We start from the raw sequence: 111643 nt of genomic DNA on the forward strand, positions 1-111643 counted from the left end.
TCACGCCGAGCGCGATCAAGCACCATATGAAGAGCAACGCGTCGCTGTACCGGCTGCGATTTCCGTTGTTGCTGAAGTGGAGCGCCGGCATGCCGATCGCCGCGAGCGCGACGAACAGCATGATGATCCGCCCGGATCGGAGCTCGGGGACGAGCGCGGGCCCGGCCAGCATCAGGGTCAGTATCACAACGCCCGTGAGGTTGCCCCATCCCGCCTCGACCGTGCCCGGCGAGGAATGGTAGGCGTCCTCGGCGAAGTGCAGCGTCAGGAGCAGCACCGAGAGGAACGACGTGTTTACGAGCAACCGTTGGTGTGTCATGAGCGACGAAGGTACAGCGCAGCCGAGCGCACTTCGCGCGGTTGGCGGCACGTGGCCGCGACTCGCCACAAAAGTTCGTCGATCGGGCGCGCCACACTCGGCGCGGGCTCGGGCGCGGCAGTAGATTCGCGGCGTGAAACGCATCCGCGCTGCGCTGCTATCGCTGGCCGGGTGGACGATTCCCGGACTGGTCGCCGGGGCGGCCACCGTGCTGTTCTTGCCGATCGAGCCAGAAACGCGCGCGTACCTCGGGCGGCTCGGGGCGGCGCTCCTCGTGTCGTGGTGGATCTGGGCCCCCATCGCGCCCGCCGTGCGCGTCGCGATGCGCCGCGTGCCGCTCGAGCGCCCCCTGTGGCGGCCGCTGACAATGCACGTCGTGCTCGCAACCGCGTCGGCACTCGCGTGGTCCGCGTGGTCCGCGTGGGCGCTGTGGCTCTCGCGACCACCGACGCTTCCGGCGGAGTCGTACGGCGCGACGCTCCAACGGCTCATCGGCGGACACGTGTTGCTGGGGGTCGCGGTCTACGCCTCGCTCGTGGCGGTGCTGATGGCGATGGACGAGCGCGCGGCGCGTCGCCGGCGCGAGCTCGACACCCTGCGGCTCGAGGCCGACCTGGCGCAAGCGCAGCTGCGCGCGTTGCAGATGCAGCTCCAGCCGCACTTCCTCTTCAACACGCTCCACGGCATCGCGATGCTCACGGACACCGATCCGGCGGGCGCCGAGTCGATGGCGGTGAAGCTCGCTGAGCTGCTGCGCGCCACGCTGAGCCTGCGCGACGTGCCCGAGGTGCCGCTGCGCACGGAGCTCGATCTGCTGCGCGCCTATCTCGCGATCGAGGAGACGCGGTTCGGCGACCGTTTGGTCGTGACGTTCGTGGTTCCTGACGATGCGCTCGACGAGCGCGTCCCGAGCTTTCTGTTGCAGCCCATCGTTGAAAACGCCGTCCGTCACGCCGTGGCGCCGCGCGTGGAGACGGGGCACATCGCCATCGGCGCGGCGCGCGAAGCGGATGCGCTCCTGCTGTCGGTGGAAGACGACGGGCCCGGATTTGGCGCGGATCCGTTCGCGGTCGGCGGCGTGGGGCTGCCGGCCACGCGCGAGCGTTTGGCGCTGCGCTACGGCGGCGCGGGATCGATTCGGTGCGAAACGCGAAACGCGGGCGCGCGGGGCGGGCTCGTGACGATTCGCATTCCGCTCGACCCGCAGTTGGCCTGATGGCGGACGACGTGCTTCGTGTGCTCGTCGCCGACGATGAGCCGGCCGCGTTGAACGGCCTCGCTCGGCGGCTCGCCGCGACGCCGCAATTGCGGGTCGTCGCCATCTGCCCCAACGGCATCGCGGCGCTGGAGCAGATTCGCGCGACTCGGCCCGATGCGGCGTTCCTCGATGTGGCCATGCCGGGGCTGGCGGGCCTCGACGTCGTGCGCGCGCTGGATCCCGCCGACCGGCCGCACATCGTGTTCGTCACGGCGTACGACCGCTTCGCGATTCAGGCGTTTGATCTCTACGCCGTCGACTACCTCTTGAAGCCGTTCACGCGTGAGCGCCTGGCCGCCGCCGTTTCACGATTGCACGAGCGGCAACGGACCCGAAGACCCGCGAACGACCCGCTCGACGCGTTGCTGCAGTCGGCGCAACCTGTCCTTACCCCCGAGCGACTCGTGGTCAGGACCGCCGAGACGATTCTGGTGATCCCCGCACACGAAATCGATTGGTGCTCGGCGGAGGATAACTACGTGCGTGTCCACGCCGGGTCGAAGCGGCACCTCATCCGCATGACGATGCGAAGGTTGGAGGAACTATTGCCGCGGGCGACGTTCGCGCGGATTCACCGCTCGGCGATCGTGAACGTGGAGCGCGTCCGCGAGTGCACGCCGCTGGGCGGCGGAGAGTATCGCCTTACCCTCGTGAACGGACTGCGGCTGGTGGTGAGCCGGAGTTATCGGGAGGCAGTTCTAGACCGACTGCAACAAGCCAGGGCGAGGTAGGGGCGGCTCATTGCCAGGTCTTCCGGACAGCGCGTGGATCGGACCCATGGCGAGGGCCCTTGGCCGAGCGTCGAAAGGGCGAAATCGCTGTGCCCGAATTGTGCCCGCACGCGCTGATAGCCGGCGGCGCGAATCTCGGCCAGCAGTCGCACCCCCGCTCAGCTGCGGATACTCCGAGAGCCGCGCGTCAATCAGCGGCTTGAACGGCTCGAGCTTGGTCGGCATGCGCGGGCGCGGCTGATAGCGCGCCTGAATCGTGTCGCTGGGCTGATCGAGAGGCCTGCGTCGATCCGGCGGTACATCGTCGAGCGGCCGCCGCCGATGCGCCGGGCGCTTCGACGCGCGACCCCTTCGCCTCCTCCAGCAGAGTCGTAGTAGCAGGCGGTCTGACACTCCATGCATGGCGGGGTCTCGCGCGGGAAAGCCCCCAAGGTCGAAAATGGAGGGCCGACCACCACCGGCGGTCGGCCCGCGAAACTGTCCGTTTTCGCCCGGTGGAAGTGTCTATTCGAGTACGCTCGGTGAAGGCGGGACCGCCCTTCGACGCCAGCTTGGCCACCCTCCGAAAGATCGGCGGCGATGTGATCGCCTAGCGTCTGTAAAACGCCTCTGTTGGGACCAGTCGGGCTGACTGACTCTACCCATCGCCGCTATCGATTGCCTGCGCGCGCGCAACGGCGACGGCTCGCTCGGCGGCTCGCATTGCCGATGCGGCTACCTCGGCGTTTTGTCGGGCACGTTCGACGTCGGCGCGTCGGGCCTGTGCCTGGGCCTGAGCGTTCAGCGACTCGCGTTCGGCGGCGTCCAGCGCTTTTTGGGCGTCGTGAACCGATTGCATCGCATGTGCCGAGCGCTCTTGCAAATCTGCGAGCAACATTTCGGCGCGACGGAGTTCCGCGCGCGCAGCTTCCGCGAGCTGCGCGTCCTCCATCGCAGGGGCGCGCGGCGCGGCTTCCGCTCGCTCGGAGGCGGGCGGCGGCCCCGATGGTCGTGGTGTAGTCGGGGCACTCACCCCGATGGTGGTGAGCATTTCGAGACCGCCACCCTCAGGCACTTCGATGAGTCGCCCCGCACGCAACGCCTCGAGCGCGCCGGCGTCGCCAATCACCGCGTGCAGGGCAGTGGCGATCATGTTCGCGTCGATCGGTTGTCCCGCACGGATGGCGACACGCGCGCCCGCCGCGGCCACAGCGCGTACCGCCGCCTTTACGGTCTCCAGCGCAGTTCGGAGGTCGGTGCCCCGTTGCGCGTCACGGATTGCAGCGGTGAGCTGCTCAATCGATCCGCCGTCGTCGTCAACGATGTTGTCGAGCACCCATGCCATACGGCTCGGCTTACGCAACAGCTTGACGCGATCAGCGTCTTCACGTCGCTTCGCCGCGCGCAGTTGTTTGACCAACGCATCGCGACGGTTGACAAACGCCTCGAGCGGTCCACGGTATACGGCGACTATCGCCGCCTCAAGCTCCATCGGGATGAGAGGCTGTGTCATGTCCGGCATCGATTCATCGCCCATTACGCCGCCGGAGCGGGAAATGCGACAATAACCCTCGGCGAGTCAGCCCGGGGTGTCAGCGGACCGTCGTCCGCGGGACGTTCCACCCTTGGACGACGACCTGTGGCGCGCCATGCATGTCTCGCGCGCGATACTTGACCGTGATTACGCGGGTCTCGTCCGGGAGAAGCGATACATAGTTGTCGTCCCACAACACGGGCAGCGTTTCCTCTCCATCTCGTCCCGTAACTTGGAGACGAACGAAGAACGCGACGGACTTCGACGGGTTCGTGAGCGTGACGCGCCCTTCGCCAGGTGCGAATCGCGCCGTTGCCTTCACCTCGGCCACCGGCATTGCGCGAAGCGCCGTGAAGTCGGCGAACGACTTCACGGGAGTCATGTACCACGTGGACGTGTCGGCCAGCACGTCGGGACGCGTCGACAGCCAGTAGAAATTCGTGCTGCGCGTTCGCCCGCCGGAATCGATCAGCCTCAGATCGAGAAAGTAGGCGCCGGAAACGCCGGACGGCTCGGCGAGCGTAAATGTCCGCACGGTGCTATCGGCTGGCACGTTCACGATGGTATCGCGCGTCAGCTGTTCGGTTCCGTCGGGCGTCAGCACTCGCGCCCGCACTCGCACGCCGTTTAGCGGTTCGCGGGTGCCGTTCACGATGGCGATGGAGCGGTCGTCGTACGAGAACAACACGTGCACCGGTTCGTTCGCTTTCTTGGCGCCGAAGTACCCGCCCGCGGGTCTCAGGTACCAGTCGAACAGGTGCCAGTAGATGGACGGCCACGCATTGTTGAACATCCACTGAATCACGCCCGTCGAGGAATACGCGTTGCGGCGATACGCCTCGAACATCGCGCGCTCGCCCTCGTACGTCATGAGCTGCGACGTCGCGGTGTAGTCCTCGACGCCGGTCGGAGCGCCGAAGCGCGTCGAGAGCGCCGTGTTGAATCGGTCGAGCAAATGCGTGAACTGTCCACCGGCCGCATGGAAGAGCCACACGCTGTCGAGCGGCCACGCGATGTCGCTCGCCGGGATCATGCGTCGCATGCTCTCGATCGGCGGCACGGCGGCGCCCGGACTCGTCTCGGTGTTGTAGGCCCACGCCCCACCATGTGTGCTGTCCTGCAACCAATACGACGGCGGCACCCAATCGTACGGCCCGGTCATCTTCACGCCGCTCGCGCCGGTCACCTGCGTGGGCTTGGCGCTGGCCGAAGAGATCGTTGGATTCGGCCACATCTCGTGCTTCTCGATGTCGAGATACGTCTGCTCGACGTTCGCGGGCGGTGGGTTGTCGCTGCCGTTGAGCCACACGAGCGCACTGGGGTGCGCGCGCAGGCGCCGGATCTGATCGCGCAGCGACGCCGCCGCGATCGCGTACTGTTCGGGGCCCCACTTGGGCCACTCCTCCCACGCGCTGCAGCACACCCATCCCGTCATCACCAACACGCCAAGGCTGTCGGTGCGCTGCCAGAATCCGTCGTCCTCGTAGTTGCCCTCGAGACGGATCGTGTTGAGGTGCATGTCGAGCGCGTAGCGAAGCTCGGCGTCTTGCCGCTCGGGCTGCGGCCGAAAGAACATGTCCGGGGCCCAACCGCCGCCGCGCACGAGAATCCGACGTCCGTTGATGCGGAACAGGCGCCCGCCTTTTGGCGTCATCTCGGCTGTGACTTCGCGTATGCCGAACCGCACGTGCTGTCGGTCGGAGACACGTCCCCCCGTGACGAACTCGAGATCGAGACTGTATAAGTCGGGCGTGCCGAGCTCCGCCGGCCACCAGAGTCGCGGGTTCGTGACGCGAAGCTGTGGAAAGCTGTCCGGCGTGAACTGAACGAGCGCGCTGTCGTGCGGCGCGATGGTGATCGACCGCTTGAATGACACGCCCAGGCCGTCGATGCGGCCGCGCAGCATTCCCGTGACGGATCGTGATGAGAGATTCTTCACGTCGCCCGCCACCGTGAGATCGGCGCGGTTTGCTGAAGCGTCGACATGGCTCACGACTTCCGGATAGCGTACGCTCACGTCGCCGGTGGACACGAGACGAGCGGGCTGCCAGATGCCCATGTCCTTGTCGGGCGGGGACGGATTCCAGTCGACCCACGTCGTCTGCAGATCCGGCGGCGTCGGCGCGAAGACTTCGACGGCCACCACGTTCGTGGCGGTCGCGGAGAACGCGTCGGTGACGTCGAGCTCATAGCGCCGGTAAGTGCCGGCCACCTCGCTCGAGTCGGCCAAACGCCGACCGTTCACCCAGATGTTCGCCCGATAGTTGATGCCGTCGAACTGGAGCGCGAGTCGGCGGCCGCGCATGGCAGTGGGCACGCGAATCGTCGTGCGGTACCACCACGGCACGGCGAACGGGCTTCCCGGCGCCATCGCGGTGTGCACAAAGTTCGCACCGATCGGATACGTCATTCCCGGGAGCGACCGCAGGTTCATGCCGAAGAACGGATCGTGGTAGACGCCGTCTTCGACGAGCGTGCCGACGACCGTCGACGGCGTCGTTGCGCGATACCATCTCTTCGGCTGGTACGCGCGCGACGAGATCTTGGCCCCGTCCAGGCCGACGGTGTCAGATGACTGCACGAGCCACCCGTCGTGCAACGTTCGTCGATCCTGGGCGGCGGCGGCACTCGTGCCCAGCATCAACGCGAGGATGACTGTTCGTCGCGGCGTCACGCGGTCGCCTCCTCGAGGCCAAACGGCCAGCGCTTCGTGTTCCACGACCAGAAGAGAAACACGACGCCCCCCGCCGCGAGCGCGCCGACGCCGAACGCGATCACCCACACGTCCGTCGTCACGAAGACGAAGATCCATCCCAGGAGCGCGATCAGCGCCGGGAGCGGGTAGAGCCAGATCCGGTACGGGCGAGGCATGTCCGGGGCCCGCCGCCGGAGCAGAATCAACCCGAAGATCTGCCCCATGAACTGCACGAGAATGCGAGTGACGATGAGCGCGTCGATGACGGTGCCGAGCGAAAAGAACCCCGCGAGGATCGAGAGCGCGCCCAGCACGAGGAGCGACACGTACGGGAAATCCTTCGTCGGATGCAGCCGCCCGAACGCCCGGAAGAAGTAGCCGCTCTCTGCGGCGGCGTAGGGAATGCGCGAGTATCCCAGCAAGAGCGCGAACACGGAGCCGAACGCGGTCCACAGCACCAGGAGGGTGAAGATCGTCGCGATCCGCGAACCATAGATTCGCTGCATGAAGATCGACACGATGAAGTTCGATTCCTGGTGAGCGGCGGCGGGCACGAACGTGCGCCACGGCACGACACCGATTATCGACAGGTTGATGCCGAAGTAGATCACCGCCACCGCGGCGGTGCTGATCAGGATCGACCGCGGGATCACGCGCCCGGGGTCGCGCACTTCGTCGCCGATGTAGCAGATGTTGTAATAGCCCAGGTAGTCGTAGATGCCGATGCGCGACGCCGCGCCGACGCCGAGGAAGAACCCGAGGGAAAAGTTGAACGCGCCGGGCGGAAAGTCGAACGCGACGCGCGGATTGAAGTGCACGGCCCCGGTGGCGATCACGGCGACAACCGTGATGAGCGTCCCGATCCAGAGCGAGATGGTGATGTTGGCGATCGAGTGGATGCGCCGGTACAAGAGCGCGATGTTGACGACGCCAATCACCGTGATGAGCAGGATCGACTCGGCGTGCGTGAGTCCCGTCCAGATGTAGCTCGCGTAATCGGAGAACCCGATGTAGCCCGACGCGATTTCCAAAGGACCGCTGAGCACGAACTGCCACACGAAAAGAAACGCCATCAAGCGGCCGATCCGCTCAGGCCCGAACGCGACGCGCAGGTAATGAAAAGAGCCGCCGGAACCTGGCATTGCGGCGCCGAGCTCGCTCCACACCATGCCGTCGCATATGACGATGACCAACCCGACGATCCAGCCGAGCATCGCTTGCGGACCGCCGAGTGCGGACATGAGCAGCGGGATCGTGATGAACGGTCCTACGCCGATCATGTTCGTCATGTTCAGCGCCGTGGCCGGGAGCAGGCCGAATCGGCGGAGCAGGTGCGGCTGTTCGGTCGCGGTGACGTTGGTCATGTGCACCCCGTTGCGTTTCCGGATCGTAAGAAACGAAACGTCACACGGCCGAACACCCTAGACAACTCGTCGTCTGATCCCCAAGCCCGTGTCGATTTTGACGGGCCTCATTCGACGTGTTAATGAAGCCGAGAAGGACGCAGCGACGGCACGATCCGGTCGGACCACCCCAACACGAGGAACAGGTCGATAGCTGCCAGCAAACCACGCTCAAAGGCGAAGGCCGCTCGCCCGACCACCGTGGCCGCCTACTTGGCCTCGCTCACTGCGGAAAAGAGGTCGGCGATCGACGAGGCGCGCGCCTTCGTCCACAGGCACCTCCCCAAAGGGTACGCAGAGTTCATGAACTGGGGCGTGATCAACTGGGGGATTCCGCTCGAAGAGTTCTCCGACACGCACAACGGGCAGCCGCTCTGCTACGTGGGCCTCGGCGCGAAGAAGAACTACAACTCGCTCTATCTGATGGGCACGCACGACAGCTCGAACGGCAAGTACACGCCGCCGTTCTCCGAGAAGCTGCTCGCCGATGCATTCAAGAAAGCCGGGAAGCGGCTCGACATGGGGAAGTGCTGTCTCCACTTCAAGGAGCTCGATGATCTCGAGCTCACCTCCGTCGCGAAGGTGATCGCGATGTCGACGCCGAAGGAGTACATCGCGTACTACAAGCGCGTGAGAGGGCTCGCGTAGCGCGGGATGGCAGGGGTCGCCATTGACGGACTGAATGGCTCACACATGGGCGACCATGTATCATACAATAGGGCCTGTCTGTCACCTTTGCGCGGGAGCGGCATGGGACCAGAGCCCGCTAGGAAGGATCTCCGAGATTTCACGACGGACGCGCGCCTGCTGCCGATCACGGCGATGGCCGTCGTCGTCGGCGCGATGGGCGCGGTCGTCGCGTACGTGCTCGTCTGGCTGATCGGCACGATCACGAATCTCGCCTACTACCACCGGCTTTCGTCGGTCATGGTGTCGCCCGCCGCGAACACGCTCGGCTGGTGGGCGCTGGTCATCCCCATGATCGGTGGACTCATCGTCGGCCTCATGGCGCGATATGGGTCGGAGAAGATCCGCGGCCATGGCATTCCGGAAGCCATGGAAGCGATCCTCATCGGCCAGAGCCGGATGGAAGCGAAGGTCGCGATCCTCAAGCCGCTGTCGTCGGCAATCTCGATCGGAACCGGCGGGCCCTTCGGCGCCGAAGGCCCGATCATCATGACCGGCGGCGCGCTCGGCTCGCTGTTCGCGCAGGCGTTTCATCTGTCCGCCGCCGAGCGAAAGACGCTGCTCGTGGCCGGCGCCGCGGCGGGGATGTCCGCCATCTTCTCGACGCCCGTCGCGGCGGTGCTCATTGCGGTGGAGCTGCTCCTCTTCGAGTGGAAGCCCCGCAGCTTCATTCCCGTGGCCGCGGCGGCTGTCATCGCCTACGTGCTTCGAGCGCCGCTCCTCGGTGCTGGGCCGATCTTTCCCATCGCGACGCACAGCGCCATGACGGCATCCGATCTTGGCGTGGCGTTCGCGGTCGGGATCGTCGCCGGCCTTGGATCCGCCGCGCTGACGGCGCTCGTCTATGGCGCTGAAGACGTTTTCGTGAAGCTGCCGATGCACTACATGTGGTGGCCCGTGATCGGCGGAGCCGTGATCGGGCTTGGCGGCATGATCGAGCCGCGGGCGCTCGGCGTCGGCTACGATACGATTCGCGATTTGCTCGGCGGTCAGTTGGTGGGTGCGTTCGTGCTCGCCCTGCTCATCACCAAGGCGGTCATCTGGAGCGTTGCGCTCGGCTCCGGTACGTCGGGCGGCGTGCTCGCCCCGCTGCTGATCATGGGCGGTGCGCTCGGCGCCATCGAGGCGCGGTGGATTCACGTCGGCGACCCCGCGCTGTGGGCCACGATCAGCATGGCCGCGATGATGGGCGGTACGATGCGCTCCCCGCTGACGGCGATCGCGTTTCTGTTGGAGCTCACGCACGACATCGAGCTGCTTCCCGGCCTGCTGGTCGGCTGCGTCGCCGCGCACGCCGTGACCGTGCTCCTGATGAAGCGCTCGATTCTCACCGAGAAGGTGGCGCGCCGCGGGTATCACGTCGTGCGCGAGTACACGGTGAGTCCGTTCGCGCGGTTTCTCGTCGAAGACGTCATGGAGCGTGACGTTCCGTCGATTCCCGCCGACACATATGCCGTCGACATCATTCGCCGTGTGTTGCTCAATGATCCGATTTACGGCCGGCGACACTCATGGCCCCTCGTCGATCGCGATGGCGCGTTCGTCGGCATTCTGTCGCGCGGCGATCTGCTGCGCGCGTTCGACAACGAAGACGACGGCGATCTCACGATGCTGCAGATCGGCACGCCGTCGCCGGTCATCACGTATCCCGACGACCAGCTGGAAGACGCGTTGCAGTTGATGATCCGGTCTGGCGTGGGCCGCCTGCCGGTCGTCGACCGCGCGGCGCCGACGCGACTCGTGGGAATGCTCAGTCGCGAGTGCCTAGCGTCCGCGTATCGCTCCGTGCTCGACGAAGAGCACGAGCGCGCGCACGGTCCGCTGTCGGCCAGGCTCCGGCTGGCGCACCAGCGGTGGCTGCGCCGCGGCGGCAAAGGAGCAACGACATCATGAACGGTTTGGACAACCGATCGCTCGGCTACGGCACGTACCAACGCCTCGTTGGCCGCGCGGAGCGCTACGGTCCGGAGCTGCGTGTGCTGATCGTGGGCGGCGGCGTCGCCGGCCTCACGCTCGCGGCGCTGCTCGAGCAGCGTGGGTTTTCCCCGACCGTCGTTGAACGGTCCGGCCGGCGTCGCGGCGCCGGGTACGCGATCGGTCTGTGGCCCGCCGGGAGCCGAATCCTGAAAGGCCTCGGCATCTTCCGGCGCTTCGAGGCCATCGGCGTGGAGTGTCCGCGCTATGTCGTGGCGACCGAGTCCGGTGAAATTCTGCACTCGTATTCACTCGACGAGATCTCGGCGAAACACGGACCGGTCGTCAACGTGTCGCGGGCCGATTTGATCGGGCTCCTGGAGCAGGCGTTGAGCGATCGATGCATTCGGTTCGGCACGACCGTTCGCGAGATCGTGATGTCGCCACGTGGCGCCTCGGTGCGGTTCAACGACGACACGGCGGACGTGTTCGACGTCGTCGTCGGTTGCGACGGTGTTCGGTCGACGATGCGGCAGCTCGTGTTTGGCAGGGTATCACCGGCGTACACCGGACTCACGGGGTGGGCGCTCTGGATTGAGTCTCCATTCGTCCCGCCGTGCGAGGTGACCGAGTATTGGGGCGCGGGAAAGCTCGTGGCGACGTACCCGATGCGCGACCGCGTGTGTGTGATCCTGGCGGCGCGGCTCCAGGCGAACACGCCGGATCCGACCGAGACGCGGCTCGAGCGGCTCGGCGAGCATTTCGCCGGATTCGGTGGCTCGGTCCCTTGGATCCTCAGCGAGCTCTCGCAAGCCCGCGACGTCTACCATGACGATTTTAGTGATCTTCAGTTGGAGCATTGGCATTCCGACCGCGTCGTCTTGATCGGCGATGCCGCTTATGGAAGCTTGCCGTTGGACGCGATGGGCGCCTCGCTGGCGATGGAGTCCGCCGCCGTGCTCGCGGAGGAGCTGTGCCGAACGGATTCGTCGCACGTGGCGATCGCGCTCGAGCGCTACGTGGCGCGACGCCGCCCGCGCGTCGATCGTGTGCGCGCGCAATCGCGGCGACTCTGCAAGGTCATGTTCGCCGGCGGGCGGGTCCTCACGCGTCTGCGGAATTCCGCCGTACGGCATTCGGCGGACGACGTGCTGCTCGGCGAGCTCGATACGATGCTGGCGGAGCGTCTCTGATATCGAATTCGCCAGCCAAAAGCATCAGAGGTCACACAGGAACGATCTGGCGAGCCGGTGACGCTCCCCGGGTTGCACTTGCGCGCATCTGATCCTGATATTCTAATTCAATTTGCAATTATGGCCTGGTCGGCGACGCTGCTGCCGACCGTCAGCACGCCCTTCACGAGGGTCGCAATGCCGGCACGATGCACCGCGCCGCCCAGCATCCTTCTGGGAAGCTCCTCACTCGCCGTTCTGGTTGGCCTCGCTGCGTTCGCGCTGTCTGCGTGCAGCGACAAAGGCATCGCGACAATGGGTGGGACTGGCAGCCCCGTGCGCTCCGTCATTGTCACGCCTACGTCGCTGGATCTCACCATCGGACAAAGCGCCACGTTGCTAGCAGCGGTGGACGTAGCCCAGAGCGTCACGGATCGTAGGGTCAAGTGGACCTCGTCCAACGCTGCGATCGCAAAGGTCGACAGCAGCGGTCACGTGTCTGGCGTCGCCGGCGGCAACGCGTTCATCATCGCCACTGCTCACGCGGACCCCACGGTCAGCGGCGCAGTCCCCGTGACTGTTACGCCCCCTGCGTCGGCACCTGTACTCATCAGCCAGATCAACCAGACGGTGTGCGCCCCTAGCGGCGGCTGCACCTCCGCTCCGGCGACCCTTTCGAACGTGTCGGGCCAGTTGGACGTCACGGTCAATGTCGATCCAGCGTCGCAGCTGCTTTCCGAGGCCGCATTGGTGATGAACTGCGTGCGTCCTCCCAATTCGGGTACCGATACGGTTGTCGCCAAACAGACCTTTGGCTCGAGCGACAGGGCTCCGAGCTCGAGAGAGGCTTCGTCGGCCCCACTGACCCTCAGCTTCAGCACCACGGCGTTCAAGAACGGCCCGTGCTCGCTCAGGGCCAAAGTGGTCACGTCGAGCGGTGCGCAGCTCTCGAGCGACTTCGCGCTGCTGACGCTCAACAATCCGTGAGGTCCGGATCGTCGAGCGTCGACTTCACTTTGCTTTGGCTGGCCGCCTCTCGGGCACGATCGTTTCGCCGCGCGCGAGCATCGACACCAAATCGGCGATCTTCTTCGCGCGTCCCGCCGGCGTCTTCATGTTGTTCGTGCGGAACGCGAGCGCGAAAAGATTCATGCGGCCGAGCGTCTTCAGCGTCTTCAGCGCGCGCGGGTTCGCGTCGATCGCCGCTCGAAGATCCGCGGGCAGATTGTCGGCGTTCGCGCTCCGCATCGGCGCGTAAGCGGCGTCCCATCGCCCATCGGCCTTTGCGGCGTCCACCTGCTTCTGCCCGTGCGGCGTCATTCGCCCGGCCGCGGTGAGCCGTGCGATGTGGTCGCGGTTCACCTGGCTCCAGATGCTCTTCGGCCGCCGCGGCGTAAAGCGTTGTAGAAACGATTTTTCATTGAGCGGCTTTCGGATCGCGTCGATCCAGCCCCAGCACAGCGCGACGTCGAGCGCCTGCGCGTGCGTCACCGTGGGAAGTCCGGAATCCTTTTTGTGGATCTTGATCCAGATCTCGGTCTCGCGAGCATGGTTCGCGCGGAGCCACGTCTCGAATGCCTCGGCGTCGCGAAACGCCTTGATCTTTTTCGCGTTTGGTTTGACCGGTGCCATCTAGGCGAGTGATCGTCGACGCCGGCGACGCCGCTCGAATCCGCCAATCACGAGCAGTCCTCCGCCCACGAGCGCGAACGTCGTCGGCTCGGGCGTGACTTGCACGCAGTCCACGCCGAACGTGCACGAGAACGACCCTGCCTGATCAGCGAAGCCGGTGATGCTCACCGTCGTGTTGTTGGTGAAGCTCACCAGCGGCATGAGGAACGAATACTGGATCGCGCCGTCGCCGCAGGTCGAGAAGTATCCCGGATACGAAGGATTCGCGGCGAGCGGCGAACAGCCGGCGATGGGATACGCGCCGTCGCCGAATTGATTCTCGCGGTCGAAGCTGGCGGTGCCGGTCGACGACGTGAACCAGAGCCAGGAACCGGCCAGTATCCCGGTCGGAACGCCGTGATCTTGCGCGGTGCCCAGGAATGTCGGGGTGGGTGCGACGAAAGCATGCGCGTTGATCGGGCTGCCGTCGGCGGCCAAATTCGCGAGCGCGACGCTCTCGAGGCCCCACGCGCCCAAGCCGAGCGTACCCTCGAGATTTTGGAGCGTGATGGTCGCCTGGGTGATCGGCGTTCCGAAGGGCGTGACGGTGACGAACGAGACGCTGATGTTCATGCACGCCTTGAACGAGCCGGTCGTGCAGTAGTCGATCCAGCTGAGTGTCTCGGCGTCACCGCGGTGGGCGACTCCGGCGATCAGGGCGAGCAGGCCCGCGGCGTGGCGCGCGCGGCGGATCAGGGCGGATGACACGTGATTCCCTGGGTGAGACGGGCGATCAGGTGGCTCCGTGCGACATCGCATGGCGGCCGGTCAAACGAACATAGCGTTTCGCCGGTGAGGCGCAAGCCGAACCGCCGACGGCGATCGTCAGCTTTTTTTCCCCTCGGTCACCATGACCGGGCCGTTGTCACGCTTCACCGCCGGCACGCTTTTTAGATAACGATAAATCGACCGCAGGTCGTCTTCGCTGAGTTTCGCGAACGCCTGCCAGGGCATCGGCGATCCAGGAATGACCCGGCCCTGCCGAAAGCGCGCCACGAACTGGTCTTCGGTCCAGAGGCCGAGCCGGCCGGTCTCTTTGTCGCTCGTGATGTTGGGCGGCGACCACGAATGAGTCGGATCGTCGGCTTCCTGAAAGCCCTTCGTTCCGCCGAACTTGGGTCCGGTGAGTGCGCCGGTCACCCGGCTGCGCTCCGTGTGACACGCCCAGCAGAGGGCAACCGATTCGACGAGATATTTTCCCGTTTCAACTGAAGCGCCGCGCGGAGCGACCGCGGGCGGCGTCGACGACGGGCCCACCGGACGCGACATCGCGGTCGCCTTCACGACCTTGCCCATCACGTTGAAGTAGTGCGGCGGGACGACGTTGTGCACCGGCGCCTGCGTCCGCAGATACGACACCACCGCGACGAGATCGTCGTCCGACAGTCCCTGCATCTCCATGAACGGCAACAGCGCTCGGCCGTCGTGGCCGACGCCGTATCGCAGCGCTCGGGCGATCGCGCTGTCGCCGACGCCGCCCAACCCGGTCTCCGCGTCAGGCGTGAGATTGCGCGGATAGAACTTGCCGGGCGGGATGTCGAACACGAACCCGCCGATCAACGGTGTGTCGGCACCGCTCTTGTACGCCGCTCGCTGCGCCGGGTCGCCGTGACACGCCGCGCACCCTGCGGCGACTCGCACGATGTAGCGGCCGCGGTCGATGACCGCCGAGTCCTTGGACGCGACGACTTTCGGGTACGGCGCGTCGAACGTGAGATGCTGTCTCGAGCCGACGTACAATGCACCGCCGACGACAACAACGAGCAGCACACTGCCGAGCACGAGGAGGATCTTCCGAATCATGGGGACTCTCGGGAGGGGTAGGCGGGAGCAACACCCTCAAGTTGTCGAGTCCGCTACGAATACGGAATGGGCTTTCTCCTCCCAACGCAGCCTAGAACCCCGGTGACGCTTTGACTTGACGCGCCTGCCACAGGTGCCGCCGCGCATGAGCGATCTCGAACGCCAGGCTCTGGCCGAGCCGCATCGAGAACATCGGAATGGGAAGGGGAACTCTCGCGGCCGCGAGGTCGAGTCCCTTCGCCGCGACGAGCGCCCGCGCGAGTCGCTCGTGCACGGCAATGAACTCGGCGAGCAGCGCGTCGCGATCGTGACGCTCGGTCGGCACGACCTTCTTGCCGGTCTTGTACTTCTTCTGCACGGGCGGCTCGACGCCTTTGCTGATCATCGTGCCCATCTTGCCGGCGATGCCGCGATAGACGTACGGGCCGTCGGAGCGTCGTCCGCGCTCGTGCAGTTGCGCGATGGCCGCCTCCTGTCCGTTCGCCGCGATCGTTCCGGTGAGCACGAGATGCTTGAGGCATTGCGCGACGGACCATTGGCCCGGTGACGGCTTCCAATTGAACTGCGCGTCCGAGAGGCCGGCGACGATCGACTTGGCATCCTCGATCACCGCGGCGAGACACCCCGGCAGGACGTCGAGATCGCCGGCGTAGGTCGGCGGAACACAGCTCGAGCCGGAGATCGGGTTGTATACGCGGGGCGACGTGGTCGCGGCGGCAGTCATCGTGAGCTCCGGGGCAAGAGCAGGCCTACACACTGTGCTCGACGCTAGAAGGTTGAAGCCGGCTCTGGGCTCCGCAAGATCCCTACGGACCGAGCGCTCGCTCGAACAGTTGCATGTTGTCCGTCGCCAACACGCTGTGCAGCGCGAAGAGGCTCGAAGACGAATTCCATTCTCCGCCGGACAGCGCGCGCGCCGCTTGGAACCCCGCCGAGCGGACCGCGGCGGCGACGCGGTCATCCCAGATGCCGTACGGATACGCGAAAATGTCCGGGGCGACCCCGATCTCGCGCTGAATGTCGGCGCGGCTCCCCGCGACCTCGCTCGCCAGCGATACGGTCGGCAGCGTCAGCTTGGGATGGGTGCGTGAGTGGGCGGCGATGGTCATGCCCGCCGCCTGCAGCTCCATGATCTGCGGCCACGTCATGTAGCCCCGATCGACGCCGATCGGCTGCGAGAAAATGAAGAACGTCGCCGTGAAATGGAGCTGCCGCAAAACAGGAAGCGCGATGGAGTACTGCGTCTCCCAGCCGTCGTCGAACGTGATCACGACCGACCGCGGCGGAACGGCGGTGCCGTGCTGGAGCGCGTCCACCAACGACGGGAACGAGATGACCTGATAGCCGTGGTTGGCCAGGTAGCTCATCTGCGTTCTGAAAACGGTGGTGTCTACGTCGAGCTCGCGCTGTTCGCCGTCCTGGCCGGCGCGATGTTTGGCGATCGAGTGATAGACGAGGATTGGGACGCGAATCGAATCGGCGTGGACCGGCGTCACGGCTCGGGCGTGGACGCCCGGCGAAAGGGTCATCCATCCAACTACCAGCAGCCAGAACCACGGGAAGGTCATTCGTTCACGAGTTTTCTCAACTTGTCGATGTTCTGAGCAGCTTCCGGGCTCGCAAGCGATCCAGATGCGATTTGCTGCACAAGTTTATCATCGCGTCCGTAGAGATCGTTGCCGAAATAGAGGTCGCCGTCGCGCATGTAGGTCGTCAGGTACGTGATGTAGACGGGCAGCCTCGACGGAACGCGCACCGAGCGGTTGTTGTCGCCGTGTTCGTATTCCGTCACTCGGTCGAGCGGCCAGCCGAGCACCCAGCTCGCCAGATCCTCGGGTTTCTCGAGACGGATGCAGCCGTGGCTGAACGCGCGCACGTCCTTGTCGAAGAGCTGGCCTTCCGGCGTCCCGTGCAAATAGATGTTGAAGTCATTGGGGAAGAGGAATTTCACGAGGCCGAGAGAATTCTTGTCCCCCGGGCGCTGCCGAATGCGCGTCTCGCCGCCGTCCTTGTAGTACTCCATGTCGTTCCGCTCGAGGTAGCCGGGGTCGGCGGCGATCTTCGGCTCGATCTCGTTTTTCTGGATGTTCGGCGTGATCTGCCAGTATGGACGAAAGACCACCGTCTGCATCGTGTCCGCGAACACCGGCGTCTGCTTTCCCTCGTACTCCTCGCCGACGATGACCTTCATCTCGAGCACCTTCTGGCCGCTGTCGTACGCCTGTAGGCGGAACGCCGGGACGTTCACGATGATGTAGCGCTGTCCCGGATCGCGCGGCAGCCACCGCAGCCGTTCGAGATTGGCCGCGATCTGAGCGAGTCGGTACTGCGCGGTCACGTTGAGCGACTGAACGGTCGAATCGCCGAGGATGCTGTCGACGACGATGCCGTGGTGCGCCTGAAAGTCGGCGACGGCGCCGGCGAGCGCGCGATCGTACACGGTCGCGGCGGCGCGCGTGGTCGAGTCGGAGCTGTCGGGTCCGAATCCTTCCGCCGCGAGACGGGCGCGGAGTGCGCCGAGCCTCGCCGCCGAGTCGTGCTCGCCTCGCTTCAAGAGCTTCCCGCTCGGCACCGTCGGCCAGCCGCCCTTCGTCACGATGCCGCGGAATCGATCCAGCGACTGCTGCAGCGCCGCGTAGTCGTCGTACTGCGGGCGCATGCGCGCGATGCCTTCGTCGAGCTTCGCCGTGCGCAGGCTTCGCGCAACCGCGCTGTCGACGCGCTCGGCGCGTCCGCTGCCGTCGATGTGCCAGTTCTGCGAAAGCTGCTTCGGGTCCGTCTGGCCGCCGAGCAAGTCTTCGGCGAGCGCGACGTACGTCGCCGTGAGCAGAACGTCCGCGTCGGCGAGCTGATCGGCCGTCGGTGTCTTCGCGTCTCGCACAGCGCCCATCGCCTGTACGAGCTCCGGAAGCGGATAAGCGTCGAGCCGCAGCGCGTCGTCGTTCGCGTTCACGATCGCGCGCAAAAGCGCGTTCGTGCGCGGCTTGTTCGGACCTTCGGCTTCCATCCACAACGGGGCGCCGTTGTACGAGTTGTACAGGCGTTGAACGTGGAGCCAGCGGTCAGCGGCGATTTCGGTCGGGCGCGTGCCGTGCAGCCGGCGCTGAATCGCTTGACGAATATCGTCCGCTGAGACGCCCGCGATGCTGACGGTCTGCGCCGGCGACCAGCCTTTGCTGACCTCTCCTTGCTGGGAGGCGCCATCGCCGTCGCGTCCGCATGCTACTGCCACGGCGAGGACGGCGATCGTCGCTACGCTCGAGCTCGTCCACCGCGCCCGTCTCTTGATCTCATTGCAACTCATCACACACAGCCGTAAGGCGAAATGCGGGCCAGTGGATGAGGCCCGCTGGTAGCGGCCCCCAATCCATTTCGTGAATTGGCGGGTATGTTGGAAATAGGGACCCATTTCGTCGAAGGGGAGGATACGATGCACGTGCACGACTTGCTCGAGCGAAAGCCTGTCAACTTGATCACCGTCGGACCGGATGCGCATCTCGGCGCGGCGGTTCGGCTGCTCGTGACCCACCACATCGGCGCGCTGCCGGTCGTGGACGCGAGCGGCACACTGGTGGGAATCGTCGACGAGCGGGACGTCGTGCGAGCCACGCACGAACGCTTCTACTCGTTCGATCGTCTGCGCGTCCGCGACGTGATGCACACCGCGCCGACGTGCGACGAAGAGGACACGATCGAAGAGGCGATGCTGCGCATAACGCTCGAGCGGCAGCGCCATCTGTTGGTCACCTCGGGGGGCACCGTGCGCGGCGTGATCTCGCTCGGCGACCTGGTGAAAGCCAGGCTCCAACAGGTCGAGACGGAAGCGGGCGTGCTACGCGACTACGTCGCGGCACAGCGGGCGAGTCGTTGACCGCGACGAACGTCGCGCCGTGATCGCCCGGTCCTGACCGCGCGCGCGGCGGGATACTGCGCCCGCCGGCACGCGCGGCCGAATGGATCAGCTTCTCAGAAGCGAATGGAAACCTCGCCTCCCAAGCGAGGCGCCTGGTTTCCTGCGCCCAGGTCCAGCGTAGGAGCCAGTGCCACAATCGTGTTCCGAGTCGTGGTTTCACGCTCGAGTCGATTGTGGTTGTGCAGCGCGAGCCCCGACACGGCGAGCCCCGTGGCGCCGATGGTCGTGGCCATCGTTCCAAAGCGGCGCGGGAAATCGGTGCTGTGCAGCAACGCGACGCCGGCCGCGAGGGTGACGCCGCTCGAGGCCAGCCCCCAGATCGTGGTCTTTTTGCTTTGCCCGTTCCGGTTCGCCGTCGCGTTGGCCAGTGTCGTGGACAGCGACGTGAACGAGCCGAGCGACGCCCCCAAGCCGACGGCGAACGTTCCCGCCATCTGCGCCGGGCTCACCGACTGGGCGTACACGACCTGAATGCGCGCCGCTTCGGCGAGCGTCAATCCGTTGTCGTCGAGCCACGCGCGGAAAGCCGTGTCGCTCGCCAGCTCGGCGACTCGGACGTTGTTGTCGAGACGCACGACACGATCGACGATGTCTTGTCGCCCGGTGAAGGCGAGCAGATCACCGACCGCGCACAGCGCTCCGGTCTCGCGATCCTTGAAGTACGGCACGAGCCGACCGGGGAAATCGTAGTTGTGCGGATACGCGCCGCGGTTGCGGTAGTCCGCCAACTCTTCGATCAGGCGCGCTCGCCGAGCGAGCCGTGCGTCGCCGGCGCCGGCGAGGTGATTCGTTCGCAGCTCGACGAGCACGCTGTCGAGGTGGCGCCGAACGTGGTCGCCCGCGGGGTCGTGCGACGTGCGGCCGGAACGAGCCGCCGTGACGACCGCAACGACCGGGAACACCGTGACCGCGATCCAACGAGACAGGCGCATGCAATCCTCTTGGTTGAGTGGTGTCCAACAACACTCAAGAGAACATTCACAGGTGGATTTTGGAAGGTCCGCGCTCGGCTCGCGGGCTGCGCGGCCGAGGCCGCTTGCCGAAAAAAACGCCGGGGCGCCTCGGCGGGCGCCCCGGCGAAACGGCTTTCGGCGAAACGTCTCTATCGAATCGGGCTGCCTTTCTTCACCTGCGGCAGGCCGTCGGCCATCCACTGCGGCATCGGCTGGCCCATCAGGTAGTGATCGAAGAACTGCTTCATGCGAATCGCGAAGTCCTTTTGGTCGTCGCGATCGGTGAGGTTGTGCGGCTGGCCCGGGTAGGTCAGGAAGATGACCTGCTTTCCCGCGGTGCGCGCGGCGTTGAAGAACTGCAAACCCTCCACGTAGTCGACGGCACCGTCGTCGCCGCCCTGCAGAATCATGAACGGCGTCTTGATGTTCTTCACGTGGAAGATGGGCGACTGCTCCTCGAACATCTTCGTGTTCGTGTACGGATCGACGCCCTCGCCCATGCGCACCTGGCCGACCGTCGTGATGCCTTGCTGTACGGTGCCGGTGCTCTTGTACAGCTCACTATAGAAGCTGGTGAGGTTGGTCGGCGGCGCGCCGGTGACTACGGCGGCGAAGAGGTCCGTCTGGGTCACGATGAACGACGATTGGTATCCGCCCCAACTGTGGCCGTGGAGCCCGATGTGTTTCGGATCGGCGTAGCCGAGCTCGATCACCTTCTTCACACCGCTCGTCACGCAGTCCACCGCCGACGTGCCGGGTTTTCCAATCTCGTAGACGACGTCCGGTTGGAAGACCGCGTAGCCGCTGCTCGCGTAGATCGAGATCTGCGGGCTGTCGGCGTAGCCGGGCGTCGGGAAGTTGTGATGCGTGTTCGACATGATCTCGTAGAACTCGACGAGCATCGGATACTTCTTGCCCGGCTCGTAGCCGGCGGGCAGTGTGAGCGTACCCTGCAGCTGGTGGCCGAGGCGATCCTTGTAGTCGATCAGCACCTTCTTGCTCGCCCACGCGAATTCCGAGAGGAACGGATTCGCGTCGGTGACCTTCTTCGGCGACGCGAACGCGGTGTTCGTCATCCAATAGTCGGGGAACTCGTTGAAATCCTGCTCGGTGAACACGACGCGGTCGGCGTTGGACGCCTTGATCGCGCCGCCGACGTTCTTGTCCTCCCAGATGAGCGGCTTGGGAGCTTGCCCAGGCGTCACCTGCCAGTAGCCGAACTTCTTGGTGCGGTCGCCGTACGCGCTCAGCGTGACCGGTTGCGAGAGGTCGACGCCGTCGCTGTCGGCCGCGGCACCAGCGCCGCCCCGTCCACCGCCGCCGCCGCGGCCGCCGCCCGCTCCGAACCGCACGACGCGGAACTGAATCCCCTGCGCCTTGCCCACGCCCTGTGTGATGTTCGTCGCTTTGCTGCCGTCGAGCGGCGCGCTCCACACGTCGTACTTGTCGTACAGCAACACGGACTTGCCGTCCTTCGCCCAGCCGCCGAGCCCCCAGATCGGCTTCTCGTACGCATGATCGTCGTCCTCGTTCACGAACGACTTGTTCGCGACCTGCGAGGCATCGAGCGTCACCGACGAACCGTCGGCCAGGTTGAACGCGCGTAGCTGCTTGTTCTTGAGGTAGAGATACCACTTCGAGTCGGGCGAACTCCCATACTCGCGCGACAGCGACTTGTCGATCAACGTCCGTGCGCCCGTGGCGACGTCCACCTTGTAGACGTCGGCGCGGCTGCCACCCCACGCGACCTCACCGCGGTACGCCGAGTCGTTGCGCGCGATGGCGACGTTGGAGTTCGCGGCCGGCGTGACGTTCCGCGTGTTGTCGTCGCCCAGCTTCACGAGCTTGTTGCTCGAGAGAAGCACGACCGCCGGGAGCGTGGCCCGACGCAGTTGTTGAAGCTGGACGATCTGCACCGACTGCGGCGTCTGGTCCTTCCAGTGCCAGATGTCCACGTTCGCCTTGTTCGAATCGGCGGCGGCCACTTCGGCTTCCTGTTCCTTCACGCCGACGAAAACGCGCGACCCATCCTTGCTCCATCGCGGCGCGCTGAATTCGCTGAGGACCATGCCCTTCGGGAACGACGCGTCCTTGGCCGGGTCGTAGGTGATCGCCTTCGACTCGGCCGTGGAGACGCCCTGCCAGGCGAGGAGAACGTTCTCCCTCTGTTTCATGCCGCGCGGCTTGTCTCCGCGCAGCACGGTGAGGTTGTTGCCGCTCGGGCTCCAGGTGAGCTGGTCGTAGTCGGCTTGCGCGGTGTTGAGCGCGCGCGATTCACCGCTGGCGGGGTCGAGGAGGTAGATGCCGTTGCCGAGTTTCTCGGGCACGTCGAGCGTGTACGCGAGGAGGCGGCCGGCGTCGTCGAACTCGAACTGGTTCACGTTGCCGATGTTTCGCACCACGCCCGACGTCATGTCGCGCACGATGAGGTCCGCGCCGATTGACACGAGCGCGGTGGCGCCCACCAGAACGGGAGCACGGTTGAGCTTGACCGCGAGCCAATGCGCATCGTTCGAGAATTTCCACGAGGCGGCGTTCGGGATCGCGATTTTTTCGCCGCTCGCGAGATTCAACAGCTCGAGGTGCGCGACTGTGGGTCCTTCCGGCGCGCCGGCTGTTGACGCCTGCTGTCCGCCGCGTCCGCGGCCCGCGCCGCCGCCAGCTCGGCTGGCACGCACTTCGGGCGTGATCATGTAGGCCGCCCACCGCGAGTCGCTACTGAACGACGGAGCGCCGCCGCCTCCACCGCCGCCGCGACCGCCGGGGGCGCCGCCGGCCCGTCCACCACCTGCGGCGCTGCCCACGGACGCCGTGTAGTCCTTCGCGCCGTCGAGCTCCTTCACGTGGAGGATCGTCTGTCCTCCCTCGTTCGGCGAATAGGTGAACGTCATCCACTTGCCGTCGGGAGAGAGCGCGGGCGACGTGATTCGATTCCACTGCGCGAAATCCTCGAGCCGCAGGACCTTCGGCTCCGGTTTTTTGGCCGACGCTCGGCTCGTCGCGCCCGCCGTCGATTCATTCCCCGACTGGCTGTATGCGACGAAGAAGGGGGCGGTCGAGAGCACGACCGCGAGTGAGGCGGCGCGAAGACTCGGAAGCGGCAAGGAGGGGACCGGGGCGCGCATGGATCGTTCTCCAGACGATGTGGACGGTGCCGACGAAGGTGGCACCGATGCGTGGAGTTTGGCGAGCCCACGGAGGGCCGCCGACCAGACTACGGGCGTGCGGCCGAACGCGCTGAGTCGAGCCGGACCTCGAAAAGCGTCGGCCAGAACTTGCCCGTCAGGAGCAGGTGCGTTCCATCCGGCGCGAGCGCGATGCCGTTCATGACCTCGGCCTTCGGCGACCGGTCGCGATAGAGGTCGGCGAAGTCGAGCAACTCTCGAACATTGCCCGTGTTCGGGTCGATTCGTAGGACCCAGTCGGTCTGATAGACGTTCGCCAACACGTCACCGCGATCGTACTCCAACTCGTTCAGCTGCTTGAGCGGCTCGCCCCTGTACTTGACGTGAACGACCCGCTCGGTCTTGAACGTCTCCGGCGAGATGACCCGCAGCGAGTCCGACCCGTCGCTCATGATGAGCGACCTGCCGTCGGTCGTGAGCCCCCAGCCCTGACCCTCGTAGTGGAAGGAGTCGCCGGGAGCGAGTGTGGCTGGATCGTAGGTGTACGCGACACCCGATTCCCACGTGAGCTGGTAGAGGCGCCCATGAAGCAGCGCGAGTCCTTCGCCGAATCGGTTCGCGGCAAGCGGGCGCGACGCGAGCACGCGACCGGTGCGCAAATCGACGCGGCGCACGTCCGAATGACCGTACAGGCCCGTGCTCTCGAACAGCACGCTGTCTGCCCAGAAAAGACCCTGCGTGTACGCGGTCGGATCGTGCGGGAACGTGGCCGTGACGCTGAACGCGTTGTTTCCTCCGCGATTGCCCCTCTCACAGGAGATTGCCGTCATCAGCAACACGGCGGCGACGAGTGCTTTCATTCCCATTCGGACGAAGTTGATCAACGTGAATGCCGAGTCCGCCATTCGGCACAATGAATGCACCTTAGACCCTCGAATCAACGCGTTGCGTCACGCGGCACGCGCGGTGCGCTCGCCATAGCCACCGAGACCGTCGAAACCGAGCCGAGCATCAGGAGGGGTGATGTTGCGACTGAGAGATATCATGACCACGAATGTGGTGACCGTCAGCCCCGAGATGTCGATTCGCGAGGCGATGGAGCTCTTTGGCAAACAGCACGTGAGCGGCGCACCAGTGGTGAGCGGCGGCAAGTTGGCCGGCGTCGTCACCGGGGGCGACCTCATGACATTCGCCAGCGCATTGCCGGGCGTCCCGACCGAGCGTGAACTGGCGGACGCCTCGAACGCGTACGACGAAGAGAATTCGGTCGAACGCGACGCGGAAGACGAGGCGGAGCCCGCGGCGGCGTACTTCGCCGAGCTGTGGGACGACGCCGGCGTCGACGCCGCAGAACGTGCCGCGACGGTCGACACGCCGGAGTGGAATTTCCTCGAAGAACACGACGTGAGCGAGGTGATGACGCGCGCGCCGCTCGCCACGCTGCCGCCCGACGCCGAGGTGTCGACGGCCGCGGAGATGATGAAGAAGCGGAAGGTGCATCGCGTGCTGGTCACCGAGGGCGAGTCGCTGGTCGGAATCGTGACGGCCATGGACATCACGAAAGCCGCCGCCGATCAGCGACTGGACGGTCACCCGAAGCGTTGACAAGCGCCGCGCGAATCGCCTAGCCTTCGCGGCGGCGATGGAGCTCGCCCTTAACCGCCGCAGCTCGGCTGATAGCTCCTACTGACCCGTTGTCCGTAGGAGCCTCCTCATGAGGATCGATTGGCGACTCATCGCCGCCGTCGCGGTCGGCGGCGCGTTAGGCAGCGTCGTGCGATATCTCGTCGGCGCGTTCATCCAGGGGCGAGTCGCGACGCCGTTCCCCGTCGGAACGTTCGCCGTGAATATCAGCGGCTCGCTTCTGCTCGGATTCTTGATGCGGCTCGGACTCGAGACCACGGCGTTGGGTCCGGAGATGCGGTTCTTTCTCACGACGGGATTCTGCGGCGGCTACACGACGTTCTCGACGTTCAGCTACGAGACGTTCCGCCTGTTCGAGGACGGCGAATACGGGACCGCCGGATTCTACGTCGCATCCAGCGTCGTTCTCGCGCTGCTCGGCTGCGCGATCGGAATGAGCGTCGCGGGACGAGTGATCTCGATCGGCCGGGCCGGCCTCTCGGGAGGAATCGACACATGACCGCCAACGAGAACGCTCCAATGCACGGGCTCAAAGGTCAGCGCGTGCTCATGCGCATCCACGTCGGCGAGCGGGAAAAGTTCGAGGGTAACCCGACGTACGAGCGGATCGTTCGTCTACTGCGCGACCGGCGGCTCGCCGGCGCGACGGTCTTTCGCGGAATCATGTCGTTCGGCGCGACGGCGCACGTGCACACCGTGAAATTCCTCGAGCTGTCCGGCGACTTGCCGATCGTCATCGAGTGCGTGGACTCGGCGGAAAAAATCGACGCCGTGCTCCCCGAGCTCGACGCGATGATCGGCGGCGGATTGATCACGCTCGAGAGGGTGGACGTGATCGTGTACCGCGCCGGAGGGGAACGCTCCGCAGGGTGAGGTTCGGTTTCGCGATCCAGCCAGTACCGGTGGGCTAGAAAATTTCAACGCAGATGCCGAGAAACAAACAACAATCCCGCAGGCGATGATCTCGGCCGACGCGCCTCAGCGCGACATCGATTCCTTCTCGATGTCCGCAATCTTCTGGAGTCGCCGGCGGTGGCGCTCGGCGCCGGAGAACTCGGCGCGCAGGAACGCGCCCACGAGCTCGGCGGCGAGCGACGGGCCGATGACGCGAGCGCCGAGGGCGAGGACGTTCATCGAGTCGTCTTCCACGCCCTGGTGCGCGGAGAAGGTGTCGTGGCAGAGGGCGGAGCGAATTCCGGCGAACTTGTTGGCGGCGACCGCCGCACCCACGCCGCTGCCGCAGACGATCACGCCACGCTCGGCCTTTCCCGAGAGGATCGCGCGCGCGACGGCGGCGGCGAAGTCGGGGTAATCGTCGCCGGGCGTCAGCTGAAACGCGCCGCAATCGAGCACCTCGTGTCCGGCGTCTCGAATCGCGTCCGCGACACCCTGCTTGAGGGCGTATCCGGCGTGGTCGCAGCCCAGGGCGACGATCATGGCAGTGTCCCATTCCGGGAGGGAGACGCGTCGGACACGGCGTGCGTCCAGACGAGGCGAGAGATATCGGCGATCAAGGCCCGCGCGACTTTCTCGTCGGGAATGTCCCGCGTGAGAACGACCAGCACGTACGGTTTGCGATTCGGCGGGTAGATGACCGCCGCGTCGTGCAGCACGCCGGTGATCCAGCCGGTCTTGTGGGCCACTTTCGTACCGGGTGGAAGCCCGGCGGGAATCTCCTCGTTGAATTCCTGGCGAGAGAGGATGTCCCGCATCGCGTCGCAGCTCGCGCGCGAGGCGGCGCGCCCGGTCTCGATCGCCTCGAGCAGAACCGCGAGGTCGCGAGCCGTGGTCGTGTTGTTCATTCCGGCGCGGAACGCCGGCGTATCCTCGACGCCGCGGAGAACCTTGATGTTCGCCGCGCCGAGTCGGTGCGCCGTGGTGTTCGCGTTCTTGGCGCCGGCCAGCTCGATGAGCGCGTTCGTCGCGAGGTTGCTCGACCGCGTGATCATGTGGTCGATCAGGTCGCGGAGCGGGACGCGGGTCCCTACAAGACTGTAAGCCAGGCTGTCGGAATCGTCGGACGCGTTCAGCGAATAGGGCGAGCCGTCGGCGATCGATACAAAATGATTCACCAGCGGAACGCCCTGGTCGAGCTTGAGAGTGCCCGCGTCCACCTGCCGGAACAGCTCGATCATCACGGGCACCTTCATGGTGCTGGCGGCGTGAAAGCTTTCGTCCGCACGGAGATAGAGGTTGTCGCCGGTCGCCAAGTCGTGAAAGGCGACCGCGACGGTCGCTCCGGGGACCTGAGCAATACGCCGGTCGATGTCGGCCGAGAGCGTTTTCGACTGCGCAAATGCGGAGGGCGCGAGGCCGAAAACAGTGAGCGAGACGGCCAATCGTGCCGATACTGAAAATTGTATCACGACGTGTATCGCGGTTCGTGATTGGAGTTACAACACCCGTGTTGCCGGGTGCCGAAATCACTCGTTTTAACAGAGGGGCGAGGGTGCTCCCTGGTCAAGCTTTCGCGTAGCCTACCCTGTTGCAATCGCATGGATCAGGATCAAGAGCGCCCCGAACAAGACAGCTCGATCTTCTCCCTCGGCCTGCGTCGCGAACGGCTGCGTTTTGCGCATTTCAGCTTCACGCGCACCCCGTCCGGCCAATGCAATTCCGAGGTCTCGCTGGAGTGGGACGGCGAGATGTTCGTCGGTCGAGCCCTGGGTCAATCGAGCCCGCTTGGTGATTTCCGAGTCGCGGCCGAGGCCGCGCTCAACGCCCTGATGTCATTCGGCAAGGGCGCGCTGCATTTCGAGCTGCTCGGCATCAAACAGATGCGAGCCTTCGACGAAAACCTCATCATCGTATCGATCTCGATGCGTCAGGATGGCAAGCTGACGCGTCTCGTCGGTTGCTATCTGGTGGACGCGGACACGCGCCGCGGCGCGGCTCTGGCTGTTCTGAATGCAACTAACCGCGTCCTCGGAAACTTCATCGCGGCGCAATAAGTCGTTGGTCCCAGCGGGCTGGTATCCGGTCCGCGTTGTAGTATGTTGGCCTGTCAGCCCCCCCCCCCGAAAACTCCATCGCCGCCTCGAGCGGCGATTGTGTTTCGAGCGGCGAGTTGATGTCTCACGACGAACGGAGTGAATCGGCCTGATGCGCTTGCGAAACGTGGTGCTTCTCGGTGGAGCGATGGCCGCGGCGGCCGCCTGCGCGGGTTCTCGCGCGGGCAACGCGGTGGGATCGCCCCGGCCTAGCCCCGCGGCCGCAACGCGACCCACGACGACGGTCTCTACGGGTGACGTGGCGAAGCTCGCGGGCGGAGCGTCGCGTGACTCGACGCCAAAAGCCCGGGCGGCCGGCGATTCGATTCGAATGGCCGACACGGTGCCAGTGACGAAGACCGACGTCGATCGCAGCGTGACGGGCCTGTTCGGTGATTCCGCCGTGCACCCGGTGGCCGCCGTCGATTCGGCGGTCGAACCGGCGTGGGACATCGAGGTGCACGCGTACGAGGCGAGGACGCGAGTCGGCCGGTACGTGCGGTTGTTCTCAGGCTCGGCGAAGGACCACATCCAGGTGCAGCTCGAGCGAGGCACGCGCTACGAGTCGATGATTCGGACCAAGATGCGCGCGGGCGGCCTGCCGGAGGACATGTACTATCTCGGGCTCGTCGAGAGCGGCTGGGATCCGAACGCGTACTCGAAGGCGGCAGCGGTCGGCATGTGGCAGTTCATGACGACGACCGCGCGCGACATGGGAATGCGGGTGGATTGGTGGGTGGACGAACGTCGCGATCCGGTTCGCTCGACCACGGCTGCCGTGCGATTCATCAAGGATCTCAAAGAGCAATTCGGGTCTCTTTACCTGGCCGCCGCGGCGTACGACGGCGGGCCGGGACGCATCGCGCGCGGACTGTCGCGCTACGCCGACGACTTCGAGGGCACCACAGGCGACGATCTCTTTTTCGCTCTCGCCGACAAGAACTATCTGCGTGCCGAGACGCGCGAGTACGTGCCGCAACTGATCGCCGCGGCACTGATCGGCAAGGAGCCGGAGCGCTATGGGCTCACCATTCACCCGCAGCCGGCCTTCGCGTACGACTCAGTCAGAGTGGGGCCGGCGACGCCGCTCGCGGCCATTGCCGCTGCCGCGTGCACGAACGTCGCGACGCTCAAGGATCTCAATCCGCAGATCCTGCGCGGAATGACGCCGCCGAAGGACTCCTTCCGCGTGCGCATTCCGCTCGGCGCGGCAGACAGCTTCGCGGTCGCGCTGGCGGCGCTCCCGGCCAGTATGCGCTCGGGCTACAAGATGGTGGAGTCGAAGAAAGGGCAGAGCATCGCTTCGATCGCGAACAAGAACGGGCTCCTCGGCCTGCAGCTCGCGATGTTCAACCCGAACCTGAAGCGGTTGAAGAGCGGCAATCTCGTCCCTGGCCAATCGGTGATGGTCCCGACGGCGGCCGTTGCGGCTGCGGCGACAAACGCGCCGGACCCGGCGATCGAGCACTACGGCACGTCGCGCGCGCGGGTGCTTCACGTCGTGAAGAAGGGCGAGACGCTCGCATCGCTAGCGGGCAAGTATCACACGACGACCTCGGCGCTCATGAAGATGAATGGCCTGAAGCGCCCCATCGTCTTCCCGGGCCAGTCGATCGTGGTCGGGACGCGAAAGGCGAAGAAGCGCTAGACAGGGGTGGACGGGTGGACGGGTGGACCGGTGGACCGGCAGCACGAACAGCGAGAACAAAGACGGGTGGACAGCTTGAAATCGCTGTCCACCCGTCCTCGTTTTGGTCTCACCGTTCTACCGGCCCACCGGTTTCAGGCCCTCACCGGTCTACCGGTCTACCGGCCTACTGAATAATCCCTTTTCCCTTGTAATCGCCGATCACCATCCGGTCGTACCCGTTCCCGGGGTTCACCCCGGCCCGAACGTCGCGCCAGACCGCGTCTTCGCCGCGATTGTAGGCCAGCAGGGCGAGGCGCACGTCGCCCTTGTACATGTCTAGCAGCGTGCGAAGGTAATGGAGCCCAATCTTCAGATTCAGTTCGGCCACGAACAGTTTGTCGCGCGTGGCCGTCTTGTCGAACTGCACGGCCGTGCTGGGCATCAGCTGCGTCAGACCGATCGCGCCGGTCTTGCTGACCGCCCGAGCATTGAACTCACTCTCGAGCCGAACCAGCCGGAATGCGAGCTCGGGGTCGATACCCTCGCGGAGCGAGGCGTCGAATACCTTGCCGGCCAGGCCGGCCGGGATCGCGTACTGGGTGGAATACTCAATGACCTTGTCCGCCCGCTCGATCTGGGCACGGAGCAGCGATAATTCGCCCTGAGTCGAGGTAAGCTCGGAGCGCAGCTTCCGAGAGTCCCCGAGCGAGAACATCGACGCTCGGCTCTCGGTCACCGCAGGCTCGGCGTTCGCCGTGGCCGCGCGATGCACGGTAATGGCCCCAAGACTCAGGACCACCGATCCAGCCAGAAACAGGTTCCTATGAACCCGCTTCCGCCGCCGCAACGCGTCACCGCGGTGGACGTACGTCCCACGTAGGTTGCGCATAAGTGTCGTGAAGGCAAGTGGTTAACTACAAACAGGCTCTACAGCTTTACCGCTGCCCGCACATTAGGTGGCAGAGCTCGTGCCATCAACTCTTGCGTATTCGCCACCGACTCCACCTGACTTTGAGGCCAACGATATATCGGAAATTTCCATGCCACGGTCCAAGCCTTTCGCCATATCGTAGACCGTTAAGAGAGCCACCGTGACCGATGTAAGGGCCTCCATTTCAGCCCCAGTTCGACCAGTCGTCGCCACCGATGCCTCGGCTCGTATGCCGGGAAGCGAGTCGTCCGGAACGAGCGAGACTTGGATGTCGTCGAGGCTGAGGGGATGGCACAGTGGGATCAGTTCGGCCGTCCGTTTCGCCGCCATCACGCCCGCCACGCGGGCCACGCCGAGGACATCTCCCTTCTTCACCTCGGCGTTGACGATCGCTTTGAGCGTCGCGGCGCGCATGCGGATCGAGCCCGTCGCTCGGGCCCGACGATGCGTCTCCGGTTTTCCCGAGACATCGACCATTCGCGCCGCGCCGGAGTCGTCGACGTGCGAGAGCTTGTCGTTCATCGGACGAGAGGCGCCAGGTCTCGAATCAGGGCCGCGGTCAGCAGCTGCGGGTTCACGTTCCCCGTGGCCAGTTCCTTGGTGCGCTCGACGATCGCGATCGCGTGCGCCGCGCCGCGAGCGCGCTTCTCTTCGCCGTTCGACGCGGCTGCCTGGGCACGGTCGTGGAGCAGAGAGGTGAGAGCGTCGAGCGTCTCGCTGAATTTGCCGCGCGCCCCGCTCGCGCCCTGGCTCAGCGCGACTCGCGCACGCCGCCCACGATCGGGAGACGATGCGGCGTCCAGGAATCGCGTCGCCTGGTCGATGGCGGTCGTCCAGGACTCCCGCTCGACGAGGCGCCCGGGCGCTCCCGCCGCCGCCTTGATCAACTCTGCGGACCTCGCGGGAAGGTCGAGCAGGGGCGCAATCCGCTTGTCTTCGACGAACGCCTTCATCTCCGCTTCCATGAGTGGAAGCGCACGCACGGCGATCACGCGCGACCGAACGGTCGGCAGAAGAGCGCCCGGCTCGCCCGAGGTCAGGATGATGGTCGTGTCGGAGAGCGGCTCCTCGAGCAGCTTGAGGAACGCGTTCGCGGCCTGATCCGATCCTTCCTGCGAGACCATTCGCTCGGCGTCGCCGATGACGAACACCTTTCGGCGAGCCATTGCCGGTTTGAGCGCCGCGGTCTGCACGATCGAGCGGATCGTCGCGACGAAGATGCCTTCGTCACCGCCCGGCGGTTCGTACAGGCCGCCGTTCCCCAGGCGCTCGGCAATCCCTTCGGCCATGTCCTCGCGAATGTCCGCGAGGTCGGGGTCGGACGATCCCTTGAGCCGAGGACGCGGGAAGTACCAGTGCAGATCGGGGTGCTGCAGCGACTCAGTGAGCTTGCACGCGCGACAAACGACAGCGTCGCTACGCGCTGGCTTTCCGAGACCTGACTCCCGAGCCAGAAAATCGTTCTCCGGGTCTTCACAGAGCAGTAGCCGGCCCAGCCACAGGGCGAGCTGCTGTTTGCCTACGCCGCTCGGACCTTCGATCAGCAGCGACGATGGAAGCTCGCCGCGAGATACGGCGCCGGCGAGCCGCGCGCGCAGCGCCGAATGGCCGTGGAGTGGGAGGAGGTGACGGGGGGGCACCCATGGCAAGATAGGACGAGGGCGAGGGTCGCTCAACGCTGACGGCATTCTCGGGGTTGCCCGCGCATGAATGCGGCGATACGGTCAGGCGTCATCATCCCTCACGATGCTGAACCACGCCATTTCGCTCTCGACGGTCCTCGCGATGACCGCACTCTCGACGCAAGCTCCCGCTCAAACCGCGCAGCGCGCCCGGGCGCGCGACCTCGGCGTGAAGCCCGGGGTGTTCGCGCCGGGACGGCTCAACGCCATCACCGACGTTGCCGGCGTGCGGGTTGGACAGACGACGGTCGTGCAGGGCGACAATGTTCGAACCGGCGTGACCGCCATTCTACCGCACCCCGGGAATGTGTTCACCGAGCGCGTGCCGGCGGCGCTCCACGTCGGAAACGGCTTTGGCAAGATCACTGGCGCGACGCAGCTGCACGAGCTTGGCGAGCTCGAGACGCCGCTCTTGCTCACGTGCACGTTGTGCGTGTGGAAGGCCGCGGACGCCATGGTCGACTGGATGCTCGCACAGCCGGGCATGGCGAACGTTCGCTCCATCAATCCCGTCGTCGCCGAGACGAACGACGGTACGCTCAACGACATCCGCTCGCGGCCGATCACGGCGGAGCAGGTGCGCGCGGCGCTCAGCTCGGCTTCCGCGGGGCCGGTTGCGGAGGGAAGCGTTGGCGCGGGAACGGGAACGGTGGCGTTCGGCTGGAAGGGAGGAATCGGCACGTCGTCGCGCGTGCTTCCTCAATCGCTCGGCGGTTGGACGCTCGGCGTGCTGGTGCAAACAAACTTCGGCGGCATCCTCCAAGTATTGGGCGCGCCGGTTGGGAAAGAGCTCGGGCAGTACGCGTTTCAGCGGGACGCGCAATCGCCCGGCGATCGCGGCGACGGATCATGCGTGATAGTCATCGCCACGGACGCGCCGCTCTCGGACCGTAACCTCGAGCGTGTCGCGGCGCGGGCGATCATGGGCTTGGCGCGAACGGGCTCGTCCGCGTCGAACGGATCCGGTGACTACGCGTTGGCGTTCTCGACGAACGAGAAGGTCCGCCGCGCGGTGAACGCGACTCGTCTCACGACCGAGGAGCTGGCGAACGAGCAGATGTCGGGCTTGTTCGAGGCAGCGGTCGAGGCCACGGAAGAAGCGATCTACAACTCACTGTTCGAGGCGACGACGACGACGGGGAACGGACACACGGTTCAGGCGATTCCGCTCGATCGCGTGCGCGAGGTGCTCGTCAAGTACAACGTCGCTCGTCGCTAGGCACACTTCGTGACGGACATTGCCGTCAGGGGGTGATTGCCAATGAGAGGTTTCATGGATGAACCCGACGATGCCGATCGCGAGGGTGGGGGAGGACGTGGCGATCACGACGTCGAGCGAGAACAACCGCCGCGAAATCGACGGTATACCGACCGTAAGCCCGGCGAGCCGGAAGAGAAAGGAGATCCGAATCGGCCGATGACCGACGACGAGCGAATCGACGAAGGGTCGGAGGAGAGCTTCCCGGCCAGTGATCCGCCGCGGCAGCCCTGAGAACGGGACGTTCGGGTCTCGGGAAACGGAGTTACCGGGGCACCGGGATACGGGGGAAAGTGTTTACCGGAACAACGGGGAGCCGGACCTGAAAAGGAACGTTGCCGAAACACCCCGTTCCGGTATCCCGGTCCCCGGTTTCCCATAGAGCCGGCGGCTCGCTTTACCTCACAAAGTACTTGCCAGAGTTCCCGCCGCGCAGTATCCTACGATCCATGACGCGCGTGACGCCGATCCGGCCAAGCCGCCCCGAACCGCCCGAGATGCAAGCGCGGGCGATGGACAACCTGCGCTACATCCGCGGGATGATGGAGCGCGCGGCGACGTTCACCGCGGTGTCGGGGTGGGGCCAGATCGTGATTGGCATCACGGCGATCTTCGCCGCGCTCGTCGCGGCGAACCGGTCGCCGTGGACTCGCGTGGCGACGTGGGTCGGCGAAGCGGGCATCGCCGCCGGATTGTCGGTCGCGTCGATGGCGCTCAAGTCGCACGCCAACAACGTGCCGCTCCTGTCCGGGCCGTTGAGAAAACTCATACTGAGCTTCTCTCCCGCGATGCTCGCGGGGGCCGTGCTGACGGCGGTATTCGTCACACAAGGTCAATACGCCCTGCTGCCAGGATCCTGGATGCTGCTCTACGGCGCGGCCGTCATCAGCGCGGGCACGTATTCCGTGAGCAGCGTTCCGGTCATGGGCGCGGCATTCATGCTGTGTGGCGCGACCGCGCTGGTCGCGCCGGAGTCGTGGACCACGCCGCTGATGATCACGTCGTTCGGCGGACTCCACATCGTGTTCGGTGCGTGGATCGCCAGGAGGCACGGTGGGTAAGCCGCAACCGCGACGTGGTGGAGGACGCGCGGAGCGCCCGGAACCCGCGGAGAAAAAGCCGCAGCTGGCCCCGGTGCGCGGCAAGGCGCCGGATCAGGGTCCGCTCGCGTTCGATCGGTTGATTCACGAGCGCCTGCGTCTCGGGATCGTGAGCGCGTTGGCGGTGAACGAGAGTCTGACGTTCAACGACCTCAAAAAGCTCAACCGCACGACGGATGGGAATCTGAGCGTCCACGCGCGCAAGCTCGAGGAAGCCAATTACATCACGTGCACGAAGTCGTTCGAGGGACGGGTGCCGCGCACGCGGTATTCGATCACCCCCGTTGGACGCCGTGCCCTCGAGCGGTACCTCGACCACATGGAAGCCTTAATCCGGCTAACGCGCGACCGGTAAACGTCCGAGACTTTCAATCGTCTCCCACTCAGACATGAAGCGACCGAGCGCTGGTCCGGCCGGACTCCCCGAGGAATGCAAGGGGATCCACGTCGGCATCATCATGGACGGCAACGGCCGATGGGCCGGGGCGCGCGGGATGCCGCGCACGGCGGGGCACCGCGCCGGAGTTCGCGTGGCTCGCGACATCGTCGAAGCGGCGGCGCGGGCCGGCGTGGGCACGCTGACGCTCTATGCGTTCTCGTCGGACAATTGGCGCCGTCCGGCATCCGAGGTGTCGACGCTGATGCGGCTGCTCCGCCGGTCGTTGGCGGTCGAGTCGAAGCGGTGCATCGACAACGGCATTCGTCTCACGATCGTTGGCCGCCGTGACCGGCTTCTGCCGCCGCTCGTGGCGGCGATCGAGGACGCCGAGCGGGCGACGGCGCGCGGCGCGAATCTGCATCTTCGCATCGCCATCGACTATTCCGCCCGCGAGTCGATCATGCGCGCGGCCACGCGCGCCAACGGGCAGCAATTGAGCGCCGCGCAGTTCGACCGGCTGCTTGCCGAAGTCAATCACGACACGGTGCAAGCCGGCGACGTGGACTTACTGATTCGTACGGGAGGAGAGCAACGCCTGAGCGATTTCATGCTCTGGGAATGCGCGTACGCGGAACTCTACTTCACCGACCGTATGTGGCCCGAGTTCACCGAGAGCGAGTTGCACCACGCGCTCCACGAATTCGCGGGCCGTGAGCGGCGATTCGGCGGCGTTCCGGCACAAGCGGCAAGCTGACACGACCGGCGCTCTAGCCGAGCAGCCGTTCTCATAAGAGATTCTGGGTGTGCCGAATCCCACCCGCCGGCCGCGAAGTATTGCGCCCGGACAGCACGTTTCCCCCCGTCCATCACTCGTCGGCCGCGCGGATGAGCTCAACAAGCTCTTCGCGGCGCTGACTGCGGCCGATTCCGGCGGCGGATCGAGCGTCTTCGTCGTCGGCGAAAGCGGCATCGGAAAAACGAAGCTGGTCGAGGCGCTCGGCGAGCACGCCGCGCGGCGCGGATTCGCCACGGCGATCGGCCGCGCGTATCCCGTCGAGACGGGCGTTCCCTACGCCGTCTTCTCCGACGCGATGATGCCGCTCCTGCGCGGCATCGAGCCGCCGGTGCTCACGCTGCTCACGCGCGGCGGCACCGCGGAGCTCGCACAGCTCTTTCCGGCGCTCGGCAGCGCCGACCGGCCGGCGTCGCCGCTGCGCGGCGATCCAGCCGAGGTGAAGTCTCGCGTTCTCTGGAACTTCACGCAGCTGCTGTCCCGCCTCGCGTCGAAGAAGCCGCTGCTCCTCGTGCTCGAGAACCTGCAGTGGGCAGACAGCGCGTCGCTCGAGATGCTTCACTTCGTCGCGAGGCAGATCGGCGGCGAGCGGATCCTGCTCGTCGGCACGCACAACGATCCGGATCTTCGAGGGAACTCGGCTCTTCGCGCCGCGGAGCGTTCGCTGCGCGGGCTCAAGGGGGCGCAACGACTCCGACTGCAGCCGCTGGGGGTCGACGACGTCATCGCGCTGCTCGAGCAGCGATTCGGCGCCGAGCGCGCGCGCGTCGCGGACTTCGCCGAGCGCCTCCACCGGTGGACGGGAGGCAACGCGTTCTTCGTCGACGAAACCGTCACCGCGCTCGTGCAAAGCGGACAGCTTCGCGAGGCGCACGGGTCGTGGACGGGGTGGGACGTCGAGGATCTGCACGTGCCCGCCACGATTCGCGAGGCGGTGCTCGCGCGCGTCGCCGATCTGTCGACGGAAGCAAGGCGACTCGCCGACGTCGCCGCGGTACTCGGCGCCGAGGCGACACACGCCGAGCTTGCCGCGGTGAGTGAGCTCGACAACGACGCGCTGATCGCCGCGATCGACGAGTTGCGAGCCGCCGACGTTTTGGCGGAGCGCCAGCGCGGCGACGACATCGTGTACGACTTCTCGCACCCGCTGCTGCAAGAAACGCTGTACTCCGAGATCGGCTTGGCCCGCACGCGCGCGCTCCATGGGACGATTGCCGAGACACTCGAGAGGCTCTACGGCAACCGGGCGATGGCGCACTCGGGTCGCTTGGCGTTTCACTACGCGCGCACCGACACGCGTCGTCTCGCCGACAAGGCGGTGCAATATCTGCGGGCCGCCGGTCGCGACGCCTCGGCGAAGCACGCCAATCGCGAGGCCGCCGACTATCTGACCACGGCCCTCGAGCTCGCGCGCGGCGCCGCCGCGAGCGGCGCGGACGCCGACGACGTCGTGTTCGAGCTGGCTCGTGTGCGGCAACGCCTCGGCGACTACGACGGCGCGCTCGAGCTCTGGAAGCGCGCACTGGCGGCCGCGTCGGCCAGAGGCGACGTCGCGAAAGTGGGGTCGATCGAACGCAACATGGGCCTCGCCAGTTATTGGAGCGGCGCGTTCGACCAAGCGATCGCGCACTTCGATGCCGCCATCGCCGCAGCGCGAGCGGCGGGCGAGCGTTCACTCGAAGCGCGGGTGCTTCTTCCGAAGGCGAGCTGCCTGCAAGCGCTCGGCAGAACCGAGGACGCGGCGCGCGAGATTCAATCCGCCGTCGCGATCGCGAACGAGGAGAATGAACCGGGGCTGTTGGCGCGCGCGCATCGGGCGCTGCTTCTTCACTACTTGTGGACCGGGCCGGCCGATCAGGCGCGCGAGAGCGGTGGGCGCGCGATCGCGATCGCGGAATCGGCCGAGAACCGAAACTTGGGGGTCGCGTGGTCGGCGCACTGGGCGCTGGCAATGCTCGGCGGTCTCACGGGAAACGCCGAGGAAGCCCGTCTGCACCTTGCCGACGCTCAGCGGTTGGCCGATGAAGCCCACTCCCCGCTGTTTCGAGTGTGGACCGCCGAGGTAGAGATCGAGTACGCGGCCGGCATCGGCGAGTGGGAGCACGCCGTCTCGCTCGCCGAGCGGACGATACCTCTCGCACGAGCGCTCGGTCAGCGCACGCTGGTGCCGCGTCTTCTCGTGTGGCTCGGACTGCTCCACTTCGGCCGGGGCGACATCGAGCGCGGACGTGAGTGCGTGGACGAGGCGTGGGAGCTGTCCGGCGCCGCCGATCCCACGGCGCCTGGTCGAGATGTGTACGGCACCGTGCCCGCCCACATCGGCAGGGCGGGCTACCATCTCGCGAGGCGCGAGAACGCCGAGGCGATCGAAATCGGCGAGCGCGGTCTACGCATCGCCGACCAGTCGGGCTACGTCGTGTGGGCGATTCACCGACTCATGCCGATCATCGCCGAGGCGTCGTTGTGGGCCGCGGACCACAAACGCGCGCGAGCAGTCGCGGCGCGCTTGCGCCAGCAGTCGGCGATACTCGGCCAGCGGCTCGGGCTCGCGTGGGCGGACGCGTGCGACGCGGTCAGCGAGCTGTTGGTCGGCGACACGGAGCGCGCGCTCGAGCAACTGCGCGGCGCGACGGAAGCCCTCGAAGCGATTCCTTACGTGGCCGACGCCGCTCGACTGCGGCGCCAGCTGGCGAGCGCGCTCGCGCGGACCGGCGATCGCGAGGGCGCAACGCGCGAGCTTCGACGCGCCCACGAAGTCTTCGCGCGGCTCGGCGCGGAGAAAGAGCTCAGCGAGACACGCGAGCAGCTCCGCGAGCTCGGCGCGCGCCCGCCGGCGCGCAGCATCACCCAAGGGATGGCGGGACTCACCGGCCGCGAGGTGGAGATCGTCCGCCTCGTCGCGGCGCGCCGATCCAACAAAGAGATCGGCGCGGCGCTCGGCATTTCCGCGCGCACGGCGAGCACGCACCTGTCGAACATCTTCACCAAGCTCGGCGTCGAGTCGCGAGGCGAGCTCGCCGACCGCGCGCGCGAAGCGGGGATCGGCGGAATGGGCGCCGGCGACGTCAGTTCTTGATCAGCCGAACCGTTCCCGAGCCGCTCTCGATCTTGATGCGCGCTTTGCCGTCGCCGATCTGACCGCGCAGGTGGTTTCGCGAGAGGCGCGTCGTCTGCACGGCGAAGTCGCTGTCGATTCCGCCGCTGCCGGTCTCGATGTCGACGTCGGCGCCCTGGGCCGCGGGCAGGCGAAGCGTGACGCCGCCGGAGCCCGCGTCGATCGCCAGGTCCTCGACGGGCTGAACGAATCCTAGTTCCGTGCGCCCGCTGCCGGCGTCGACCGTCACTCGGCCGGAGCTGATGCGATCGAGCGACACTCCGCCCGACCCGACGTCGATCTTGAGCATTTTCGAATCGATGTTCTGGCCGCGCACCGAGCCGGAGCCGGTGTCGATGTCCAAGGTCTCTCCCTTGACGCCGTCGATCGTCACGCCGCCCGAACCGGTGTCCAGCTTCACTTCGCCTTGCGCGTCGGTCACCGACACGCTGCCCGAGCCGGTGTCGAGCAACAACCGGCCGCGCGTGTGTTCGGACGTCAGCGACGCCGAGGCGACGCCGACGCGGAGGTCTCCGTCTACGTTGGAGACGGTCGCGTCACCGACGCCCCAGTGCACATAGATCCGCTGTCCCTTCGGAACCCCGATGGTGATGTCGGCGTGGGCTTCGAGACCGTCGCCCGAGCTGCGGATCTCCACGCGGTCGCGGTCGCGCCAGTTCGAATCGTCGTCGAACGTGCCGTCGGCATTTACGTGAATCTGCGTACGGCCGCGCGACTGCCACTCCGGATACACGATGCGGTCCGAGGGGTACACGACGCGAAGCGCGTTCCACCCTCGAACGTCGCCCGTCTCGAGTTTGAGCTTGGCCGCGTCGCGACCTCCGCGAGTGACGTCCACCGTGACCTGAGCGCCCGTCGCGGCTTGCACCCGAACGCGGCCGGCGAGGTTGTACACCGCGACGCGTTCGCCCGTGAGGGCGCGATGCTCGGTTTGTCCCGTCGCCGCGCCGGGGATCGACGCGACGATCGCGCCGAAGGCGATCGCGCGAATGGAAAGACGGAGGTTGGTCATGTGAGAGCCGGTGGGGTTGTCGACTCAGACAGCGGCGGAACGGCGAAGGTTTGACGCGGCCCTAGTTGGTGCGAAGGTGGCGCGCGAGGCCTTCCAGCGCTTGCGGCATGTCGCTGCGGCCGTAGCCCAGCCGAAAATGATTCCCCGGGTAGCCGAACTGCGACGCGGGCAGGAGCAGTACGCCCTCGCGCTGAACCAGTGTCGCGGCGAAGTCGTCGATGCCTTGGCCGGCCAGCTTCGGAAAGCAGACGCTCCCGGCGCGCGGCCGAACCCAAGACAGCTGCTCCGAGTGTGCGGCGAAAAACGTGTCGAGCACGGAGAGATTCTTCTCGATGATTCCGCGAGAGCGGGCCAGCACGCGGTCGCGCGAGCGCAGCGCGACGAGCGACAACACCTCGCTCGGAGCGGAATTGCAAATCGTCGTGTAGTCCTTGAGCGAGGCGAGCTTCGCTCTGAGCGACCGATCGCGCAATGCGACCCAGCCGATGCGTAGGCCGGCCAACCCGAAGGCCTTCGACATGACGCCGAGACTCAATGCCCGGGGCGACAGCGAGGCGGCCGGCGGAAGGGCGGGGGCGGTGTGCTCGAGAAAGCGGTACACCTCGTCGGAAAAGAGCCACGCTGCGTGCAACTCGGCGATCGAGACGAGTCGAGACAACTGCTCGGGGGCGAGCTGCGCGCCGGTCGGGCTGTGCGGCGAGTTCACGACGATGATGCGAGTCGTCGGCCGCATGGCGGCGGCGACCGCGTCGACGTCGAGCGACCAATCGGCCGGGTTCAAGGGAACCAGCGTCACGTCGGCGCCGATGGCTCGCGCGACCTCGTACAACGATTGATAGGCGGGCCAGGCGACGACGGCGTGGTCGCCTGGGCCAAGTGTCGCGTGCATCGCGAGAAACACCGCCTCCTCGGCGCCGGCGAACGTGAGCACGTCGTCGGCGGTGAGGCCTTCATAGAGCGAGGCAATTTCCTCGCGCAGCGCGGGCAGTCCTTGTGATTCCGTGTATCCGAGACTCAGCGATTCCCAACGCCGTCGGGAATCGTCGTCGGCGAGGTGGAGCAGCTCGGGCAGCCGATACGGCTCGACATCCGACGCGCAGAGCACATGGCGGACCGCGAACTCCCAGCGGGCGAAATAGCGCTCGAGCGTGAAGTCCGCGATCTGCACGACTACGGCGCGGGCGTGATCACGCCGCAGGCCAGACGCGCTCCCGAGTTTCCCGCCGGATCGGTGAGATAGTCGTCGGCGCTGGCGTGAATGACGACCGACGCGCCGTCGGTGCGGAGCATGCCGGTGGGTCCGGCGAGCAGGATGCCGGGCACGATGAACTCGAAGTTCAGCTTACCAGCGGCCGGAGTTACGATGTTGGGCAAGTCGCCCAAATGGTGGCCATGCTGATTGTTGAACCCGTGCGCGCGCTGCTCGGGGTTGTAGTGACCGCCGGCGCTCGAGAATGGCGGCTCGCATTTTCCGACCGCGTGAATGTGAATGCCGTGGGCACCGACGCCGAGATCGGCCACCTCTCCGCGAACGAGAAGTCCCGCGTACGTCTCGCTGAACGCCACGCTGCCGACGCGTCGCCCGGACGCGTCGTGGATCACCGCGGTCGCCCTCGCGCCCGATGGCGCGACCGCGCTCCGCGTCGGTGGCGGCGCCGGTGAGGACGACGGAGGCGGCGGCACGGCGTGGCCCGTGGGATACGGCCCAGGGGACCAGGGCGTCCAGCAGCCAATGATCGCGGCGGAGAGCGGCCAAACCAAAGAACGACGAAATCTCGACACCCGAAGCCTCTCAGGTTGGCGGTGCGACGAGCGCATCGGCGGCGGCGCGAACGCGCGACAGTGCATCGTCCGCCGTATCGCCGACGGCCGACAGATGACCCATCTTGCGGCCCGGCCTCGGGCCCGGCTTTCCATAGAGATGAAGGCGCACACCCGGTCGCGCGAGAGCGCGCTCGAACGGCGGCGGCCCGTCGTGCTCCAGCCAGAGATCGCCAAACAAATTGTGGATCGCGCCCGGGCGCAGCACACGCGTATCGCCGAGGGGAAGATCGCACACGGCGCGCACGATCTGCTCGAACTGGCTGGTCGAGCACGCCACTTCGGTCTCGTGAAACGAATTGTGCGGCCGTGGAGCGAGCTCGTTCACGAGGAGCTCGTCGTTGTCGAGTACGAACATCTCGACCGCGAGAATGCCTTCGAGCGAAAGCGCGCCGGCGATCCCGCGGGCGATCTCCTCGGCGCGCGCGGCGAGCGCGGCGTCGATCGGCGCCGGCAACACGGACCACGCGAGAATCTGGCGTTCGTGAAAGTTGAGCGCCGGCGGATAGACGCGGACCTCGCCGCTCGGGCGCCGCGCGACGAGAACGGAGATTTCCGATCGCAGATCGAGCGCGCGCTCAGCCACCGATGCGCGATGGCCGAGGTCGGTCCAGGCGCGCTCGACTTCCTTCGCATCGGCGACACGCACCTGGCTGCGGCCGTCGTATCCGCCGTGATTCGCTTTCACGACGAGAGCGCCAAGCTCTCGATGCGCGCCGCTCAGCTGCTCGAGCGACGTCACGTCGCGATAGTCGCCGACGGGAAAGCCATTCGTCGAGAGCCACCGTTTCTGTCGTGACCGGTCCTGCACCATGGCGAGAATCGCGGGGTTCGGGCGAACGGGCGCGTGTCTCGTCGCGGCGGCGAGCGCGTCGGCGCCGATCTGCTCGATCTCGAGCGTGACGACGTCGCATTGGCGCGCGAGATCGGCGGCCGCGTCGGCGTCGTCGAATTTTCCCGCGACGACGCGGTCGGCCACGGCGCTCGCCGCGCAGTTCGCGTCGGGGTCGAGCACGTGAACGTGGTAGCCGAGTGTTCGCGCCGCCATCGCGGTCATGCGGCCCAACTGCCCGCCGCCGAGGATGCCGATGGTCGATCCGGGCGGGATCACGCGCTCACCGCGAGGGAACGTTCGTGTTCGCGAGCACGTCGTCGGTCCGCTTTTGGCGCCACGCGCGGAGACGCTTTCGAACGTCGGCGCGCGCGGTGGACACGATCGACGTCGCCAACAGAGCCGCGTTGATCGCGCCGGGCTCGCCGATGGCGAGCGTCCCGACCGGAACCCCTTTGGGCATTTGCACGATCGACAGCAGCGAGTCGAGACCATCGAGCGTCGTCGCGGGAATCGGCACACCGAGCACGGGGAGCATGGTCTTGGCGGCGACCATGCCCGGCAGATGCGCCGCGCCGCCGGCCGCGGCGATGATCACCTCGATGCCGCGGTCCTCCGCCGATGATGCGTACTCGAACATCCAGTCGGGCGTGCGATGCGCCGAAACGATCTTCGCCTCGTGCGGGACCTCGAGCTCGAGCAGCACGTCGATCGCCGCCTGCATGTACTTGAGGTCGGAGCTGCTGCCCATGATCACGGCGACCCACGGTTTGGAGCCGCGCGCGGACGTTTTTCGAGTGGGCATGCGAGGCGAAGCGGGGGGGCGGAAAGTTTCGCCGGGAAATATACCGCGCCCCTAGCGCGTCTTGTCGACGACGACCGCGCCGCCCTTCATCACCCAGCGCACGCTGTCGATCACGACGCGCACGTCCGCCGTCGGATCGCCGGCGACGGCGACGACGTCGGCGTAGTAGCCCGGCGCGATCCGTCCGAGGGAATTCCCCATGCCGAGGATCGCCGCTCCGTTCGTCGTCGCGGTCGCGAGGACCTCGCTCGGCGACATGCCGATCTGCGCGAACCATCCGAGCTCACGCGTGTTCTGGCCGAACATGATGTGTACCGCGTCGGAGCCCATGCCGAGTTTCACTCCGGCTTTGTACGCGCGACGCGCGGTCGCGATGTTCAGCAGACGGAACGAATCGAGTCCCGCGGCTTGCGCCGGCGTGTAGTGATACGCCTCGCGGTATTGCGCGTAGTAGCGGTTGTGATCGATCGTGGGGACGTAGAAGATCCCGTCGCGCGCCATGCGAGCCAGCGTCGAGTCGTCGAGGTCAATCGCGTGCTCGAGCGACGTGGTTCCGGCGCGCACCGCGTCGCGGCCGCCGTCGGGACCATACGAGTGAATCGCGATGCGCTTCCCGAACGACTTGGCCGCATCGACGGCGGCTTTCATCTCTTCGTACGTGAAGGTCTCGTTGCCGGTGACGTCGGCCCCCGTACCCGTCGAGCCGTACATTTTGATGTAGTCCGCTCCGGCGTCGACTTGCTGCTTCACGGCCTCTGGAATCTGCGCGATGGAAAACACGCGGCCGCGTTGCGTGCGCGTGGTGTCCGTATTCGGGCGATACGGAGGCCGCGCGCGCTGCAGTCCGTAGCCCGCGACGAACATCCGCGGCCCGATCCAACCGGCCTTGTTGACGGAGTCGCGCATCGCCATGTCCATGTAGTTCGACGAACCGAGATCGCGTACGGTCGTCACGCCGGTTTCGAGCGTGCGGAGCAAGTTGGCACGCGCGAGCTGGATCGTCTGCTCGGACGTGCGCTGCGGCTGGCGCCACGGATCCGTGCCCGACGTCGAATCCCAGTAGTACGTCATGTGCGTGTGCACGTCGATCATGCCCGGGATGGCCGTGAAGCGCGTCAGATCGACGACCTGTGCATTCGCGGGAACGCGATCGCTCGCCGTGAGCACGGCGGTGATCTTGTCGCCATCGACGAGGACGACGCCATTGGGGATGACGTGGCCGGGCGTGTCGACGACGGCGCGAAACTTCAGCGCCTTCAGTTCAGCGCGGGGCTGCGGCGCGGGCGCGAAGAGCGCACCGGCGAGCAACGGAAGGAGGCGGCGGAGCACATGCTAACATCGTGCGAGGCGGCCTTCGAGTAAAGGCGAAGGCGACGCGTCTTATTCGAGCGTGACGCCGCCGACCATCGATGCCCATGGGTGCCACCTTGGGCCGCCCCCGTATGCACGCGAGTCGGTCACCGCGCGGTACGCGAGGGAAATGCCGCGCATGTGAAATTCGAAGCCGGCCTCGCCGCTCTCGACGAAGGGCTCGTGTCCGACGCGCGGACCGTCTTGATACGTGTTGCCGTCGAGGAACAGATCGCGAGCGACGGCTCGCCCGGATGCACCGATCATGAGATCGAACCCGAAGTCGCGTGAGGGGGGCAGCCACGGGTGCGACATCCGCCATCCGAACCGGAGTCGCGCGCCGGCATCCGCCGCGCTGATCACGTTGCCGACCGATGCGCCGGCATGCGGGACGAGATCGACGCCGAGGGGTGCGTCTGTCGGCGTCGTGAATCGCGCGGCGTGCTCGAAGCGCGCGATCACTCCCGGTTCGAACCCGACTTGGCTGCTCCAGTCGGTGGGCCGATTGTACGCGGGACCGACGCTGTGCGCGATGCGTTGCGTGAAGCGAGCCAGCGACGGCGGGCCGGTGACGCCCAGAGCGAGCGTGAGCACGTCCGAGCTCCCGGTCGAAAATCGCTCGGCGCTCTGACCCAGATAGAGCCACCCGGCGTTGGGGCGCGCGGACGTCGCGGCGGCGCCCGTCGGCGGAACGAATGGAGTGTAGATGTCCTGCCCGATCTCGAAGCGCGACGTGCGGCAGACGGTCGATTGGGCGGCGCACAGTTGCAGGCCGCTCAGAAACCGGCGCGCCCACCACGGTGCGTCGCCGCCATCATACGCGAGGTGAACGCCGCTCGTGTATTCATCGTCCGGACGATTCCAAGGCGCCATCCAGAAATCGAAGGCGTCGTTGTCGGTGCGGAGCGAGAACGTGCGCGTGGATTGGCTCTGGGCCGGAGGCGTCGTTACCGCGACGGCGGCAGCGGCCAACGTCACGCGCAAGGCGAAGGAAAAACCCGATCTTCGTTTGACGAAACCGTTCACCTACGGGAGTATCGGCCGCGGCCGCGGACTCCCGTACAGTCGGTGCGCTAGCTCACTGGTACTGGATGTAGAGCGGCCGAGGCATCAACCGCAGCACCTCGGCGGGGGTGAGCAGCGCGTCGCCGTGCTTGACGTCGTTGTGAAAGAAGATCTTGAAGCCCGTGAACTGCACCGGCTCGTTGTCGATGTAGTCGCGGTAGGAGTCGAACTTGAGCCAGGGCGGGCCCCAGCCGTCCATGTCCATCACGACCTGCACCTGAGGCGTCGGCCGAATGTTCGGCGCGCCCAACACCATCTTCTGCGTGAACCGGTGCACGATGAGCACCTTCGGCGGCAGATGCTTCTCCTGCACGAGCTGCGTGAGCGTCCTGACGACGTAGTTCACGTCGTCGGCGGTCATCTCACCGATCTTGCTGCTCGGCCGCATTCCTTCGCGCTCGTAGTGCATCGAGAACTCCGGATCGATGCCGAGGTGGACGTCCGGTCGCGAGAGGAAGGGCAGGAGTCGAGGCAGTTCGGCTTGGAGCGTGCTGTGGCCGACTTGGATGTCGAGAAAGAGCAGCGCGTTTTTGCGCTTCGCCCAGCCATAGACTTTTTCGATGAGCGACGTGTCCATGCGCAGCCGATACATGCCGTCGCGGCCCGGCGCGCCCTGTGCGACGACGGCGATCAGATGCAGCGCCGGCTGAACCGGCACGGACGGATCGGCGCGCCGCCACTCGGCCACGGTCTGATCGAGCTTGCCGAGCATTTCGTCGACCGGGTATTCGCCCAACACGCCCATCTTCTTCGCGAGCGGGTTGCCGTAGAACGCGACGATTCGCTTGGCGGGGAAAACCGCGCCGGGCAGAGGCGCGGGGCTGCCCGGCCATTTCGCCGACATGTTCGTGCCTCGCCGAACCGCCGATGCGTACGACGTCTTGTCGTGCGCGGTCCGGCCCGGAATCAGGTGCGAGCTGATCGTGTCCGTCGGCGCGGGCGCGACACCGCCGGCGGCCGTGTGCGTTCCTTCTCGAGACGCCGCGCGTGGTTTCGAGCGTTGCGGCTTGCTCTGGGCTGATAAGTCATGGAGTGCGGCGCTGAGAAGCAGCGCGGCGATCGCTCCGGTGATCGAATGACCGGCGAGACGAAAACGGCGACTCATTGTGGCAACACGGGCAGGGTTGAGCTTCGCGCGGCGTCTGAAGTCAGAGAAGACGAGGATACAAGGATAGCGCCACACATCACGCTCTCGGCCCGGCGAACCGATGAGCACCTGGCCATAAACACGACCGCCCTTCGCGCGCAGCGCGCGAAGGGCGGTCAGAGCTCCCCGAGTAGGACTCGAACCTACGACCACTCGATTAACAGTCGAGCGCTCTACCAACTGAGCTATCGGGGATCGGTACTTGGACGAACCAGACCGAGAAAGGTAGTGGAGTCGACGACGAAGTCAACGGTGCGCTGTGGCGCCAAACCCAGGCGCAGCATCCACTTAAACCGCGTGCGACACCGCCCCACGCGGCGGCGTCGCGCGAGCCGACGACCGCGACGATTCGGCGAATCCCGGAAGAACCGTGCGCAGCCAGCGTCCTGTGTGCGACGCCGCCGCTCGCGCCAGATCCTCTGGCCGGCCCGTCGCGACGATCTCACCGCCGCGGTCGCCCGCTTCCGGCCCGAGGTCAATCACCCAGTCGGCGAGCTTGATGACATCGAGGTTGTGCTCGATCAGCACGAGCGTGTGCCCGGCGTCGACGAGGCGGTCGAACACGGTCGCCAACTTTCGAATGTCGTCGAGGTGCAGTCCAGTGGTGGGCTCGTCCATCACGTACAGATTGCGTCCGCTCTTCTTTCCGAGCGCCAGCTCCCGCGCAACCTTGAGCCGCTGTGCTTCGCCGCCCGAGAGCGTCGTCGCCGGCTGGCCGAGCCGCAGATAGCCAAGACCGACTTGCTGCAACTGCCAGAGCGCTTGGCCGAGCTTCTCCTCGCGCGGAAAGAAGCGGATCGCTTCGTCGATGGTGAGCTCGAGCACCTCGTGAATGTTGCGGCCGTTCACGCGCACGTCGAGCACCGCGGGCTTGAATCGCTTGCCGCCGCATTCGTCGCACGGCACGAACACGTCCGCCATGAACACCATCTCGACCTGGAGATAGCCGGCGCCCTCACACGTCTCGCAGCGGCCGCCCGCGACGTTGAAGCTGAACGTGCCAGCCGTGTACCGCCGTTCTCGAGACAACGGGGCGTCAGCGAAGATCCGGCGGATCTCGTCGAACGCCTTCACGTACGTGACGGGGTTCGAGCGCGGCGACTTGCCGATCGGACTCTGGTCGATCCCGACGACGTCGTCGATCGCGTCGGCACCCGACAGCGTGTCGTAATGCCCAACGCGCTCGCCGAGATACTCCTTCGCCGAGTGCTCGCCGTGCAGCTTGGTCTCGAGCGCGCGCAGCAGCACGTCGTGCACGAGGGTGCTCTTGCCGGAGCCCGAAACGCCCGTCACCGCCGTCACCGCTCCGAGCGGAATCTTGATGTCGACGCCTTTCAGGTTGTGCTCGCGCGCGCCGGTGAGGGTGATCCAACGCGGGCCGACGCGACGCCGCTCGACCGGAACGGGAATTTCTCGCCGGCCCGTGAGATACGCTCCGGTGAGCGGACTCTCGGCGATCCGCGAAATCGGCCCGTTGAACACGAGCTGTCCGCCCTTCTCCCCGCTCCCGGGCCCGAGCTCGACCATATGATCCGCCGCGCGGATCGCTTCAGGGTCGTGCTCGACGACGAGCACCGTGTTGCCGCCGTCGCGAAGGCGATGAAGCAGGCGAAGCAGCCGGTCCATGTCGCGCGGGTGCAATCCGATCGACGGCTCGTCGAGAACGTAGAGCGTATCGACCAGCTGCGAGCCGAGTGAGTTCGCCAGTCCGATTCGCTGCGCCTCGCCGCCCGACAGCGTGCGCGTCCCGCGGTGGAGCGTGAGATAGTTCAACCCTACGTCGCAGAGGAACTGAACGCGGTCGCGCGCTTCCTTGAGGATGTGCGCCGCGATCTGCTCCTCGAACCGGCTCAGCGAGAGCGCGTCGAACCAGTTGAGAAGTCGGTCCACCGGAAGTTCGCACACCGCGGCGATCGTTTCCCCGCCAACGCGCACTTGCAGCGCCTCAGGCTTGAGCTTCGTGCCGTGACACGTTGGACACTGGCGCGCCGTCTGGTACTGTCGCAGGAAAACGCGGATGTACTGCTTGTACTTCTTCTCCTCGAGATCCTCGAGGAATGGGAGGATGCCCTTGAAGCCGCGACTCCGCGCGTTGAGCAGCTTCGCGCGCGCGCTCGCCGGCAACCGCTCCCACGGCGTATCAAAAGAGATTCCTTCGCGTTTCGCGAACTCCGCGAGCGCGCGTCGCTTGTTGTCGTAGCGCGGCTTGGTCCACGGATCGATCGCGCCTTCGCGCAGCGTTCGATTCGGATAAGGAACGATCAGCGTTTCGTCGTACTCGAGCGTCGCGCCGAATCCGTTGCAACGTTCGCAGGCGCCGCGCGGACTGTTGAACGAAAAGAGCTGCGGCGTCGGCGTCGGAGCGCGCGTGCCGTCGTTGGCGCACTCGTAGCGCTCGGTGAATCGCAGCCGGTCGGACGGCTTCGGGGTGAGCGACGTCGAGACGGGTTCGGCACAGAGGATGACGCAATCCCCGTCGCCTTCGCGAAACGCCGTTCCGACCGCGTCGGCGAGACGGCCCTGCGCATCGTCGCCGACGACCAAACGGTCGACGACGACCAGGAGCTCCTTCGCGAACGTGACGTCGACGGCCGCCGCGAGGAGATCGTCGAGGTGGGTGATCGTGCCGTCGACGCTCAGGCGCACGAACCCCTGCGCGCGCAGATTCTCGACCACGACGTCGTGCGTGACTTCGGGCGAGAGCACGAGCGGGAACGCAACGTGAAAACGAAGTCCAGGGCGCAGCGCGAGCACAGCGTCGACGACCGACTGGACAGTGTCTGGACGCATCTCTCGGCCGCACAACGGACAGAACGTGTGTCCGACACGCGCCCAGAGCAGCCTCAGGTAATCGTAGATCTCGGTCGCGGTCCCGACGGTCGAGCGGGACGTTTTGGTGGGATTCTTCTGTTCGATCGCCACGGCAGGCGACAGCCCGTCGATCGAGTCGACGTCGGGCTTCTCCATTCGCTCGAGGAACTGGCGTGCGTACGCCGAGAGTGACTCGACGTACCGGCGCTGCCCTTCGGCATAGATGGTATCGAACGCGAGCGAGGACTTGCCCGATCCCGACGGTCCGGTGATGACCGTGAACGCCCGGCGGGGAATCTCGAGGTCGAAGCCCTTGAGGTTGTGCTGACGCGCTCCGCGGACGAGGATGGCGTCCTTCATGAACTCAATTTAGCGACGACCGAAGAGAAGGCGAACCGGGTGGTCTACCTGTTTGGCCGCCGCCTCAGTAGCAGCCGCCCGACGATCAGCACGATGAGCGCGCCGAAGGTCGCGATGGCGATCGAGCGCGCGTCGAGATCGCCGGCTGTGACGCGTCCCCAGCCGAGCTGCGTGCCGATCAAGCCGCCGAGCATCGCGCCCACGATGCCCAGGACGACCGTGAAAATGCAGCCGGCCGGATCGCGGCCGGGCATGAGGAACTTCGCCAGCGTTCCGGCGATGAGGCCAAGCAAAATCCAGAAGAGCCACAGCGGCATGGCTACGCGGACCTCCACGTCGCCATGGGACTCTGACTACGCGCCGCGGCTCTTCCGGATTCGTCGACTACATGGGCGGCGTAACGCCGCGCGAGCGGGTCGCCGCGCGATAGATCCAGAGCAGGATTAGCGATCCGACGATCGCGAGAATGATGCTCCACAGAGAGAAACCGGTGAGCCCGGTTCCGGTGATCAGGTTGCCGATGTAGCCGCCGACGAGTGCTCCGACGATCCCGATGATGGCGGTGACGATGATTCCACCGGGATCTTTACCTGGCATGATCGCCTTCGCGATCGCACCGGCAATCAAGCCGAGCACGATCCACGCGATAACACCCATAAGTTCGCCTCCGGTTATGGGAGTGTGTTGGCTGAGCCCATCACGGACGCAACGCACGTACCACGCCCAATTCCCGAAGGCGCGCCACGGACGAGCACGGCGCGCGCCGCGACTACGTTTCCAATATGCACGACGATGAAGTGACCGGAAAGCCGTTCGACGCGCGGTTGATGCGCCGGCTGTTCGTGTACGCGCGGCCGTACTCCTCGCTCGTCGTGGCCGCAGTCGGGTGCCTCATCCTCGACGGGCTCATGCAGTTGGTGGGTCCGCTGATGACGCAACGCGTGATCGACGTCGCGCTGCCGGCGCATTCGTCGTCGATGGTGCTGCAGGCGGCGCTCATCTTCGCCGGATCCCTCGTCGTCGGCTTCGCCTGCCAATACGGCGAGACGCTCCTCACGGCGCTGCTGGGCCAGCGGGTAATGCGAGATCTCCGCCGCGACATTTTCGGCCACGTGCAGCGGCTGTCGATCACGTTTTTCGATCGAAATCCGGTCGGCCGGCTGGTGACCCGCGTGACGTCGGACGTCGAGTCGCTCAACGAGCTGTTCACGGCCGGCGTGGTCGCGGGGCTCGGCGATCTGTTCACGCTCCTCGCGATCAGTGGGTTGATGCTGTGGACCGACTGGCGGCTGGCCCTCGCGTCGTTCGGCGTGATTCCGCTGGTCTACGTCGCCTCGCACGTATTCCGGCTCAAGGTCCGCGACTCGTATCGCGACATTCGAGCACGGCTGGCGCGCATCAACGCCTATCTCCAGGAGCGCATCACCGGAATCCGAATCGTGCAGCTGTTCGGCCGAGAGGCGTCGGAGGCCAAGCGATTCGACGATCTGAATCGTGGACATCTGCAGGCGAACCTCGATTCGATCACGTACTACGCGCTCTACTTTCCGGTAATCGAGGTGCTCACGTCGATCGCGCTGGCGAGCCTGATCGTCGCGGGCGCCCATCGCGTCGAAATCGGTTCGCTCACCGTCGGGACGGTCGCGGCGTTCCTGCAGCTGGTCCGGCGGTTCTTCCAGCCGCTCCAGGACCTCTCGGACAAGTTCAACACGCTTCAACAGGCGATGGCGGCGAGTGAGCGGGTGTTCCGGCTGCTCGACGAGCCGGAGGCCGTGGGTTTGGCGCCGGTCGACGGGTCGGTCACTGCGGCCGCATTCGCGAAGCGGCAGGGCGTGCGCGTGCAATTCGACGACGTCTGGTTCGCATACGATCTCGGCCACGTCGCGCGCGATTCGGGCCGTACCGCGTCGCCGGAGTGGGTCCTGAAGGGCGTGAGCTTTACGGTCGAACCGGGACGAACGCTCGCGGTGGTGGGCCACACCGGCGCTGGCAAGACGACGATCATCAGTCTCCTGCTGCGTTTCTACGATCCGCAGCGGGGTCGCATTCTCGTCGACGGCGTGGACATTCGAGAGATCCCCGTGCCGGAGCTGCGAGCGCTGATCGGCTACGTGCAGCAAGACATCTTTTTGTTCGCGGGAGACGTGCTCACGAACATTCGCCTGTCGAACGACATCTCGGAGCTGGACGTCGCGGCCGCGGCATCGCGCGTCGGCGCGGATCGCGTGATCCGGCGGCTCCCGGGCGGCTATCGGCAGGCGCTCGGCGAACGCGGCGCGTCGATCAGCGTCGGAGAGCGGCAGCTGCTGTCGTTCGCGCGCGCGATCGCCGCCGATCCGGCCCTGCTCGTCCTCGACGAGGCGACGAGCGCCGTCGACAGCGAGATCGAGGCGGAGATTCAGACGGCGCTGGCGACGCTGATGTCGGGGCGCACGACCATCGCAATCGCGCATCGATTGAGTACAATTGTCGGCGCCAATGAGATCATGGTTTTGCACCATGGCCAAGTGCGCGAGCGCGGGACACACCGCGAACTGCTCGCCCGACGGGGCCTGTACGAGCGTTTATATCGTCTCCAAGCGGGCGCGATCCGTGACGCGTTGCGCAATCCTGACGGCGACGGCGAGGATGGCGAGGATGGCGAGGCGCGCGTGGAGCGAGATGCAATTCGCGCAGGCGTTTGATGCTTGCTTCAGCGAGGTCCGATGGGGTAGTTTCTGCCGGAACTGTCCGTTGCCGAGCGCATCGCGATGCCGGTTATAAAGCTGAACGATCAACAGTTCTTATTGCGCCCGGGAACCAACCGACTCGGCGGAGGCGATTTCGTCGAACTGTCGATATCTCCGGACGTTTCGCTCGGCGTGCAGGCGATCATCGAAGTGACAGGAACGGAAGGCGTGGTAGTCCGGCCGGTTTCCGGCAAAGACGTGGTCGTGCTGGTCAACGGCGTGCCGCTGACCGATCCCACTCCATTGCTTCACGGCGACAAGCTCGAAGTGGCCGGGAAGGAGCTCTCTTTTTCCGACGACTCCAAGACAGGTGCAACGACCTTTGTTTCGAGAGCGGAAATCGCCGCGGTGACAGCCGCCGCCAAGGCACCCTCTCCGCCGGGACCGCGGCTTGGAGAGCCGATTCAGTTGGGCCAGACGGTTCACGGACCTGGGTCAGCGTCCGTGGAGACCGCGGCCGCCGCTGGCCCGGCCGTTGCGGCACCCGCTCGCGCCGCGACCGGCGGCAGACTCGTGTCGCTCGTTGACGGTCGGGAATATTCGGTCCCCGAGGCCGGTTTGACGATCGGGAGAGAATCGGGCTCCGACGTCGTCCTCGCTCACAAGCAGGTGTCGCGAAAGCACGCCACCATTACGCCGACGCTGCGCGGCTACGAGATCAAGGACCTCAGCTCGAACGGGGTCTACGTGAACGGCTCAAGGATCAATGGGGCGCATATCCTCAACCGCGCTGACACGATCAAGATCGCGAAGGACGAATTCCGTTTTCACGCTGACGCGTCGGCCTTGGCGCCGACGATGTCGTTCCAGGCCTTCGCGCCGAAGCCCAAGTCCAAAACGCCCACCACTTCATCGTCCGCTCGCCGGACGCCGACGGGCGCCAACGCTATCGCCAGCCGTCTCGCCCATCAGGACAAACTCCGTGGAGGCACGCCCTACACGCCGATCCCGACGTCCCCCGCCGTTGCACATGCGAAAGGGGGATCGGGTTTCGGATGGATGTGGGGCGTCGTCTTGCTTGCGCTCGGATTCGCCGCCTACTACATGCTCAAGTAAATGATGGTTCGCCTGCTTCACGCCGCCCGGACCGACGTGGGGATGATCCGGTCCGGGAACGAGGACAACTTCGCCGTGACAGCCCGCGGGAATCGCGGACTGTTCATCGTTGCCGACGGCATGGGCGGCCACGCCGCGGGCGAGGTCGCCAGCGAGATGGCCGTTCAGACGATCGAGCGGGAGCTCGACGGGCTGAAAGACCTCGACGATTCGACCGGAGACCGTCTCGACCAGGCGCTCCGCAAGGCGAATCGAAACATCCACGAGCGCACGATCACCGAAGTCGACAAGCAAGGCATGGGCACGACGGCGTCGGTCCTGCTCATCTTCGACAGGAAGTACTTGATCGGCCAAGTCGGCGACTCTCGCGTCTATCTGCTCCGCGACGGCGCGCTGCACCAGCTCACGAAGGACCACTCGTACGTACAGGAACAGGTGGACGCCGGATTCCTGACTCCCGAGCAGGCGCGCTACCACCCGTACAGCAACGTCATCACCCGCTGCGTGGGCGCGAGCCCCGACGTGGAACCGGACATCTATCAGGGCGACGTCAGCGTCGGCGACCTCTTCCTCGTGGCGAGCGACGGGCTGACGAGCATGGTGGACGACCGACGTCTGCAGATCCTGCTGATGTCCCGGGCCGAACCCGAACGCAAAGTCTTGGCGCTGATTTCCGAAGCGAACGGACGGGGCGGCCTGGACAACATCACCGCGATCGTCGTCCAAGTGGCGGCCGACGAGGACGGGGTCGGGTCCTCGAACTAGGGACCTTCCGCCACGTCGTTCCCAGCGCGCGTCCCGACTTCCGCGTAGCCCTTCCCAGAAGTCAGGCCCCTCTGCAAATCATTGCAACCCGCGGCGAACCACTACCAGTTCGCCGCATCCACGCCGTTCAGCCACATCGGGAGTCCTTCCATGCGCCGCCGGAAAAGTCAGCGGTTCGCGCTCGTCGTCCGCGCCGTTCAATTCGGCCTCGTCCTCGTCGCCGGCGTCGCGCCGACCGCCGCGGCGCAGGGGGGGGAGCACAACAGAGCGAACTGGGAGCTCGCCGAAAAATTCTCGGCGGCGAATCTACGGTCGCGCGTCTACACGACCGCCGTGACGCCCCACTGGCTCGGCCAGAGCGACTCGCTGTGCTACGACTGGAAGGACCGAGCGGGGAGCACGTTCTTCCTCGTCGTCCCGACCACGAAGACGAAGAAACCGCTCTTCGACCAGGCCAAGCTCGCGTCGCAACTCTCCGAGCAGAGTCATCGCGCGCACGATCCGCAGAACTTGCCGTTCACCACGCTGACGTTCTCGAAGGATCGCAAGACGTTCACGTTCACCGCCGACACGGCGCGGTGGGAGTGGGACGTCGCGACGGAAACGCTCAAGAAGCTCGGCCCGGCCGGGAACGGAGCGGGAGGCGCGGCGTCGCAAGGCGGTAACGGTCGGGGTGGCCGCGGCGGCGGTGCCGGCGGTGGTCAGAACGCGGCGCCGCCCGACACGGTGAACACCTGTGGCGGCAACGCGGGTGGCGGACGCGCCGGTGGCGGTGGCGGCGGCGGAGGATTCGGCGGCGGTCGCGGCGGCGATTTCCGCAACTACTCGCCGGACAGCAGCATGTTCGCGTTCGCGCGCGAGCACAATCTGTATCTCGTGAAGGTCGCGTCGAAGGACACGGTCCAGCTCACGCACGATGGCGTGAAGAGCTACAGCTTCGGCGCGCGCGACACGCTACAAGAGCGCCAGCAGCAGGAGCTGACGCGCCAGCAGACGCAGCAAGACGATTCGACGAACCAGAACGGAGACGGCGGTGGCCGCGGCGGCGTGAACCGCGACCCGCGCGTGCGCGCGAACGTCGTCTGGTCGCAGGATTCCAAGGCGTTCGCGGTGATCCGCAACGACCAGCGCAAGGTCAAGCCGCTGTACCTCGTCAACAACCTCGCGAATCCGCGTCCCGAATTGATGGAATACACGTACGCGATGCCCGGCGAGACCGAGGTTGGCCAGGAAGAACTATGGTCGTGGCGCGTCGGCGATACGAAGCTCACCGCGGTTGGCATCAAGAAATGGAAGGATCAGCGGCTGTTCGACATGCACTGGGACGGAACGGCCGACCATCTGCGCCTCGTGCGGCGCGACCGCACGCAGCGGCACTTCGAGCTGATCGACATCGCGCTGCCGGCGCAGACGACGACCCAGTTGCTCCACGAGGACATCGACAACAACTCGAGCGAGCGGCAGAACGTCCGCTACGTGAAAACGGGCGGCGACTTCATCTGGTGGTCGGAGCGCTCGGGCTGGGGACACTACTACCTGTACGACAACACCGGTCATTTGAAGCGCGCGCTGACCTCGGGCGCGTGGCGCGCCGAGCGGATCGTCGACGTCGACTCGGTGAAGGGGATTCTGTATTTCGCCGCCGTCGGACGCGAGGCCGGTGAGAATCCGTACTACACGCACCTGTATCGCGTGAATCTCGACGGCACCGGTATGGCCATGCTCGACGCGGGCGACGCGACGCACGACTCGCGGCTGTCGTCGAACAAGAAGTGGATCGTCGACAACTCGTCGCGCGTGGATCTCATTCCGCACGCGGTGCTGCGCGACGCGGCCGGCAAGCTCGTGATGGATCTCGAAACGATGGACGTCTCCGGGCTCAAAGAGCTCGGATGGAAGCCGCCGGAGAAGTTCCAGACCAAGGCCGCCGACGGGGTCACGGACATCTACGGCAACATGTGGAAGCCGTTCGATTTCGATTCCACGAAGTCGTATCCGATCATCGCGAACGTGTATCCGGGACCGCAGACCGAGACGGTGAACTTCACGTTTTCGCCGACGGCGGTTCCGCAGCAGCTCGCGCAGCTCGGCTTCATCGTGATACAGATCGGCAACCGCGGCGGCAGCCCGCAGCGGTCGCAGGAGTATCAGGGCTTCAGCTACTACAACCTCCGCGACTACGCGCTCGCCGACAAAAAGACCGGCATCGAGCAACTCGCCGCGCGGCACAAGTGGATCGACCTCAACCGCGTCGGCATCTACGGCCACTCGGGCGGCGGCTTCTTGACCGCGGCGGCGATGCTCCTGCCGCCGTACAACGAGTTCTTCAAGGTCGGCGTGAGCGAATCAGGAAATCACGACAACAACATCTACAACCAGAACTGGAGTGAGCAGTACCACGGCCTCAAGATCGTGGCGAAGGCCGGAGGCCGGGGCGGCGTCGTACAGGCGGGGGGCGCGGTTCCCACGACCGACGGCGACGGAAACGGAAACACCGCGGCGGCGAGCGGTCCGCGCGGACGGGGCGCCGCCGCCGCGCCGACGCTGCTCGACGGTTCGATCGCCGACGGCGACACGACGGACGCGTTCCAGATCCACGTGCCGACCACCGTCGACCTAGCGCCCAACCTCAAAGGCAACCTGCTGCTCGAGACGGGCGACATGGACAACAACGTTCACCCGGCGAACACCATTCGTCTGGTCAACGCGCTCATCAAGGCGAACAAGCGTTTCGACTTCATGCTCCTGCCCGGCAAGCCGCACGGCTACGGCGACGACACGCCGTACACGAACCACCTGATGTTCGAGTACTTCGCCGAGCACTTGCTGGGGGACTATTACCGGACGAACGCGACGATCGACAAGAAGTAGCGCTGCGCCGGGGACGGCTACGCCGCGGCGCGGCCGTCGCCGTCCCCCGCTCGCCCCGCTCGCCTGGCGGTGGAGATCAGGACGTATTCCTGAATCTTCTCCGCCGTGAGCAGGCCGACGACTTGGCGTCCCCGAAGCACCGGCATCGCCTGGCAGTGACCTTCCTGAAGCCGTGCCAGCGCCTGTTCGAGCGATTCATCCGGCGTCGTCGAACAGAATTTCGTCTGCATCACCTGGCCGACCGGCTCGTCGGCGTGACCTTCCGCCATCGCGCGCAGCAAGCCCTCGCGAGTGAGAACGCCGGCGATGTCGTCATGATCGACGACAGGAAAGTCGTGTTGGAATCCCTGCCGCACTTCCTCGATCGCGGCCGAGACGGATTCCGTCGGCGCGAGCGTGCGCACGTCGGTGATCATCGCGCGAGACACGGCGACACTGCCGACCGTCATTTTCAGCTGTGCCGCGCTCGACTCGGCCGCCGCGCTCAGCCACACGAACACGCCGATGATGACGAGGAACGGATTGTTCACGACGAACAATCCGAACAGCGCGAAGAGCAACGCGAATGCCTTGCCGAGCCGGGCAGCGATCTCGGTCGCATGCTCGAAGCTCGTGCGCATGGCGAGCGCGGCGCGCAGCACGCGCCCGCCGTCCATGGGAAACGCCGGCAGAAGATTGAAGATCGCGAGAATGACGTTCACCCACATCACCTGCGCCACGAACAGCCACCCGCCCCGCGACGGCGCTGAAGCGAGCGAGACTCGTCCGAGGACGAGCGCGAGATAGAGAACGACGATGATGGCCACAGTGACGGCGGGGCCGGCGAGGGCGATCAGCAACTCCTCGCGTGGCCGCGACGGCATGCGCTCGAGCCGGGCGACGCCGCCGATCGGCAGGAGGGTGATGCTTTTCGTCTTCACGCCGAAGCGTTGGGCCATGATGGCATGACCGAACTCGTGCAGCACGACGGAGAGGAAGATCGCCAGCGTTAGGAGCACGCCGATGATAGCCGCGCCCGCCGTGTGCGCTTGCTGGTAGGCGGCAATTCCGATCCACGCGAGCAGGATGAGGAACGTCGCGTGAATGTCGACGTCGATTCCTTTGATTCGTGCGACCGTCCATGACCAACGCATCAATCCTCCAGGAAATCAGTCTCCGTGCCCACGCCCCTCATCGCCGCCGCCTGGGCGGCCGGGCTTGCCTTTCGCCGGCTTGTGACCGGACGGTGAGGGGGCCGGCGCGGGAGTCGGGCGCGCCGCGGGTTGCGGCGGGTGTTGCTTTTGTTGCTGCTGCGCGTGTTGAGGCGGCTGCGCTTGAGGCCGCGACGGCGACGGCGGCGCCGCTAGTCGATGAGCAGGGACTTCGTGGTCGTGCGACGCCCCGGCGGGTTTACCGTCGCGCAGGTTCTCTTGCTGCCGTGGTCCGAGTGGCCGGCCGGGATGCGCCCGCATCGCCGACTCGCGCTGCGTCGCGCTCGGACGCGCGGGCGGAGGTGCATTCCTCGCGATCAACGGCCGCGGCGGTGCGGACGTCGCGGGCGCGACTTCGCCTCCGACTTGCGACTCGGTTCGACGGTGACCCGGCGGGGCGTTCCGCTCGATGACGGCCCCGGGACGCTCGCGCGCCCCCGCCGGTGGATTGACCGTTGGTCCGCGTGGCTCGCTCGGTGCCACGGCACCCGACGCGGATCGCTGTCGAGCATTGCCGCCGCCGGCGCCACGCGTGACGAGCATGCGCGGTCGCTCGGCGAATCTCGGACGCGGTGCGGGTGAACCACCCGCGAGAAGCGCGCGCTGCGGATTCACCGCCGGGTGCGCCGCGATTCGAAGCGGCGGCAGGAGATTCGTGTGCAGCTCGATCGCGTGGCGTGCGACCGGTTCGCCGTAGCTGAACGCCTTGGATGAGATCACGGTCAGCGCGTTGTCTCGATTGACCCAGCGATGGTCAGTCACGTCCTTGTCGCGAATGATCGCGTCGACGTCGCGCACCTCGATCAGGTTGGTGACGTTGACGTCGTGCAGATACGCGTCGCTGTGATGATACCAGGGGAAATAGGGCGCGGTCGGACCGAGCGGGAACCACGCTTCGAAGTCCGGTCCCCGACTCAAGTCGAGCGCGGCGCCGTCGATGAACGCAACCAACGCCGGCGCCCAAACCGGCTGCTCTACCACAGGGCCGGGAACCCAGGCCCAGGTGCTCGCGCAGTCGTTGTGCGTGACGGTTTCCCAACGTCCATAGTGGAACGGGGCGTAGCCCCATGGCTGATCGTCGACCCACGTCCAGCCCCACGGTTCGACCCACGACCAGCGGCCTTCGCGGTAGGGCACCCACGTCTTGCTCACGCGCGTGGGACACCAGACTCGAGCATTCGCGGCGTCGGCGAACCAGACACCGTTGTCGTCGAGGTCTTCCCACCCCGGCATGCTTTGCGAGACGTACCGCGACGAGTATCCCGTGGACGTGTAGAGCGGGTCGCGTCGCGATCGCCAGGAATCAAGATCGGAGAATGCCGGCTGCGACCGCGGATATGAGGCGTCGAGCGACACGACCTGGATCGGGTTCGTCCCGGAGAGGCGAACGACCTGACCGGCGTTTAGAGTTTGATCAAGGCCGGGCCCTGACACTTCGAGTGCGCCGGACTCCACGTCGACGACCGTTCCGCCATCCGGCTCGATCGAGACGATGTACGTCCCGGGCGCCGTCGGTACGAGCGCGCCGTTCGGCGTGTCGAATTCGAGCGAATCACTCTTGTCGTATCGGTAGAGGCTGGCCTCGAGCGCTCCTTGATCGAGCCCCAGCTGAGTGAAGTTGTCGGTCAGATTCGTGAGCGTGAGATCGCCGCCGTGATCGAGTCGGACCGCGCCGTTCCCGAAATCGAGCTCGGCGTGCGCGTCCTGGCCGGCGTACAGCCGGTCTCCGGTTGACAGCGTGTAGTTCTGAGCGGGCTGTGTCCAATCGTCGGAGCCGGGCGCTTGCAGCGACACCGTTCCGTCTATCGAGCTGAGGCGCGCGGCGCGTGTCGGTGGATCGGTGGCGACATCGCCCGCGGCCGAGTCTGTCGAGCCTCCGCGCGCGCCGCCGCGAGAACACGCGGCGATGGCGAGCAGAAGCGTAAGTAAACGCTTGTTCATAAACCCTCCGCGACTTCGAGGAGGGCAATGACCAAGCCAATCAGCGCATCATCATGCGAGGAGCGAGCTTCCCCGCGTGAGCCTGGCGCGAACCTCGTCGGCCGGGAGCGTCGCCAGCTTCATCATCCGGGCGGGGTCGAGCGCCATGCGAACCGACGTGAACACGCGCAGCCATCGGGCCGATCGATAGAACTCCTCGGACAGCTTCGGCAGGTTGATCACGCCCTCCCATCCCGACGCCGTCACCCGGCGGACGTCGCCGTACGGCCGCTGAATCAACAAGTCGAGCCCGAGCATTTGGGTCTTCGCCGGATAGTCGAGCAACAACTCTCCAGACTGAAGACGAAGCTCGCGCGCGAGTTGATTCTCGACCGCCGCGGTGAGCTTTGGATCGTCGGCGATCCATTCTCCGGCGTCGCCTTCGAGGTCGGCGGCCGGACACTCGAACGCGCGCTTGTACAACCGGCGGCCGCGAAGCGAGTCGAGCAATTGATTCGGTGCTCGCGTCTCGAGCGCGTGGAGAAGACCTTCGTCGGTGAACCCGGCGAGCGTCCGCGCGTCGAGCGTACCGGCGTCGAGTGCATCGGCCACCAGCCGCTTGTACATCACCGTGGCGCTCCGCACGCCGTGATGCCAGTACACGTTGCGGTACATCTGGTATCGCGCGAAGAGCAGCGACTCGAGCGCCGACAGGCCTTTCTCGACCATACCGACGCGCGGCGAATTGGTCTCCGGATCGCGTACGATCGCCAACGCGTTGAGCAACCGGTCGACGTCGATCTCGCCGTAGCTCACGCCGCACATGAACGCGTCGCGTCTCAGGTAGTCGAGCTTGTCGAGATCGATCGAGCCGGAGATCAATCCTTGCAGCGGGCTCTCGCTTCGCCCGCAGATGAGCGCATGAATCTTCTGAGGCCCTTCGTCGCCTAGCTCGCGCCGCAGCGCCTCGGCGACCTCACCCTCGCAGATCAACGGGCGGGCGACGTCCTCGTGGTGCATCGCGCCGATCTCCTCGAGCGCGTGCGAAAAGGGATAGTGGCCGATGTCGTGGAGCAGCGCGGCGAGCCGCGTGAGCTGCACTTCTTCCCGGTCCACGAGCGCGAAGTCGGACTGATCCTCGAGCAGCGTGAACACCCGCCGCGCCAAATGATACGTGCCGAGCGCGTGCTCGAACCGCGAGTGAGTCGCGCCCGGGTAGACGAGGAAGGCGAGACCAAGCTGGCGAACGTATCGGAGCCTCTGGAATGCCGGCGTGTCGATCAACTCGAAGGCGAGCGGATCGAACCGGATGTTATTCCAGAGCGGATCTCGGATGATGTCCACGGATTTCTGGCGGCTCGCGTATGATAGTTGGGGCCGGCGCGGCACGGCGAACCGCCGTCTTGCGGGCGGAAACCCCAAGCCGCTCAAAGCCGTAGAGCCGTTATATCCACCTTCGAGCCGTCATCGCCCATGCTGAACGCATCCCAGACTCCGGCTCCAGCCCTCGCATCTACGCAGCTCCCCGCGAGCAACCTGTCGTTCGAGGCGTTGCAGGCCCAACTCCAGGCGCAGACGCAGCAACTTGCCGTGGTCCAGGCTCAGCGCGACGTGCTCCAACGGCAGCTGGACGTGAATGGTCCGGGGCCGAACACCGAGGGGTTCCTGACGCAGCGGACCGCGCTCGACAAGGACATTCTCGGGCTGCAGATGGACATTGCCGGGACCAAGGCGCAGATCGGCTCGCGGCTCGGCATTCCAGGCGACAGGGTCGGGGCGAACGGTCGACTCATCCTCGTTAATCGCCCAGACTTTGGTCAGCGGCGGGGCCCCGACCCGGACGCCGTCGTGGGGATGTCATTTGCGCTCGTCATCGCCGTAGCGTTCCCGCTGGCGATCGCCTACGCACGACGCATCTGGCGCGGCAAACCGTCGGCGACAGCGGCGCAGGCCGACGCGATCGCCCCGCGGCTCGACCGTCTCGAGCAGGCCGTCGAGGCGATCGCGATCGAGGTCGAACGCGTCGCCGAGGGGCAACGCTTCGTGACCAAGGTCCTCGCCGAGCGACCCGCTCAGCCGCAGGCCAGTATGGCCGCCGAGCAACTCGCACGGGGCGCGGCGACGCCGCTCGCCGAGGGAAAGCCGTTCCTCGCGCTGGGCGCCGGTCCGATCGAGCCCATTCGCGTCGCCGAGCGTCAGGCGGTGCGGCAGTCGATAACTCCGCACTAGTGGTGGACGGGTGGACGGGTGGACGGGCGGACAGGTGGACGGTGGACCGGCAGAGAGCCCGATCGCACAGACTCCTGGACGAAGCAAAGGGTGACCGAGAACCGGTCACCCTTTTCATTCACCGAAGCCTGTTGTTGTTCGCCTGTCCACCCGTCCACCCGTCGACCCGTCCACCCACTATTTCGGTCCCGCTGCTTTGACCGAATCAGGCACGAACTTCTCGAACTTCGCAAAGTTCTCACGGAACATCGTGGCGAGCTTCTTGGCCTGTCCGTCGTAGGCTGCGCCGTCGCTCCACGTCGAGCGCGGACGCAGGGCGTCGTCGGGCACGCCCGCCACGTGGCGCGGAATCTTCAAGCCGAAAATCGGATCGGTGTCCACGGGCGCCGAATGCAGGTCGCCGCGGAGGAGGGCCGCTACCATCGCGCGCGTGTGCGAAAGCTTCATGCGCTTGCCGACGCCGAACGCGCCGCCCGTCCATCCCGTGTTCACCAGCCAGACGTCCGATCCGTGCTCTTCGATCAAGCGGCCGAGCATCTCGGCGTATTTGCTCGGATGCCACACGAGAAAGACGGCGCCGAAGCAAGATGAGAACGTTGCCTGCGGCTCCTTCACCCCGCGCTCCGTACCGGCGACCTTGGCCGTGTAGCCCGACAAGAAGTAGTACATCGCCTGCTCGCGCGTGAGGCGCGCGATCGGCGGCAGCACGCCGAAGGCGTCGGCCGTCAGGAAGACGATGTTCTTGGGATGTCCGGCGCGGCCGTTCGCGACGTGATGCGGGATGTACGGGAGCGGGTACGATGCGCGCGTGTTCTCCGTGATCGACTGATCCTCGAACTTCACTTTGCGCGTGAGGTCGTCGAGGACCACGTTCTCGAGGATCGTCCCGAACATCTGCGTCGTCTTGTAAATGTCGGGCTCCCCTTCGGGCGACAGATTGATGACCTTCGCGTAGCAGCCGCCCTCGTAGTTGAAGACGCCGGACTTGGACCATCCGTGTTCGTCGTCGCCCACGAGGGCGCGCTCCGGGTCGGCGGAGAGGGTCGTCTTGCCGGTGCCCGACAAACCGAAGAAGAGCGCCGAGTCGCCGGCCTTGCCGACGTTGGCGGAGCAGTGCATCGAGAGCACGCCCTGCTTCGGCATGTAGTAGTTCATCACGGTGAACATCGCCTTCTTCAACTCGCCGGCGTAGCGCGTTCCGCCGATGAGAATCATGCGGCGCGCGAGGTTGAGGACGATGAACGTCGTGGTGCGTGTGCCGTGACGCGCCGGATCGGCTTCCATCTCCGGCGCGTGAAGCACGGTGAAGTTCGGATCGAACGTCGGCAGCGCGGTCGCGTCGGGTCGGATGAACATGTTCCGCACGAACGCCATGTGCCACGCGCTGGGGCTCACGTAGCGCACCGACAGCCGGTACTCCGGATCGGCGCCGCAGTAGAGGTCCTGCACGAAGAGGTCGTCGCGCGCGCTCAAGTAGCCGCGCACGTCGGCGAGGAGTGTCTCGAAGTGCGCGTCGGTCATCGGCTGGTTCACCTTGCCCCAGTCGATGTCGCCGGCCGATGCGTCTTCCTTGACGACGAATTTGTCATTGGGCGAGCGGCCCGTGTGCGGTGAAGTCACGGCGCGAAACGGCCCCATGTCGGCCAACTCGCCTTCGCCGCGGCGAACGGCGGTCTCGATGAGGACCGGCGCGGTGAGATTCCAATGAACCTCGCCCGTTGGGCTGATCCCTTGCGCTTCGAGCCCGCCTTCGGCCGGCGCGCCGTTCAAGTCACTGTCGTCCTTCGGCTTCGACAAGATTCCCATAGCAATCACAACCTCGAGAAAACCGTTGGTGATGCGGCGCCCCCGCCCCCGCCGTCATGCGAAAGCGATGCGGTGTCTGCCGGCGCGGAGCGCTCCTGCGCGTCGATGACCGCGACCGCCGCCATGTTGACGATGTCCTGCACGTCCGCGCCACGCTCGAGCACGTGTACCGGCCGGCTCATGCCGACCAGAATCGGCCCAATCGCCGTGGCGCCCCCCAAGTGGTTCAACAGCTTATATGCGATATTTCCGGCGCTCAGGTTGGGGAAGATAAGCACGTTGGCCTCTTCCTTGAGCGTGCTGAACGGGTAGTCCCGGGAAATGATCTCCGGGTCGAATGCCGTATCCGCCTGCATCTCACCGTCGACGACCAGCGACGGATCGCGTTGGCGGAGCAGCTGGACCGCGCGCGCCATCTTCTCCGTGTCCGGGTGCCGGACGGAACCAAAATTCGAGAAGGACAACATCGCGATGCGCGGCTCGACGCCGATCGTCCGCGCGATGCGCGACGCCGAATACGCGATCTGCGCCACCTGCTCGGCCGTGGGATCGATGTTGACCGTCGTGTCGGCGCAGAAGACGAGCTGCTTGTCGAAGACGAGCATGTACATGCCGCTCACGATCCCGGCTTTGGGATGTGCGCCGATCACCTCGAGCGCCGGGCGGATCGTCTCCGGATAGTGCAGGTTCACGCCCGAGACGAGTGCGTCGGCGTCGCCGCGCACAACCATGCACGACCCGAAGTAATTGCCGTTGTACAGTCGCCGGCGCGCCTCGTCGAGGCTCATCCCCTTTCGCTGGCGCTTCGCCCACATGTGCTGCGCGTACTCCTCGCGCTTGCGCGACGTGGCCGGATCCTCGATCACGATCTCGTCGAGCGGGATGTTCATCGCGCGCGCCTTCTGCTCGATCGCCTTGCGATCGCCGAGCAGAATCGGCATCGCGATGCCGTCTTCGACGCAGATGTACGCCGCGCGAATGATCTTCGGCTCCTCGCCTTCCGGGAACACGACGCGCTTGGGGTTCCCGATCGCCCGGTTGATCAATCCGCGCATTACGCCGCGCGCGCGGCCGAGTCGGGCTTCGAGCCGCTCGCGATAGTCGCCGATGTCGACAAAATCGTTCGCCGCGCCGGACGCCACCGCCGCCCACGCGACCGCCGGCGCGACCCACAGCAATACGCGCGGATCGAACGGGAAGGGAATCAGGTAGTCCGCACCGAACTGCACGTCGTGCAATCCGTAGAGCGCGGCGACGCTGTTCGGCACGTCTTCCTTGGCGAGCAGCGCGAGGGCGCGCGTGGCCGCCATCTTCATCTCCTCGTTGATCTCCGTCGCGCGCACGTCGAGCGCGCCGCGGAAGATGAACGGGAATCCGAGGACGTTGTTGACCTGGTTGGGATAGTCGCTGCGCCCGGTCGCGATGATCGCGTCGTCGCGGACCTCGCGGATTTCCTCCGGCAGGATCTCGGGCACCGGATTGGCGAGCGCCATGATGATCGGCTTGGGCGCCATCGATTTCGCCATCTCGCGCGTCATCGCGCCGGCGACCGACAACCCCACGAAGACGTCGGCGCCGACGAGCGCGTCGGCGAGCGTGCGCGCGTCTGTCTCGAGCGCGAAGCGCGCCTTGTACGGATCGGCTTCCTCGGGACGCCCTTTGTAGATCACGCCGTGCCGGTCGCAGAGCATGATGTGCTCACGCTGCACGCCGAGCCGCACGTAATGCTCCGCCGTCGAGATGGCGGCCGCACCGGCGCCCGAGAAGACGACGCGAATGTCCTCGATCTTCTTGCCGACGATCTCCAGGGCGTTGAGCAGCGCGGCGCCCGAAATGATCGCGGTGCCGTGCTGGTCGTCGTGGAACACCGGGATGCGCAGCGTCTTGCGCAGCGTCTCCTCGATATAGAAACAATCCGGAGCGCGAATGTCCTCGAGGTTGATCCCCCCGACAGTGGGCTCGAGCAGCTGACAGAACTTGATGACGTCGTCGGGATTCTCGGATCCGACCTCGAGATCGAACACGTCGAGGTCGGCGAACTGCTTGAAGAGATTCCCTTTTCCTTCCATCACCGGCTTGCCCGCGATCGCGCCTATGTTCCCGAGCCCGAGCACCGCCGTGCCGTTCGTGACGACGGCGACGAGATTGCCCTTGGCGGTGTACGTGTAGGCGAGGTCCCGGTCCCGCTCGATCTCGAGGCACGGCTCAGCCACGCCCGGCGAATAGGCGAGCGACAGGTCCCGCTGGTTGGCGAGCGGCTTGGTCGGGACGACCGCGATCTTGCCCGGCCGTCCGTTCGAATGGTAGTCGAGCGCGTCCTGGCGTTTCGTCATGAGGGACCCGAAAAATAGCGCTCTTCGAGGGTTACGTCACGCCGATCGCGCCCGTTTTGGAGGACGAGGACGCCCTCAGCGCGGTGCCGTTCTGTCATGTCCAAAAATGGTCGTCGCCGCTAAGTCCGATGGTGCGCCGCGCCGAACAACCGCTGCGTTGCGGCGAGAAATTCGTCGATGTCCACGCTCTCGGGATCGATCATCGATTGCACCGCGCACCCCTTGATGAAGCTCACCGCAACGGCGGCCAGCCCCTCTCCGGTCACGCCGGCAAATCGGGCCGGCTCCGCCCGCAGTACCTCTTCCGCGATCGGTCGAAACGCCTCTCGATAGCGATCCAGCTCCCCTTGCATCTTGGCGCGAATGCGCCGGTGCATAAAGCCGAGCGCCCAGAAGTCGAAGAACAGACGAATGCGGCGCGGCTCGCTCGAGAGCCGCCGCATCTCGCGCCGCAACAGTGCGAGCAGCCGTTCGCGCGGCGACGAGATCGCGGCGATGTCGTCCGTCATGTGAAGCACGGTCGTCGTTGCCAACACGTAATCGAGCACCGCGATGACGAGCGCATCTTTGGTCTTGAAATGAAAGAGCACGAGGCCGACGCTCAATCCGGCGCCCTCCGCGACATGCCGCACGGTCAAGGCGGCGAGTCCTCTTCGTGCGGCGATGTCATACGCCGCCTCCAGGATCTGAGTGCGCCGCGTCGCTTCAGGCGCCTTCTGTCCAGGCACCGGAGCCCTCCTTGCCGATGTCGTGCGTGCGACCCGTCCGCGTCATGTCGCCCTGCCGAGAAGACGAAGCAGTCCGTCGAGGATCGTCAACGGATGGGGTGGACAGCCCGGAATCCACAGATCCACCGGAATCGACGAAGGAATTCCGCTCGCTTCCGGGCTTCCCGCAAACACGCCGCCGGAAATGGCGCACGCGCCGACAGCGATGACGATCTTGGGATCCGGGACTGCGTTGTAGGTCTTTTCGAGCGCGTCACGCATGTTTGCGCTCACGATTCCGGAGACGACGACGCCGTCGGCGTGCCGGGGTGATGCGACGAACTGCACGCCGAATCGCGCCATGTCGAAGACCACGTTACCGAGCGCCGTGAGCTCCGCCTCACATCCGCCACAGCTTCCCGCGGCCACCGATCGGAGGCGGAGCGAACGACCGAGCAGCGCGCGCATCCGCGCGTCAAGGGCGGCCGCCAACGCCAGCTCCCCGCCGGTAGTCATCAGCGCTTCACGCGTTCGCGTGGCCATTCGGTAGTCGCGCGTGAACGCGGCGCCGTGGTCATCCTCGCTCAGCTCCTCCGGCGCGAACACGCTTCGTCCAAGGTCAATCACCGGAAGCGAACGGCGATTCTCCGCATCTGACGCGTCGCGCACCGCCGGGCGACCGCGGAACCGCGGCGGCAGCGCGGCCGCATCTGCCGGCATGGCCACCGGCTCTATGTGTTGGCGGAGCCGCGTCCGGAGAAGGTCAAGCATCGTCGTGCCTACAGATCATGGCCCGCGTACGAAAGGTTGAAGCTCTTGTTGCACAGTGGAAAATCGGAGATCACGTTGCCGGCCATCGCGCCGGCCAGCGCGGGCCAATTGTGAAACGACGGGTCGACCACCTTGTGACGTCGCACTCGTCCCTCGGCGTCGGTCATCACGATGTGGGTGATCTCGCCGCGCCAGCCCTCCTCCATCGCCACGACGAGCTCCGACGGCTGCAGCGCCCCGCATCCCACGCGCACCGCGCCGCGCGGCAGAGCGCTCACTTGCTCGATCACGAACTCGATCGAGCGCTGGATCTCCAGTCGCCGCACCAGCGCGCGCGCCTGCACGTCTCCGGCCCACGCCCGGGCAACCGGGATCTGTGCGAAGCGATACACGCCATACGCGAAGTCGTGTCGAACGTCGCGCGCCACTTCACAGCTTCGCGCGACGGGGCCGACGTAGCCGTTGGCGATGACCTCGTCCTGGGTGACGACGCCGACTGCCTCGAATCGCGACTGCACGGACGTCGCGTCGAAGAGCAGTCGGAGCACCGGCGTGACGTCTTCGCGGAGCCGCTCGACTCGTCGGACGATCTCACTCGCCATCTCGTCGGGGATGTCGAACGCGACGCCGCCGGGGCGGATCAGTCCGCGCCCGTATCGGTTGCCGCTGATCGTCATGAGCAGATTGAGGCATTCGCCGCGCAGCTTCGCCAAATACGCCGACGCGGGATGAAACGCCACATCCCCCGACAGCGCCCCGAGGTCTCCGATGTGATTCGCCAGCCGCTCGAGCTCGAGCGCGATGCCGCGGATGGCTTGGGCCCGGGGAGTCTTCCGGCTCCGCGCCAATGCTTCGATCGCCCCGCACGCTGCGCTCGCGTGCCCGATGACCGAGTCCCCGGCGATCGACTCCGCCACCAACGCGGCGCGATTCCGGTCCGCACCCTCGAGCAGTCGTTCGACGCCGCGATGTTGGTAGCCGAGCACGATCTCGAGAGCGAGCACCTCCTCACCGTGCGCCTGGAAGCGAAAGTGCCCCGGTTCGATCACCCCGGCGTGCACCGGCCCAACCGCGACCTCGTGCACCTCCTCTCCCGACACCTCGTCGAACGAGTACGCCTCGCGGTCGCGGAACGGGGTGCTCCATTCCACCGGCGCATGATCGGGCGGATGGCGCCGCAACGGCTTGAGCGAAACGGGACCCTGCGGCCGTGCGGCACATTGCTCGGCGATCTCCCGCTCAAAGCGCATCGCTTGCCGGCAACGTGTCGAGATCGACGGGTATCGCTGTCCGACCACGCTGCTCGCGACAGCGAGCTCGCCGGCGTCGTCACGCGCGACCACTCCGACGAGCGTGAGCCGCGCGCGTGCCTCCGGCGTTCCGAAGAGAGCGACGATCCGCCACCCGTCGCGCGCTCGGGCTTCGAGCTCGGTCGCAAACTCCTCGACTTGCAGCGCCGGTATGTCCGCCAGTCGAGTGCCGCGACGATTGGAGATTTCGAGAAACGACCGCTGCGTCATGGCGCGCTTCCGCCGAGCAGACGCGCTGCATCGGCCAGCGTGAGGCGTAGCGGCCCAGGGATGTATACCCCGAGAACGAGCACGATCGCGGCGAGCGCGAGCGGCCCGGCGACGAGCCATGCCGACTCGCGTTCCGGGTTCTCATCCACACCCGCGGTGCGCGCTCCGAAGACGACGCCGAGCAGCATGCCACCGATGCCGACGAAGATGACCGACAGCAGTGTGAGCAGCGCGACCGCGACCCACACGTGGTGCTCGCGAACCGCGCCGCTCACGATCGCGAACTCGCTGACGAAAAGCCCGAACGGTGGCGAGCCCGTCACGGCGAAGAGCCCGACGAGCAGCAGCGCCGCCGAAACCGGCCGCGCTCGGAGCAGGCCTCGCAGGTCCGCAGCCGCGGAAGAACCGGTCGCCAGTACCATGTTGCCGGTGGTGAGGAACAACATCCCCTTCGCCACGCCGTTGTTCAGAACGTGGAGAATCGAGCCGAACGCACCGGCGCCGCCAATGCCAAGCCCGAGCACGAGAAGCCCCATGTGCTCCACGCTCGAGTATGCGAGCAGCCGCTTGAGGTCCGATTGCCCGATGATGAACGCCGTGGCGACGACGAGCGAGACGAGTCCAAACGCGATGAGCAGCGGCCGGGCGAAGTCGTCCAGGCCGGCGGCAAAGACGATCGCCGTGAAGCGCGCCAGCCCGAGAAACGCGCAACTCGTGAGCGCGCCGGACATGAGTGCCGAGACGAGACTCGGCGCTTCCCCGTAGGTGTCCGGCTTCCAGGAATGCAGTGGCGCGAGCCCCATCTTGGTGCCGAAGCCCGTGAGCGCAAAGACGTACGCGGCTCGAAGCCACTGGCGATCGAGCTGGCGCGCGTTCGTGAGAAGATCGTGGAACATGAGCGGTCGCGATCCACTCGACACCGGTTGCGCCGTGGCGACCAGAAACACCGCCAACAGTGCGAAGGCGATGCCGAGCGACGACAGCATGAGGTACTTCCATACCGCCTCGAGCGATCGGCGATCGTGCCGATGGTAGACGAGGGGGGCGATCGTGAGAGTCGTGGTCTCCATCCCGACCCACAAGAGCGCGAGGTGTTGGCTCACGCACACGAGTGTCGTGGCCGCGAGGAATCCGAGGAGGCACCCCGCGAACCATCGGCCACCGCGCGGACTCTCTTCCCGGAGAAAGCCGACCGCGTACGTGACGACGGCGGCAAACAACACGCTCACCAGCGTCAGGATGACGAGCCCGAGTGAATCCACAGCGAGCCATCCGTTCAATGCACTCGCGCTCGGTCCGCGCCACAAAACGCCGACGATCGAGAGGTGCGCGACGCTCACCACGCCGAGCACCAGCAGGCGAGGGCCGGGCTTGGTGAGCGCGAACGCCAGCGCCGCCCCGCCGGCCGAGAGAAGCAACAGCAGGAGAGCTAACACGCGCGCGGAGTCCGGCTCACGCTTCTCTCAGTTCCACGAGATTCTCGGCGGAGATCGAGTCGAACTCGCGGTTGATGTGAAACACCACGATGCCCATGATGAACACGGCGACGAACACGTCGAGCAGCACGCCGATCTCGACGAGAAATGAAATCCGCCCCACCAACGTGAGCCCGAACAGATAGATGCCATTCTCCAGCATCAGATAGCCGACCACTTGCGTTATGGCCTTGCTGCGCGTGATCAGCACGAGCAACCCGGAGAGAAGCGTCGCCAGCGCAATCGGAACGAGGAGCCCCCCCGGCGCGCTCCCTCCTTGTCCCGGGACCATTCCGGGCAGACGGCTCGCCACCGCAAATGACACCCCCACGACCAGTGCCCCGAGTAGAAGCGACGCCATGTAGCCGATCACCGGCTCGACCTCGCGCCGGACGGCTGCCTCGCGCATCGCCCATCGGAGAAACCACGGCAGTCCGAGGGCCTTCACCGCCACGGTGCCGGCGCCGAGCGCGATTGAGTGCACGGACAGGGGGCGCTCGACGGCAATCGACAGCACGCCGAGCAACGCGCCTTGCATGGCGAGCATTCGGACGCACGCCGTCATGCGCGAGGTTCCGAGCACGGCAAAATTCGTGAGCGCCACGGCGAGAAGGATCGGCTCGATCAACGGGCGCACGATCACCTGAGCAGGAGGACCAGACCGAAGGCCGATAGCGCCGCACCGCCGGCGATGTAGAGCGGCACTTTGGCCAGCTTGAGCCGAGCCATCGACGCCTCCACGATGCCCACCAGTACGCCGACGAGCACCAATGCCGCAACCAGCGCCGCGAGACGCAGCGCCGGCGCGAGCTTCGCGACGGGCCAGGCGATCCGCCCAAGCAGCGCCGCGAGCACGCTCAATCTTACGGCACTCGCATAAAGAATGACCCCGAGGTCCGGTCCGCTGTGATCGAGGATCATCACCTCGTGGATCATGGTCAGCTCGAGATGCGTCGTCGGATCGTCGACCGGTGAGCGCGAGCACTCGGCCAGCAGGAGAATGAACAATCCCGCCGCCACCAACGACAGCGCGGGCGCCGCGGTCATCCATCGGTCGGCAAGCGTCACGCCGGCCATGCCGGACAGCGAGAGCTGATGCGTGACGACGCTCAGCGCGGCGAAGCAGAGGAAGAGCGCGAATTCCACGAGCGCGGCAAACGTGACCTCGCGGCTCGCGCCCATCCCCTCGAAGCTGGAGCCGGTGTCCAGCGCTCCGAGAACGAGGACGAACCGAGCGAGCGCCAGGGTATATACGAAAGCGACGACGTCGCCGGGGAATGCGAAGACCGACGTTCGGCCATCGAGCGGCACGAGAAGCGATGCCGCCACGATCGCAGCCAGCGCGACGACGGGCACGAGACGGAACGGTATGGTCGTCACGCGCGCATACACGATCCCGCGGCGAAACAGTTTCCACAGGTCGGCGTACAGCTGCCAAATGGGCGAGCCCCGCCGGCCTGTGAGGACGGCGCGCGTCCTCGCCGCGACCCCCGGCACCAGCGGCGCGAGCAGCAGCGTGAGGATGAGCGCAAGGACGGGAGTTGCTCGCTCGGGCATGATCACGCGCCCCCGCGCACAACGAGATAGCCCAGCAACACCGTCAGCGTGGCTACTGCGTAAACGAGATAGGTGCGAAGCCGCCCTTGCTGCAGACGGCGAAGGCGCATCGTCACACGTCGCACCGACGCCCATGCCGGAGCAATGGCGCGATCGAGCGCGAGGTCGAACGGCTCGGAGTGGAACACGGTCGGGCCGCGATGCGTCCGGACACCGCTCGCCGCTCCGAAGACGTCGAGCAGCGGCGCGGCGAAGGACGACGCCGTGTACTGCATTCGCGGAGTCGCCGCCGCGTAGCCACAGCCCCAGGTGTCCGACACGCGCCGCGACACCCGAACCCGAAGGCGGTGCATGAGGAACGCCGCCACTCCAACCGCGACGAGTAATACCAGCGCGAACGCGGCAACCTGCCATGCCGAGCGCGACACATCGGCCGCCGATCCGGGGTCGACCGCCACCGATTCGACGAAGCCACCGGCGCGCAACATCACGCCGATGACGAATGGCGGCGCCACGCCGATCGCAACGCACACGCTCGCAATGACGATCGCGGGCAGTCGCAACAAGGCGCTCGGCTCCCGAGCCTGGTCGGCACGCGGCGATCGACTGGTGCCAAGGAAGACCACCCCCGCGACTTTGGCGAAGCAGGCGAGCGCGAGGCCGCCCACGAGTGCCAGCGCGGGCGTTCCCAGCACGGCGAGCCGCAGCGTGTCCGCGGACTGGCCGGCTTGGAGCAGGCCGCGATAGACCAACCACTCGCTCACGAAGCCGTTGAACGGCGGCAGCCCGACGATGGCGGCCGCGCCAATCGCGAACGCCAACCAGATCACAGGCATGCGTCGCGCGAGTCCGCCGAGCAGCTCGAGGTCTCGCGTTCTCGCCTCGCGGTACACCGCGCCCGCGCAAAAGAACAACAAGCTCTTGAAAAGCGCATGGTTCATCGTGTGGAGCACTGCCGCACCGTATCCGATCGCGGCGAGTGCCGGGTGCCCATAGGCGCTCGCCAGCGCACCCAATCCCAGTCCCATGAGAATGATGCCGATGTTCTCGACGCTGTGATACGCGAGCAACCGCTTGACGTCGTGCTGTGCAAGCGCCCACAGCACGCCGAAGATCGCCGAGAACGTCCCGATCGCGAAAACTGTCCAACCCCACCAGGGCGGCGGTGCCCCGACGAGCCACACGACGCGCAGCAGTCCGTAAATGCCGATCTTGATCACGACACCAGACATGAGCGCCGACACGTGCGACGGCGCGGCCGCGTGGGCCGGCGGAAGCCAGAAGTGCAGCGGGACGAACCCCGCCTTCACACCGAACCCCAGCAGCGCCAGGGCGAGGACGGCCGTACGTGCGGCGCTGGGCTCACGCGTCCCTTGCGCCAACGCGCCGAATGTCCAATCGCCCGTGTTGCGCGCGAGGGTCGCGAAGAGCGCGAACAGGGCCAGCGTTCCCACGTGGGTCGCCACGATATAAATGAAGCCTGCCCGCCGGGCTTCGGCGTGCCGGTATTCCGTGAGAATCAGCAACAGCGATCCGATCGCCATCAGCTCCCACGCGCCCATGAAGGGCATCACGGAACGGGCGCACACGACAAGCGACAAGGCCGCCACCTCGAGCGCGAAGAACGCGTGGCTCGGCCATGGAGCGATCTCCTCGTCGTAGCGCATGTAGCCGATCCCGTATGTTGCCGACAGCGCTCCGACGCCAAGGATTGCGATGAGGAATGCCGCGCTGAGGGGATCGAGCCCGAGGACCCAATTGCCGCCGGGAAGCATGCTGGGGATGGTCGCGGTCAGGGTCGTCCCATCGCGCAACACCCCAATGGCCGTTGCGATGCCCAATGCCGCCCCGGCGAGAACGAGAATGGCGAATAGCCGGTCGGCACGGCCGCCTCCGCGTAGCGCCAACTGCACGGCGGCGGCCAAGACGAGTGAGCCGAGCCCGATCCAGAGTAGCGTCACGCGGTCGGTGTCCGCGTCTCCGCGGGGAACGACCCGGTCGTGCGCGTCGTCTCGATCATCTCCAGGCGGGCGAGAATCTCGTGCGCCGGCGCGCGTGCGCGCAGCAGGTCGCGCAGCGTGTCGTCACGCAGGACGAATCCGAGCTGGGCGAGAATCCGCAAATGCGTCGGGACGATCGGGCTCACGACCATGAACAACGCGTGCACCGGTGTTCCGTCCAGCGCGGCGAACTCGATCGGCTGCGTGAGCAACCCCAGCGTCACGAACGGTCGCGCCACGTGCAGCACGATCGGATTCCGCACGTGCGGGATCGCGATTCCGTCGCCGATCCCCGTGGAGCCGAGCGCCTCGCGCGCCTCGAGCACGTCGAGCAGGAACGCGCGGTCCTGTTCGGGCGGCAGCGGGAGACGTTCAACGAATTGCGCGAGGACGCGATGCTTGGACGCGCCGTCGATGTCGTAGAAGATCCCCCCTTCGCGCAGCAGCACCGAGAGAGGCGGCACTTCGTCCGGCGCACGATGGGCGACGTCGAGTAGACCACGCGAGGCGGGCACGCCCGCCTCGACCGCCCATTCCCAGAGCTCGATTGGGTTGAGATACAACCGCTCGCTCACCGAGTGCGCGGGCAGCGCTCGCTGGTCGATCCAACGACGCATCGTTCCTTCGCTGACGCCGAGATAGCTCGCCGCCTGGCGGAGCGTGAGTTGCACGGGAGCGAGTACCTCGCGTTGAAGCGCCTCTCCCCGCGGAGTATATTGAACCAACGTTCAACGTCAAGCGGGGACCCGGCGGTGCTTGTACCGAAGCTCGTCACGACGCTCCAATCATATACGCGCGCCCAATTCGCCGACGACCTCATCGCCGGTGTGATCGTCGGCATCGTCGCCCTACCGCTCGCCATCGCCTTTGCCATTGCCAGCGGCGTGAGCCCCGACCGGGGACTGTACACGGCGATCGTCGCCGGCTTCCTCATCTCCGCCCTTGGCGGATCGCGCGTGCAGATCGGCGGCCCGACCGGTGCGTTCGTCGTCATCGTGTACGGGATCGTTCAGAAGTACGGATACGACGGCCTCGCCGTGGCGACCGTGCTCGCCGGGATTTTCCTCGTCGTCATCGGGGCCGTCCGGCTCGGCGCCGTCATCAAATTCGTTCCCCATCCCGTCGTCGTCGGATTCACGAGCGGCATCGCCGTCATCATCTTCTCGAGCCAGATCAAGGATTTTCTGGGGCTCAGCATGGGCCCCGTACCCGCGGACTTCCTCGAGAAGTGGCGCGCGTTCATCGCGCACGCGACGGCGATCAACCCGTACGCGCTCGCCGTGAGCGGGATGGCGCTGGCCATCATCCTCGTGTGGCCCCGCATCAACCGCCGCATTCCCGGGCCCTTTATCGCGCTTCTCGTGTCGACCGCCGTGCCCCAGCTGCTCGGCTGGCCTGTCGAAACCATCGGCTCGCGGTTTGGTGGGATCAGCGCGGCGCTCCCGCACCCCGTGGTGCCGCACATAACGTTCGCACAGGCCCAGTCACTCGTCTGGCCCGCGTTCACCATCGCGATGCTGGCGGCGATCGAATCGCTCCTCTCCGCGATGGTGGCCGACGGCATGATCGGCGGCCGCCACCGCTCCAACATGGAACTGGTCGCGCAGGGCGTCGCCAACATCGTGTCGCCGATGTTCGGCGGCATCCCCGCCACGGGCGCCATCGCGCGTACCGCCACCAATGTGAAGAACGGCGGCCGGACGCCGGTCGCCGGGATGATCCACGCACTCACGCTGCTCGTCATCACCCTCTTCGTGGGCAAGTGGGCCGCGCTCATCCCGATGGCGACGCTGGCCGCGATCCTCGTCGTCGTCGCCTATCACATGAGTGAGTGGCGGTCGTTTCTCGCCGAGCTCACGGCGCCCAAGAGCGACGTCGTCGTGCTCCTCGCCACGTTCTTGCTCACCGTGCTCGTCGACCTCACGGTAGCGATCTCGGTCGGCATGGTCGCCGCCGCGTTCCTCTTCATGCGGCGGATGGCGGAAGTGGCGAACGTCAGTGCCGTCACGATCGAGTTGGAAGACGCCGACGACCAGTATTCCACCGATCCGAACGCGGTGAGCCGGCGCAGCGTACCCTCGGGGGTCGAGGTATTCGAGGTCAACGGTCCATTTTTCTTTGGCGTCGCCGAGACGTTCAGGGACACCGTCGGCCAAGTCGCCAAACGGCCGCGCGTGCTGATCATCCGCCTGCGCAACGTGCCCTCGATCGACTCGAGCGGCATGCACGCGCTCAAGGATGTCATCCACCGGAGCCGCAAGGAGGGCACGCTCGTGCTTTTATCCGACGTGCATACCCAGCCCCTCGTTGCCATCGGTCGGTCCGCGGTGTTGGAAGAGATCGGTGAAGAAAATCTCTTTGGCAACCTCGATGACGCCCTCGATCGTGCGCGGGGCCATCTTGGATTGCCGCTCGGCCTGCGCCCGCCGGGTGCTACTCCGACCGTCGCGCGGGAGACGCCACGCAGATCGCGGATCGCGCAGTAAGCGATTCCACCCGAGGACGCGGCGGAGACGGGCGGTTCACACCTCGAGATGGTCGTCGCGGCGGGCGAACATCACGTAGAGCACCGGCATCAAGAAGATGCTGATCAGGAGTCGCGAGAAGAGGCCGCCGACGATCACCAATGCGAACGGCTTCTGCGTGTCCGATCCGACGCCGGTCGACAGCGCGGCGGGCAAGAGACCGAGCGCCGCGACGAGTGCCGTCATCATGATCGGCCGGAGACGCAGCAGCGCCGCCTCGCGCGTCGCTTCGGCGATGCCCTGACCGCCGAGCCGCAGCTCGTTCGCGTACGAGATGTATACGACAGCCGTTTGAACGGACACACCGAACAAGGCGAGAAACCCGATCATCGAGGAAACCGAGAAGGGTGTTCCCGTGAGCAGCATCGCCAGCAATCCGCCGAGCGGCGCCGAGAGCAGCACGCCGATGACCGTGATCAATGGGAACTTCACATTCTTGTACAGGATGAACAGAATCGCGAAGATGAGAATGATCGTCACGGGAAGCACGACGTTCATCTGCGCTCGAGAGGCGGTGTATTCCTCGAATTCGCCGCCCCAGCGCACCGAGTAGCCGATCGGCAGCTTCAGCTGTTTGTCGACCGCCGCGCGCGCCTCGGCGACGGCGCTCGCGAGGTCGCGCCCCTCGACCGAGTACTGCACGCCGATGTACCGCGAGTTGTCCTGGCGGTAGATGAACGCGGCGCCGTTCGCGATCTGTACGTCCGCCACTTCGCGCAGCGGAACCTGATTGCCATCGGGCGTCGCGAGCAGAATGTTTCCGATCTGGTCCGGCGTGCCTCGATACTGTTCCTGCAGACGCACGACGAGATCGAACGTGCGCTCGCCTTGCACGACCTGCGTCGCCGATACGCCGCCGACGGCCGCCTCGATCAAGCCGTTCAGCGCGTCGGCGCTCAATCCATAGCGCGCCATCTTCGCGCGGTCGGCGGTAATCGTCAGACTCGGCTGCCCGAGCTCTTGGACCAACGTCACGTGCTGAATGCCGGGGATCTTCTGGATCACCGCCTTGATCTGCCGACCCCTGTCCTCGAGCACGTTGAGATCCGTGCCGAACACCTTGACGTCGAGCGAGGCCTTCAGGCCCGTCAACGCCTCGTCGACGGCGTCTTCGGCCGGCTGCGTGTAGTTGAACGTGATGCCGGGGAACACGGCGAGCTTCTTGTGGATCGCCTCGATCAGCTCGTCCTTCGAGTGGAATTGTCCGTTCCACTCACCGTATGGCTTGAGGCCGACGTAGAACTCGGCGTTGAAGAATCCGGTTGGGTCGGTGCCGCCGTCGTCGCGGCCGTGCTCGGATGCGACATCAGTCACTTCGGGGAAGCTCTGGAGGATCTTCCGAATTTGCGGCACGATCGCCGCCGATTCCTCGAACGAGATCGTGTACGGCATCGTCGCGCGCACCCACAGCGCGCCCTCGTCGAGCTTGGGCATGAACTCGCCGCCGCGCGACCAGGCGATGAGCGCCGAGACGGCGAACAACACGAGCGAAGCAACGACCGTGGCCGTTCGATGGTCGAGACACCAATCGAGCCCGCGCGCGTACTGCCGCTTGATCCACTCGAACACGTGGTTGGTACGCTCGCGCACGCCGTTCCGCAGCACGATCGAGCAGAGGACTGGAATGACCGTCAACGTGAGAAAGAGCGATCCGAGCAGCGCGTAGATCGTCGTGTCGGCCATCGGCCGGAAGAGCTTCGCCGACGGCCCGGTGAGCGCGTAGATCGGAAGGAATCCGGCGACGATGACCGCGATCGCGTACACGATCGGCCGATTCACCTCGGAGGCCGCCGCGAACAGCACGTCCTTGACGCGGTATTGCGTTCCGTGCCGTTCGGCGAGCTGGCGATAGATGTTCTCCACCATCACGACCGCGCCGTCGACGAGAATGCCGAAGTCGATCGCGCCGATCGAGAGCAGGTTCGCCGGAATGTTGCGCAAGTCGAGCAACATGAACGCGATCAGCAGCGACAACGGGACCGTCGCCGCGACGATCAATCCCGAGCGAATGTCGTACAGGAAGAAGATCAACACCACGACGACGAGCAGAATCCCGCGAATGAGATTGTCGGCGACGGTGTGCGTCGTGAGCGACACGAGATCGCTGCGATCGTAGTACGGAACGACCTTCACATCCTTGGGGAGGACGTGGTCGTTCAGCTCCCGTGTTTTTTCTTCGACCCGCTTGAGAACGACTTGCGCCTGTTCTCCGGTGCGCATCAGGACGATGCCTTCGACGGCGTCGTCGGTCGTGTCGAATCCGAACTGCCCGAGCCGCGGCGCGTGCCCGATCTCGACCTTCGCGACGTCCTTCACGAGGATGGGCACGTTGTTCTTCACGGCGAGCACGATGTTGCCGATGTCCTCGAGCGTCACGACGCGTCCGAGGCCGCGCACGTAGAAGAACTGGCCGCCCTCCGAATAGAACCCGCCGCCCGCGTTGCTGTTGTTCGAGCTGAGCGCGGCCGAGACATCACTGATCGCCAGTCCGGCGCCGGCGAGCTTCGTCGGATCGATCAGCACCTGGTACTGCATCGTCTCGCCGCCGAGCGACGCGACGTCGGCCACGCCGGGCACCGCACGGAACGCCTTGTCGAGCACCCAGTCCTGCAGCACGTGGAGATCCATCGCCGAGCGATCGGAGCTCTTGATCACGTACCGATAGACGAGTCCCGATGGCGAGAACGGCGCCTCGATGTCCGCCCCGACACCGTCGGGCAGCGACGCCCCGCTCAGGCGCTCGAAGACTTGCTGGCGCGCGAAGTAGAGATCCGTGCCTTCGGTGAACGTGACGCGGATGCTCGACAGCCCGTAGAGAGACACCGAGCGCATCACGACCAGGTTCGGCAGGCCGTTCAGCTCCGTCTCGATCGGAACCGTCACGAGCCGCTCGACTTCTTCGGCGGCGTGTCCGGGCCACTGCGCCGTCAGCTCGACGGCCGGAGGCGAGACGTCGGGGTACGCGTCGACCGGCAGTCGTTTCAGCGAGAAAATCCCGACACCAATGATGGCGACGGTGATCAACGCGATGATGAGCGGCTGGCCGACGGACGCTTCGACCAGCTTTTGAATCGGTCCCCGCCGCGCCCCGGCGCCGCCGTCGGCGGTGTAGTCGGTGGATTCGGTCGGCGGACGAGTTGGAGGAGCGCTCACTGCGTCTCCGCGAACTCGAGAAAGAGCGCGCCTTCCGCCACGATCTGGTCGCCGTCGACGAGACCGGACACGACCTCATAGGAATCGCCGACTCGGCTGCCGAGCGTGACCTTTCGCCGGGCGAACGAGCCCCCAGGCGCCGTCATGAACACGTACGGAAGATTCTGCTCGTCGCGCATCACCGCCGACACGGGCGCGAGGATGCCGTGATGTTCGCTAGTCGACTTGATCTGAACGCGTACGAACATGTCGCGGCGCAGCGCGCGATTTCCGTTCGGCACCACAATGCGAACTTGCACCGCCTTCGTCCCCGGATCGGCGAGCGACGCGATGTAGTCGACGCGGCCGGGCATCGGCTTCCGTGCGTCGTCGGCGATGATGTCCGCCGACTGCCCGACCGAGACGTCGCCGAGGTCGTTGGCGAACACGTTGGCCAACACCCACATGGTCGAAAGGTCGGCGATCGTGAAGGTCGGCGTCGTTCCGGCCGCGAGCAGTTGTCCCTGCGAGATCAGCTTCTCGACGATCGTGCCGTCGATCGGCGCGCGAATCACGGCGGCGATCGACGTCTTCTTGCCATCGCGCACCGCCTGGATCTGTTCCTCGTCGACGCCGAGCGAGCGCATTCCCTCGATCGCGGCGCCGAGGTCGGCGTCGGCGGACGCAAGGTCGGCCTGCGCCTGCTCCAAGTCGGTGCGGGCGAGCGCGTCGTTCTTGAAGAGCGCGGAGTCCTGGGCGTAGATGCGCTTGGCGTTTCGGACCGCCGTTTCCGCCTTGCGATACGTCGCGACCGCCGCCGCGAAATCGGGCGACGACACCTCGGCGAGCGCGTCGCCCTTGTGCACGAAGTGGCCCGGCTCGGCGAGCACGTGCAGCGCCGGACCCGAGACCGGAGACAAGACTTGGGTCGAATGATCGCCATTAAAGGCGACGTTGCCCGTGGCCTCGACGGTGGGACGGAACGTCACCGCCTTCACGGCGACGATGTGGATCCGCTGCCGCTGGTCGGCGGTGACGGTCAGGTTGCTCGGCTTGGGACCGAGCGACGTGTCGCCGAGCTGACGGCCGGACGCGTCGTTCGACGAGCACGCGCCGACGAATCCGGCGGTCAGCAAGCAGGCGGAAACGAGCCCGCGATGTGTTCGGGTAGTCATCGGATGGTCGCCCCGTAGGCGGTAGTGCTGAGTCCGAGCGCGCGATCGAGATCCGCGCGGGCCGTGTTCGCCGCCGCGAGCGCGTCGGCGAGTTGGGCTTCAGCTTGCAGAAGTGCGGTTCGCGCGGTGATCACCTCGAGCGCTGACGACCCGCCGAGGCTGTAGCTGGTGGACGAGACGCGGTACGCTTCGCGCGCCGACGGCACGAGCTCGTCGCGCAGGAAGGTCACTTGCCGCATCGTGGTGCTGGCGTTGGCGTACGCCGCGCGAACGTCTTGCGTGACCTGCGCCCGCGTGTCGCGGTACGTCGCCGCCAACTCCGACTCGGTGTGCTGCGACAGGGCGATGTCGCCGCGTGCGTGCTGCCAGTAAAAGAGCGGCAGCGGCATCGAGATGCCGGTCGTGAAGAGCGCTTGGCCCGGCGCCGAGTAGTCCTTCGCGACGCCGAAGGTGACGTCGGGAATCCAGAACTCTTTCGCGAGCTTGGTCGTCGCCGACTGGCCGAGCTGGAGCTGCTGGAGGGCCTTGAGCTCCTGCCGGTTCTGCAGCGCGATCGTTTCGATCGTCGCCGAGTCGGGCAACGTGGGCGGCAGCGCCAGCGTGTCCGTCGGAACGATCGGCGCGCCGACGACTCGGCCGAGTGTGCGGTTGAGCGACGCTTGCGCGTTCAGCAGATCGCGCTCGTTCGAGATGAGATCGTTCTGCGCCTGCGCGACCGTGACCCGCGCCTGGATGACGTCGAGCTTGGCGACCGTTCCCGCCTCGAAGCGCGCCATCGTTCGCGTCAGAAAATCCTGGGCGAGCTTTTGGGCGTCGATCAGATTCTGCCGGTGAAGCAGTGCGACGAGCAGCGAGTCGTACGTCGCCGATGCCTGGAGCGCGATCGTCTGTTGCTGGAGCCGAAGGTTCGCCTGCGAATTCCCGACGTCCGCCAAGCCAATCTTGTTGTTGAGCCGGAACTTGTCCGGAAAGGGAATTGAGAGGCCAAGCGTGACCGGTCGCGACGGCGCGCCGTTGAACGCGAACGGGCTGGTCTCCTGATCGAACCCCGCCGTGAATTGCGGATCCGGAATCGCGTTGCCGGTCACGCGACGCGCGGCGGCCTCGCCGACCTGCTGGCGCGCCGCTTCGATTTGGCCGTTGCCCGTCAGCGCCGCGGCGATTGCCTGCAGGCGCGACAGACGTAGCGTGTCGGTCGATCGGTCTTGATTGCCCCGCGCGGCACCCGCTTGTGCGGTGCAACGCGGAGCCGTGGCGCTGGCAACTGCGGCCAGCGCACACACTCCAAACAAAAGGCGCATGTTGTCCCTGATTGTGGATCTGAGGCGTGCTGCTACTGCGGCGAGCTCAGATCAATCGGGGAGGTGCGCGCGGGTTGTCCTGTGAGAATCGGTCGGCTGCGACGACGTGAACGCGCGCTTCGGCGACCGTGGCGGAAACTTCGGTGGAGGGCCGCAGCCCGACGTCGGCCGCGCGCGGCGTTCCGTGAATCGAACGAGCTTGGCACGACGCGCACGTCGCTTCGTTGTGCGCGTAATGCAGCTTCACCCCGCCGCTTTCGACGTGCGACGCCATCTCCGGCCGGCGGCCTTCGGCCAGCGGAGACAATGCGACAGCCACCTGTGCGATCAACGCCACAAGGGCGATGACCAGCGTCAGCGTGGGCCGGCGTCTATGTCGAGTGAGGGTGGGCATTCGTTCGATGTAAGCCTATTCCTGGACGAGTCGAGGCGCCAGACGGCCACAACGGCTCACGGGCGGGCCCGTCCACTCGTGTTACGCCGAAGTCACCCATATGGTTGCAACTCATGGACTTTCGCATACAAATCTTCGCGCCTTTTCAAGCTTGAGTGCGCGGACGCAGCGCGAGTCCGGTCGCAATGAGGGCGAGCGCCAGGGCCGCCCACGAAACCAGCGACGTTCCGGCCACGCCTCCCCCGGATCCGGTCGCTGACTCCGCTGCCGTTCGGATGCTCGTCGACGACGCGGGCCGTTTCGAGCCCTCCGGGCCCGTCCATTCGACGACCTCGCCGTCGGCGTAGGTCTGAAGCGTCGGCCAGGCCACCTGTGCTTCTGTTTTTGGATTCGCGGCGCTGAACGGGAACTCGACGAATCGCTGCGGCGCGAGCGTGCCGGTCCACACCGCGCCGGTGATGTGCTTGGCCGAGTCCGAGAGCACCTCGAGCTGCCAGCCCGGAACGTCCTCGAACGACGTCACGCGAACGCCGGCCGGGAACCGAATCTCGACGCGGGTCGTCGCGACCGTTTTCTCGTTCGGCACGCGAAGCACGTAACGCTCGAACGTCCCGGTCGTGGAGATCTTGGGGAAGACGACCGCATGCGCAAATGCGATCAACGGCCCGGCGAGAACGACCGTCGATGCCGCGACCGCCGCGAGCGCGACTTTCAAGGGAAGACGCATGATTCGAATCACGAATGTGTGAGCGTCGCGTGCGACGCCATCGAGGGAGGAGGAGGAGAGACGTACGCGAGCCAACCGCCGAGCAGTATTACCAGCACCATCACGACCACTTCGACACGAAGCGCGCGGCGAAACGCGTCGATTGCCGGCGTGCCCACGCCAGTCGAGATACGCGGCAGGCTCCGCGAACGATGGTACGCGCCGAATCCGACCAGCACGCACAGGCCGACCGCTTTCGCGATCGTGATCGCGCCGTACGCGGACGTGAACACGGCGCGCACCGACGGGAGGAACGCGATCGCCTGAACCGTTCCCGAGACCGCGACGAATACGACGGCCCACAATGCGACGACCGACACGCGCAGCGCCTCGCGTCGCATCGTGATCGAGTCGTCGCGCGTTACCGTGACGAGCCAGGTCAGCCCGCCGAGCCACGCGGCGCCGGCCAGCAGGTGTAGCGATTTGGCGGGAATCGCGACGACCGGATACATCGCGGCCGAGTGGCCCGCCCAACCGCTGACGACCAACGCCGTGACGGCGAACGCAAATGCCAGCCGAGGACGCCGCGCGAGCGCCGACGCCCAGAGAGAAAGCGCCGCGAGACCCACGCGCCATTCCTCGACGCGGGCGACGCCGCTGCGCAGCAGCGTCGTCGTCTCTTCGCCGCCGAGCCGGTGGGTCGCCGACGCGTTCAACAGCCACGCGACGAAGTGCAAGACGAACAACACAGCGGTGCTCACCGAGAGCCACGCGATCGCGCGCCGCACGCGCGCGGCGCCTGCGTGGTCGCGCAGGGGCGTCGGCGAGCCGAGCGTCGCAAAGCCGAGAAGTCCGGTCAGCGCCATGAGCAACGCGAGCGCCGCACCGCGCAACACGGCCGGCACGACCGGCGCGCCGACGATGGACGGCCCCCAGACCGGCGAAGCGGCCGTCGTCGTATCAGCCGTTAACGGCGGCGCCGCTTGCGATCCCGCTCCGACCCAAAACGCGTAGCTGCCCTCCACCGGGTGACCGTCGGCGGACACGACGCGCCACCGTACGCGATACGCACCGGCCGCGAGTTGCTCGACCGTGCCGATGAGGGCGCGCACGTCGTGGGGATCGCCACGCACGGCGAGCTGGCGCGCAGTGCCGTCGCTCGCGATGAGCGACAGCCGAGCCAATGTCGGATCGATTTCTTCACTGAAGACGAGACGCACTCGCGCCGGGCCCGAATTCAAGTGGGCGTTGGCCGCGGGCTCGGCGCCCACCAACATGGCGTGCGCCTGCGCCACGGCGCGCAGTACGAGGAGCAGCGCGATAGCCACTCCGAACGCCCGCAGACCGCGGCGCACCGCGCGCATCCTCACAGCTCCGTGAGGATCACAGCGAGTACTTCAGGCTCGCGACGAACGTTCGCTGCGGGAACGGATGAAACAGGAGGTTGTTGGCCGCTCAACGATGCCGCCAGCCCCGCCGAAGGCACAATCGCCGCGGCGAAACGCCGCCATGCGGGGAAGGGGACCGAGCCTTCATATATTATCATCTGAAACCTGTGTTCGAGTGTGGATGCGCGCCGCGCGTCCGGTACGGATTGAGCCGAATCCAAGACGCAGCGCCGCCGCGCAGGGCGGATCAGCGACTGCCGAATTGTGTGTGGGCTGAGAGATCAGCCGATCGGCAGGGCGGCGGCGGGCGGTCCGTTCGCGAACGGAAGACGATGCGGCGGCGCCTCAGCCGGCGCGGGATCCGCCGACGCAACGATGCGCGGCGCGACCGGAACGATGCGCGCGGCCGGATCGACCGCGACTCGAACCGCGGGGGGCGCGGTCGGTGACGACGAGCAACAGTCGCCGAGGCAGGTGCAGTGAGTCTTCGACGGCGGGGCGTGCTGTCCGCCGGAATTGTGGTCCATCCCCGGCATGCGCGCGGTGTGCGCGGTGTGCGAGCCGCCCCCGTGAGTCGGGCACGAGTGGAGCGCGCCAGGCTCGGAGAGCATGGCGCCGAACCACAGGGACCAGATCCCTATGAGGGCGCGGAACCAGACGGGACGGAGGGAAAGCACAATATGGAAGCTATCGTGCTTTCCATACGCCGGTCAGGTTTGGGGATAGGACACGCGGTCACCGTGGTGGCGACCGACGAGTGGATCATCGCAACGCCTCGGCGAGCGCATCCAACCGGCCGCCCCATTTTTGCTTCACCCGCTCGGCTTCCTCCTTACTGCGCAGCTTCGCGTGGCTCAACGCGACCATGCTCTTCGCATCGCCCTTGGACGTGAATCCGACGGCGATGATGCTCCCGTCGGCCAAGCCGAGCCGAATCGACTTGGGAGGGGTCGACGTGCGAACCGTCACCCCGGGTTCATCGAGCCAGCGGCGGCGAATGGTCGCATCGGCAAAGGCGTGGTGCAGGGTCGCAATCGGCACGTTGTACGTGCGCGACTTGGTCGCCTCGTAGCTGCCGTCGCGCCGCTGGCCGCGGGCGCGAAGGCCTTTGATCCGCTCGTAGCCGACCGCCACCATCTGCGCCCACCAATCGCCGACCTTGTACTTCGCCTGAATCACATCGACGATCTCTCGATGCGGTAGCATCGCGGCGCCGTGGTGGTCGAGCGACTTCACCCAACGGTCCCACTGACAACCGGTCTTCTCCTTCACGACTTCGTTGCTCATGCCGGCGAGCTTCGCGTAGTCGACGGCCGGCGCGGCCGGTCGCGGCGCTTTCTCCGCGGTGCGTGAACGTGAGGGCTTGGCGAGCAGCTGGGCGCGGGCGGCGGTGTAGGACTCGCCGGTCTTTCGCATACGAGCGCGAACGAGGCGCTTGAAATCCTTCTGGCTGGGCATCGTCTGGTCTCCTTTGGGTACACCACGGGCCACCCCCCAGCAGCGCACGCGGTGAACGCAAAGGACCGACGAACGGATCCGGGAGTCTGCCCCCCTTTGCCTCGCACTCGACTCCGGCTGGGGCGGAGTCTCGAGAGGTTGGGCGCGGATCGGCGCCGCAATCACGATGATACGACCGGGCCAACGCGTCAAGAGCCGCGTTCCGTTCGCGACGCTTTCCGCGTCACAAAGGCGGGCGTAGGTTGGTGCACCAATTCTCTGAACGCGAGAAACGACGATGGCGACGAGACCGCAGCCCTCACCCAATCAGCTCCAAACGCAGTCGCTCGGATTGGTCGGAATGATGCTCTGGTTCGGCGTGATCGCGTTCGGCGTCGTCGTCTGGTTCATGCACCGCGCCGGATCGTTCCCGATTCGTCCGCAGCCGATGGCGTTGCGGTATGCGTCCGCCGCCGTGTCGGTGCTCGCCGTGATCGTCGCGCTCGTGCTGCGCGGCGGCGTGCGACAGATGGACGACGGTCCCGAGCGCAACGCGAAAGTGTTGGTCTTGTGGGCGGTCGGCGAAGGCGCCGCGCTGTTCGGTGGCGTGCTGTATCTGCTGACCAGCGAGGCGCAGTGGTACGGGCTGGGACTTCTCGCGATGCTCACGAACTTCGTGCTCGTTCCGCTGCGGCGCCAAAGCCAGCCGCGCGTCACTAGACGACGGTAATAATGAAGCAGCGGTATTGTCTCCAGATGCGCCTCGCCTGGCTTGCACCCGCACTCGGAATCGCCCTCGCCAGCGGCTCGGCGTTCTGTCAGACCGCCGAGCCGGTTCCGCCCGAACGACTCGCCGCGCGCGAGTGGTTCCGCGAGGCCCGCTTCGGGATGTTCATCCACTGGGGCGTCTACAGCCAGCTCGGACAAGGCGAGTGGGTGATGGAGAACCGCTCGATCCCCGTCGACACCTACGAGTGGCTCGCGTCGGCGTTCAATCCCATCAAGTTCGACGCACACGCGTGGGTCGCCACGGCGAAAGCCGCCGGCGTGAAGTACATCACGATCACATCGCGCCATCACGACGGGTTCGCGATGTTCGCGACGAAGGCGAATCGCTACAACATCGTCGATTGGACGCCGTTCGCGCGCGACCCGATGAAAGAGCTCGCCGCGGAATGCCGGGCGAACGGCATCAAGCTCTTCTTCTACTATTCGCAGCTCGATTGGCATCACCCCGACTACTGGCCCCGCGGGCGGACCGGCCGGTCGACAGGCCGCCCCGAGTCGGGCGACTGGAATCGCTATCTCGATTTCATGGACGCGCAGCTCACCGAGCTGCTCACGAACTACGGACCGATCGGCGGCATCTGGTTCGACGGCATGTGGGACAAACCCGACGCCGACTGGCGGCTCGCCAAGACCTACGCGCTGATCCATCGCCTCCAGCCGACGGCTCTCATCATCCCCAACCACCACCAGGCCCCGAAGCCCGGCGAAGACGTTCAGACGTTCGAGCAGGATTTGCCGGGCGCGAACACGGCCGGATTCAACACGAAGGAGATCGGGTCGCTGCCCCTCGAGACGTCGCTCACCATGAACCAGTCGTGGGGCTTCAACATCACCGACAAGAAGTTCAAGTCCACGAAGGAACTGATCGGCTATCTCGTGCGCGCCGCGGGGAACGACGGCAACCTGCTGCTCAACATCGGACCGCGGCCCGACGGCACGATCCAACCGGAAGCCGTCGAGCGTCTTCGGTCGGTCGGCGCGTGGTTGGCCACGTACGGACGCTCTATCTATGGAACGCGCGGTGGTCCGGTGGCCCCGCGCGCCTGGGGCGCCACCACTCGGCGCGGCGACACCGTCTTCGTCCACGTGCTCGACTGGCCCGACCGCTCGCTGTCGCTTCCGCCGCTCGGCGCTCGCGTCGTGCGCGCCACGAACATGAAAAACGCTGCCAAAGTCGACTTCGTGGAATCGCGCGACGGCATCACGCTGATGCTTCCAGCGGCCGCGAGCGACGAGCCGGATCGCATCGTGGTGCTCGTGACCAAGTCGGGTTAATCACAAACTACATCACCCCAGAGACGCGGAGACCGCAGAGGAGCGCAGAGGACGACAAAGCTTCTGAGGGAACGACCTCGGGAGGTATCTCGTAAAACCCCGAGGTCGTTCAAAAAATGGGGCCGTCCTCGTCGTTGAGTTGTCCTCTGCGGCCCTCTGCGCGCTCTGCGCCTCTGCGGTAAAGCAGTTCCAGCGCCCTGCTAGTCCTCTCTAATCGCCACGATCGGATCGACGCGGGCCGCTCGTCGCGCCGGAGCGAAGCTCGCCGCGACGGCCGCTGCCGCTAGAATCGCCGGAACGAGGACCAGGGTCGCCGGGTCCAGCGCGCTCGTGCCGAACAACATCGAACGCACGAGACGGGCGCCAAGGAACCCCACGACCAAGCCGCCAGCAATTCCGACGATCACGAGCGCGCCCGCCTGCCGCATCACCATGCCGACGATGTCCCGCGGAGTCGCGCCGACGGCGATGCGAACGCCGAACTCGCGCGTCCGTTGCGACACACCGTACGCGATGATCCCGTACAGCCCGACGACTGCAAGAAACATCGCGATGGCGCCGAACGCGCTCATGAGACTCATGACGAACACGCGCGGGTCAGTAAGAAGTCCCGTGAGGCCGGACGCTCCGAGGCTGGGTTTGCTGAGGAAGTTCACGGCCGGCTCGACACCGCGCACCGCGCGTTCGATTTGCGCGACGACGGGCGCCGTTTTCGGCGCGCGCACGTCGAAGTTCATCCATGGCCAAACCTCGAGCGTGTACGGCAGAAAGACCTGGAGCGGCGGATCGTTCTCGGGGCCGAAGATCCGATGGTCGGCGACGATTCCGACGACCGGCAGCGTGATCGGCTGGCCAAAATCCGCGCGCGCCTGTGAAGCTCGATGGACCGTGATGCGTTGACCGAGCGCATTTCCGCTCGGCCACAGCTTTCGCGCGAGGTTCTCCGTAATTACAAACCCGTTCGGGGCGCGCATGTCGTCGGCGCCGAAGCCTCGGCCCGCGACGACGTGTATACGGAGCAGGGAGAAGTACGACTCGGAGACGGGGTGATAGAGCGCCTCCGGCGGCGCGGCGCCGGCTGACTGGCCCTCTGTTTCGACTTTGGTTTGCAGGAGCGCGCCTCCCGCCGCCGCGCTTCCTTCGATCGACGGAACCGCGTCGACCGCATCGAGAATACGTCGATACAGCGCAGCCGCCTCGCTCGGCGATTCATACCGGTGCGCCGGCGGCGAGATCGCGAACGAAATAGCCGCCTGATCATAGCCGAGGTCGACCGACGAAAGGCGACGGAGGCTCTGGACGAGCAAGCCGGCGACGCTCAACACGGCGATCGCCAGAACCAACTGAACCGCGGCGAGCGCGTCGCGAGTTCGTCGCTCGGCGAGTCCGTGTGCTTGCGTGCCCGAGCCACCGCGCAAGCGCGCGATGAGGTTCGACCGCCCGACTTGGAGCACCGGTAGCGCGCTCACGACCAGCGACACGAGGCCGACCAGGAGCACGACGAACGCGGCGGCGCGATGATCGATGTGAATGTCACCCGCGAACGCCAGGCGTTGCGCGGCATACGGCCGAACGGCGGCGACGAACCAGAACGCGAGCACGGCGCCGCATGCGCCCGACAACGAGGTAAGCAGCGCGACCTCGGCGAATTGTCGCCGTGCCAGTCGCCATCGGTCTGCGCCGAGGGCCGCGCGAACGGTCAAGTCACGCGACGCCGAGCTGGCGCGAATGAGCAGAAGATTCGCGGTGTTCGCGCACGCCAGCACGAGCATCAGGGCGATCGCCGCGCTGATCATCAGCAGCGTCGTCGACAGCGGCCCGAACAGCTCGTCGGAGAGGCTTTGAAGACGGATCGACGTCCAGTGCGCTTGTTCCTCCGGATAATTCTCCGAGAGATGCCGCTGCACCGCTTTCATCGCGGCGCTGACGCGAGCGGAGTCGGCGCGGCTGCTCAGCCGAACGATCGCGCGACTGTCGACGTGAAGTCCTCGGCGCGTCAGCGCCGTGTGGGTCGATTGAAAAACGGCAATCGGCTCCCACATCGCGGGGGGCAGCCAGCCGCCCGTGCCCCCGAAGTTGGGATAGGCGAATCCCCGCGGCATGACACCGATGATCTTGGTGGGCACACTGTCGACGCTGACCGTGGCGCCGAGTGCCGAGCGATCGCCGCCGAACTGGCGCATGAAGTAGTCGTACGAGATGACGACGACGCGCGGGGATCCCGCGGATTCGTCGTCGGGCGCGAACGTCCGCCCGACAAACGGAGGTGTCGCCATCATCTCGAAGAACCCCGGCGTGACGTACGCGACGATCTTGCGTTCGGGGCCGTCAGGACCGGGAATCATCACGCCGTCGCCGCGCACGAACGCGAATCCATCGACGACGCCCTTCATCGTCGCCGCCTGGTCCTGCCAATCTCGAAATGTCGGATACGAGGGCACGCGGAGGTTGCCGCTCTCGCTCCGTTCGTAGATCGTCTGCAGCCGATCGGCGGATCCGTACGGTAATCCGCGAATGAACACCGCGTCGACGACCCCGAACATCGCCGTGGCGCTTCCGATCGCCAGCGCGAGGGTCAGCACGGCGACCAAGGTAAAGACCGGCGAGCGCCGGAGCGCGCGCAGAGCATCACGGATGTCGGTTCTCATAGCGTCCGGGCGAATCGTATCGAGATAATATTTTATCTCCGCAGATCTGTCAAGTCTTGGGATGGGTTGGGCGACGCAATGGCAGACCGTCAAGCAGTTCAGCGCCGGCGACCGTAGCTTTCCGACCGAGAGTTGGTCACGCTCTGGAGGAAATCGCGATGGGCTACAGCGATCGCTTCATGATCAAGCCGGGCTCCAAGGTCCGGCTCGCTGAATTCGATCCTGCGGACAGCCACGGAAGCGAGGCTGATGCCAAAGCGGCGCTCGAGACCGACAAGCGTCGGCTCCATGATCTCCAGGAGCTTCTGTATGCCGAGCACTCGCGGGCGCTGCTGGTGTGTCTCCAGGGAATGGACACGTCCGGAAAGGACGGCACGATCGGCCACATCTTCGGCGCGATGAATCCGCAGGGGTGCCATGTCACGTCGTTCAAGACGCCGTCGGCGGAGGAGCTGGCGCACGACTTTCTGTGGCGTGTGCATCGTGCGACGCCCGGCAAAGGCGAGGTGGGGATCTTCAATCGGTCGCACTACGAGGATGTGCTCGTCGTGCGCGTGCACACGCTCGTGCCGAAGGCGGTCTGGTCGAAGCGCTACGACCAGATCAACGCGTTCGAGGAGGGGCTCGCGGAGGAGGGAACGCACGTCCTCAAGTTCTTTCTCCACATCTCCAAGCAGGAACAACTGAAGCGCTTCAAGGACCGCCTCGACGAGCCGGCGAAGCGCTGGAAGATCAGCGAGGCGGACTACGCCGAGCGCAAGCTGTGGGACGACTACGTCGAGGCATACGAGGAGGCGCTTTCGCGATGCAGCACCAAGCACGCGCCGTGGTTCGTGATTCCCGCGGACCACAAGTGGTTCCGCAACTACGCCATCGCTCGGGTCCTGGTCGAACAGCTCGAGGCGCTGGGCATGCACTACCCGAAGCCGACGGTCGATCTCGATCGGATTCGGAAGGAGTACCACGACGCCAAGAAAAGTTGACGAAAAGGCCGCGCGCTAAGGCGTGAGGTTCGCCTGGCGCTGCGTCGACTCGATGAAGCTTCCGATGTCGGCCTTCAGTTGTTTCGCCGACGCCTGGTTCAGGTATGCCATGTGGCCGCTCTCGTAGTACTTGAACTGCACGCGATCGCTGTACGTCTTGTCGTACCCGAGATGATGGAAGGTGTACTCGGCGTTGGCGAACGGCGTCGCCATGTCGTAGTAGCCGGAGCCGACCATCACGCGCAGATACGGATTCTTCGCCATCGCCGTGCGCAACGCGTCCGACGTGCTCGGATAGCCGCTCCCGAGATTGCCCGCGGGGAGAATGCCCGAGTAGTCCCAGCGGCCGGCGTGACCGCCCGTGTAATACTGGAGATCGGTCTTGAAATCGAGATCGCCGTGCAGGAAGCGCATGTACGCCGACATGAACGCGCCCGACGGCGCGACGTCCGACGGATCGTAGTCCTGGCGCTGGCTCGACGCGTTGCCGTTGAGGCCGATCATTCGGCTGTCGTAGCGGCCCACGGTCTCGCGCGCGTCGCGCAGCAGTTCCGTACGGAAGACGCCGGGATCGACTCGAAGATTCGTGTTGAGGATGTACTGCGTCGACACGCCCGTGAGGCGCGCGATCTGCTGCGCCGCGGCGGTACGCTCGGCCGCGGTCAATGTATTGCCTTTGGCGAGCGCGCTCGCGTAGTCGCCGAACGCATAGACGCGCGATTGTTGAACGACCTGCTCGAGCGTCAGTTTCTGCAAGTCGGCCGGCAGCTTCTTGTGATACCACGCGGTCGCCGTGTACGTGGGCAGGAAGCATTGGTAGGGCAGGTCGTTTGCCGGAGCCGGCTGGATGAGCGAGAGATCGAGCACCGTGCCGAGCAGCATCACGCCGTTCAACTCGATGCCCTCGGAGCTCTGCAGCTCCGCCGACAGACCGGCCGATCGGAAAGTGCCATAGCTCTCGCCGAACAGATACTTCGGCGAACCCCAGCGGTTGTACTTGTCGAGATAGGTGCGGATGAACTGCCCGAACATCTTGAGGTCGTTGCCCGCGCCGGTGAAGTCGGTGACCTTCACACCCGGCGCCGGCCGCGAATAGCCGGTCATCATCGCGTCGACTTGCACGAGATCCGTCGCGTCGAGCGGCGAATAGGGGTTGTCGACCAGGTTGTACGGCGGCGCGGGCTCGGCTCCGTTCGGTCCCATGTCCGGATGCTTCGGGCTCATCAGCCCCATGCTCAACCAGATGGACGCGGAGCCAGGGCCGCCGTTGAAGAAGAACGTGACGGGCCGCGTCGAGACGTCCTCCTGGTCGCGAGTATATGAGATGTAGAACACGGTGGCCTGCGGCTTTCCGTCGTCGTCGCGGATGACCATCGTCCCCGTGTTCGCGGTGTACGCGATCGCCTTGCCGCCGATGTTCGCGGTGTGATGGGTGGTCGATACCTTCTCGACCGCGGCGACGCCGGCTTCGGTCGTTTCCGGAGGCGCGCTCGCGCCGCCGCGTCCTCCCGGAGGATTGGGTCGCTGCGCCGAGGCCGTGACGCTGAGCGCGAGCGAGAGGGTCGTGCCGGCGAGCCAAAGGCGATTCACCATGACGTTCTCCATCTATGGATGAGGTTGCAGGCGATCCAGGCTACGACGGATTATCGCACTAGGGCGCCCATCCGTTGAAGGGGGCAGTGGCCGGTCGGCCGGTGAGTTGTGGCGCCGAAACCGCGGGCCAACGTTTCCGCGGTCGTCGGGCGTACTATTGACATTCGCCGACCTTCGTCTCATTATCTCCTAGAAATATAGGAGATGACCGGCCCGGCAGCGGAAATGCCCAGGAGCGGGCCCCAGGGGAGTTCACCGAAAGACGTAGGAGGAACTGGATGCCGCCGACGTTCACCGATCGAGAGCTCGACGTGATGGCGATCCTGTGGGAGCGGGGCCCGTCCACGGTCGCGGAGGTCAGGGCGCGACTGAGCGACGACCTGGCCCACAACACGGTGCTCACCGTGCTCACCGTTCTCGAAAGCAAGGGCTACGTCACCCACACGGAAGAAGGGAAGGCGCACCGCTTTCAAGCGCGAGTCAAACAAGACGTCGCCGGTGCGACCGCCACGTCCCGCCTCGTCGAAAAGCTTTTCGGCGGCTCGACAGAGCGGCTGCTCACGCATCTCGTGACCGAGCGAAGCGTCACGCCGGCCGAATTGCGACGTCTTCGCCGATTGCTCGACGACAAGCTCAAGGAGGCCGACAAATGATCGCCCCGTGGATGCTCTATTGCGTGCTCTGCGCGCTCGGGTTGTCGCTCGCGGCTGTCGTCGCGGAACAGACGCTGCTCGCCGCACGCGTGCCGGTGCGGCACGTGTGGACGGTGGCCGTGCTGCTCTCGCTTGCTGTCCCGGCGCTCGCCTACCGCGTCGCGTCGCAACCCACCGTTACAGTCGCCGCGGCCAGCGACGAACGGGTGGCTGTGCCCGTGGTGTCGGGCGACTCGCTCGCCCCAGCCTCGCCGGCTCTCACGATTTCCGCGCAGCCCGCGACGCCGCGATGGGCTTGGCGGACCGCGTTGGCTCGCGCGGACGTACCGCTCGGCATCGCCTGGCTCACGCTCTCGTCGGCGTTGATCGCGCACTTCCTCTGCGGAACCATCGCGCTCGCGTGGATGCGCCGGTGGTGGCGCCGCGACACGGTGCAGGGGGTGGAGGTGCTCGTGTCCGAAGCGACGGGTCCCGCGCTCGTCGGCGCGCTGTCGCCCGCGATCGTCGTGCCCCAGTGGACGCTCGACATGGAGGCGTCCCAGGTCGAGCTCATGCTGCGACATGAGCAAGAGCACCGGCGCGCGCGCGACGGCCAGCTGCTCACGCTCGCGCACTTCGCGCTCATCGCGATGCCGTGGAACGTCGCGCTCTGGTGGCAACTCGTACGTCTGCGCGTCGCGGTCGAGCTGGATTGCGACGCGCGTGTGCTCCGCGACGCCGACGCTCGCTCGTACGGCGACCTGCTGCTCGAAGTCGCGCGTCCGCGGCGGCGGTTGGCTCTCATGGGCGCCACCGCGTTCGCCGAGCGTGCGTCGCAGCTCGAGCGCCGGATTCGCGCGATCGGACAACGCCGCGGCCGAGCGTCGCATCGCACGGGGTTGGTTGTCGCGGGAATTGGCCTGGTCGTCGTGACGGCGGCCTGGATCGCGCCGCATCCCGCGGCTCCGCCGCGAGCGTCGCATTCGGTCACGCCGTCTCCGACGACGAAGTCGACTCCGCGCGATTCGACCGTTGTACCAAGGCAAACGCAGGCGGTCGCGCAGGCGTCGACGACACCGGCCAAGACCACGACCCTGAACGGCACGGCTTCGAAGCCATCGCAACCCTTACACGTTGCCGCGGATTCCGCGCGCACCTCCGAGCTCGTCTCGTCGCAAAAGAAGCTGAAGGATTCAGCCGCTCCCTCGGAAACGCTGCCTCGACGTGAGCTTCCCGGACCGGTCGTAACCAGGCCGATCGGGCTCGCCGAACTGCCGGTGCAGATCGGAACCGATTCGACCTTCGCGCGGCTCTTTGGCGGGATCACGCTGACGCCGGACCAGGAAACAAAAGCGCGAGCGCTCATCGCTCAGCTGGAGGCGGCGCAGGTGGAACAGATGTCGAACACGCTGCGCGCGTTGATGGCCGCCGCTCCGCTCAGGCAGGCGGTCCAGGCGCACGCGGATTCCACTCTCGAGAACTTACTGACGAACGATGCCGACAAGGCACTGCTGCACAGCCGGTTCGTGGCGCAGGTCCCGGGCGGCCGCGGTCGATCCGGCGGCGGCGCGGGAGGGGGAGGCACGGTCGGCGCGGGCGCGGTGGCGCGTGGTGGATTCGCCGGTGACTCGCTGTTCATCGGTGGCGGCGGGCGTGGCGCGCGGGTCGGTGGTGGTGGCCGCGGTGCTGCGTCCGTCGTCACTGGTGACGTTGTGGTCGATGGCGGTCGTGGCGTTGCTCCCGTCGTCACCGGGGCCATTGCAGTAGAAGGCGGCCGCGGCGGAGGGCGAGGTGGCGCCGGTGGTTTGACCGAAGTCAACGCGACCGACTTTCTGTTCCAGCGTTACTTCAACGGCATCGCGTTGACGCCGCAGCAGGAAGGCGACGCGCGCACCATCCTCACCAAGATGCAAGCGGACATGCGCGCGTTGGGTCCGCCGGTTGCGCCGGCGATCATGTCCCGTCCCCCGTTCTCGAACCAGGTGGTGATGTCGCAGGAGAGCGCGGCGGCGTTCGCCGCGATCCTGACGAACGACGCCGACCGTGCGACGCTCGCATCGCGCATCCGTATCCAAGTGGTCCGGACCCTCGAGGTTCCACCGAGATAGACGACGATGCGCCGCTGCGTCTCATTTCTTGTTGTCGCACGCGCGGCGCTCGCCCTTCTCGGCGCCGGCCGGCTCGAAGCCCAGGTCGACGTCATCCGCGGACGGGTGACGTCGGCCGCCGCGGATGGCGCGGCGATCGCCAACGTCTCGGTGACGGCGACGTCACTCAACGGCAACGTCAACCGAAACGCGAAGACCGACAAGGACGGCCGCTACACGATCACGTTCCCCGAGGCGGAAGGCGACTACTTCGTCACCTTCGTTGCGCTCGGGTTTTCGCCGCGGCGGATCGAGGTCAAGCGCACCGCGGACCAAGACATTCTGCTCGGCGACGCGCGCCTCACACCGATCGGCGCTGTGCTCGACACCGTCATCACCAACGCGCAACGAAACCGAAGCCGGCCCGTGCGCGGCGCGACGACACCGGACATCAGCGGCACAGAGAAGTCGATCACGTCGGGGCTCGTTCCACCCGACCAGGTTGGCGACTTGGCGGCAATGGCCGCGACGCTGCCGGGCGTCCTGTTCATTCAGGGGGTGAACGGCGATCCGTCGGGCATTTCGGTGCTCGGCCTCGACCAGGATCAGAACAACACGTCGCTCAATGGCCTCAACAGCGGCGCGACGGACATTCCGCGCGACGCGAACGTTTCGGTCAACCTGGCGACGTCGCCGTACGACGTGTCGCAGGGAGGATTCAGCGGCGGGCGCATCAACATCCGGACATTGCCGGGGTCGAACTACATCAGTCGGACGTCGAGCGTCGTGTTCAACGCGCCGCAGCTCGAGTGGACCGACGCGACGGGGCGCGCGTTGGGCCAGCGGTACACGAATGCGAACGTCGGCGGCGCGGTGTCGGGGCCGTTCGCGCTCGACAAGGCCTTCTATAGTATTGCCTATCAGGCCGGGCGAAGAGGGAACGACCTCCACACCCTGCTCAACACCGATTCGATCGGCCTCGAGGCCGACGGCATCGCGACGGATTCGCTCGACCGGCTGCTCTCCATCCTGAAGGGTGCGCAGGTGCCTGCGACGGTGGGGGGATTTCCCAGCGATCGGCTCAACGACCAAGCACTCGTCCTGGGCAGTCTCGACCTCACACCACCGTCGTCGACCAGCGGCCAGGCGTACAACCTCACGTTCCAGGCTGCGTGGAACCGTTCGTCGCCGGCTTCGCCGCTCGCCACGATGCTCCCCGCGGCGAGTTTCAACACGACGTCGTGGAACGGCGCCGTGCAGGCGCATCACAGCGGTTTCTATGGCTTTGGGATTCTGAGCGAGAGCGCGATCGGCTACAGCGCTTCGCATCGATACATCACGCCCTATCTCGACCTGTCGAGCGGCAACGTGATCGTGAGCTCCGCCTTCCCCGACGGCTCGAGCGGTGTCGAATCGATCGTCTTCGGCGGCACGTCGGCCAACACGAGCGCGACCAGCAACTCGGTCGACCTCACGAACCAGCTGTCGTGGTTCAGCGCGAACAACAAGCACCGCGTGAAGATGACGAGCGAGATCCGCCGCGACGGCTACTCGCTGGACCAGGCGACCAACGCGCTCGGCACGTTCACGTTCAATTCGCTCGCCGACCTCGACGCAAATCGGCCGGCGTCGTACACGCGGCAGTTGACGCCGACGCACGCGAGCGGCGGCGAGTGGATCGGCGGCTTCTCATTCGGCGATTCATATCGTCGCAATCCGGATCTACAGATCGTGTACGGCGCCCGCGTCGACGCGAACCGGTACGAGCGGGTCCCCACGTTGAACTCGGACGTCGAGCACCTGTTCGACGCTCACAACGACCACCTGCCGAACGGCGTCTACGTGAGCCCGCGGATCGGTTTCTCGTGGACGTACGGCACGGCGCCCCAGATCGGCGCGTTCGAGGGTGCGGCTCGCCTGCCTCGCGCGGTCGTGCGCGGCGGCATCGGCCTCTTTCAGAATTCGTTGAGTGCGTCGCTGCCGAGCCAGGCGTTCGTGAACTCGGGCGTCCAAGGCGGCCAACAACAGGTGACGTGCGTCGGAACCGCGACGCCGATTCCGGATTGGCGCGCATACGCGAACGATCCGTCCGCGATTCCCAGCGCGTGTCTCGATGGCAGTGTCGGGGGGGCGACGCCATTCGCCAACGCAGGATCGAACGTGACGCTGTTCGCGCCGAACTACGCGTCGCAGCGAAGTCTTCGCTCGACCCTGCAGTGGGCGGGCGCGGTGCTCGACAACCGCATGATGGCGACCGTCACGGGGACGTACTCGCGCAACATGAATCAGCCGGGCTTCGTCGACCTCAACGTTTCGCCGACGGCGCGCTTCACGCTTCCCGGCGAGGACGGCCGTCCCGTGTTCGTGGACGCGGCCAACATCGTGACGACGACCGGCGCGATCGCGCCGCGCGACGGGCACGAGACGGACCTTTTCAATCGCGTGACGGAGCTCCGGTCGAATCTCACGTCGACCAGCCGGCAGCTCACGATTGCGCTGTCGCCGTCTTCTGTGAACTCGCGCTATACGTGGGGGCTGAGCTACACGCTCAACAGCGTGCGCGACAACGTGAGCGGCTTCACCAGCACGACCGGCAATCCGTTCGACCAGTCGGGGGGGCGGTCGTCGGCGGACTGGCGGCATCAGGCGATCGTGAACGTCGGCGGCAATCTGTTCGACGTCGTGCGGCTGAACTGGTTCCAGCGATTCATGTCGGGGATGCCGTTCACGCCGATGGTCGCGAGCGACGTGAACGGCGACGGCTACGCGAACGACCGGGCGTTCGTTTTCGATCCGGCTCACACGACCGGCACGGGCGGCTCGCTCGCCTCGGGGACGGGGATGAGCGCGCTCCTCGCGTCGTCGTCCGGGCGCGTGCGGGCGTGTCTCGACAAACAACTCGGCGATCTCGCCGCGCGGAATAGTTGCGAGGGCCCCTGGACGTCGACGGCGTTCATGAGCGTCGCGCTGAACCCGGTGCGCATTCGTCTCCCGCAGCGCGCGACGCTGTCGTTCGCCATCGGGAATCCGCTCGGCGCCGCCGACTACCTGCTCCATGGCGAGAGTCACACGCACGGCTGGGGACAAGCGGCGTTGGCGGATCCACGATTGCTGTTCGTCCGCGGCTTCGATCCGCAGTCGCGGTCGTACACGTACCAAGTGAACCAGCGATTCGGAAACACGACCCAGGCGGCGAGCGCGATTCGGAATCCCGTCACGATCACCATGGCGCTCAGAGTCGACGTCGGCCCGTCGCGCGAGCGGCAGGCGCTCACGCAGACGCTCGACCGCGGACGCACGTCCGGCGGCACGAAGGTGCCCGAAGCGATGCTCCGGTTGGCGTACAACTCGGGCGGCATCATCAACCCGATGGAGGCGATTCTGCGCGACGGCGGAACGCTGAAGCTCAGCGCCGGTCAGGCCGACAGCATCGCGACGATGAATCGCCGCTACGTGATCCAGCTCGACTCGATCTGGACGCCGGTGACGAAGTACTACGCCGCGCTTCCCGAGGTGTACGACCAGGGCGACGCGTATGACCGGTACCGCCGCGCGCGAGAGGCTTCGGTGGGTGTGCTCATTGGCATCGTGCCCTCGGTGAAGTCGCTGCTCACGGCCGAGCAACGCCGCAAGCTGCCGGATCTCGTCGCGGCGTATCTCGATCTTCGATATCTGGCAGCGGTGCGATCGGGAACATCGGGAACGCCTGGGGGAGTGTTCGCGCCCGGAAGCGGAACGTCGGGTGCGCCTGGGACCACGGCAGGGAGGTCGGGCGGCGGGGCGGGGGGGGCGGATGACGACGAGTGATGCACTGGGAATTCGGACGAGCGCGATCGCCGTCGCGATCGTGAGCGCAATGAGCGGACATGCGTCGGGCCAGCGACCGCCGGCGATTCGCCCGATCGGGCCGATCACGCACGTTTCGACAGAGCCGTTGTCGAGCATTGCGGCGGCGATTCGTCTTTCCGACGGGCGAGTGTTCGTCAACGACATCGTCGCACGCCGGGTCGTGATTTTCGACTCGTCGCTGGCTGCAGCCCGCGTGATCACGGACTCGGCGAGCGTGACGGCGACCGCGTACGGCTTTGGGGCCGGCGCGCTGATTCCGTTCCACGGCGATACCGCGCTCTTTCTGGATCCGCAATCGAGCGCCATGCCCGTGCTGAGTCCGGCCGGACGAATCGCGCGCGTGATGGCGACGCCTCGGCCGAACAACCGGCCGGTGTCGATCGGGAGCTTGTATTTCACGCCGGGGTTCGATGCGGCAGGCCGGCTGCTGTATTATCTGCCCCTCACCTTCGCCGTGCCGACGAAGGCGCTCCCCGCGAGCACGACGGTAAAATCAGTCGTAGATTCGGCGCTGATCGTGCGATTCGACTTCGCGACGCAGGCGTACGATACCGTCGCGACGATCCGAACGCCGAAGGCTCGGCAAAGCATCACCACGAACGAGGATGGGCGACCCATCTCGATGCAGAGTCTGACCGGCATGGACCCGATTCCCGTCGTCGACGACTGGGTCGTGCGACCGGACGGATCGCTCGTGATCGTGCGCGGTCAGGACTTTCACGTCGACTGGATGGACGCGAGCGGCAAGTGGTCGTCGGCGCCCAAGATGGCGTTCGATTGGGAACACCTCGACGATACTCAAAAACAGGTGTTGATCGACTCGGCCGCCGCGGCACTGAAGGCGCGACGCGATTCCCTCCGCAGCGGGATTCCGCTTGGCGGAACCAGCGGCGTGGCCAGCACCGGCGGGCGAAGCGGCGGAGCGGGTGCGGGTGCCGGATTCGAGGGCCCGCGTCCGCAGCTGCCCCCGCCGATCGATCCCACGACCGAGCCAAACGATCTCCCCGACTATCGGCCAGCATTCCCTCACGGTGCCACGAAAGTCGACGCCGAGAGCAATCTCTGGATTCGCACGACGACGATGGTGAGCGGCCAGCCGGTCTATGACCTCGTCAACAGACGCGGTGCGTTGTTCGATCGCGTGCAGCTGCCGCCGTTCCGAACGATCGCGGGATTCGGACCCGGCGTGGTTTACATGGCGGTCAAGGATGCCGCGGGCATCGTGCACCTGGAAGTTGCGAAAATCGCGAGGTGAGCCGGTAGGAAAACAACGAGGTTGCTCATGACGATTCGATCAAGCTTGTTGCTGGCCGTGGCCGCCTGCGCCGCGGCGACGCCCGCGGCGGCGCAAAAGGAACCGGCCGTGCGTCCGCTCGGGCCGATCACGCGCGTTTCGACGGAACCACTGGCGAGCGTCATCACAGTCGTGCCGCTCTCCGACGGGCACGTCTACGTCAACGACGTCGTGTCGCGACGAATCCTGTTGTTCGATTCGACCCTTTCAAGCGCGAGGATCGTCGCCGACTCGACGGCCGTGACGTCGAAGGCCTATGGCGCGCGTCCCGGTGCGCTGTTCGCGTATCGCGGCGACACCGCGCTTTTCAGCGACCCTGCATCCGGGTCGATGCCCGTCCTCAGTCCGGCTGGGACGATCGCGCGGGTCATGGCGGCTCCGACGGTCGCCGGGCCAATCGGGCTCACCCTCGGCAATCCGTTCTACCCGCCCGGCTTCGATGCTCAGGGACGTCTGGTGAGCATGATGCCGCTGGCGGTCCGATTCGACGATCCGATTCCCGGGAAACCGTCCACGCAAAAGACTCTCGTCGATTCGTCGTTGGTGGCGCGGTTCGATCTGGGCAGCCGCACCCTCGATACCGTGGCGACGGTGAAGGGTCCGAAGGTCAACCAGGTCATCACGCGCGACGAAGATGGACGGCTCACCTCGATGAAGATGACTCCGGACATCGTTCCGGTAGTCGACGACTGGACGGTGCTACCCGACGGATCGCTCGCCGTCGTTCGGGGCCGAGACTATCACGTCGATTGGCTCGGTGCCGACGGAAAATGGCGTTCAACGAGCAAGATGCCGTTCGAGTGGCAGCACTTCGACGACGCGCAAAAGACGGCCACCATCGACTCGGCGCTCACCGCGATCAAGGCACGGCGCGACTCGATGATGACCGCCGTGGCGAATCGTGGACCGACGCCGGCGCGCGTGGAGGCCGCGGGCGGAGCAGTCGTCGGCGCACGTGGCGGGCGAGGCGGCGGAGGCGGGGATGGAGCGCCGCCTCCGGCGCTCATCGACGGCAGACCAGAGCTTTCCGATCTTCCGGACTACCGGCCGCCGTTCACTCGCGGGTCCACTCGCGCCGACGCGGATGGAAATCTCTGGATCCGCACGACGACGCTGGTGAAGGGCCAGCCGGTGTACGACATCGTGAACGAGCAAGGAACGATCGTCGACCGAGTGCAAATCCCGCCGTTTCGAACGATCGCGGGCTTCGGCCCGGGAATGGTCTACATGGCGGTGAAAGACTCGGCCGGCGTCGTCCACCTCGAGAAGGCTCGAATCAAGTAGCGCTCGGATCGAACAGCTCGAAGATCACGCCGCGAAGCACCGACGCTACCGCGGGGTCTCTCGCGAGCCGGTCGACCTCGACTCCGCGCCGCGGCAGATCGATGACGACCGTCGCGCGCGAGACGACGACGGCGCTCATCGTCGTCAAAACCTCGACGATCTGTGGATGCGCATAGTGTGACACGGCGGAGGGGCTGAGGAGCCCGACGCGCTTGTCCACCAACTCGCCGCTGCCGACGACCCAGTCCAGGGCGTTCTTGAACGCGCCGGGGATGCCGTGCGCGTATTCGGGGCTCGAGAAGAGCACGGCGTCGGCGGCCGCGAGCGCGGCGCGCCAGCGCGCGACCGCGGGTGGCGCGGACGCGGTGTTTTCGTCGAGGTCCGGGCTGAACGCGGGCAGCGCCGCAAGCTCCGCATACGACGTCACCTCGATCGAGTTCGGCGCGACGCGCGCGACGGCCGCGAGGAGTGTCGAATTGGTCGACCCCGTGCGGAGGCTGCCCGATATGGTGAGCAATTGAGGCATGACGTGGCGGCCGGGGTTGGCATTGCGTTCCATACAATAAGTAGAAACGCAAGGAAGTCGTTCCTGCGGACCTCTCCCGAAGGGAACGGGTCACGCCGGAGGCCACCGTCACACGCGCGCCAGACGCTCACCGATTCGAGCGTCCGCGCCGACCGTGTTATGATGAATGTCCCGGGCAACCACACGTCTCCCTGAGAGGTTGATGCAATGCCGAACGCGATCATGCATTTCGAGATTCCGGCCGACGACGTCGAGCGCGCGAAAGGGTTCTACACGAAGCTGTTCGGTTGGAAGTTCGAGTCATACCCGACGGGGCCGGGCGAGGACGAGTACTTCATGGTGATGGCGAAGGACGGCGAGGATGGCATCAACGGCGGATTGATGAAGCGGAAAATGCCGGGGCAGCCGTTTGCGAACTATGTCACGGTCCCTTCGGTGGACGCCGCGCTGGCCACGGCACAGGCGAACGGCGCGCGGACGGCGTTACCGAAGCAGGAGATTGGCGGCGGCATGGGATGGATCGCGGCGTTCTTCGATCCGGAAAACAACCTGATCGGTCTGCATCAGGTCGGCCCGAACGCGCAGCGACCCGCGCCGGCGAAGAAGGCGCCCGCGGCGAAGAAAAGCCCGCGGAAAGCCGTGAAGGCCGCGTCGAAGAAGCCGGCCAACCGGGCGAAGAAGCCGTCAAAGAAGCCCGCTAAGAAGCCCGCTAAGAAGCCCGCTAAGAAGCGCCGCTAGAGGCAGGGTCTCCCCTCACACGCGGCCCGCATCCTTGCGGGCCGCGCGTCCGCTCCTGACGGTGGGTTTCGTAAGCCCACATAATTCCGCACGCCGTTCGGTCAGCCGACTCACCGCCCAACCCCGAGCCACCCGCCCAATGTTGCCATTCCTTCTTGCGGTCGCGCTCGCTACGGATAGCACGGTCTATCCGGTATTGAATCACGACCGCTCCGCCGGAACGATGGTCGTCGTGCGACGCGGCGATTCAGTCACCGTGCGCTGGGTCTTCACGGACCGAAATCGGGGCGTCCGAATCGAGACGCGCTACGTCTTCCGAGATGGACACATCGTGTTCGTCGAAAACCGCCCCATTCTCGCGGACGATCGCAGTGGAGATCCCACATCGCGGATCGAGGTCGTCGGCGATTCGGTCCGCCGATGGACGCCGGCGAGAACCATTACCGAGGCGTACAGGGGCGACGTGTATTACGGCTCGACCGCCTCACCCTTCGACGAAGTGACGCTCGCGCAGTTCCTCATGCGCCGTTCCGACCACACGACCAAGCTTCCAGGCGCGACGTCGCCCACGATGCATCTCGAGATCGTGAAGGAGACCACGGTCCAGACGAGCCACGGAAAGGAACGTGCTCGACTGGTTTCGGTGACGCGAGGAACGAGCGACACGCCGGAAATGGTCTGGCTCGACGGCAACGACGACTTGCTGGCGACTGAAGTCGGCTGGTTCATCACAGTAAAGCCGGGCGCGGAAGCGGCGCTGCCCGCGCTGCGCAAGATCGAGACGGAGTTCCGCGACGCGAAGGCCGAGGCGATGAATCGTCGGCTGGTGAAACAGACGTCGGGAACGATCGCGATCGTGCACGGCGACGTTTTCGACACCGAGCGCGGCGTCGTGCGAGCGAGGTCGACGATCATCGTGCGCGGCGAGCGAATCATCGCCGTCGGGCCGGACGACTCCGTGAACGTACCAGCCGGAGCGACGGTCATCGACGCGACCGGAAAGACGGTCCTGCCCGGGCTCTGGGAGATGCACAACCACATGCAACTGTTCAGCGAAACGCTGGGCGGCCCGATGCAGCTTTCGTATGGAATCACCACGGCTCGCGACCTTGCCTCGGACGTCGACGTCGCGACGTCGCAGCGCGACCGCGCCGACCGTGGGCTGATCGCCGCACCGCACACGATTCTGGCCGGGTTCATGGAAGGACCCGGCAAATGGGCTGGCCCCACGGCGACCATCGTTCGCACGGAGGACGAAGCGCGCCGGTGGGTCGCCGCCTACGACTCGATGGGCTACAAGCAGATCAAGGTCTACAACCTCGTTCATCCAGATCTCATCCCGACGATCGTCGCCGAGGCGCACAAGCGCGGGATGCGGGTGAGCGGACACATTCCGCGCGGTCTGAGTGTGCCCGCCGCCATCGACCTCGGCTTCGACGAGGTGAATCACGCGGCGTTCCTGTTCTCGACGTTCTATCAGGATTCGTTGTACATGCCGACGATGCGCGCCTATTCGCTCGTCGCGACGACCGTGGCGCCGAACATCGACGTCGACGGGGCGCCGATGACGGCGCTCATCGCGGACCTCAAACGGCACAACACCGTCATCGACGGAACGTTCAGCGTTTGGGTGATCGGCGCGGGGACGAGCATTGCCCAGGGCGTCGGGGCAGGGTTGCCGTCGAACGTTCAGAAGTCCGATTCGAACTACGTGCGGCTGTTGCGCCGGTTGTACGACGCGGGCGTGACGCTCGTAGCGGGAACGGACGCCTTCGGAAGCTCGTCGTACAACGCGGAGCTCGAGCTCTACGAAAAGGCCGGCATCCCGGCGCCAACCGTACTTCAGATCGCGACGATCGGCTCGGCGCGCGTCATGAAGGAGGACCGCGACTATGGAAGTTTGTCGGCGGGGAAGGTCGCCGACATCATCATCGTGGGCGGAAAGCCTGCGGAACACCTCTCCGATCTGCGAAAGGTCGAGCAGGTATTTCGGGCCGGCCGGTGGTACGACGTGCACGATCTCAAGGTCGCGACGGGACTTGTTCCGCCGAATTGAATTCTGCCGGGCTCGTTTGTTATCTCATTGTCAGGTATGTGGAAAAGCCGCGTCACGCGCATTGATTCTTGAACGTCGCGCTTGCCGGTTCGCAACTTGCTAATTCACGCGGCGTGTTCTCTCAGTCTCTGAAGCGCCAGCTCCTCGTGATCTGGCTTGGAGCGGTTTGCGCCCCGCAATTCGCGGGCGCGCAGACCCCCATGCCGCACGACAGCATCCACGCCGCGAAGACCCTCTTCACGTCGCGTGACGCGTTGTTGGCCGCTGGGTTCGTCGGGCTGACGGTGGCGATGTTTCCCATCGACAAGTCGGTCGCCGGCCGGCTTCAGAACCCGAATACGCAGGCCAACCAATTCTTCAAGAACGCGTCGACCGACGTCCGGATCCTCGGCGACCCGGGCACGACGATCATCGCCGTGTCGATGTACGGCGTTGGCCGGGTCGCGGGATGGAAGAACGTCGCTGACTTCGGCCTTCACGGCGCCGAGGCGATCGCGGTCGCTGGTGCGACGACGACATTCCTCAAAGGCGTCATCGGACGGGCGCGGCCATTCGTTTCCATAGATACGAACCCGCACGACTTTCATTTCGGCCGAGGGTTCAACCAAGGGAACTTTCAGTCGTTCCCGTCCGGCCACACGACGGCGGCCTTCGCGATGGCGGCGACCGTGACCAGCGAATCGCAGCGCTGGTGGCCGCGTCAGACCTGGATCGTCGCGCCGACCATGTATGGCGCGGCGACGATGGTCGGACTCTCGAGGATGTACAACAACGCGCACTGGGCGAGCGACGTCGCGGTGGGCGCGGCGATCGGCACGTTCGCCGGCATCAAGATCGTGCGGTACAACCACGGTCACACCGGCAACTTCGTCGACCGATTTTTCCTCGGTCCGCTGGTCCAGGCGGGGCCAAACGGCGACACACGCGTAGGACTGTCGCTCGACTACTGAGCAAGCGGTCTCCCTCGCACGCCGCACCCGGCCGCCATCGTGACGCCCCCCTGACGGGGGTCGTCCTCGGGGTATGTCATCCCCTGCACGCGTTCACGAAAGAGTCGACCGGCCCCCCCCGACACCTCCGTTCACGCCGGTCCTCGTCCCCGCCACGCCATCCAATTCCGCCGGCGCGGCGTTCAGGCTCGCCGGATATACGGGCCTCATTCTCTTCTTCGAGCTTGCCTGGATCCGATACACGTCGGGCTACGTTCGTGTATTCGGATTCTATCAGAACTTCGTTCTCATCGCGACGTTCCTCGGCATGGGCGTCGGCCTGCTCCGCGCGTCGTCGGCGCGCAGGCTGAAGTGGCTGCTGCCGCCCGCCGCATTGGCGCTGTTGGTCGCCGTGTGGTACTTCAGCGCCGCGCGAATCGCGGTGCCCAACGACAAGAACGAGTACATCTGGGGCATCTTCGGCAACGGCGGAGCGACGAAGTCCGTGCCGCTGATCGTCGTCGTCGCCGCGCTGTTCTCGTTGATCGCGCTCTTTTTCGTGCCGCTCGGCGCGCTGGCCGGTGAGCAATTCCGAAAGCTGCCGCCGCTGCGGGCGTACGCCGCCGACATCGCCGGCAGTCTGGCCGGCATTCTTGCATTCGGCGTACTGAGCGCGCTGCGCGAGCCGCCGATCGTGTGGCTCGCCGTCGGATTCGCCGCGCTCGTGCTCTCCTCGATTCGTGACCGGTGGTTCGTTCTTGCCGTCGGCGCCGCCGCCGCGGCCGTACTGATGGTTGCGTCGTGGACCAGTCGCGTGAAACCGGAGTTCTGGTCGCCGTACTATCGCATCAACCTTCTGCGGCGCGACGACGGCGGCGTCACGCTGATGGTGAACGGCTCGCTCCACCAGATCATGCTGCCGCTGGACTCGGCGCACGCCGCGATTCCCGGGTCGTACGTGAACGCGGTGCTCCCGGCATACGTGCGGCCGTACCGCTACGCCGCCCGGCTCGACACGGCGCTCGTCGTGGGTGCCGGCACGGGTAACGACCTCGCCCTGTTGCTGCAGAACGGTGCGAAGTACATCGACGCCGTCGAGATCGACCCGGCCATCGCCGACATCGGCGCGGCCGGGCACCCGGAGCAGCCATACTCGGATCCGCGCGTCCATCGCCACATCAACGACGCGCGCGCGTTCCTGCGCACGACGCCGCACCACTACAACGTGATCGTCTTCGGGACGCTCGACAGCCAGACGCTGCTCTCGGGCATGAGCTCGGTCCGTCTCGACAACTACGTGTATACCGTCGAGTCGTTCAAGTCGGCGCGAAGCCGGCTCGCGCCCGACGGAACGCTCATCGCCTACCACATGTCGGCGAACGCGTCGATCGGCGCGAAGCTGTACCAGATGATCGGCGAAGCATTCGGTGAGCCGCCCGGCGTCTTCTTCGAGAACGACTACTTGTTCGATCTGACGTTCGTCGCGGGCCATGGCGCGCGAGACGTGCCGGCGGCGAGACCCGCCGTGATGCGCGACCTCACGCAACAGACCGAGCGCCCGCACGACGATTGGCCGTATCTCTATCTGACCGGCCGCACGATCCCCGCGCATTACATCGGCGCGCTGGTGGTGCTGTTGGTCATCACCGGCCTGTTCATGGGCGTCGGCGCGCGCCAGTCGTTGACCGGCGGCAAACTGGACGCCGCGATGTTCTTCATGGGCGCCGGCTTCCTCCTCGTCGAAACCAAGAGCGTCACTGAGATGTCGCTCCTCTTCGGCTCGACGTGGACCGTGAACCTGATGGTCTTCGCGGCGATTCTGGTGATGGTGTTGATCGCGAACGTCGTCGTTCAGCGGCGCGAACCGACGCGCACGCGCCCGCTTTTCCTGGCGTTGTTCCTCACCCTGGCGATTGCCTACGTGATCCCGGCAAGCGCGCTGCTGCCGCTCGGCACCGCGGCGCAGTGGGGCGCAGGCGCGCTCATGGTGGCGCTGCCGATCCTCTTCGCGTCGCTGATTTTCTCGACGCTGCTGTCACGCCGTGGCGATGCGGCGCGCGCGCTCGCCTACAACCTGCTTGGCGCGATTCTCGGCGGCGTGTTGGAGTACAGCGCGATGGCATTGGGGATCAAGGCGATGTACATCCTCGCCGCCGTTCTCTACGCCGCCGCGGGGATCTACGCGATGCGCGAGGAGCCGGTGCTCAAGGCGGCGGTGTAGGTCAGTCGATTTCCGGTCACCGGTCACCGGTCACTGGTTGCCGGTCACCGGGAAACTGGCGATCAGCGCGACCACCGAACGGCTGCCAGGCATCGCACTCGAAGGCGGGGGTAGGGCGGGAACGCCTACGTCGGCGGCGGAGCGGCTGCGGGCGGTGTCGGCGTCTTCTCGCTGGACGGCGGGACCAGGCCATTCATCCGCAGGTACACGACGATGTTACCGTAATGCTCCCAGGTATGCCAGAGATTCCAATTCAAGTACGAGAATTTGGATCGGTCTTTCATACCCGTGGACGGTTGGAGCCCCGTCGCGTCGGTCATCGCATCGTACACGGCGTCGCAAAAGGCGAATGCATCCTTGAGAGCCACGACGAGTTCCGGCTTTGTCGCCAGCCGGCTCTCGATGTCCGTGTATGGTGCCTTGCGTCGCTCGCCCTTCGCCGGCGAGCAGAGGTTGTATTGGTCGTCGGCGACATGGGCGACCTGCTGCGCGAACGTCCGCGCGTCGGGCGACGGCCGGAACGCGTACTTGTCCTCGGGCATTTTCTCGGCGGCCCGACTGAAGTAATCACGCACGGCGCGGTAGTCGCGCCGGATGTCCGAGGTGAACGGATCCGCCGCCGATTGCGCCATCGCTTTGACGGAGACGAACAACAAGAATCCCACCACGATCACGCGCTTCATGTCTTGACCTCCGCCGATTCGCGATCCTCCATCGACTCCGAGTACGAAGGCGCTGGACCGCCGGTCCTGCAAGCGGCAAACGCGTTAGCGAATTGAAAGCACGGCGCGTGACGGCGCTTGGATCGCGGCCACTTTGAGGTCTGTCTTGGCGGGCGGGGTATGGCTGTGCGCTCGAAGTCGGAAGACCGATTCCTGATGTCAGACAACAGGTTCGGCGTGACGCGATGGAGTCTCGAGCGACAAAGGAGCGTTGCCGCTCAACGCCGAAAGTGACGTCAGTGGTCTGATGTCCGTTCCCGTCGTCGAGCGGAAAGCCGTACTCGCCTCGCCAATCGAACTCAGAGTGGCCGGCAATCCACCTGCGATGACGCAGAACAGCCTCGCCTTACATCCCCGCGCAATTCTCGAGAGTGCGTTGGCAACTACCACCACCGCGACGCCGAGGCGATGGCCCAAGGATCCGCCGGAACCTTCGACAGCTTCACCCAGGCCGCAATGAACAGCGTGAGCAAGACCAAATCGATCGCGCCACCCAGCAGCACGGCGGGCGACTGCACCCTGCCGCCGATGGACAGAATGGCGAGCGCCGCGGGGTAAAGAAGCTTCTCGAGAAACACGGCGGGGAAGAGCGGGTAGTAGCGCACCGGATCTTCGGAAATGAGCAGGTAGGCGATCTGCCACGCAACCACCACCCCGATGAACCCGTAATAGAATTCCGGGTGCGTGATCGCCGGCGGCAGCGTGCGGCTGATGACCCCTTCCGAGAAATACAGCGGCACGACTTCGACGAGGCCCACGAAGGCCGCGAGACGAAACACGAACCGCGAGAATCGAACGTTTGGATGCAGCGAGCTCACATGATCACTCATGGCCGATGCACCTCCCAGTGATGGTGTTCACGAAATGCCGGCGTAGTCGACCGGGGTCGATCGGCGCCGCTACCAAGGCTTACGCCTTTCAGCCGGCCAAGCGGACGAGATGGCGCTGGACCTGGCTCGGGGCCGCCGGACTCGCCTGTTCGCCCATTCGAATTCCGCCGACGCCCCGCGCCTCGCCCGAGGTCGTCGGCACGACGATCAGCCGCGCCGACGCGATCGCCGACATCGACACGATGATGCGCATACTGGAGGACGTTCACCCGGATCTGTACGCTGAGCGCCCGCGGGATTCGGTCTCCATGGCGCGAG

General features: G+C 66.0%; 92 protein-coding genes, 1 tRNA gene and 1 riboswitch. Of the genes, 37 read left to right on the plus strand and 56 right to left on the minus strand.

All coding sequences use genetic code 11. The features are described from left to right. Window positions 1-319 (minus strand): hypothetical protein (locus tag VGQ44_09790; GenBank protein ID HEV8447103.1); only part of this gene is annotated, 319 nt, incomplete at its 3' end. Window positions 320-452: 133 nt separating this feature from the next. On the opposite strand from VGQ44_09790, the gene VGQ44_09795 reads away from it, so the two are divergent. Then, entirely contained in the window at window positions 453-1535 is a 1083-nt protein-coding gene (locus VGQ44_09795; GenBank protein HEV8447104.1) for a histidine kinase, read from the plus strand. Beyond that, the gene (locus VGQ44_09800) at window positions 1535-2308 is read left to right on the plus strand and encodes a LytTR family DNA-binding domain-containing protein (GenBank protein HEV8447105.1); all 774 of its coding nucleotides are present in this window, start codon (window positions 1535-1537) and stop codon (window positions 2306-2308) included. Before VGQ44_09795 ends, VGQ44_09800 begins: the two co-directional genes overlap by 1 nt. Window positions 2309-2945: 637 nt before the next feature. Here the strand turns inward: VGQ44_09800 and VGQ44_09805 are convergent. The 3 genes from VGQ44_09805 to VGQ44_09815 form a co-directional block, all read right to left on the minus strand. Then, window positions 2946-3809 carry a hypothetical protein gene (locus VGQ44_09805; GenBank protein ID HEV8447106.1) on the minus strand — a complete coding sequence of 288 codons (864 nt, stop codon included), beginning with the start codon at window positions 3807-3809 and terminating at the stop codon, window positions 2946-2948. 70 nt (window positions 3810-3879) lie between these two features. Beyond that, window positions 3880-6495 (minus strand): glycoside hydrolase family 2 protein, encoded by a 2616-nt coding sequence (locus VGQ44_09810; GenBank protein ID HEV8447107.1) that lies wholly within the window; start codon window positions 6493-6495, stop codon window positions 3880-3882. Continuing rightward, window positions 6492-7880 carry an amino acid permease gene (locus VGQ44_09815; GenBank protein ID HEV8447108.1) on the minus strand — a complete coding sequence of 463 codons (1389 nt, stop codon included), beginning with the start codon at window positions 7878-7880 and terminating at the stop codon, window positions 6492-6494. The genes VGQ44_09810 and VGQ44_09815 overlap by 4 nt, the downstream gene beginning before the upstream one ends. A gap of 240 nt (window positions 7881-8120) precedes the next feature. Between VGQ44_09815 and VGQ44_09820 the strand changes: the two genes are divergently transcribed. The 4 genes from VGQ44_09820 (at window position 8121) to VGQ44_09835 (ending at window position 12679) form a co-directional block, all read left to right on the plus strand. Then, window positions 8121-8567 carry a DUF1801 domain-containing protein gene (locus VGQ44_09820; GenBank protein ID HEV8447109.1) on the plus strand — a complete coding sequence of 149 codons (447 nt, stop codon included), beginning with the start codon at window positions 8121-8123 and terminating at the stop codon, window positions 8565-8567. A gap of 102 nt (window positions 8568-8669) precedes the next feature. Next, complete coding sequence (locus VGQ44_09825) at window positions 8670-10499, plus strand: chloride channel protein (protein ID HEV8447110.1); 1830 nt, start codon at window positions 8670-8672, stop codon at window positions 10497-10499. Beyond that, window positions 10496-11713 (plus strand): NAD(P)/FAD-dependent oxidoreductase, encoded by a 1218-nt coding sequence (locus VGQ44_09830; protein HEV8447111.1) that lies wholly within the window; start codon window positions 10496-10498, stop codon window positions 11711-11713. Before VGQ44_09825 ends, VGQ44_09830 begins: the two co-directional genes overlap by 4 nt. Before the next feature lie 78 nt (window positions 11714-11791). Next, window positions 11792-12679: an Ig-like domain-containing protein gene (locus VGQ44_09835; GenBank protein HEV8447112.1), complete on the plus strand. Its 888-nt coding sequence runs from the start codon at window positions 11792-11794 to the stop codon at window positions 12677-12679. A 24-nt stretch (window positions 12680-12703) separates the two neighbouring features. Here the strand turns inward: VGQ44_09835 and VGQ44_09840 are convergent, their stop codons facing one another. From VGQ44_09840 to VGQ44_09865, 6 genes are all read right to left on the minus strand, one after another. Beyond that, window positions 12704-13324: a YdeI/OmpD-associated family protein gene (locus tag VGQ44_09840; GenBank protein ID HEV8447113.1), complete on the minus strand. Its 621-nt coding sequence runs from the start codon at window positions 13322-13324 to the stop codon at window positions 12704-12706. Then, window positions 13325-14071 (minus strand): PEP-CTERM sorting domain-containing protein, encoded by a 747-nt coding sequence (locus VGQ44_09845; GenBank protein HEV8447114.1) that lies wholly within the window; start codon window positions 14069-14071, stop codon window positions 13325-13327. Between the two features lie 117 nt (window positions 14072-14188). After that, entirely contained in the window at window positions 14189-15166 is a 978-nt protein-coding gene (locus tag VGQ44_09850; protein ID HEV8447115.1) for a c-type cytochrome, read from the minus strand. Between the two features lie 91 nt (window positions 15167-15257). Continuing rightward, window positions 15258-15890, minus strand: a complete 633-nt coding sequence (locus VGQ44_09855) for a DinB family protein (protein HEV8447116.1) — start codon at window positions 15888-15890, stop codon at window positions 15258-15260. A gap of 82 nt (window positions 15891-15972) precedes the next feature. After that, window positions 15973-16734 carry a polysaccharide deacetylase family protein gene (locus tag VGQ44_09860; GenBank protein HEV8447117.1) on the minus strand — a complete coding sequence of 254 codons (762 nt, stop codon included), beginning with the start codon at window positions 16732-16734 and terminating at the stop codon, window positions 15973-15975. Then, window positions 16731-18470, minus strand: a complete 1740-nt coding sequence (locus tag VGQ44_09865) for a L,D-transpeptidase family protein (GenBank protein HEV8447118.1) — start codon at window positions 18468-18470, stop codon at window positions 16731-16733. Before VGQ44_09865 ends, VGQ44_09860 begins: the two co-directional genes overlap by 4 nt. Window positions 18471-18596: 126 nt before the next feature. On the opposite strand from VGQ44_09865, the gene VGQ44_09870 reads away from it, so the two are divergent. Next, entirely contained in the window at window positions 18597-19037 is a 441-nt protein-coding gene (locus VGQ44_09870; GenBank protein ID HEV8447119.1) for a CBS domain-containing protein, read from the plus strand. Window positions 19038-19132: 95 nt separating this feature from the next. Here VGQ44_09870 and VGQ44_09875 read toward each other — a convergent pair whose 3' ends face one another. From VGQ44_09875 to VGQ44_09885, 3 genes are all read right to left on the minus strand, one after another. After that, on the minus strand, window positions 19133-20011 hold the full coding sequence (locus VGQ44_09875; protein ID HEV8447120.1) for a hypothetical protein: 879 nt from the start codon (window positions 20009-20011) through the stop codon (window positions 19133-19135). Window positions 20012-20181: 170 nt separating this feature from the next. Then, window positions 20182-23157 carry a prolyl oligopeptidase family serine peptidase gene (locus tag VGQ44_09880; protein HEV8447121.1) on the minus strand — a complete coding sequence of 992 codons (2976 nt, stop codon included), beginning with the start codon at window positions 23155-23157 and terminating at the stop codon, window positions 20182-20184. Between the two features lie 89 nt (window positions 23158-23246). Continuing rightward, on the minus strand, window positions 23247-24062 hold the full coding sequence (locus VGQ44_09885) for a glutaminyl-peptide cyclotransferase (protein HEV8447122.1): 816 nt from the start codon (window positions 24060-24062) through the stop codon (window positions 23247-23249). Between the two features lie 139 nt (window positions 24063-24201). Here VGQ44_09885 and VGQ44_09890 point away from each other — a divergent pair, with 139 nt between their 5' ends. From VGQ44_09890 to VGQ44_09900, 3 genes are all read left to right on the plus strand, one after another. Continuing rightward, entirely contained in the window at window positions 24202-24762 is a 561-nt protein-coding gene (locus VGQ44_09890; GenBank protein ID HEV8447123.1) for a CBS domain-containing protein, read from the plus strand. Between the two features lie 24 nt (window positions 24763-24786). Further along, window positions 24787-24850: riboswitch (Fluoride riboswitch) on the plus strand. 21 nt (window positions 24851-24871) lie between these two features. Continuing rightward, window positions 24872-25300, plus strand: a complete 429-nt coding sequence (gene crcB, locus VGQ44_09895; GenBank protein ID HEV8447124.1) for a fluoride efflux transporter CrcB — start codon at window positions 24872-24874, stop codon at window positions 25298-25300. Next, window positions 25297-25674, plus strand: coding sequence for a DUF190 domain-containing protein (locus VGQ44_09900; protein ID HEV8447125.1), 378 nt, complete (start codon window positions 25297-25299; stop codon window positions 25672-25674). Before crcB ends, VGQ44_09900 begins: the two co-directional genes overlap by 4 nt. A 105-nt stretch (window positions 25675-25779) precedes the next feature. On the opposite strand, the gene rpiB is transcribed toward VGQ44_09900, so the two are convergent. Together rpiB and VGQ44_09910 are read right to left on the minus strand one after the other, a co-directional pair. Next, a complete protein-coding gene (gene rpiB, locus VGQ44_09905) occupies window positions 25780-26238 on the minus strand; it encodes a ribose 5-phosphate isomerase B (GenBank protein HEV8447126.1) in 459 nt (152 codons plus the stop codon). Continuing rightward, window positions 26235-27167: a serine hydrolase gene (locus VGQ44_09910; GenBank protein ID HEV8447127.1), complete on the minus strand. Its 933-nt coding sequence runs from the start codon at window positions 27165-27167 to the stop codon at window positions 26235-26237. Before VGQ44_09910 ends, rpiB begins: the two co-directional genes overlap by 4 nt. 129 nt (window positions 27168-27296) lie before the next feature. On the opposite strand from VGQ44_09910, the gene VGQ44_09915 reads away from it, so the two are divergent. Both VGQ44_09915 and VGQ44_09920 read left to right on the plus strand, forming a co-directional pair. Next, window positions 27297-27752 (plus strand): hypothetical protein, encoded by a 456-nt coding sequence (locus VGQ44_09915; GenBank protein HEV8447128.1) that lies wholly within the window; start codon window positions 27297-27299, stop codon window positions 27750-27752. Between the two features lie 151 nt (window positions 27753-27903). Next, a complete protein-coding gene (locus tag VGQ44_09920; protein ID HEV8447129.1) occupies window positions 27904-29439 on the plus strand; it encodes a transglycosylase SLT domain-containing protein in 1536 nt (511 codons plus the stop codon). A gap of 166 nt (window positions 29440-29605) precedes the next feature. On the opposite strand, the gene VGQ44_09925 is transcribed toward VGQ44_09920, so the two are convergent. From VGQ44_09925 to VGQ44_09935, 3 genes are all read right to left on the minus strand, one after another. Further along, entirely contained in the window at window positions 29606-30193 is a 588-nt protein-coding gene (locus tag VGQ44_09925) for a transglycosylase SLT domain-containing protein (protein HEV8447130.1), read from the minus strand. Window positions 30194-30373: 180 nt separating this feature from the next. Next, a complete protein-coding gene (moaC, locus tag VGQ44_09930) occupies window positions 30374-30874 on the minus strand; it encodes a cyclic pyranopterin monophosphate synthase MoaC (protein ID HEV8447131.1) in 501 nt (166 codons plus the stop codon). Further along, entirely contained in the window at window positions 30871-31992 is a 1122-nt protein-coding gene (locus VGQ44_09935) for a hypothetical protein (protein ID HEV8447132.1), read from the minus strand. Before VGQ44_09935 ends, moaC begins: the two co-directional genes overlap by 4 nt. Before the next feature lie 70 nt (window positions 31993-32062). On the opposite strand from VGQ44_09935, the gene VGQ44_09940 reads away from it, so the two are divergent. The 6 genes from VGQ44_09940 (at window position 32063) to VGQ44_09965 (ending at window position 38640) form a co-directional block, all read left to right on the plus strand. Continuing rightward, on the plus strand, window positions 32063-33253 hold the full coding sequence (locus VGQ44_09940; GenBank protein ID HEV8447133.1) for a P1 family peptidase: 1191 nt from the start codon (window positions 32063-32065) through the stop codon (window positions 33251-33253). A gap of 54 nt (window positions 33254-33307) precedes the next feature. Further along, on the plus strand, window positions 33308-33526 hold the full coding sequence (locus VGQ44_09945; protein ID HEV8447134.1) for a hypothetical protein: 219 nt from the start codon (window positions 33308-33310) through the stop codon (window positions 33524-33526). A gap of 215 nt (window positions 33527-33741) precedes the next feature. Continuing rightward, window positions 33742-34353 (plus strand): hypothetical protein, encoded by a 612-nt coding sequence (locus VGQ44_09950; GenBank protein ID HEV8447135.1) that lies wholly within the window; start codon window positions 33742-33744, stop codon window positions 34351-34353. Then, window positions 34346-34747: a transcriptional regulator gene (locus VGQ44_09955; protein ID HEV8447136.1), complete on the plus strand. Its 402-nt coding sequence runs from the start codon at window positions 34346-34348 to the stop codon at window positions 34745-34747. The genes VGQ44_09950 and VGQ44_09955 overlap by 8 nt, the downstream gene beginning before the upstream one ends. Before the next feature lie 34 nt (window positions 34748-34781). Then, complete coding sequence (locus VGQ44_09960) at window positions 34782-35525, plus strand: di-trans,poly-cis-decaprenylcistransferase (protein ID HEV8447137.1); 744 nt, start codon at window positions 34782-34784, stop codon at window positions 35523-35525. Between the two features lie 49 nt (window positions 35526-35574). Further along, the gene (locus tag VGQ44_09965) at window positions 35575-38640 is read left to right on the plus strand and encodes a BREX system ATP-binding domain-containing protein (GenBank protein ID HEV8447138.1); all 3066 of its coding nucleotides are present in this window, start codon (window positions 35575-35577) and stop codon (window positions 38638-38640) included. Here the strand turns inward: VGQ44_09965 and VGQ44_09970 are convergent. The 12 genes from VGQ44_09970 to VGQ44_10025 all read right to left on the minus strand — a co-directional run bounded on the left by VGQ44_09970 (window position 38630) and on the right by VGQ44_10025 (window position 50539). After that, window positions 38630-39691: a DUF4097 family beta strand repeat-containing protein gene (locus VGQ44_09970; GenBank protein ID HEV8447139.1), complete on the minus strand. Its 1062-nt coding sequence runs from the start codon at window positions 39689-39691 to the stop codon at window positions 38630-38632. The two genes, VGQ44_09965 and VGQ44_09970, sit on opposite strands and share 11 nt — an antisense overlap. 61 nt (window positions 39692-39752) lie before the next feature. Next, window positions 39753-40859, minus strand: coding sequence for an aminotransferase class I/II-fold pyridoxal phosphate-dependent enzyme (locus VGQ44_09975; protein ID HEV8447140.1), 1107 nt, complete (start codon window positions 40857-40859; stop codon window positions 39753-39755). A gap of 2 nt (window positions 40860-40861) precedes the next feature. Then, the gene (locus VGQ44_09980) at window positions 40862-41473 is read right to left on the minus strand and encodes a superoxide dismutase family protein (protein ID HEV8447141.1); all 612 of its coding nucleotides are present in this window, start codon (window positions 41471-41473) and stop codon (window positions 40862-40864) included. Between the two features lie 10 nt (window positions 41474-41483). Next, a complete protein-coding gene (purK, locus tag VGQ44_09985; GenBank protein HEV8447142.1) occupies window positions 41484-42623 on the minus strand; it encodes a 5-(carboxyamino)imidazole ribonucleotide synthase in 1140 nt (379 codons plus the stop codon). A gap of 4 nt (window positions 42624-42627) precedes the next feature. Further along, window positions 42628-43149, minus strand: coding sequence for a 5-(carboxyamino)imidazole ribonucleotide mutase (purE, locus tag VGQ44_09990; protein ID HEV8447143.1), 522 nt, complete (start codon window positions 43147-43149; stop codon window positions 42628-42630). 51 nt (window positions 43150-43200) lie between these two features. After that, window positions 43201-44478 (minus strand): amidohydrolase family protein, encoded by a 1278-nt coding sequence (locus VGQ44_09995; GenBank protein HEV8447144.1) that lies wholly within the window; start codon window positions 44476-44478, stop codon window positions 43201-43203. A 51-nt stretch (window positions 44479-44529) separates the two neighbouring features. Then, window positions 44530-45477, minus strand: a complete 948-nt coding sequence (locus VGQ44_10000) for a lipid A deacylase LpxR family protein (GenBank protein HEV8447145.1) — start codon at window positions 45475-45477, stop codon at window positions 44530-44532. A 100-nt stretch (window positions 45478-45577) separates the two neighbouring features. After that, window positions 45578-46669, minus strand: coding sequence for a hypothetical protein (locus VGQ44_10005; protein ID HEV8447146.1), 1092 nt, complete (start codon window positions 46667-46669; stop codon window positions 45578-45580). A gap of 164 nt (window positions 46670-46833) precedes the next feature. After that, window positions 46834-46906, minus strand: a tRNA-Asn gene (locus VGQ44_10010). 93 nt (window positions 46907-46999) lie between these two features. Further along, complete coding sequence (uvrA, locus tag VGQ44_10015) at window positions 47000-49882, minus strand: excinuclease ABC subunit UvrA (protein HEV8447147.1); 2883 nt, start codon at window positions 49880-49882, stop codon at window positions 47000-47002. A 44-nt stretch (window positions 49883-49926) separates the two neighbouring features. Then, on the minus strand, window positions 49927-50199 hold the full coding sequence (locus VGQ44_10020) for a GlsB/YeaQ/YmgE family stress response membrane protein (GenBank protein HEV8447148.1): 273 nt from the start codon (window positions 50197-50199) through the stop codon (window positions 49927-49929). Between the two features lie 67 nt (window positions 50200-50266). Further along, window positions 50267-50539, minus strand: a complete 273-nt coding sequence (locus VGQ44_10025; GenBank protein HEV8447149.1) for a GlsB/YeaQ/YmgE family stress response membrane protein — start codon at window positions 50537-50539, stop codon at window positions 50267-50269. Window positions 50540-50664: 125 nt separating this feature from the next. Here VGQ44_10025 and VGQ44_10030 point away from each other — a divergent pair, with 125 nt between their 5' ends. From VGQ44_10030 to VGQ44_10045, 4 genes are all read left to right on the plus strand, one after another. Next, window positions 50665-52566 (plus strand): ABC transporter ATP-binding protein, encoded by a 1902-nt coding sequence (locus tag VGQ44_10030; GenBank protein HEV8447150.1) that lies wholly within the window; start codon window positions 50665-50667, stop codon window positions 52564-52566. Between the two features lie 66 nt (window positions 52567-52632). Beyond that, window positions 52633-53667: an FHA domain-containing protein gene (locus VGQ44_10035; protein ID HEV8447151.1), complete on the plus strand. Its 1035-nt coding sequence runs from the start codon at window positions 52633-52635 to the stop codon at window positions 53665-53667. Further along, window positions 53668-54432, plus strand: a complete 765-nt coding sequence (locus VGQ44_10040) for a Stp1/IreP family PP2C-type Ser/Thr phosphatase (GenBank protein HEV8447152.1) — start codon at window positions 53668-53670, stop codon at window positions 54430-54432. Between the two features lie 150 nt (window positions 54433-54582). Continuing rightward, window positions 54583-57303: a DPP IV N-terminal domain-containing protein gene (locus tag VGQ44_10045; GenBank protein HEV8447153.1), complete on the plus strand. Its 2721-nt coding sequence runs from the start codon at window positions 54583-54585 to the stop codon at window positions 57301-57303. A 17-nt stretch (window positions 57304-57320) separates the two neighbouring features. Here VGQ44_10045 and VGQ44_10050 read toward each other — a convergent pair whose 3' ends face one another. The 3 genes from VGQ44_10050 to VGQ44_10060 are packed head-to-tail and all read right to left on the minus strand — an operon-like array spanning window position 57321 to window position 61757. Continuing rightward, window positions 57321-58436 carry a site-2 protease family protein gene (locus VGQ44_10050; protein ID HEV8447154.1) on the minus strand — a complete coding sequence of 372 codons (1116 nt, stop codon included), beginning with the start codon at window positions 58434-58436 and terminating at the stop codon, window positions 57321-57323. Window positions 58437-58451: 15 nt separating this feature from the next. Beyond that, on the minus strand, window positions 58452-60434 hold the full coding sequence (locus VGQ44_10055; protein ID HEV8447155.1) for a DUF6600 domain-containing protein: 1983 nt from the start codon (window positions 60432-60434) through the stop codon (window positions 58452-58454). 51 nt (window positions 60435-60485) lie between these two features. Beyond that, window positions 60486-61757 carry an HD domain-containing protein gene (locus VGQ44_10060; protein HEV8447156.1) on the minus strand — a complete coding sequence of 424 codons (1272 nt, stop codon included), beginning with the start codon at window positions 61755-61757 and terminating at the stop codon, window positions 60486-60488. 129 nt (window positions 61758-61886) lie between these two features. Here VGQ44_10060 and VGQ44_10065 point away from each other — a divergent pair, with 129 nt between their 5' ends. Next, window positions 61887-62642 (plus strand): hypothetical protein, encoded by a 756-nt coding sequence (locus VGQ44_10065; protein HEV8447157.1) that lies wholly within the window; start codon window positions 61887-61889, stop codon window positions 62640-62642. A gap of 177 nt (window positions 62643-62819) precedes the next feature. Here VGQ44_10065 and pckA read toward each other — a convergent pair whose 3' ends face one another. The 10 genes from pckA to VGQ44_10115 all read right to left on the minus strand — a co-directional run bounded on the left by pckA (window position 62820) and on the right by VGQ44_10115 (window position 75482). Further along, entirely contained in the window at window positions 62820-64448 is a 1629-nt protein-coding gene (gene pckA, locus VGQ44_10070; protein HEV8447158.1) for a phosphoenolpyruvate carboxykinase (ATP), read from the minus strand. 5 nt (window positions 64449-64453) lie between these two features. Further along, window positions 64454-66781, minus strand: a complete 2328-nt coding sequence (locus VGQ44_10075) for an NADP-dependent malic enzyme (protein HEV8447159.1) — start codon at window positions 66779-66781, stop codon at window positions 64454-64456. Window positions 66782-66900: 119 nt separating this feature from the next. After that, window positions 66901-67509 (minus strand): TetR/AcrR family transcriptional regulator, encoded by a 609-nt coding sequence (locus VGQ44_10080; protein ID HEV8447160.1) that lies wholly within the window; start codon window positions 67507-67509, stop codon window positions 66901-66903. Window positions 67510-67551: 42 nt separating this feature from the next. Continuing rightward, complete coding sequence (locus VGQ44_10085; protein ID HEV8447161.1) at window positions 67552-68259, minus strand: hypothetical protein; 708 nt, start codon at window positions 68257-68259, stop codon at window positions 67552-67554. Window positions 68260-68267: 8 nt separating this feature from the next. After that, the gene (locus tag VGQ44_10090; GenBank protein ID HEV8447162.1) at window positions 68268-69779 is read right to left on the minus strand and encodes a hypothetical protein; all 1512 of its coding nucleotides are present in this window, start codon (window positions 69777-69779) and stop codon (window positions 68268-68270) included. Continuing rightward, window positions 69776-71215 carry a proton-conducting transporter membrane subunit gene (locus VGQ44_10095; GenBank protein HEV8447163.1) on the minus strand — a complete coding sequence of 480 codons (1440 nt, stop codon included), beginning with the start codon at window positions 71213-71215 and terminating at the stop codon, window positions 69776-69778. Before VGQ44_10095 ends, VGQ44_10090 begins: the two co-directional genes overlap by 4 nt. A 16-nt stretch (window positions 71216-71231) precedes the next feature. Then, window positions 71232-71897 (minus strand): hypothetical protein, encoded by a 666-nt coding sequence (locus tag VGQ44_10100; GenBank protein ID HEV8447164.1) that lies wholly within the window; start codon window positions 71895-71897, stop codon window positions 71232-71234. Further along, a complete protein-coding gene (locus tag VGQ44_10105; GenBank protein ID HEV8447165.1) occupies window positions 71894-72811 on the minus strand; it encodes an NADH-quinone oxidoreductase subunit H in 918 nt (305 codons plus the stop codon). Before VGQ44_10105 ends, VGQ44_10100 begins: the two co-directional genes overlap by 4 nt. 2 nt (window positions 72812-72813) lie before the next feature. Then, window positions 72814-74772, minus strand: a complete 1959-nt coding sequence (locus VGQ44_10110; protein ID HEV8447166.1) for a proton-conducting transporter membrane subunit — start codon at window positions 74770-74772, stop codon at window positions 72814-72816. Continuing rightward, window positions 74769-75482: a PTS sugar transporter subunit IIA gene (locus VGQ44_10115; protein ID HEV8447167.1), complete on the minus strand. Its 714-nt coding sequence runs from the start codon at window positions 75480-75482 to the stop codon at window positions 74769-74771. Before VGQ44_10115 ends, VGQ44_10110 begins: the two co-directional genes overlap by 4 nt. A gap of 81 nt (window positions 75483-75563) precedes the next feature. On the opposite strand from VGQ44_10115, the gene sulP reads away from it, so the two are divergent. Further along, on the plus strand, window positions 75564-77297 hold the full coding sequence (gene sulP, locus VGQ44_10120) for a sulfate permease (GenBank protein ID HEV8447168.1): 1734 nt from the start codon (window positions 75564-75566) through the stop codon (window positions 77295-77297). 36 nt (window positions 77298-77333) lie between these two features. Here the strand turns inward: sulP and VGQ44_10125 are convergent, their stop codons facing one another. The 8 genes from VGQ44_10125 to VGQ44_10160 all read right to left on the minus strand — a co-directional run bounded on the left by VGQ44_10125 (window position 77334) and on the right by VGQ44_10160 (window position 86890). Continuing rightward, window positions 77334-80489 carry an efflux RND transporter permease subunit gene (locus VGQ44_10125; GenBank protein ID HEV8447169.1) on the minus strand — a complete coding sequence of 1052 codons (3156 nt, stop codon included), beginning with the start codon at window positions 80487-80489 and terminating at the stop codon, window positions 77334-77336. Continuing rightward, window positions 80486-81643, minus strand: coding sequence for an efflux RND transporter periplasmic adaptor subunit (locus VGQ44_10130; protein HEV8447170.1), 1158 nt, complete (start codon window positions 81641-81643; stop codon window positions 80486-80488). The genes VGQ44_10125 and VGQ44_10130 overlap by 4 nt, the downstream gene beginning before the upstream one ends. Beyond that, complete coding sequence (locus VGQ44_10135) at window positions 81640-82944, minus strand: TolC family protein (protein HEV8447171.1); 1305 nt, start codon at window positions 82942-82944, stop codon at window positions 81640-81642. Before VGQ44_10135 ends, VGQ44_10130 begins: the two co-directional genes overlap by 4 nt. Window positions 82945-82990: 46 nt before the next feature. Then, on the minus strand, window positions 82991-83338 hold the full coding sequence (locus VGQ44_10140; protein ID HEV8447172.1) for a hypothetical protein: 348 nt from the start codon (window positions 83336-83338) through the stop codon (window positions 82991-82993). Between the two features lie 145 nt (window positions 83339-83483). Further along, window positions 83484-84065, minus strand: coding sequence for a DUF1775 domain-containing protein (locus VGQ44_10145; GenBank protein ID HEV8447173.1), 582 nt, complete (start codon window positions 84063-84065; stop codon window positions 83484-83486). A gap of 8 nt (window positions 84066-84073) precedes the next feature. Further along, complete coding sequence (locus tag VGQ44_10150) at window positions 84074-85408, minus strand: copper resistance protein CopC (protein ID HEV8447174.1); 1335 nt, start codon at window positions 85406-85408, stop codon at window positions 84074-84076. A gap of 305 nt (window positions 85409-85713) precedes the next feature. Continuing rightward, the gene (locus VGQ44_10155) at window positions 85714-86043 is read right to left on the minus strand and encodes a hypothetical protein (GenBank protein ID HEV8447175.1); all 330 of its coding nucleotides are present in this window, start codon (window positions 86041-86043) and stop codon (window positions 85714-85716) included. Window positions 86044-86194: 151 nt separating this feature from the next. After that, a complete protein-coding gene (locus VGQ44_10160; GenBank protein ID HEV8447176.1) occupies window positions 86195-86890 on the minus strand; it encodes a hypothetical protein in 696 nt (231 codons plus the stop codon). A gap of 277 nt (window positions 86891-87167) precedes the next feature. Here VGQ44_10160 and VGQ44_10165 point away from each other — a divergent pair, with 277 nt between their 5' ends. Together VGQ44_10165 and VGQ44_10170 are read left to right on the plus strand one after the other, a co-directional pair. Beyond that, complete coding sequence (locus VGQ44_10165) at window positions 87168-87599, plus strand: hypothetical protein (protein ID HEV8447177.1); 432 nt, start codon at window positions 87168-87170, stop codon at window positions 87597-87599. Window positions 87600-87601: 2 nt separating this feature from the next. Next, the gene (locus VGQ44_10170; GenBank protein HEV8447178.1) at window positions 87602-88933 is read left to right on the plus strand and encodes an alpha-L-fucosidase; all 1332 of its coding nucleotides are present in this window, start codon (window positions 87602-87604) and stop codon (window positions 88931-88933) included. Window positions 88934-89133: 200 nt separating this feature from the next. Here the strand turns inward: VGQ44_10170 and VGQ44_10175 are convergent, their stop codons facing one another. Next, on the minus strand, window positions 89134-91581 hold the full coding sequence (locus VGQ44_10175) for an ADOP family duplicated permease (GenBank protein ID HEV8447179.1): 2448 nt from the start codon (window positions 91579-91581) through the stop codon (window positions 89134-89136). Between the two features lie 158 nt (window positions 91582-91739). Here VGQ44_10175 and VGQ44_10180 point away from each other — a divergent pair, with 158 nt between their 5' ends. After that, window positions 91740-92564: a polyphosphate kinase 2 family protein gene (locus tag VGQ44_10180; protein ID HEV8447180.1), complete on the plus strand. Its 825-nt coding sequence runs from the start codon at window positions 91740-91742 to the stop codon at window positions 92562-92564. A gap of 15 nt (window positions 92565-92579) precedes the next feature. Here VGQ44_10180 and VGQ44_10185 read toward each other — a convergent pair whose 3' ends face one another. Next, on the minus strand, window positions 92580-94157 hold the full coding sequence (locus tag VGQ44_10185) for a hypothetical protein (GenBank protein HEV8447181.1): 1578 nt from the start codon (window positions 94155-94157) through the stop codon (window positions 92580-92582). Between the two features lie 278 nt (window positions 94158-94435). On the opposite strand from VGQ44_10185, the gene VGQ44_10190 reads away from it, so the two are divergent. From VGQ44_10190 to VGQ44_10210, 5 genes are read left to right on the plus strand one after another with little or no spacing between them, the layout of a single operon-like run. Beyond that, window positions 94436-94810 (plus strand): BlaI/MecI/CopY family transcriptional regulator, encoded by a 375-nt coding sequence (locus VGQ44_10190; GenBank protein HEV8447182.1) that lies wholly within the window; start codon window positions 94436-94438, stop codon window positions 94808-94810. Further along, complete coding sequence (locus VGQ44_10195; protein ID HEV8447183.1) at window positions 94807-96897, plus strand: M56 family metallopeptidase; 2091 nt, start codon at window positions 94807-94809, stop codon at window positions 96895-96897. The genes VGQ44_10190 and VGQ44_10195 overlap by 4 nt, the downstream gene beginning before the upstream one ends. Window positions 96898-96903: 6 nt before the next feature. Then, on the plus strand, window positions 96904-100683 hold the full coding sequence (locus tag VGQ44_10200) for a carboxypeptidase-like regulatory domain-containing protein (protein HEV8447184.1): 3780 nt from the start codon (window positions 96904-96906) through the stop codon (window positions 100681-100683). Further along, the gene (locus VGQ44_10205; protein ID HEV8447185.1) at window positions 100670-101980 is read left to right on the plus strand and encodes a hypothetical protein; all 1311 of its coding nucleotides are present in this window, start codon (window positions 100670-100672) and stop codon (window positions 101978-101980) included. Before VGQ44_10200 ends, VGQ44_10205 begins: the two co-directional genes overlap by 14 nt. Before the next feature lie 27 nt (window positions 101981-102007). Further along, a complete protein-coding gene (locus VGQ44_10210) occupies window positions 102008-103303 on the plus strand; it encodes a hypothetical protein (GenBank protein ID HEV8447186.1) in 1296 nt (431 codons plus the stop codon). Here VGQ44_10210 and VGQ44_10215 read toward each other — a convergent pair. After that, window positions 103296-103829 carry an NADPH-dependent FMN reductase gene (locus tag VGQ44_10215; GenBank protein HEV8447187.1) on the minus strand — a complete coding sequence of 178 codons (534 nt, stop codon included), beginning with the start codon at window positions 103827-103829 and terminating at the stop codon, window positions 103296-103298. The two genes, VGQ44_10210 and VGQ44_10215, sit on opposite strands and share 8 nt — an antisense overlap. Before the next feature lie 207 nt (window positions 103830-104036). Between VGQ44_10215 and VGQ44_10220 the strand changes: the two genes are divergently transcribed. The 4 genes from VGQ44_10220 to VGQ44_10235 all read left to right on the plus strand — a co-directional run bounded on the left by VGQ44_10220 (window position 104037) and on the right by VGQ44_10235 (window position 109773). Beyond that, window positions 104037-104567 (plus strand): VOC family protein, encoded by a 531-nt coding sequence (locus VGQ44_10220; GenBank protein HEV8447188.1) that lies wholly within the window; start codon window positions 104037-104039, stop codon window positions 104565-104567. Window positions 104568-104706: 139 nt separating this feature from the next. Then, on the plus strand, window positions 104707-106623 hold the full coding sequence (locus VGQ44_10225; GenBank protein HEV8447189.1) for an amidohydrolase family protein: 1917 nt from the start codon (window positions 104707-104709) through the stop codon (window positions 106621-106623). Window positions 106624-106736: 113 nt separating this feature from the next. Further along, complete coding sequence (locus VGQ44_10230; GenBank protein ID HEV8447190.1) at window positions 106737-107573, plus strand: phosphatase PAP2 family protein; 837 nt, start codon at window positions 106737-106739, stop codon at window positions 107571-107573. 73 nt (window positions 107574-107646) lie between these two features. Continuing rightward, window positions 107647-109773 carry a hypothetical protein gene (locus VGQ44_10235; protein HEV8447191.1) on the plus strand — a complete coding sequence of 709 codons (2127 nt, stop codon included), beginning with the start codon at window positions 107647-107649 and terminating at the stop codon, window positions 109771-109773. A 125-nt stretch (window positions 109774-109898) separates the two neighbouring features. Here the strand turns inward: VGQ44_10235 and VGQ44_10240 are convergent, their stop codons facing one another. After that, window positions 109899-110456, minus strand: a complete 558-nt coding sequence (locus VGQ44_10240; protein HEV8447192.1) for a DinB family protein — start codon at window positions 110454-110456, stop codon at window positions 109899-109901. Window positions 110457-110878: 422 nt separating this feature from the next. Continuing rightward, window positions 110879-111325, minus strand: a complete 447-nt coding sequence (locus tag VGQ44_10245; GenBank protein ID HEV8447193.1) for a hypothetical protein — start codon at window positions 111323-111325, stop codon at window positions 110879-110881. A gap of 5 nt (window positions 111326-111330) precedes the next feature. On the opposite strand from VGQ44_10245, the gene VGQ44_10250 reads away from it, so the two are divergent. Continuing rightward, on the plus strand, window positions 111331-111643 hold a 313-nt coding region (locus tag VGQ44_10250; protein ID HEV8447194.1), incomplete at its 3' end, for a hypothetical protein.

The sequence above is a fragment of the Gemmatimonadaceae bacterium genome, from assembly GCA_036003045.1.
Lineage (GTDB): Bacteria > Gemmatimonadota > Gemmatimonadetes > Gemmatimonadales > Gemmatimonadaceae > JAQBQB01.

Coding starts and splice junctions, on each gene's coding strand:
- VGQ44_10215 (HEV8447187.1), bottom strand. CDS start 103,829: ATGCCTCAATTGCTCACCATATCGGGCAGCCTCCGCACGGGGTCGACC.
- rpiB (HEV8447126.1), bottom strand. CDS start 26,238: ATGATCGTCGCCCTGGGCTGCGACCACGCCGGATACGCCCTCAAGCAG.
- VGQ44_09900 (HEV8447125.1), top strand. CDS start 25,297: ATGACCGCCAACGAGAACGCTCCAATGCACGGGCTCAAAGGTCAGCGC.
- VGQ44_10235 (HEV8447191.1), top strand. CDS start 107,647: ATGTCATCCCCTGCACGCGTTCACGAAAGAGTCGACCGGCCCCCCCCG.
- VGQ44_09890 (HEV8447123.1), top strand. CDS start 24,202: ATGACCACGAATGTGGTGACCGTCAGCCCCGAGATGTCGATTCGCGAG.
- pckA (HEV8447158.1), bottom strand. CDS start 64,448: ATGGGAATCTTGTCGAAGCCGAAGGACGACAGTGACTTGAACGGCGCG.
- VGQ44_10130 (HEV8447170.1), bottom strand. CDS start 81,643: ATGACTACCCGAACACATCGCGGGCTCGTTTCCGCCTGCTTGCTGACC.
- VGQ44_09970 (HEV8447139.1), bottom strand. CDS start 39,691: ATGACCAACCTCCGTCTTTCCATTCGCGCGATCGCCTTCGGCGCGATC.
- VGQ44_10240 (HEV8447192.1), bottom strand. CDS start 110,456: ATGAAGCGCGTGATCGTGGTGGGATTCTTGTTGTTCGTCTCCGTCAAA.
- VGQ44_10175 (HEV8447179.1), bottom strand. CDS start 91,581: ATGAGAACCGACATCCGTGATGCTCTGCGCGCGCTCCGGCGCTCGCCG.
- VGQ44_10180 (HEV8447180.1), top strand. CDS start 91,740: ATGGGCTACAGCGATCGCTTCATGATCAAGCCGGGCTCCAAGGTCCGG.
- VGQ44_10135 (HEV8447171.1), bottom strand. CDS start 82,944: ATGCGCCTTTTGTTTGGAGTGTGTGCGCTGGCCGCAGTTGCCAGCGCC.
- VGQ44_10170 (HEV8447178.1), top strand. CDS start 87,602: ATGAAGCAGCGGTATTGTCTCCAGATGCGCCTCGCCTGGCTTGCACCC.
- VGQ44_10105 (HEV8447165.1), bottom strand. CDS start 72,811: ATGCCCGAGCGAGCAACTCCCGTCCTTGCGCTCATCCTCACGCTGCTG.
- VGQ44_10030 (HEV8447150.1), top strand. CDS start 50,665: ATGCACGACGATGAAGTGACCGGAAAGCCGTTCGACGCGCGGTTGATG.
- VGQ44_10055 (HEV8447155.1), bottom strand. CDS start 60,434: ATGAACAAGCGTTTACTTACGCTTCTGCTCGCCATCGCCGCGTGTTCT.
- VGQ44_10190 (HEV8447182.1), top strand. CDS start 94,436: ATGCCGCCGACGTTCACCGATCGAGAGCTCGACGTGATGGCGATCCTG.
- VGQ44_10075 (HEV8447159.1), bottom strand. CDS start 66,781: ATGACGAAACGCCAGGACGCGCTCGACTACCATTCGAACGGACGGCCG.
- uvrA (HEV8447147.1), bottom strand. CDS start 49,882: ATGAAGGACGCCATCCTCGTCCGCGGAGCGCGTCAGCACAACCTCAAG.
- VGQ44_09830 (HEV8447111.1), top strand. CDS start 10,496: ATGAACGGTTTGGACAACCGATCGCTCGGCTACGGCACGTACCAACGC.
- VGQ44_10200 (HEV8447184.1), top strand. CDS start 96,904: ATGCGCCGCTGCGTCTCATTTCTTGTTGTCGCACGCGCGGCGCTCGCC.
- VGQ44_09885 (HEV8447122.1), bottom strand. CDS start 24,062: ATGGCGGACTCGGCATTCACGTTGATCAACTTCGTCCGAATGGGAATG.
- VGQ44_10045 (HEV8447153.1), top strand. CDS start 54,583: ATGCGCCGCCGGAAAAGTCAGCGGTTCGCGCTCGTCGTCCGCGCCGTT.
- moaC (HEV8447131.1), bottom strand. CDS start 30,874: ATGAACGACAAGCTCTCGCACGTCGACGACTCCGGCGCGGCGCGAATG.
- VGQ44_09800 (HEV8447105.1), top strand. CDS start 1,535: ATGGCGGACGACGTGCTTCGTGTGCTCGTCGCCGACGATGAGCCGGCC.
- VGQ44_10220 (HEV8447188.1), top strand. CDS start 104,037: ATGCCGAACGCGATCATGCATTTCGAGATTCCGGCCGACGACGTCGAG.
- VGQ44_09850 (HEV8447115.1), bottom strand. CDS start 15,166: ATGATTCGGAAGATCCTCCTCGTGCTCGGCAGTGTGCTGCTCGTTGTT.
- crcB (HEV8447124.1), top strand. CDS start 24,872: ATGAGGATCGATTGGCGACTCATCGCCGCCGTCGCGGTCGGCGGCGCG.
- VGQ44_09920 (HEV8447129.1), top strand. CDS start 27,904: ATGCGCTTGCGAAACGTGGTGCTTCTCGGTGGAGCGATGGCCGCGGCG.
- VGQ44_09880 (HEV8447121.1), bottom strand. CDS start 23,157: ATGCGCGCCCCGGTCCCCTCCTTGCCGCTTCCGAGTCTTCGCGCCGCC.
- purE (HEV8447143.1), bottom strand. CDS start 43,149: ATGCCCACTCGAAAAACGTCCGCGCGCGGCTCCAAACCGTGGGTCGCC.
- VGQ44_10050 (HEV8447154.1), bottom strand. CDS start 58,436: ATGCGTTGGTCATGGACGGTCGCACGAATCAAAGGAATCGACGTCGAC.
- VGQ44_09870 (HEV8447119.1), top strand. CDS start 18,597: ATGCACGTGCACGACTTGCTCGAGCGAAAGCCTGTCAACTTGATCACC.
- VGQ44_10185 (HEV8447181.1), bottom strand. CDS start 94,157: ATGGTGAATCGCCTTTGGCTCGCCGGCACGACCCTCTCGCTCGCGCTC.
- VGQ44_09945 (HEV8447134.1), top strand. CDS start 33,308: ATGGATGAACCCGACGATGCCGATCGCGAGGGTGGGGGAGGACGTGGC.
- VGQ44_09960 (HEV8447137.1), top strand. CDS start 34,782: ATGAAGCGACCGAGCGCTGGTCCGGCCGGACTCCCCGAGGAATGCAAG.
- VGQ44_09855 (HEV8447116.1), bottom strand. CDS start 15,890: ATGACTGCCGCCGCGACCACGTCGCCCCGCGTATACAACCCGATCTCC.
- VGQ44_10195 (HEV8447183.1), top strand. CDS start 94,807: ATGATCGCCCCGTGGATGCTCTATTGCGTGCTCTGCGCGCTCGGGTTG.
- VGQ44_10165 (HEV8447177.1), top strand. CDS start 87,168: ATGGCGACGAGACCGCAGCCCTCACCCAATCAGCTCCAAACGCAGTCG.
- VGQ44_10020 (HEV8447148.1), bottom strand. CDS start 50,199: ATGCCGCTGTGGCTCTTCTGGATTTTGCTTGGCCTCATCGCCGGAACG.
- VGQ44_09915 (HEV8447128.1), top strand. CDS start 27,297: ATGGATCAGGATCAAGAGCGCCCCGAACAAGACAGCTCGATCTTCTCC.
- VGQ44_09860 (HEV8447117.1), bottom strand. CDS start 16,734: ATGACCTTCCCGTGGTTCTGGCTGCTGGTAGTTGGATGGATGACCCTT.
- VGQ44_10245 (HEV8447193.1), bottom strand. CDS start 111,325: ATGAGTGATCATGTGAGCTCGCTGCATCCAAACGTTCGATTCTCGCGG.
- VGQ44_10065 (HEV8447157.1), top strand. CDS start 61,887: ATGCTGAACGCATCCCAGACTCCGGCTCCAGCCCTCGCATCTACGCAG.
- VGQ44_09840 (HEV8447113.1), bottom strand. CDS start 13,324: ATGGCACCGGTCAAACCAAACGCGAAAAAGATCAAGGCGTTTCGCGAC.
- VGQ44_10150 (HEV8447174.1), bottom strand. CDS start 85,408: ATGCGCGCGGTGCGCCGCGGTCTGCGGGCGTTCGGAGTGGCTATCGCG.
- VGQ44_10210 (HEV8447186.1), top strand. CDS start 102,008: ATGACGATTCGATCAAGCTTGTTGCTGGCCGTGGCCGCCTGCGCCGCG.
- VGQ44_09815 (HEV8447108.1), bottom strand. CDS start 7,880: ATGACCAACGTCACCGCGACCGAACAGCCGCACCTGCTCCGCCGATTC.
- VGQ44_10140 (HEV8447172.1), bottom strand. CDS start 83,338: ATGCCCACCCTCACTCGACATAGACGCCGGCCCACGCTGACGCTGGTC.
- VGQ44_10155 (HEV8447175.1), bottom strand. CDS start 86,043: ATGCTCTCCGAGCCTGGCGCGCTCCACTCGTGCCCGACTCACGGGGGC.
- VGQ44_09950 (HEV8447135.1), top strand. CDS start 33,742: ATGACGCGCGTGACGCCGATCCGGCCAAGCCGCCCCGAACCGCCCGAG.
- VGQ44_10085 (HEV8447161.1), bottom strand. CDS start 68,259: ATGCTTGACCTTCTCCGGACGCGGCTCCGCCAACACATAGAGCCGGTG.
- VGQ44_10225 (HEV8447189.1), top strand. CDS start 104,707: ATGTTGCCATTCCTTCTTGCGGTCGCGCTCGCTACGGATAGCACGGTC.
- VGQ44_09875 (HEV8447120.1), bottom strand. CDS start 20,011: ATGCGCCTGTCTCGTTGGATCGCGGTCACGGTGTTCCCGGTCGTTGCG.
- VGQ44_09825 (HEV8447110.1), top strand. CDS start 8,670: ATGGGACCAGAGCCCGCTAGGAAGGATCTCCGAGATTTCACGACGGAC.
- VGQ44_10160 (HEV8447176.1), bottom strand. CDS start 86,890: ATGCCCAGCCAGAAGGATTTCAAGCGCCTCGTTCGCGCTCGTATGCGA.
- VGQ44_10005 (HEV8447146.1), bottom strand. CDS start 46,669: ATGAGTCGCCGTTTTCGTCTCGCCGGTCATTCGATCACCGGAGCGATC.
- VGQ44_09805 (HEV8447106.1), bottom strand. CDS start 3,809: ATGCCGGACATGACACAGCCTCTCATCCCGATGGAGCTTGAGGCGGCG.
- VGQ44_10040 (HEV8447152.1), top strand. CDS start 53,668: ATGATGGTTCGCCTGCTTCACGCCGCCCGGACCGACGTGGGGATGATC.
- VGQ44_09865 (HEV8447118.1), bottom strand. CDS start 18,470: ATGAGTTGCAATGAGATCAAGAGACGGGCGCGGTGGACGAGCTCGAGC.
- VGQ44_10205 (HEV8447185.1), top strand. CDS start 100,670: ATGACGACGAGTGATGCACTGGGAATTCGGACGAGCGCGATCGCCGTC.
- VGQ44_09940 (HEV8447133.1), top strand. CDS start 32,063: ATGCGGCGATACGGTCAGGCGTCATCATCCCTCACGATGCTGAACCAC.
- VGQ44_10090 (HEV8447162.1), bottom strand. CDS start 69,779: ATGACGCAGCGGTCGTTTCTCGAAATCTCCAATCGTCGCGGCACTCGA.
- VGQ44_10145 (HEV8447173.1), bottom strand. CDS start 84,065: ATGCGTCTTCCCTTGAAAGTCGCGCTCGCGGCGGTCGCGGCATCGACG.
- VGQ44_10025 (HEV8447149.1), bottom strand. CDS start 50,539: ATGGGTGTTATCGCGTGGATCGTGCTCGGCTTGATTGCCGGTGCGATC.
- VGQ44_10035 (HEV8447151.1), top strand. CDS start 52,633: ATGCCGGTTATAAAGCTGAACGATCAACAGTTCTTATTGCGCCCGGGA.